Source organism: Sphingobacterium sp. HSC-15S19 (assembly GCF_050433745.1).
Classification (GTDB): Bacteria; Bacteroidota; Bacteroidia; order Sphingobacteriales; family Sphingobacteriaceae; genus Sphingobacterium; species Sphingobacterium siyangense.
Genome location: NZ_JBNPWQ010000018.1, coordinates 1 through 115343, shown reverse-complemented (window position 1 = coordinate 115343; position 115343 = coordinate 1). Strand labels below are relative to the sequence as shown.

Sequence of the window (115343 nt, the reverse complement as noted above, 5' to 3'; positions counted from 1 at the left end):
ATAGAATATTCTAATTTCTCAAATTAGTACTTTTTGACAAAAAATCCTAATTTTTACAGATTTTTAATTCCTATAAGCAGGCAAAAACACCATTGTCCTTTTAAATTTTTATTTTTGGGTTTTACATTCATTATTTTGAATTTTTCAGCACTTAAACTCGATAAAATCCTTGTCGCTAATCTTGAAAAACAAAAGCTTTCTTCGCTTACACCTATTCAAGAAATAGCTATCCCTGCCATTTTGGATGGTAGAGACTGTTTGGCGATTGCCCCAACCGGCACGGGTAAAACGGAGGCTTTCGCCATCCCTATTATTCAGCGCTTACGAACCAAGATTACCGCAGACCACTTATCGGTCCTTATACTCCTTCCTACACGGGAACTCTGTATACAGACCAAACAGCGCATATCAGGCCTTATCGATGGTATGGATTTGACTATCGCTAGTTTCTATGGTGGGGGAACTTATGAAAGTCAACTTGAAGTTTATCCGAAAGCCCAGATGATCCTCGCTACTCCAGGACGCTTGTTGGATTTTATTGAACAAGGTATTATCGATCTAAAAACGATAGATACATTGGTGATCGACGAATTCGATCAATTGTTGGATCTCGGTTTCACGAAAGAACTCAATAAAATTATCGGCACATTGCCCGCTGAGAGACAAACCATTTTCAGTTCGGCAACGAAAACCCTTGAAATCGAAAAAATTGTTCGAAAGAGATTAAGTAACCCTGTCGAGATCAACCTAGAAGCAAAGACCAAAAAAGGCCAAATAGAAGAATCTGTACTCTATGTCGATAAAAATGATAAAAAGAATCTTCTCCGTTATCTCCTTGAGAACCGTGTCTCGTGGCAGGTAATTGTTTTCACGCGAACAGTTCATGCAGTAGAACGGATCGCAACAGATCTAGATCGACACGGCATTTCTTGCTCGGCATTATATGGCGATAAATCACAGCAAAAACGAGAAGAGATTATTGATAAGTTCAGACAAAAAGAGATACGTGTATTAATTGCGACGGACCTCTTGGCTCGAGGTGTAGATTTTCCAGACCTAGAGGCTATCATAAACTACGAGATTCCGGATAGCCCTGAGCTCTATACGCATCGAATTGGGCGAACAGGCCGTTCGGAAGCGACGGGAAAGGCGTTTACCTTTTGCGATGCAGAGGACAATGAAAAGTGGATAAAATTACAGTTATCCTTAAAACGGCAAATTAAAATTGATGATCAACATTCTTATTTATTGAGCTGGGAGAAAATGCTTTCCAGTAGCCAAAACAATCAACGAAAAGGTGCCTCGAAATCTAGAAAACGTCGTTAATTAATAAATATTCTTTTACTTTTACCAGCAAATCAAAAAATCACAATCCGAGATGAATACAATACATTTATTTGACGATAGCAACAATGCGAATGATAATCGATTGGGAGACCTTGAAAAAACGATTATAATAAATAGCCTGATGGAAGTTCCCTTTGAAGAGCGGAATGAAGAGTGGCGTGATATATTTCTGGCTAATATTGCTGAATGTACCTTAAAATTAGCAGAAACAGAAGTGGTTGTTGGGCCTGACGGATTTCCCTATTTTCAACTTGAAAGTGTTCCGAAGGATCAGAACTTTCAGGCTTTTGTCATTAAAAATCGGCTAAAGGATTTCGTGTTGCCAAAAGGTTTTGGTATTGCTATCAATACACAAAATGAAAACCCAGATTGGGTATTCACCTATGGCGACTTAGTTAACTACTTTTTAAACGGAGAGTTTTATACAGATGATAGTGTTTTCTCTAAGAAAAATGAACAGACGATTATCGGCAAAGATGAAGAAATATTAGTGGGGCAACCTGCCGAGACAATTCTTCCACAGGCTGTCCGCACCCAATTACGTGAATTTTTGGATTATTATGGCGTAAAGAACACAAAGGTTATGCTCCTAGCCCGTAATTATAAAGATGAAGAAAATGCTTCACAAGATTTGGCATTCAATATCGTTGCAAATCAATTCAGGACTGAAAAAGAATTTACCAATATCATGGAAGCAATAGGCTGGTTTCTTCCCAGACATTATTCCTATATCGGATTGGATGAATTTGCAGTAGACAATGGTTTTATGCCACTGTAAAAAAACAGAAACTAAATATATACAAACATAATTAACCCATGTTTCCATTTAACGTAAGAGTGTACGGAATATTGATCAATGAAAATCAAGAGGTATTGATCAGCGACGAAAGAACGGAAAATGTTTCATTTACCAAATTCCCTGGTGGGGGCTTAGAATACGGGGAAGGCTTATTGGATGCTTTGATCCGGGAGTATCAGGAAGAATGTGACTTTGACATTGCTGTGGTTAAACATATTTATACCACAGACTTTTATGAGAAATCAAGCTTTAACGATAGCCAAATCATATCGATTTACTATCAGGTAAAGAATACCTCAGCTATTCAGATCAGAACGACTACCAAAGCTTTTGATTTCGATCCTGATCAGAGACCTGAAGATAATAAGCTCCAATCTTTTCGATGGGTACCAATTGAATCGGTTTTAACGGCAGATTTGACCTTCAAAACAGATCAAATCGCCTGGGAAGAATTCTTAAAAACAGTCAAATAATAATAATTTTTCAATTTTCATCATTTTTATTTGTATTTAAAAAATAAAGACATATCTTTACGTAAACCAATGGAAATACTTGATTTTTTTAAAGTATTGACCTTAATAATTACATTTTATTATTTATTTGACATCTCGCATGTGACGAGGAATAAAAGTAGAGAAGCGTGGGATGGATACATACATTGGTTTATTGAATTTGTAAATTCCTAGTCCTATAGGTTTTTTAATAGTTAGTGTGATTTTATGGCGATACTCCCCGTATCGCCTTATTTATTTGACACTCGTTTTCCAGCCCCTATTTGAATCCCATATAAGAAGCAAAACAAAGATTTTTGTGTAGAACATCAACATTTTTAAAGCCAACTTGTGTCAATAAGTTTAGTTGATAGATCAGCGATCTTGGTGTATCCTCGTGTTCGATATAGTCAAAAACATGATCACGATACTGCTCATCCTTAAGGTTAGTTAAGTATTCACCATATTTTTCCCTGTAAATTAATTTTTGAAGCTGTTCATTATTTTGCTCAATCAAATCAAAAATCCACAGACTTCCTCCGGTTCTTAATAAGCGGAACAGCTTGCTAAACGCATTTTCCCAATCTTTATCATCTCGAAGATGATGTAAAACAGATGTTGCGATAATGACATCAAATTTGTTTTCCTCTAAAGCTGCGGCACGAAAGTCGCCTTTAATCAACTGAATTTCTCCCTTGGTTAATTTTCCAACGCGTTCCCTTGCTCTATTTAACATTGGCTGGCTCAGGTCCAACAGACTAACATTTGGATTAGACTCCAATTTTTGCAATAGTTTTACGTCGTAATTGCCAGCTCCGCATCCAATGTCCAATATATTTTGAGCGTTTGGATAAAGACTGACAATGGCATCCGTAATAAGCTCCATGTTCCATACCGCATCCAATGTGGTTGCTTGACCTGTTTCTAAATTTGAGAACCGCTCGACATCGTTGTCAAACCGTGTTTCAATCTCTTGTAGCGTCGCTTTGTTCATCTGTAAATTGTTTATTCTCTAAAGTTCAGATAGATTCCCCCGCACAGCAGTATCTTAAACTGTCTGATCGGCGGTATTTCATCCATTAATTTTTAATAATTTAAAGGTAGGACTAACTGGAATTCATTAAAAATATTTATTTTGTCATCAATTCATACCAAAAAAGTATCGATGGAAATCCGACATCTCATTTATTTCAAAACAGTAGCCGAAGAGCTTCATTTTGGCCGAGCAGCAGAACGCTTATTTATGTCCCAGCCCCCATTAAGCCGGCAGATTAAAGATCTAGAAGACGAATTAGGTGTTATTCTTTTCTTCCGAACCAACAAACGCGTCGAGCTAACGGAAGCAGGTAAATACTTTTTGGAGGAGGTTGTGGAGATCCTACAAAATATCGAACACAGCAAAACGATCACCAAACAGATCCACAACAATATCTCAGGAGAATTCAAACTGGGCTATATTAGTTCGACACCTAAGAAAATGCTTGCTACGGTATTAAAGCAAATTCAATTGAAATTTCCATACTTAAGAGTTAGTCTTTTCGAAACATCGACGCAGAAACAAAAATTAGCACTCGAAAACGGAAAATTGGATCTGGGTATTATGCGTGCTCCAATTTATTCAAGTGAATTGCTTACCACTCCCCTTTTCGAAGACCCTATGGTTATTGTAGGTCATTCACAGGTGAAATTTAATGCGATCAACTTTTTTAATGAAAGTTTCATTTCTTTCAATCAGAAATACGCATCGGAATATCACCGACTTGTTATTAATACCTGTAACCGCATGGGATTCGAACCCAAAATTGTACATCAGAGCAATTCGATGTCTTCCATCCTTGAGTTGGTGTCACAAGGCTTGGGCATGGCAGTCGTCCCTGCGTCCACTATCAAACAATACCCGCATTTAAACCTAAAAATCATGAAGCTTGAGGATATGGATAGCAAAACAGAAGTGATCCTGGTCTCTAATATAAAAAGTAAAAACAGTGCATTAGGCGAATTTATAGCCTGTATCCAGAAAGAGTATCTTGATTTTAATGCGTCCTAAAGTGGCATCGATTGAAATTCCAGTATAAAAAAACGGAGTCAGCATGTTGCTGACTCCGTTTTTTTATGGGTTGAAGAGCGATATTACCTCTTCTCAAATTTATACGCTAAAGTTGCCATAAAACTACGCGGTGGAATCGGATTCACACTATAGTTTTCATGGATATAATAGTTAAACGCGTTGGTGATATTGGATAATTTACCCAAAATACTCCAGTTTTTATAAGCATAACCAGCGGAGAAATCTATGGTTGTAAATGGACTAACGGAGATCAGACGATTAAGACCATCGCGTACGTTGATCTTTGTATTATTCCAACCTGCATTACGTCTACCTGTATAAAATGCGGAAAAACCTAACTTCAGCCCCTTAACAGCCCCGTTTTGAATGGTATAAAACACGGTTCCATTAGCCGTATGTGCTGTAGTTCCTACCAAACGTACATTTTCTTCGTTTCCAGAGATTTCAGTCACTTTCTCCTTACCATCAACGATGGTTGTATAACTTGAAATTGGATTGGTTTCGGTATAACGCATATAATTATAGGAATAACCGGCGATAACATTCAATCCTGGAAGTAAAGTTCCGGTAACATCAACTTCCAATCCGCTTGAAGCCGTCTTTCCAGAAAATTCTTTCATATTTGCATCGCTATTGCTTGTTCCACCCGGGAGTACCAATAATTGTTGGGCAAAGCGATTGTTATTAATTCTATACCAGGCAACATTTGCGGATAACCTACCATTGAAAAAGTCATTTTTCACACCTGCTTCGTACTGATCGATGATGGAGGGAGCCAAGGGTTGATAATTTACATCGTATCCCGAATTCGATGTAAAGTTATTTGCATAAGTAACATAGACACTTGATGAGCGGATCGGCTGATAGATCAATCCAAATTTAGGTGACCATGCTTTGTCCACTTTTGCGCCGATCGGATTTTTCTGACCATCTAGATTAATAATCTCTTCCGATTGATTCGTCGCATAAGTATACTTTTCCGAATTCGGTGTACGCTGATACGTATAGCGAATCCCAGCCAATACTTTAAATTGTTCAGTAACTTCTATTAAGTCCTGAAAAAAAGCACCATAACGGAAGATATCCGTTGTTGTTTTGGTCAATAAATCCGCTTGTGGCATATCTGTTCGAAGTCCATTTCCCGAAACCAAATGCTGCGCAGTTTGTGAGGGATTAAAGACATAAATAGAATCGTATACACCGCCCACATTTTTAGATGCATCAATTTTATAGGCATACGCATTTGAATGCGATTGATCGGCATCTGCTCCCACCAGGATCTTATGCTTGATGGATCCTGTTTTTACAGTTCCCGTTAGATTCAATTGCTGGTTGGCCGTAAACTCATTTGATTTGGATCGGGTTAAACTCCGCGGAGCAATTCCATTTTTATTCGCTTGAATCCGATCTGATCCATAATAATCACGATCGTACGTTTGGTAACTTGCTATTGCGTTTAAATTCCATGAATCATTAAACTTATGGTTCAAATTGATCTGGCCGTTTGAGGTATTTGTTCTGTTGAAAGCAAAAGGCACATTCATAAAAGTGTTTCTGCCAACTTCATTGTTCAACTTTCCATCCACGGTCCCCATTCCAAAGTCTGGAGTAAAATCACTTTTTAAGTAATCGAATGTAAAGTTGAGATCAGTTTTATCAGATATTTTATATAAAACAGAAGGATTTACATAAGTACGTTTTGATGTGACTTGATCCCTAAAGCTACCCGCTTTTTCATAAGTTCCGATAACGCGGAATGCAACCTTATTGGAAATTGGACCATACACATCCACTGTTGGTTTATAGAAGTCATAACTTCCTACGCGCATTGAAGCCTCGCCTCCATAATAAAATTTAGGCTTTTTCGTAACCAGATTTACAACGGCCCCACCAGATACACCGCCATATAACAAAGCAGAACTTCCTTTTAAAATCTCTACAGATTCCAAGGTGCTCGCCTCAATCGAACCTCCATTGTTGGTTCGCGCACCATTTTTAAATATATTATTCCCGCCTAAGCTATAGCCCCTTGCGTAAAAATTTTCGTTGACCCCACCGCGATTCGCTCCCATAGCGACACCGTTTGCATTTTTTAGCGCATCACTCAGGCGATTAACCTGTTGATCTGCAATAACCTGTTCGTTTATAATTTGTACACTCTGCGGCAAATCCCGATCAATAATACCTGCTTTACCGACATTAACTGTTTTACTGTTATGCGAGTTGTAGCCCACCACTTCCACTTGTTCCAATTGAGATTCAGAAATATTCAAAGAAACATTAATGGCTGTCGCCTTTCCATTTTTAACCTCGATGGTACGCTCCTCAGCTCCATTTCCGATACTTTTAATCCGAATAGTATAGGTTCCATCTGGAAGATTAGAAAAATGGAAGCTTCCATCACCGGAAGTCGAAGTAGACCTACCTAAAGAAACTATGGTTACTGTTGCCGATTCAATTGGTGCACCATCTTTGGTTTTAACACGGCCATGTATCCCCTTACTTTGCGCCGATGCATCCAAATGAATTGCTCCTACCAATCCCAGACTTAAAACAAGTCCCAGAAAAGTTCTTTTCATGTTAATAAATTGTGAGTTCGTAAAAATTATTTGTCGGCGCAAACATACGATATTATTTTATTGTTTAGAATAGTTTTAAATAAAAATAGCTTATTATAATAGATGAATGATTCAACTTCGTAGCATCTATTATATGTTGCAAGGATTCACTGTAACTATTTCTATTAATCGTAAGGATTTCCTTACATTTATGCCATAACTAACATCCTAACTAATCAATTCAATGAGAACGCATAAGCTCCTACTCTCCGCTTTTATTTTTTTATTCTTTCCCACATTTTTGTTGGGTCAGCAAACACAGGTTGATCATGATCTCACAGCAATTATGCGTCGGTATAATGCTGTCGGGCTCAGTGTGGTCGTCGTCAAAAACAATAAAATTGAGTATCACAAAAATTATGGTTACAAAAACTTGGAAACCAAAACGGCTCTCGGAGAGAATGACCTCTTTAGAATTGCTTCTATTTCAAAGTCATTCACTGCAACATCATTAATGCAATTAATAGCAGATGGCCGATGCAAGTTAGACGACGACTTCGGAGATCTGATCGGTTTTCCAATCAGAAACCCCAATTATCCAGGAAAAAAAATAACACTCCGGATGATCCTTTCGCATACGTCCAGCGTCAATGATAAAAACGGTTACTTCAACCTAGATGTCATCAATCCATCCAAAAACCCAAACTGGAAAGATTCATACAATCTTTATGAACCCGGCACACAATACCAATATTGTAATCTCAACTTTAATATGGCCGGTGCCGTTCTCGAGAAACTGACCAATACACGTGTCGACAGCTACATTGTTAACCATATCCTCAAACCGCTCAACTTATATGGTGGTTACTGTATAGACTCCTTGGATCAGAAAAGATTGGTTTCGTTATACGCCTTTGATGAAAAGGGAAATCCCCATGAAGAGCCCAGTGCCTATAATCCACGTCGGGAAGAACTCAATCAATACATCCTGGGCTATAGCACTCCTGTGCTTTCTCCGACAGGTGGAATGAAAATATCTGCCTTAGATTTAGCCAGATACATGATGATGCACATGAACTACGGCCATAGTCAGGGAAAAAACATCATCAGTAAAAAATATGCGAAGATTATGCAGACGGCTGTAAATAAAGAATCAGGCTATGGATTAGCGATTATGAACAATGCAAAAATTGTCCCCGGTGTTAACCTGACAGGACATACCGGTTCGGCATATGGGCTTTATAGTGCGCTGTTTTTCAATCCAAAGAAAAAATATGGGTTTATTGTGATAACCAATGGCTGCAATATTCCCGATAGCGATGACTTCAACCCTTTGCTTAAAGATTGTATAGGAGCCTTGTACGATGCATATATCAAATAGGTAACAGCTTACATCAAGTAAACAAAAGCCAACCCATAAACTATAACCTTGTCGCTAAGCTTTATGGGAAAACCAGAGGCCCTCGGATCGACTGGACAATAAACAAAATAAAAAAGCTGCAGATTTTGCAGCTTTTTTATTTTGTTATTTTTACTATTTCTTGTTTTCTACCCAGTTTACAATAGCCGGATCCAGCGGATTGGTCGCTGAACGGAAACGATGTACAAGTTTACCGTTCTCATCAATCAAAAACTTTTCAAAGTTCCATTTGATTTCACCTTTAAAATCGGGGTTCTCCTGAGCGGTCAAATACTTAAACAAGGGTGATATTTGATCTCCTTTTACATCGATCTTTTCGGCCATTAGAAAATCAACACCATAATTTTGTTCACAAAACTCTTGAATCTGCGCATTTGAACCCGGTTCCTGTTGTCCAAAATTATTTGCCGGAAAGCCAATAATGATGAGCTTATCGCCAAAGGTTTTGTGCAATTCCTCCAGATCTTTGTACTGTTTTGTGAAACCGCATTTTGAGGCAGTATTCACGATCAATATTTTCTTTCCCTTGAAATCGGACATTTTCACTTCTTGCCCATCAAGTGTCGTAAACTTAAAATCATAAAAATTGGGATTGCCAAATAACATTGACATATACACCATAATAGTTGCAATAATCATATCTAATTATTTTAAAGACTTAACAATGAATTACTCTCTCTTTCCAGTACCGCATCAAAAAGCTCGTTGATAGGAGATTTTAAAATAGTACCTACCTTTATCTGATGTGTTTCACAGACTTCCCGTAAAATTAAATCAAAACTATAAGCAATAGAACCTACAAAGTGACATGCATATTTATTATAGTCCGGATAGGTCAAAATCGAAGCTTGAACAAATTCTTCGAATCCACTCTTTACCAGATCAATAATAAAGGGATGGGTAATATTATCGGACATGAACGGCGCAAACGATGCTAAGAAAGCATTGGGACGTTCTTTTTGATAAACATTTTTGATGACGATCTCTTTATTTATTCTGTATTTGTTCGCAAATTTTTCATTCAGATCTTTCGGCATACGGCCATATAGAAAAAGTCTAACAAGATTTTTCCCGAAATATGCCCCTGACCCCTCATCACCTAATACATAGCCATTTCCATTATGCGATGGCATCAGCTCCTCTCCGTCAAAAAAACTCAAATCAGACCCTGTCCCTAATGTCGCTACATAACCTTTTTTATTACCACAGGTCGCTAAGGCACTACCAAAAAGATCATTCTCAACAGAAATGTAAGCATTTTCGAATAAGGGTGTCAATGCATTTGAAACCATTTCCCGACGATCAGGCGTAATGCATCCTGCACCAAAAAAATACAACTCAGTAACTTCATCGGCGTAGGGAATAATTTCGGGTATCTCCTTAATAACACGTGTGATTTCCTTTTCATTCACAAAAAAAGGATTGAGTCCATTTGTACTGAATGAGATAGGCGCACTATCTGGCAATTCCAACTTCCAATCCGACTTTGAAGAGCCGCTATCAACAACTAAGATCATACAAATTCTTGATTATTTTCCCCCTATAAACTACTGTATCAAACTTAGCAAAAATTCTGATAAAAAACAGATTTTTTGCTTCATCTCCCCAGCCCAATAAAAACGGGTATTTCATCCAAAGCAGCTATTATGCCTATCGATTTACACCTCATTTCTTAAATAAATTTATGTATATTGGAGGGTACTATTAGCTGCTTCCCGTCATTGTTCTTTTTCTACTGAAGGAACAATGATGGGGCACGCTGATTCATAATTGTAGAACCAACAATCTATTTTTTTGTTTGGTTAAGCGTACGATACTTTTAATTTTGTAAGCTCATACTAAAATCATCTTTCATGGACAGTGACCATTTCAGTATACCCGAAATACATTTTGAGGTATCATTTTCAGAAGCACAAGCTCATTATATCGAAGTAAAAATGAGCATCGCAAAGCTCAACCAGCCTTATGTCGATCTAAAAATGCCGGTCTGGTCTCCTGGATCTTATTTAATTCGTGAATATGCTAAAAACGTTGAACGATTCCGATCATTTGACAAAGCAGGAAATACAATTTCCTACCAGAAAGTTTCAAAGAACACCTGGCGAATACCCACAGAATCTTTGGATCAGATCGAAGTAATCTACGCCATATACGGTTTTGAAGTTTCTGTGCGTACCAACTTTTTCGATAGTGACCATGCTTTTATTGTACCTACGGCAACTTTCTTTCATATCGATGGCCGTATAAACAATCCTTCGACAATCAGCATAGCACTAAAAGATTCTTGGGCAAGTATATCAACTGGACTCGAACAAATTGGAGAATGCAAGTTTTATGCGCCAAATTTTGACGTATTATACGATACGCCCATCGAAGCTGGTAATCAGGATGTCTGGAAATTCCAGGCTGCCGGTGTCGAACATGAATGCGCCATGGTCGGAGGTGGCAGCTATAATAAAGAACGCCTGACGAAAGATATCACACGTATCGTCGAAGAAGAAACCCGCATCTGGGGTTCGAACCCCAATGAGCGATATGTCATTATTACCCACAACTACCAATCTGGAGGTGGAGGTCTAGAACATCTCAATTCAACAGTATTGGGAGCCTCGAGAAATGCCTATCTAAATGAGACCAGCTACAAAAACTATTTGAGTCTCGTTGCACATGAGTATTTTCACCTATGGAATGTGAAACGCTTACGTCCAAAAGCATTAGGACCGTTTAATTACGATGCCGAAAACTATACCACAGGCCTCTGGATCATGGAAGGATTCACTTCGTACTATGATAATTTAATTATTAAACGCTGTGGATTCTATGATGAAAAAGAGTATCTCGCTTTGCTAGCTAACGATTTCAACATTGTATTAAACCGTCCAGGGCATACGATACAGTCTGCAGCAGCCTCAAGTTTCGATACCTGGATTAAATATTATCGGCCTGATGAAAATTCGATGAATTCAGGAATTTCCTATTACAACAAAGGTGCAATGCTGACAGCATTGTTGGATATTAAAATTATTGCCGCTACAGAAGGTAGGCTAAAATTGGATGATGTTATCCGCGAGGCTTATGAGGAGTTCTACCTAAAACTTGATCGTGGATTTGAAGAAAACGAATTGAGAAGCCTTGCTGAACGTATCGCAGGCACTTCGCTGGATGATATTTTCAATGCTGCTCATCAGGACGGAGAACTGGAATACAACGATTATTTTAATCTCGTTGGATATGAAATTGTTGATACCAATGTTAATAACAACACGTTGACACTAGGCATTACAACCAATAAAGTGGATGGGCTAATTTCGGTAGCGACAGTGGAAAAAGATTCTGGTGCATATGATGCCGGATTAAGTGTAAAAGACGAACTGATTGCAATTAATAGTAACAGGCTCGATGTTAAGGACAAGGAAATTGATTTCATTGTTCAACATGCCAAAGAGGGGGAGATATTAAACTTCCTGGTGGCACGAGATGGTTTAGTGCGGGAAATCCCTGTTCAAATCAAAAAGAGCAATAAAAAGATATACGAAATCCGTCCGCTCAAAGAACAAACCTTTCTACAGGAATTGCTAGGTAAAATCTGGATGGCTTAACACGGAAGTATTATCATTAAAAAAAGAATAGCGGGAAATCCCGCTATTCTTTTTTTAAAATTTATATCTTACCGAAAAACCGATCGGATCAAATAATTTGATACTGGATTCGTTTAGAAAATCGAAATAAGGTTTTACATCCAATGAGATTTGAAACGGTGCCTGCGGAATATTATATTCAATACCTACGATACCGTCAATACTCAGATTAAGCTGTGAATCAAATGAATGACGCTGACCCTCGATAATTTTGTCTTTCTCCTTATAAGAACCGATACTACCACCAAAACCATAATACCAATTAAACCCAGCAGTCAATGGTTTATAGATTTCATATAAGCCCACAACGCGGAAACGGCGAAAATCAGAATTGCTCTGAATACTCATAATTCCTTCCAATGCATGGTCCGAGTTAAGCGTGTGACGATATGTAATTCCCTGAGCAGACCCGAAACGTCCACCAATAGCACCCCTATTGTCCAACTGAGCCATAGCTCTATTGGATAATGCTCCAAACATCAGCATTCCACCGACAGCCAAAAATATTTTTTTCATAAAAATCGTACGCTTTTTTTGCTTTACATTTTTCCAAACATAGATAAATTGCTTTTTATATGCAATATAATTGCAGTGCACATAAAAAACTATTTACCAGAACTTCCCCTACGAAGGACCTTTTCGATAGGGTAAATATCCATTACAGCTATAACGAAACAATGTTTAATTTGTTATGACAATAATCCCAAATTATCCAACTTTATTTCTGTATATTTAGGTCAATACAGCATGTAGTAGTAACCAAATAAACTCAAGTGATATGGGCAGAATTTTTGACTTTATAACCTTATATAAAGAAAAATACGCAAAGGACATCATGGTGGCAGGGCGAGATGGAAATGGCCAGTGGAAGACATATTCTACCAAAGAATACACCGACGCAATTGACACCTTAAGCAGGGCGTTACTGCAATTAGGCCTCAAAAAAGGTGATCGGGTAGGAATCATGTCCGGCAACAGACCCGAGTGGAATTTAGTTGATTTTGCCTGCAATCAAATCGGTCTTGCAACTGTTCCCCTCTATCCCACTTTATCCGCACAGGATCTTTCGTTTATTGTAAATGACTCGGATGTCAACGTACTATTTGTCAGCAACAGAGAATTGACGGACCGTATTGAACAAGCCATCAAGGAACACGGTATAAACCCACAACTGTATACATTTGATGCCATTGAAAATTATACGCAGCTAAAAACATTCATCGAAACAGCAAAAGATGACACAACCGACCTGGCTCCACTTCGAGAGGCTGTTACAGAAGAAGATCTATTAACACTGATCTACACTTCAGGTACAACAGGGCGCCCTAAAGGCGTATACCTGTCTCACAAAAACGTATACAGCAACGTCTTGGCATGCAATCATCTCATCCGATCGGATTTCAAAACGGCACTTAGCTTTCTTCCGCTATGCCATATTTTTGAACGCATGGTGGTATATATGTACTATTCGAAAGGAATCCAGATCTATTTTTCAGAGACCTTAGACAATGTTGTTGCCGATATCAACGATGTCAAACCGGATGTATTCACCACCGTACCCCGTGTCCTGGAGAAAGTATACGATAAGATTATTGAAAAAGGGAAAGCCTTAACTGGATTAAAAAAGAAAATTTTCTTCTGGGCTGTTGATCTTGGCTTGAAATTTCAAGAACCAGCGCATAATGGACCACTTTACAATCTAAAACTTGCGATCGCTAGAAAACTGATATTTTCGAAATGGCAAGAAGCTCTTGGCGGAAATATTAAGATCATTGTATCCGGTGGTGCAGCTCTTCAAGAGCGTTTAGCGCGTGTATTCTGGGCCGCTGGACTTAAAGTACTTGAGGGATACGGCCTGACTGAAACATCTCCGGTTATTGCTGTAAACTCCTACTTACCCAATGGGTTGAAATTTGGGACTGTAGGCAAACCCCTGAAAAACTTAGAAGTTAAAATTGCTTCAGACGGTGAGATTCTTGTCAAGGGCCCTAGTATCACGACAGGCTATTATAAAAATGAAGAAGCCACAAAAGAAGCTTTTGACGATAATGGTTTTTTCAAGACGGGCGATATTGGAGAAATTACATCCGATGGTTTCCTAAAAATAACCGATCGAAAAAAGGAAATGTTTAAGACTGCAGGTGGTAAATATATCGCGCCCCAATCCATTGAAAACAAACTCATGGAGTCTACATTAATCGGACAGGTCATGGTTTTTGGAGAAAATAGAAAATTTCCCGGCGCCTTGATTGTTCCTGCATTTGATGTGCTGTCCAAATGGGCAAACCAAAAAGGTATTACCGGCGGTTCAAACGAAGAAATCATCAAAAATCCGGAAGTAATCCAAAAATATCAAGAAGAAATTAACCGATTATCCACTAACTTTGGACATTGGGAAATTGTCAAGAAATTTATTCTTCTTCCAAAGGAATGGACAATCAACGACGGTCAATTGACGCCAAAATTGAGTCTAAAACGAAAAATTATTTTAAAAGAGAACGAAGGAGCAATCGACAAATTGTATCAGGAACAAAACCAAGAGTAACAATTTGCACGATTATTGGAGCTGATCATCTTATTATGAAGCACGTTACACTACGAGATTTATTTACACTCGCCTACTGGAAAAACATTTGGCATGTCTTAATTGATGCCTTTAATGGATTCAATGATGACAAATGTATGAAGAAGAGTGCTTCATTGGCTTATTATACCGTCTTCTCCATCGGCCCACTTCTTATGATTGTTATCTGGTGTATTGGATTTTTCTATGGAGAACATCTTCAAAGTGGATCTTCAGCGCAAGATCAGGTGCTGGAGGAGGTCATGGTTCTTTTTGGTCAGGATGTGACCACACAGATCCAGTCCTATCTTCAGAAGATAACTTTCGAGAATAAATCTAATATGGGGATCACAATAGGTATCGTTACATTGATTCTATCCTCCACAACCTTATTCGTTGATATACAGGACTCAATAAACAATATCTGGAAAGTAAAACCGAAACCAAAAAAGGGATGGCTAAAATTAATCATCAACAGGCTGATTTCTTTTTCCATCGTGATTGCCCTTGGTTTTTTGCTAATTGCCTCACTCATGATCAACGGAGTTATTGTTGCCGTGACCAATTTAGTCATGACTTATTTTCCTTTTATTCCGATTGCACTCATTTCATGGGTGAATACGGGCATCACATTTTCGGTCATTGTCATTTTATTTGGCTTTATCTTTTCCTTCCTTCCGGATGCTAAAGTAAAATTCAGGGACATGCTTGGCGGAGCTATCTTTACAGGCTTACTCTTTATGTTAGGCAGGTACGGCATTTCAATCTATCTGAATCTTTCCTCCACAGCCAGCTTTTACGGAGCTGCGGGATCAATAATTGTTATGTTATTATGGATCTACTATTCGGCTGCAATATTGTATTTTGGCGCAGAATTCACCAAATTTTATGCGATCAAATTTGGTGCAGGCATTATTCCGTCCACATTTGCAGTAGCGGTTGAACAAACGGAAAAAGTTAAAAAAACAGGCAGCGACGCCGAAGCACATGTTGGAGACACCATTCAGGTCTTAAAATAAGCCGTCTATTTTTTCTCTTTTTTACCGCTAATGGAACCATCGATGCCAATGACATTGATGACTTTATCCCCAATTTGCGTAATATCGGATTTTAATCCCACCATAACGGTAAAAATATTCACGGGAGTATCCTGTATCTTCCTAAAATTATGGAGATAACCAAGCTCAAGACCTAAAAAGAAACCGTTAAATTTATAATCTGCCCCTGCACCTATTTTGCTGGAGAAATTCAGGTGATTTTTATTTTCCATCTTAATAAGCTTTTGGTCTGCGAGTACATTTGCCCTTGGCTCACTCGTCAATCCTACACCGGGACCTACAAAACCATAGATATTCAATAATCGCATCTGCTTCCTAATGCCCCCCGAAAATGAAAGGGTATAGAAATTGGTATTCGCATCTTCGATACGATACTCAAAATTCGGATCGACCAATCGCTGCTTATACTTGAATGAAAGTGTATAAAGTGTGGGGGATACAAAAAACATTGGATTTTTCAGGGAGATATCCAAACCAATACTACCAGAAAACTTTGGCGAAAGTATATCTTTGGTTTTTCCGATCGGAAAGCCCATTCCCGTTGTACCCCAATAGTAAACTTTTCGATAATGTATCGTATCAACACCGCCCTGAGCCCGCGCGAAAGTCCAACACAAAGAAAAAAGAAGAAAAGTAAAAAAGAATTGTTTCATTTAAATGCGTTCAATATTGAATAACAACAATATTAAACGCATTTTGTTCAAAAAAACCGTCAGGCTACAGGTAACTTTTTGATTGTGGTCCTTGATTGAATAGCAAATCGATAATGCTTAAATCGGGATAAAATCCATTTTTATCAGAAAAAACCTGATAATATTCTTTTGGCTCACGCAATACACTTTCTTTTTTAGGATGGATCAGGTTACGGAAATCGATCATTTCCGAAGGCGCAGCAACATACTCTTCTGTAAATCCTATTGCTCGTTTAAGTTTGATCGATTTTAGAATGAGTTCTAATTGAGCAACATTAAAGTCTACCAAATACGCAAACTTTTCCTCATAGAATCGTATAAAATCATCTTCATAATATTCAAAATATGCAGAGCTACGGTAAGCTGTCTGAATACTTAGCCAATGTAAACGCTGCCAGTCAAACTCATAACTTATCCGAATATCTTTCATAGGAACACGTTCCTTATTGCCATGTTGAATGGGTACGATCAAATCCTGCACCCCATTTGCAGAAGCAATGCGTGCGCGCGTACGATAACTCTGCTTTTGAAAATGCTCATATTTCTCGATGACCAAAGGAAGATTATGCTCTTGTATCGTATGAAAATAGGATATTGGTGGAAGATAACATGCCGGAAGTAATAACTGCGATTCCATAAAAACTGATGATTTTTGTTATAAGTGACGCAAAAATAACTTAAATTAAGGATATTTGTAAAGAACACTGGGAATTTTAGCTATAGCATGAAACAAAAAGCGTTAAACGCATTAATCTATATCATCTCTCTTCTCCCCTATTGGTTTCTATATTTGATCTCCGATGGGCTTTATTACATACTCTACTATATTATTGGATATAGGAAGAATATTGTATTTCAGAACTTAAAAAATGCTTTTCCAGAAAAAACGGATAAAGAACGTCTGGTAATTGCCAAAAAGTTTTATCGTTTTTTCCCGGATCTCCTTGTCGAATCGATCAAATTGAAAACGATTACAGCTGAGGAAGTCAAGAAAAAGATGACTTTGGAAAATGTAGAAGAATTGACTAAACACCTCGAAGCGGGCAAAAACGTAATCGGGGTGACCTCACATTATGCCAATTGGGAGCTGGGTATTCACCGTTTGAGCTTAATTACAAACTTTCCTACGCTGATTGTATACAAACCACTCAATAACAAAGATATTGACACAGTGTACAATGATATGCGAGGAAGGTTTGGCGCCGAAATGGTACCAATGAAACAAATACTCCGTCATATCGTAAAGTTGAAAGGCCAACCCAATATCAGTATACTCGTTGCCGATCAAACACCGCTGTATTCGGATTCCGATTATTTTATTAATTGGCTAAATCAGGAAACATTGGTCTATACAGGAGCTGAAAGACTGTCTAGAATAAGTAAAGCACCTGTGGTCTATTGCTATATCGGAAGAAAGCCCAAAAGAGGGCAATATTTCTGTAAATTCGTTACTTTAATCGAAGATCCAAGTGGCTTTGGAGAGCATGAAATTACCGATATACACAATCAATTTGCGGAACAGCTTATTCGTGAAAACCCAGAATATTGGCTATGGTCACATAATCGTTGGAAAAGAAAACGTAGAAAATGAGTAAATTACCAAAAGTAGCTGTCGTTATCCTCAATTGGAATGGCCGATTTTTCCTGGAAAAATTTTTACCATCCGTATATAACAGTTCTTATCCGAATGTCGAATTTGTCATTGGAGACAATGCCTCCGATGATGATTCAATTTCATTTGTGAAACAGTACTATCCTACGATTACTATCCTTGAAAATGACAAAAACTATGGCTTCGCAGGAGGTTATAACAAAATACTGCAGCGTGTAGATGCTGATTACTATGTACTCCTCAATTCGGATGTTGAAGTGAGCCAAAACTGGATTGAACCAGTGATTGAATACTTGGAAAGAAACCCTTCCCTGGCAGCAGCACAGCCCAAAATACGCTCATTTCATGACAAGCAGAAGTTCGAACATGCCGGAGCGGCCGGTGGCTATCTGGATTACTTTGGCTTTCCTTTCTGTAAAGGTAGAATCCTACATGAAGTAGAAGACGATGCGGGACAGTACGATAATGAATCCGAGATTTTCTGGGCATCTGGAGCTGCACTTTTTATTCGCTCTGACGCCTGGAAGGAGGCAGATGGCCTTGACGAAGATTTCTTTGCTCATATGGAGGAAATCGATCTATGCTGGCGATTAAAGAAAATGGGCTATGGCATAGGCTATTGTCCGAAATCTATTGTTTATCATGTTGGTGGGGGCACCCTCAATGCAAGTAATCCCAAAAAGACTTACCTCAATTTTAGGAATAACATGGTCATGCTGCAAAAAAACCTGCCGCTAGGCAAAGCAATATGGATTATTTTCATCAGGCTTTGGTTTGACTTTGCAGCCCTTGTTAAGTTTCTGATCGACAGGAAACCCAAGGATGCCTGGGCGATCAGTCGCGCACATCAGTATTTCTTCTTGAATATTTTCAAAAATGCTAAAAAACGAAAAAAATACAAGGCGAAAGAAAATACCAAAGGGCAGTACACAAAATCGATTATCATTGATTTTTACACAAATAACAAACATAAATTTTCTCAGCTAAATCCGGAGGATTTCAAATAGCGTATTATTTCCCTGTAACATAAAATGCAGAAAAACGCATTTTCAAAATAAAGCAGTCATTACGACAAGATTCTTTATTTATTTTATTTAAACGTACTTTTTATTTGTAATTTTGCAAAATGTTGGTGATGGATATTGAAAAAAAGATAAAAGACTTAACGGCAGAGCTCAACCATTATAACTATCAATACTATGTATTGGCGAACAGTGTTATTTCGGACTACGACTTCGACCTTAAATTAAAGGAACTCGAAGCGCTGGAAGCTCAATATCCCAACTTTGCCGACCCCAACTCCCCTACACAGCGTGTTGGTGGAGACATTACCTCCCGATTTCAAACGGAAAAGCACCGCTGGCCAATGCTTTCATTGGGCAACACATACAATCAGGAGGAATTACTTGACTTCGACCAGCGAATCCGCAAAATCATCGGCGATCAGTTTGAGTATGTTTGTGAATTAAAATTTGACGGTTTATCCATCAGCTTGACTTATGAAAATGGCCTACTAAGTAAAGCCGTTACGCGCGGTGATGGTACACAAGGCGATGTTGTCACAAACAATGTTAAAACCATTCGTTCTATCCCGATCAAACTTAAAGAAGGAGATTATCCAGATCAATTCGAAATACGAGGTGAAATATTTATGCACAAATCAGCTTTTCTCCGCCTGAATAAGGAACGAGCTGATAACGAGGAGCAAACCTATGCCAACCCAAGAAATTTCGCTTCTGGAACCATCAAACTCCAAGATTCTGCTGAAGTTGCAAAACGCCCATTGGACTGTTTCCTTTACTTTTTGTACTGCGACAACAGAACAAATCTATTTCACGACCATTGGAATAGCTTAAACCATGTCAAAGACTGGGGATTTCACGTCAGCGAGCATAGCAGAAAATGCAGCACATTAACCGATGTTTTTGCATTTATTGACTACTGGGATGTCGAACGTCATAACCTAGGTTATGAAATTGATGGAATTGTTATTAAAGTAAATGATTACGCACAACAGGAGGAACTTGGCTTTACTGCCAAAAATCCACGTTGGGCAATATCCTATAAATTCAAAGCAGAGCGTGTAGAAACCACATTGAACTCGATTAGTTATCAAGTTGGACGTACCGGCGCTGTTACACCTGTTGCCAATCTTCAACCTGTACAACTGGCAGGCACAACGGTAAAACGCGCTTCTTTACACAATGCAAATGAAATCGCACGTCTCGACCTACACGAAGATGACACTGTCTTTGTAGAAAAAGGGGGCGAAATTATACCTAAAATAATTGGGGTAAACCTCGAGAAAAGATTAGCAGGATCGACAAGTTTTGTCTACCCCACATCTTGTCCAGAATGCGACACAGCACTTATACGACAAGAAGGGGAAGCCGTACACTATTGCCCTAATGAAACTGGATGCCCGCCACAAATTGTTGGCAAAATGCAGCATTTTATCGGACGAAAAATGATGGACATCGAGGGAATGGGGGACGAGACCGTGGATACTTTCTTCAAGAAAGGTTTGTTACGCAATATCGTTGACATCTATGGCCTAAAAGACCATCAAGATGACCTGCAACAACTGGAACGTTTCGGTCAAAAATCAATCGATAACATGCTCAACGGCATCGAAAAATCCAAAGAAAAACCTTTTGAAAAAGTCTTATTTTCGCTTGGAATACGTCATGTCGGCGAGACGATTGCAAAAAAATTAGCCCAGCATTTCAAAAATATTGATGCACTCGCACAAGCCTCGACAGAGGAAATCGAAGGAGTACAAGACATTGGACGCCGTATTGCGGAGAGTGTCAAAGAATACTTAGACAATCCAATTCATCAACAACAGATTGTTGCACTGAGAAATTATGGCTTAAATTTCGAAATTGAGGAAAAGGAGATCATCCTTGCGAGCAATTCACTTGAAGGGAAAACCTTCCTGATTTCTGGTGTATTTGCAGACCATTCACGTGAAGAGCTAGCAGCAGTAATTGAAAGCAATGGCGGAAAGATGTTATCTTCCATTTCTGCCAAATTAAGCTACCTCGTAGCGGGAGATAAAATGGGACCGTCCAAACTAGCGAAGGCAGAAAAATTGGGTATCCCGATGATTAATGATAAAGAACTATTTGAACTCATTAATCCCAAGTAAGTTTTTTTAATTAAATTTATATAAATACAAAAACAAGATGAACGAGCTTCACGGCGCAGGAGTAGCATTGGTCACTCCTTTTAACTCAGATGAATCTGTTGATTTCGAAGCATTAGGTCAGCTAATTGACTTGCAAATCAACGAAGGTATGGATTATTTGGTTTCTTTAGGTACAACTGGAGAAGTTGCCACTTTAACCAATGATGAACGAAAGCGTATCTGGGATTTTACTGTCAAGCGCGTGAACGGTAGACTTCCTTTGGTTGCTGGAATTGGCGGTAATAATACAGCCGAAATTGTGGAACAAATTAAAAACTTTAATCCAACAGGCTTCTGTGCAATTCTATCTGTATCTCCTTATTATAACAAACCAACACAAGAAGGCATTTACCAGCATTACAAGGCTGTTTCAAACGCCTCTCCACTTCCGGTTATTTTATACAATGTGCCTGGGCGTACGGGCAGCAATATAACAGCACAGACAACATTACGACTAGCCAATGATTTTTCCAATATCGTAGCCATCAAAGAAGCTTCTGGAAATTTTGCGCAATTCAGCGAAATTCTACGGGATAAACCTACGGGATTTCTATTGATCTCCGGAGATGATCCGGTTACCTTGCCGATGATGTCTCTTGGAGCTGCTGGTATCATTTCAGTGATCGGAAACGCATTACCGAAAAAGGTTGCCACATTAGCTAAGTTATGCGCTGAAGGCAATTATGCGGAAGCTAGATCGATCCATAATGAACTCCTTGACATTACAGATCTGTGTTTTATTGAAGGAAACCCTGCTGGTGTAAAATATATTTTACAGGAATTGGGGATCGGAAAAGATCAATTACGACTTCCTTTAGTCCCTGTTAGCGAGAAAATACAGGCAGCTATCAAAGAAGAATTAAAGAAATTGAACTAAAATATAGCCTAGTTCGGTTGAGAAAAGTTTAGATCCCTCCAAAGGATCTAAACTTTTTTATTTCAAAGCTTTGCAACATAACAATATAATAACTACCTTTGCACTTCCACAAAAGTGGAATTTTAAATAACAAAATTAATTAACACAATGCAACAGTACGAATCTGTAATCGTTCTTACCCCGTTGCTTTCTGATGATGCTGCGAAAGAAGTAATCGCAAAATTCAAAAACATCTTAACAGAAGGCGGAGCCGAGATTGTCGCTGAAGACAATTGGGGTTTGAAAAAATTAGCGTATCCAATCCAGAAAAAAACTACTGGATTTTATCACTTAACTGAATTCAAGGCTCCAGGTGAATTAATCAATAAATTAGAGGTTGAATACAAACGTGATGAGCGCATTATGCGTTTCTTGACTGTAAGCTTAGACAAACATGCTAAAGCATACAACGAGAAAAAACGTAGCGGTGCATTCAACAAAAAAGCTGAAACTAAAACTGAGGAGGGCGCAAACTAATGGCTAACGAAAATATCCAATACGTAACTGCTCCTAAAGTAGAGGACAACCGTAAAAAATACTGTCGTTTCAAAAAGAATGGTATCAAATATATCGATTATAAAGATGCTAACTTCTTGATGAAATTTGTAAATGATCAAGGTAAAATCTTACCTCGTCGTTTAACTGGTACATCTTTGAAATTTCAACGTAAAGTAGCTCAAGCTGTTAAACGTGCTCGTCACATCGGCTTATTACCTTACTTAGCTGATGCAATTAAATAAGGAGGACGATAGAAAATGGAAGTAATTTTAAAACAAGATATCAAAGGCTTAGGTGAGCAAAACGATATCGTTAATGTAAAGCCAGGTTTCGGTCGTAACTACTTAATCCCGCAAGGATTTGCTATCCAAGCGACTGAATCTGCAAAGAAAGTTTTAGCTGAGAACATCAAACAAGCTCAGTTCAAACAAGAAAAAATCAAAAAAGACGCTACTGAATTAGCTGGTAAATTGGAAGCTATTAAACTTTCAATCGGTGCTAAAGCAGGTGAATCTGGTAAAATCTTTGGTAAAGTAAACAGCATTCAAATTGCTGATGCGTTGAAAGCAAAAGGTTTTGATGTAGATCGTCGTCGTATCACTTTCGAAGTAGAACCTAAAGAATTAGGTGAATACATCGCAAACTTAAACTTACACAAAGAAGTGAAAGTTCAAGTTCCTTTCGAAGTAATTGCTGAATAATTCAGTTTATTTAGTCAATAATAAAAAGCGGCTATCCTTTCGGATAGCTGCTTTTGTTTTTACCCATACTTTAGCCAAAAAAAAACTCGCGTTACGGAGAGCAACGCGAGGCATAATCTAGGGTATTTGAAAGGGAAAATCTTTGTCAATTTCTATTTTTTTTCAAAAAAATAACTCCTAAATCATCGAGTCAAAAAAAACAATATCAAAATCAAAAAAATCGAAACAAATTCTTTTCGAAAACCAATTTCAATACTCAAAAGAAGCAAAAAATATTGGTTTTTGCAAATAAAATTGATTTTTTATAAAAAATTAAACACAAATACATAAAAACTAACAATAAAACCATATTAAAACACAAAAACACAAAAAAATACAACACATTAAACTACTAAAAAACAAAACAAAAGCATAAAATACACCAAAATAAATAAAATACAGAAACAAAACACATCAAAACAAATAAAATATATACACAAAACAACTAAAAGTCGAAATAAAATCAAAAAAATTGGATTTTAAAAACAAAAAAAGCCTGAAATAGAATATTCCAGGCTTTTTTTGTCATTTAACTAAGTTATGCTAATTGTTTTTCTAATTTCTCGTTCAATACTGATTTTGGAACAGCTCCAATTTGTTTATCAACAATTTCTCCATTTTTAAAGAACAATAAAGCTGGAATATTACGAATGCCATAACGAACAGAAATCTCTGGATTTTCATCCACATTTACTTTTCCTACAACAGCTTTACCTTCATAATCCTTAGCCAGTTCTTCAACCACAGGACCTACCATACGGCAAGGACCACACCATTCTGCCCAAAAATCAATTAATACTGGTTTGTCTGCTTTTAAGACAACTTCTTCAAAGTTGCTATCTGTAATTTCTAATGCCATAATCTTTTAATTTTATAAACCGAAGTTATATCTTTAATACTATTTAATTGCTAAAATCAATAAACAAAGATAGTAACAACTACCAATGTATTTGTAATCTTAATTACACAAATTCCAATCCAAACTAATTCAATCGGTAATTTATCCCTTCAAACTTATCTATACAGTCCAAAAATTCATTTGTTAGGTTTATTTTCAGACTTTTAGCTGGCATTTCGACAGATATTTCATCTTGGGGATCCCAAATTTTAAACTTTAATTGACAATTTGGCACAACCCCCTCAATCTCATTTTGCGCCAGTATATCTTTGATTCCGTCAAGAAATGCTTCATTCAACTTAGGTAAAGGAATATTGATCGTAAAACTCTTCGCCATCTTCTCACGAAGATCCGAAAGTAACTGTACACTGCGCAGCTCAAAGCCCCAATTTCCAACCTGCCTGAAACGCTCCTGTACCAAACCCCGCAATTGTACAAAATAGCCTTCTTGCAAATAGCCCTTTAACTTGACGTACTCTTCGCCAAAAACTGCCATATCATAAGAATCACTATAATCTTCTATGATAAACGACGCAAAAGGTTTACCAGTCTTCGTTAATCGATGGTTTGCCGATGCGATAATACCACCGATCACCAATTCTTTATTCTTGATTCGATTAAACTCAAGCAAAGTCTCTTCATCGACCTCTGCCGCCTTAACTTTGTTGATCAATGCCAAATCCGAAACCGAATTCTGACAAAAATGTTCTATCTCAAAGCGGTATGTATCTAAGGGGTGACTGGTCAAATAAATACCGATAACATCTTTTTCATATTTAAGCTTTTCAATCAATCCCCATTGCGGACAGGGTGCCAAAACAGGTTCCGGCAATTCTGCAGCACCACCTACACCAAACAAGCTCGCCTGGGCCGAACTTTCATTTTCTTTAAAACGCTGGCCGAATCGTATCGCCTTTTCCATTCCTGTAGAACTTTCATCCGAATGAAAATACTGTGCACGATGCGTATTATCGAAACTATCAAAACCACCAGCATAAGCCAGACTCTCGAAAGCTTTCTTGTTGACCGCACGAAGATCAATCCGTTTGGCCATATCGAAAACAGATTTATACAATCCTGATTGTCGAGTTTGCACGATAGCATCTACTGCTCCTGCCCCGACACCTTTAACTGCACCTATCCCAAAACGAATAGCTCCAGACTCATTTACCGTAAACTTATAATAGGATTCATTCACATCAGGACCAAGCACCTCTAGTCCCATACGCTTACATTCCTCCATAAAGAACGTCACCTGCTTGATGTCATTCATATTGTTAGAAAGTACCGCAGCCATATATTCCGCTGGAAAATGCGCTTTCAAATAGGCTGTTTGATAAGCAACCCAAGCATAACAGGTAGAATGGGATTTATTAAATGCATAACTTGCAAAAGCTTCCCAGTCGGTCCAGATCTTCTCCAAAACTTTTGCATTATGTCCTTTCTCCTCTGCCTGTGAAACAAACTTAGGCTTCATCTTATCCAGTACCGCCTTTTGCTTCTTACCCATAGCCTTACGCAAAACGTCGGCATCACCTTTCGAAAATCCAGCTAACTTTTGAGACAAAAGCATTACCTGCTCCTGGTATACCGTAATTCCATACGTTTCTTTCAAATATTCCTCACAGGCATCCAAATCGTAAACAATAGGATCTATACCATGCTTACGCTTAATAAAACTTGGAATATACTCTATTGGACCCGGGCGATAAAGTGCATTCATCGCAATCAAATCGGCAAATACCGTCGGCTTAAGGTCCCGCATGTATTTCTGCATTCCAGGAGATTCATACTGAAACACCCCGATGGTCTCTCCACGTTGAAAGAGCTCATAAGTAAGCTCATCGTCGATCGGAAATTGATCCGGATCCAGCACGATACCATGGCTTAATTTGACATTTTCGACTGTATCTTTAATCAGTGTAAGTGTCTTTAAACCCAAAAAGTCCATTTTCAGCAAACCGGCACTTTCAACAACGTGGTTATCGAACTGCGTCACATAAAGATCCGAGTCTTTTGCCAAAGAAACAGGAACGAAATTAGTAATATCGTCTGGCGTAATAATAACACCACAGGCATGGATACCTGTATTTCGGACAGAACCCTCCAAAACCCGGGCCTGTCTGATCGTTTCAGCCTCCAATCCAGCACCATCAGCAATAGATTTCAACCGATTAACAGCTTCAATTTCCTCAGTTCTCAGCTTTTCCTTTAAGCCGGCATCATCTAAAGTAAAAATCTTGGATAATTTAAGATTCGGAATCAGCTTGGCAATCTCATTGGCATCACCCAAAGGTAAGTCCAATACACGCGCTGTATCTTTGATGGATGACTTCGCTGCCATTGTACCATAGGTAATAATCTGGGCAACCTGACTAGCGCCATATTTATTGATTACATATTGCATGACACGACCACGCCCCTCGTCATCAAAATCGATATCGATATCCGGCATTGACACACGGTCGGGATTCAAGAAACGCTCAAAAAGCAAGTCATATTTAATCGGATCGATATTGGTAATTCCCAAACAATAGGCTACCGCCGAACCAGCAGCAGATCCCCGTCCTGGCCCCACGGAAACTCCCATATCTCGGGCTGCCGCAATAAAATCTTGAACAATCAAAAAGTAACCCGGATACCCCGTTTTCTCGATGGTAGCCAACTCAAAGTCTAGGCGCTCCCGAATATCAGTCGTAATTTCTTCATAGCGTTTCTCCGCCCCCACATAACAAAGATGGGCCAGGTATTTATTTTCACCACGTTTTCCACCATCTTCAAGATCGGCTTCCACCTGAAATTCTTCGGGTATATCAAATTTAGGCAAAAGGACATCGCGGTTTAACTTAAATATCTCTACCTTATCGACAATCTCCTGAATATTTAGAATCGCTTCAGGCAGATCATTAAACAAAGTCTTCATTTCGTCTGAAGACTTGAAATAATACTCCTGATTCGGTAAACCAAAACGAAACCCTCGTCCCCTACCTTTAGGCGTTGAGAGCTTCTCACCATCTTTCACACACAGCAAAATATCATGTGCATGCGCATCGCCTTTCTTCTCATAATATGTATTATTGGTCGCAACAACTTTAACCTCATATTTACGGGAAAACTTCAGCAACGTTTGGTTCACACGATCCTCATCTTCCTGACCATGACGCATCAATTCCAGGTAAAAATCATCCCCAAATTGTTCTTTCCACCACAGCAAAGCTTCTTCGGCCTGGCTCTCACCAATATTCAGTATTTTATTCGGCACCTCCCCCTGTAAGTTACCTGACAGCGCAATAACATCTTCCTTGTATTGAAGAATAAGATCTTTATCAATCCGCGGAACATAATAGAACCCAGACGTATAAGCAAAAGAAGCCAGTTTAGCCAGATTATGGTACCCGCGTTTATTTTTCGCCAATAACACAATCTGATAACCATTATCCTTCCTGGACTTATCTTTGTGGTTTTCACAAACAAAAAACTCACAACCAACAATTGGCTTTAAAAGCTGACCAGTAGGCTCCTCTCCATTCTCAACTGCCTCCGCATTTTGTGCTTCAACTTCTTTATTATGGCCTATAACACGAGAAACAAACTCAAAAGCCCCCATCATATTTCCGTGATCCGTTAACGCAACAGCAGGCATATTATCCTTGACCGCTGCCGAAACTAACTTATCGTACGACATCGTCGACTGCAGGATCGAAAACTGAGAGTGGTTATGTAAATGGGCAAATTTGGCATCCTTTAAAGCTGCTAACGCGTCCGCATCAACGACAACCTTGACTTCATCTGGCTGAGACCGTTTTCTAATTTCATCAGAAGCTGCTTTTAGGTTGATATGTTTCAGTCCAACAGTGGGTATAGGCCCCGGGTTGTTGGTTTTAAAATCGACAAAGTAGCCCGTATCGACCTGAAGTTCTTCGGCAGTGAATACCTCTCTTCTGACAAGCTCCAGAAAACAACGTGTTGTCGCCTCAACGTCGGCTGTTGCATTATGTGCCTCAGCAAACGGCACCCCGAATAAATAAGAATGCAGCTCGGTCAAATTGGGTAATTTAAAACGCCCACCGCGACCGCCTGGAATTTTCAGCAGTTCAGCTGTTACTTCCGTACAGGTATCCAATACAGGCATATTAGCCATATTGGACGCAACACCATAACGGTAAAATTCACAGCCCATGATATTCAAATCAAAACCAATATTTTGTCCAACAACAAACTTGGCTTTATTCAATGCCACATTAAATTTCTCTAGGACCTCCTGAAGCGGCAATCCCTGTTCTTCGGCCAATGCAGTCGATATGCCGTGTATTTTTTCAGAGTCATAGGGTATATCAAATCCATCTGGCTTAATCAAGAAATCGTGATGTTCGACCAAATTTCCCATCTCATCATGGATCTGCCAAGCCAATTGAATACAGCGAGGCCAATTGTCCGTATCGGTAATTGGTGCGTCCCAACGCTTAGGCAAACCCGTCGTTTCCGTATCGAAAATAATATACATAAAATTCTAACCCTCTTTAATACAATACATTAAATGCAAGACAATTTACATTTTTTTGAACTTGAAATTTACGAAATTATTAGAGAAGATTGTGTCAGATTTTTGCGAAAATCCACTAAAGAAAATCTGGCGTTACACGATATCTTGCAGTTGTTTCGCTTTAACAAGAAACAGTATCATAAACTCCTTTATCTTTCTCTTTTTATTTGCATCGAAAAAGTCAATATCAGGCCAAATCATCAAGCCCTCGAGCTCTTTTTTATCATGTATATCAAAAGATCTAACAGTATACCAACTTCAAATTACCAGTTTTTTTAACACGTACTTCATAGGGACTTTATAGGGACCTCATTCGGACCTCATTCGGATGAACCCCTATAATCTCCCTATTAATCCCCTTGTATCTCCGATTTTATTTCCTTCTAATTATGCGGTTGATATTTATTGCTCTCTCCCCAGTGTGGTAAAAATTCTCATCTAAAACCGCAACTTAGCATCTACAGACCGACTGTTTTCCATTTGGGCATACTTATCCTCAATACAATTAAAAACGAGATAAGCCTATGGGCGATAAAACACCTCAAATTTAATATTGTAATAGTTACACTATCCCAAGTATTTAGTATATTTGATTTTGACCCAAAAATCCATGATTAAAGCTATCTTTTTTGACATCGATGGAACTTTGCTAAGTTTCAAAACACATCAAGTTCCCGAATCTACTCAACAAGCATTTCAATTATTAAAAGAAAAAAACATCAAGGTATTTGTTTCAACAGGAAGATCCTACAATCAGCTGGGGCATATTCGTTACCTCGATTTTGATGGATATATCACCTTCAATGGCGGGTATTGCGTCACGAAGGAACAGGACGTAATTTATAAAAATAACATTCCTCAAAAAGACATTCGCTCCTTATTGGATTATGCTAAAAAGCGTGAAGACCTGACTTTTTCATTCATGTCTGAAAAAGAAATTTCCTTGAACCAGGTTACACCGGAGGTATTCCAAATGTACCAGCAGGTCAATGTCCCCACCCCACCAGTTCGGGATTACGAAAAGGATTTTGATCTTGACTCAGTTATGCAGGTCAATGTTTTCATCAATCCTGAAGAAGAAGCTGAATTTATGGAAAATGTGATGCCAAATTCAGTTGCGTCGAGATGGACGCCCGTTTTTGCTGATGTCAATCCGATGGGGCAAAGCAAAAAAATTGGAATAGATGTTTTTTTAGATCATTTCAACTTCAGCTTGGAAGAAACCATGTCATTTGGCGACGGCGGAAATGATATTACAATGCTAGCGCACACCCATATTGGAATTGCTATGGGTAATGCAAATCCCGAGGTAAAAGAAATTGCAGATTATATAACAGACAGCGTTGATGAAAATGGTATCTGGAATGCATTAAAACACTTCAATATCATCTAAAGTTGGATAGTTAAAGTTATTCGAGAAGTATTGCTGTTGCTATTCATCAGCAAATTATGTTTTTCCGGAAAAAGATAGTCCAATCGGTATCGAAAATCACGTATCAATGTGCTACTAAACTGACTTTCCAGGTAATGGTTCACGCGATAGCTAACTTCCAGCATAATCAGTTTGGATGAGCCCGATAACCGGATCCGAACTGGATGAGAAGACATCGTATTATAACCATTTTCAACAGCATGCTGTACCACAGGAAAAAGAATAAGCGACGGCAACATAATTTCATCCTGAAACTGTAGCTTATTTTCCCATTTGACTGAAAAACCTGCTGGAAGAAAACGCTCAGCCAACTGCAAATATTGGTTCAACAAGTTAAGCTCCACCTGCATAGCCTCAAATCGGTCAACATGAAGCTTAAGCAACTGCTCTTGAAAAGCAAAATAGTCCGCTGAATCTATTTTGTCACGTTGTATAAAATGCCCTATCAAAAAACTGTCCAGCTGACTGTTCCTAAAAGACAACCTATCCGCCAGTGCTAAAAGCTCTTCATTTCTTACACTCTTTTTACCCAAAAAACGATTGATTATACTCGACATTTCTTAAATTGCTGTAGATTAGAAACACAAAAATAAGGAAACATTATGTCAAATATTGCAATAGTTATTGAAGAAAGAGCCGCTGACATAGGCAATTTCTTAGTTGGGCGACTTCTTCCTTTCAGGCAGAAACGTATGGTCGGCCCTTTTATTTTTATCGACCACATGGGACCTGATAACATTGCCGAACCGCACTTTATGGATATTGCTCCACATCCGCATATCGGGTTATCCACATTGACTTATCTATTCGAAGGTAGCATTATGCACCGTGACAGCTTAGGAAATGCCGTGGAGATCAAACCTGGAGCAGTCAATTGGATGACGGCAGGTAAGGGTGTCACACATTCCGAAAGAACTCCCGAACAGCTGAGATCTACCCCGCACGACCTACATGGGCTGCAGATTTGGGTGGCCCTACCAAAAGAACTCGAAAAAATGGAACCTAATTTTGTTCACATAGAAGAACCACAGCTTCCACATTGGACCGAAGAGGGTGTATCTTATCGTTTAATTGCAGGTGAAATTAAAAACCATCGTTCCGAGGTTCCGGTATATAGTCCATTATATCTTATTGAAATCAAAGCAGAACAAGATGCGACCATCAAACTGGGCGATTACCTATATGGCGAAAGTGGATTATATATCCTTCATGGAACTGTTCATGCGGAAGGCCAGGAATTCGGTCCAAAACAGATTTTAGTTGCCAAGGATGCAAAACTATGTGAATTCGAAATGAAGGCGGGTACTTCAGTTTACATTTTTGGTGGTGAACCTTTTCCTGAACAACGATATATCGACTGGAACTTCGTCGCTTCAGACATTGAAACTTTAAAAATAGCGCGCGAAAAATGGGAAAATCACGAATTTCCAAAAGTACCTGGCGATGACGGCTATATTCCAATCCCACCAGTAAATCCGACTTTAGGACAGAAAAAAAATCAATAACAATATCCTGAACCGATAACAACGTGGACGTATAAATTGAAAAAGTCGCACACGTTGAAAGACACAATAGGCAAAAATAAAAATGCTGGAAATCATACAACGACTTCCAGCATTTTTACTTAAGCGATATGAAAGCCGACTAATGGGCTATCCCGCTCACACCACCGGAAACAACGAGTTTCATGGCATCTGTTGGAGACATATCTAATTTTTTCACCTTATCTGCACTGATAATGACAACCTGCCCTGCAAAAGAGTAGGAATATGGAAAATACACCATAACTTCTTCTTCAAGCCCAATGCTTTTTAAATCATGCTGCGTTAAGAAACCTATCTTTTTCAGACCAAACTCATTCACCGTCACCAGGACAGGTTCATTAAATTTCTTTGCATCACCAACAAAGGCCTCCGTAAAATCTTTAATCGAAGAATATAATGTATTTAAAAGTGGAATCCGCTGGATCTGATGATTAATCCACACTTTAATGGGGTCTGTCACAAAATTTGTAAAAATAAGCCCCGCCAGAACCAATACCAAAATAACGGTCAGAATACCTATTCCTGGAATATACAAGGGGTGCCCCCTATCATCCTCCAAAAAATGTTCAGTTAAATTCAATGCCGAATCAACTGATGCAACAATCCAAACTATTAAAAAAATTGCACCAGCTAGAGGAACCACTACCAGGACACCTCGTATCAAATAATTAATAAATCCTCTGATTAATTTGCTAAACATGAATTGAAAATCAAATATTATTCAAAAATGCAGAATATCCTTTATTATTCATAAAAATATACTCTTTTTACGCGTTGGGAAATACTCGTCAGCAGTTCATAGGGAATCGTCCCTATAGTCTTCGCCGCTGACTTTATATCAGGGTAAACGATAACTTCATCTTCCTCTCCAACTTCCACATCCGTTACGTCCAACATACACATATCCATACATATATCACCTATAGTAGGGACTAAAAAACCGTTTATCAACATTTTACCGACACCGTTACCAAAACGCCTATCGTAACCGTCTGCATAACCAATTTTAATTGTCGCAATCTTACTGTCTCTATACAGGACGCCGTGCCTATTATAACCTACGGTTTCACCTGCTGGGAGGTATTTAATTTGTGTCACATTCGTTTTCAAGGTACTCGCCTCCCTAATGGGTAAATCATGGCGCTCAATATCGATACCATAGAGACCTATCCCCAACCTCACCATATCAAAATACGCATTCGGCCACAATTCAATACCCGATGTTGCTGCAATATGACGTAGAAAAGAATATCCTATACCACTTTCGAGACGCTTTGTAAACTCATCCAGCAGATCAATTTGTCGCTGTGTAAATTCCCGATCCTTTTCATTACCTGCAGACGCTAAGTGGGAAAATGCAGATTTAACCTCTAAAACCGCTTCCGCACCTAACACAGCTATTAAACGATCGACCTCGTCAGGCATAAAACCCAACCGATGCATACCTGTATCTATCTTAATATGAATCGGAAAAGAAGCTATTTGTTTCGTTTTCAGAAAATTCAAAAAGGAGAACAATATTCTAAAGCTATAAATTTCCGGTTCAAGGTTATACTGAACAATGGACTCAAAAGAACTTTCATCAGGACTCATCACTACAATAGGTAATTTTATGCCTGCACCACGCAAATCAACTCCCTCATCCGCAAAAGCAACCGTCAGATAATCCACCCGATTGAATTGCAAAAGATTTGCGATCTCGAAGCTTCCACTACCATAAGAAAAAGCTTTGACCATGGTCATCAGTTTCACTTGTTTCGGCAGGAGCTGTCGATATACGTTCAAATTATTCTCGAGTGCATTCAAATTGATTTCAAGCACGGTATCATGCGATTTTGCAACTAAAAGCTGACTGATACGTTCAAAATGAAACTCACGTCCTCCTTTCAATAATACCGTGGCATTTTCAAAAGAAAGCGACCTAATATCGGCCAAGAAAGCAGTTGTATCGCTATATGAAATAGAAGGCACTTCAAATTGTGCTGCCACTTTAGGCAACACTTCACCTATCAATATCAATTTATCCAAACGATACTCACGAAGCAAACGTTTCAGCTTGGACAAACTTTTTTCATCTTCGATATGGACACCAGGGATATCCGACAATATCAACATCTTGAACGGATGCTGTCCTTGCTGATTTAAAAACTCCAGGGCTATCTGCAGCGCATCTAGATCATTACTATACGAGTCATCGATAATTGAGCTATTCTTTTTTCCTTTTTTTAACTCAAGACGCATCGCCACTGGCTGCAACTCTTTAATCCTCGATGCGATCACTTCATTTTCATAACCAAAACGTAGCATCACCGCTACACAATTTATCGCGTTCTCAACATTTCCTTTATCCACAAACGGCACTTCAACAGCAAAGGTGCGACCGGTATAATAGAACGTGACCATAGTAAATCGGTCGTTAACCTGTTTGATGGAATACACTTCCAAAGAAAGGCCCTCATCAAGCCCCCAAGAAAATTTTCGTGGCCTATAAGGCAATTGAATATTTTCGAGGTAACTGTTTGGAAAAATCATGGTTTCAACATTTTTAAAAAGCTCGAGCTTTTCATAAATCTTTTCCTCCTTAGATTTAAAACCAGCTTTATGGGCAACACCGATGTTGGTCAATAGTCCTATAGTTGGTTTTATCATCTGCTCAAGGCGCAGCATTTCCCCCTTTTCTGAAATCCCCGCTTCGATTAGCGCAAGATTATACTGATCGGATAACCCCCACAAGGACAACGCCACACCAAGTTGAGAATTATAGCTCTTAGGACTTCGGTAAATCTTATATTCAGGAGACATAAGCTGGAAAAGCCACTCTTTTACAATCGTTTTGCCATTGCTCCCAGTAATTCCAATGACAGGAGAATCAAATTTCTGACGATGAAAAGTTGCCAGCTCCTGCATAGCAACTAAACTATCCGCTACCCAAAGAATATTAGCTTCCAAAAGCTCCATTTCCTGTCCCTCATCGGCCTGAAGCACAAAATTACGAACTCCTTTTTCGTAGGCTTCCCGGATATACCGATGACCATCTCTGTTCTTCTGAAGTGCAAAAAAAATCCCGTTGTCCGCCTGAGCAATTTTACGGCTGTCATAAAATAAATGCTGGACAAAAGAATTGGGATCCGTGATAAATGTGCGATTGGGATGTAAAATCTGGGCGATTTCCGATATTTTGTACATTCTCCTGATATATTTTGATTGTGTCAAAACTGAACATTTTTTTAGTTATTTCATATTATTTTTGAAATTTTGACAATATGTTTGACGAAGAAAAAAGAAACAAGAAGATATTAACGCAGCATCAGGCGCAGTTGAAAGCGGAAAGCTATTGCGTCTATCAAGAACGCGCACAGCAAGAAGTACGCGATAAGCTCTACAGCTGGGGACTGAATGAAGTAGAAGTCGAAAATGTATTGGCCAATTTGATCAGCGATAATTTTTTAAATGAAGAACGCTTTGCTATTGCCTACTGTAACGGAAAACTCCGCATGAAAGGCTGGGGTAAAGTAAAAATCAAGCAGGCACTCAAAGCAAAAAGGGTATCCGAACAATTGATAAAAATTGCATTTAAGCAAATCGATCCAGATGAATATGAACAAATCTTAAATCATATCATTGACAAAAAACTCCGTGAAATTAGTGGTAAGAACCACTATGCAGTTAAAAACAAAGTTTATCAGTTTGCACTATCCCGCGGATTTGAAAGTGATTTAATTTTTTCTACACTGAATTCAAAGGAGTTATAAAAAACACAGAAAGAAAGTAAATAAATATTTTGCAATATTGAATTTTCGCTCTATATTTGCATCACCAAAAAGGAACGCAAGGTTCTTTTAAAAATTGAAATAAAATTCCAATGCGAAAATAGCTCAGCTGGTAGAGCACAACCTTGCCAAGGTTGGGGTCGCGAGTTCGAATCTCGTTTTTCGCTCACCTGCCTAGGTGGTGGAACTGGTAGACACGCAGGACTTAAAATCCTGTTCCCGTTAAGGGAGTGCGGGTTCGATTCCCGCCCTAGGTACAAGAAAGCTCATCTAACGATGGGCTTTTCTTGTTTATGCGCGTATATTACCTCGAATGGCCCTATCAAATTCACAAAACGCCCTTCAATCTTTAATAAACTTGCTTGCGAAGCTCATCAGCCAATGGACATTTTATTTTATCGCCATAAAAATAAGAGAAAGCCGTAGGCCAAACTCAACAATATAAGTTTCAACATGCCTATTTTATACTTGAATAAAAGAAAAAGTGAAAATAGCACCCAAACCAGAGCCATCGGCTCAATGGCATACCAAGAACTGACACCACTTGGAAATAGAATCCCTATACCTAAATAACAGGCTAAATTAACGATTACACCAACTACGGATGCAGTCACTAAAGATAGGATAAATTGTATACATGTATTTTTTTGGGTCCGTTCAATCAGTGGTGCCCCAACAAAAATCAAGGCAAAGTTTGGCAAAAAGGTAAAATATGCTGTAGTGATCAAACCTATTGCGGCCATGGAATAGGACTGATGAAAATGATTGAAGCCAGCCATAAAACCAACATAGGCCAAAACAACCACTAAAGGCCCCGGGGTCGTCTCTGCAAGAGCAAATCCATCTATCATCTGGCTCTTCGAAAGCCAAAACAATTTCTCTGTCACAAGAGCTGCAACATAGGGAATGACTGTATAAGAACCTCCAATCGTCAAATACGCAGACTTTGTAAATAAAAAAGAAAGTGTCTTCCAAAATTCCGTGTCGATGGTAAAAAACAGCAAAATGCTCAACGGAATCAACCATAGTAAGAAAAACAGCAACACCTGAAGAGAAATACGACGGTAGGATACCGAAGGAAGTGTTTCGAGCGTATTGACATAATAAGTAGATTCGAACTGCTTGTCTTCATTTTCACGATTAGCATCAATTTTGGAAGTTTTTGACAAGATTGCATATAGTAATAGACCAACAGCGATCACACCCATAATAATCCAGGGCATTGGAACCCCAGCAAAATACGATAGAAGAAAAGCGGCCAATGCTACCAAATAATGCCATGTACTGACAAGAGATTTCTGCCCCACCCGAAAGGTTGCAAATATAATGATCGCAAGAACTGCAGGTTTTAAACCCGAAAATAAAGCAATAAACAATGCGGTGTTGCCATAGTGCGCATATAGTGTACTGAGTCCGCATATAATAAGAAGTGAGGGAACAATAAAAAATACCCCGGCCAACACAGCACCTTTTATGCCGTGCAACTTCCATCCTAAATAAATCGTCAATTGATGCGCTTCCGGTCCCGGCAACAACATACATGCATTAAGTGCCTGAAAAAACTTCCTGTTACTTACCCATCTTTTCTTTTCGACCAAAAAATCGTGCATAATGGTCACATGGCCGGTTGTTCCACCAAAACTTATCCAACCTAACTCAAACCAAAACCACATGGCTTCCCGAAAAATTGGCTTCTGTCTATTATTTTCTTCCTCTAAATTCATCTTTTTCAACGCTATTTGTCTTAGGCCCGGATTTTATCGAAAACAATTTCTGCAGAACAGGCCCCATTCCGATGTCTCCTGTTTTAAAACACCTTGTTTCGGGAGACCATATACAGCGGTGTAAAACCGCCATATAACTGCATAAAAAAAGCGAGATATCTTAAATATCTCGCTTTTTTTATATTAAGAATTGGTCTGATAAACTATTTTTTATCTAAAATAGTAACTTCCACTCTTCTATTTTTTTGACGTCCTTCCGGACTTTTATTATCTCCAACTGGATTTGACTGACCGAAACCTTTTGCCGTAATGCGTGATTCAGCAACCCCTGAATCTACCAAGAACTTCTTAACAGACGCCGCTCTTTTATCGGAAAGCCACTGATTATACTCAACAGTACCCGTAGCATCAGTATACCCATCAACTTTGATCTTATTATTACTTTCCTTCAAGATCAACGCCAATTTACTAACTTCAGTTTTTGCCTTCTCAGATAGGTAAGAAGAGTTTGTTGGAAACAATAAATCAGACGATATACTAAACTTAATCCCTTCATCAGTTCTTTTCGCGTCATTAAAATCCTTCTTCACATTTTTCAAACCATCATCAGTTCCATCTTTTGTTACAACTGCACCTGGATTGACTACAATAGCTTGTTGTTTACAGGAAAATAACGATAAACTTGCACATAAGGTTAAAATTCCCAAATTAATTTTTCTAAGCATGTCGTTTCTAACGTATTTAATATCGATTTAAGCAAGTAAATATAGCGAAAAAAGTCCAATATGACATCCCTTCTACGTCATATCTAACGTAACAAATCTATTTCTTGGTATATACTTTTTCTAAAGTCTTTTTTACCTCAGGAATATTTTCATACAATTTCCAAATCATGCCTGAATTTGCATTCTCGATCATCACAGCAATCGTTGCCTGATTCCTCGCACGATAACTTTCAGAAACATCGTTGTTTTTAATATCAATCCAGCTTCTGAAACCATATTGTGTAAATAACACATCAGCGTATTCTTCGTAAAATTTACGTAATGCTTTTAGACCAATCTCCTTTTCAAATGGGTAAGCTGCAATAGCTATTGCAGGATTCACCAAATACCCCTGATAGGTATCTTCCACATTTTCCACTCCCCAAATATCGGTAAATCGTGTCCCTATACTCATTTCATTATCTCTCCGTTTATAGGCAAGAATATAATTCGATAAATATTTTTTGTAATCTACAAAGTCATCTACTTTCCCTTTAGGATCCATAATCAAAAAGGGACGATAGACAGACATCAATGATTCATTTAAACTGCCGCCTGCAATACTCTTGGCAAAAATAACTTTGTCGTCGGAGTAGATCGAAATTCCGGCATTTCCCCTATCGCCAATTAAAGGGTTTGCACTTATTGAAAGCGCCAAAGAATCATTTAATTTCATTTTGAGTTCAGGAGCCAAATCACTGGAGTCATCCCCAAAATACAATTCGTTGCCTTGATGTTTGGTTGCAAATCCATTGATATAAGCTGAAATAGCTAAAGGGTGGGTAGGTGAAGACATCGCTAGTAAATAGGTACCCAAACTCTCGTTAAATCCCCCCAAAGGCCTCGATCTAGCTGTACTGTCTACAGGCGACCACTTATTCCAGAGTACATCAGGATTCTGTGCGTCGGTAAAATAGTTCCAATTTATGCGTTCCCAGAGCTTCGTAATATTATTTCTCAACGTCTGTTCCTCGGGATCTTCTTTAGAAAAATATTGCCGGGCGATTAAAAGCGATTCCATGATATGGGAGGTTCCGCGCAAATCGTACGTTGGAATTGAATCGCGATAATAAGGCACCCCCGACCGGCCATCGTAAAGCGCTGTAAAGACCCCTTGATGTTGTTGTGCACTGCTCAAAAATTTTACAATCCGTGTTAACCTGACTAAAAGAGCTTGTCGCGAGATCAAGTTATTCTCTCCTGCCACAAGTAGGCCCAAGATCGCATAGCCAGTTTCATTTGTAGATACAATAGCCTGCCTATTGCCTCGATCAGGCAGAAACATACCACTATTCACATCATAGTTGTCTATAAAATAATTCACATGAGCATTCCGGATAAAATTCAACATCTCCGTATCCGTACCTTTTTTTGTCTGTACCTCCCTAACCTCAGAAAAAGGAGATTCAACATAATTATAGTCTACCCAAGCGATCTTATAATAATAAGATTTGTTATATTCATTTACCCTATCTAGCGACTTCTGTACATAGATGGGTAAAATTGCTATCGGCTGAAAATTGAGTTTATCTTCCGAACGATAGATTTTCACGTAGCGAATACTTGGTGTTAGCGGCAATTGCCAGACCAACTCGACTTGTTTATCCACGGAACTGATCTTAGATAAGATAGCTGCTGATGACAGTCTTACCTTTGGATAGTTTTTGGGCAAAAACTCTATTTGATCGATAAATAATTGATTTGTCTGCAGTGCAGTTCCATTCTGTTCAAGAATTAAAGCCGAAACAGGCTTCCCTAATGAAATTCCTACACATTTGGCGACTGGAATGGAAACATTAAGCCAGGTATCATAAGCAAAATCATCGATATAATTTGCGATATCCACAGCATTTGTCCTTGTATCATTTTGCTGTAAGGTGACTTTTGGCAATTGTCCCTTTTCAGTATTGCTTTGAATAAAAAGCTTAAAAGTTAGCTGATCATCCTTAGCAATTAAATAGGGAAATTTCTGTTTATCGTTTAAAATACTTGCCTCCCATTTACCATTAGGAGAAGAAACGTACCGCAAAGAAAGCGAATTGCCTGGCGTAAAAAACAAACTATCGGAAACCGGTAGGCTATAGCTCACATTTTGGATCCATGATTCACCAGTATAATGAGCGATACTCTTAGCATAACTCCCGTTGATAACACTATTGTCAAATAAAACCTCAGGATAACTTTCTGATCGAACAAGTGTAGGTAAGATCAGTAACAAAAGAAAGTAAAAATATTTTTTCAGCATAAGTCAACATTTTTCACAGGCCTACAATCAAAAACTAAGCCACCAGTACGATTATAACGCAAATGTAACAAAGGAATTCCAATGATATTATCCTCCCTAATTTTAATTTCAGAAAAAATGCGCTAAATTAGCCCTCTGAATATTTTCATAAAATAGATATATGAAAACCACGTTTGATTTTGAAAAGCCAATTGCAGACTTGCAATTGCAAATTGAAAAGGTAACTCAAGTTGCCGAAAAAACTCAAGTTGACATGAGCGCAACCGTTCGTGAGCTTGAAGAAAAGCTTGCTTCTACTGAAAAAGAAATATACGGCAATTTAACAGGCTGGCAGAACGTTCAAATGTCACGCCATCCGGATCGCCCTCAGACTTATGATTATATAGAAGCTATCTGCGACGAATTTATCGAGTTGCATGGTGACAGAACCGTTAAGGATGATAAAGCGATTGTCGGTGGTATGGCTTCTATTGATGGTAATGCCGTTATGATCATCGGTCATCAAAAAGGTAAAAACACCAAAGAGCGTCAATACCACAACTTTGGAATGGCCAATCCTGAAGGCTACCGAAAGGCCCTACGTTTAATGAAAATGGCTGAAAAGTTCAATAAACCTGTGATCACTTTAATTGATACGATGGGTGCTTATCCAGGACTTGAAGCTGAAGAACGCGGACAGGGTGAAGCGATTGCACGCAACCTCATGGAGATGGCTGTATTGAAAGTTCCAATCATTTGCGTTGTTATTGGTGAAGGAGCTTCAGGTGGAGCTTTGGGTATTGGCGTTGGAAACAGAGTCTACATGATGGAACATACCTGGTATTCGGTCATATCGCCTGAATCTTGTTCTTCTATCCTATGGAGAAGCTGGGATCATAAAGAAAAAGCCGCTGAGGCATTAAAATTGACTTCAGAAGACATGTTGGGCAACGGCTTGATTGATGGTATTATCCCTGAACCGCTAGGTGGTGCTCACCAAGATCCCGCGGCAGCAGCGGCTAATCTAAAAAGCCAGCTGTTGAAAGATCTTGCTGAATTGACGGCTAAAGATAGCGATACATTAGTTACTGAAAGAATTGATAAGTTTAGCAAAATGGGTGTGGTAACTGAATAATGTTAGCAATACAACCCTAAAAAATAAAAAAGTCAGCAGTTAGCTGACTTTTTTTATGGTTATCCTGCATTAAAAATACACCTCCTCGTTCCAAAAAACAGCCTCCATACAAATCAATCCTATCCACAAGCTTCTAAAAGACTTTTTTAATAAAAAATAATTCGGTAATTTTTAAATAGTTACAACTTTAATCAATAAAAAAGACAAAAACATTTTGCGCAAATAACTTATTTTTCTACCTTTGCATCACTTTCAAAAACAGAAAGGATTCCGTAGCTCAGCTGGTAGAGCAATACACTTTTAATGTATGGGTCCTGGGTTCGAATCCCAGCGGGATCACAAAAAAAAAGCTAATCTTACGATTAGCTTTTTTTGCTTTATCGGTATTTGAACCCGAAAGAAGTGTAGACAGGGTTTGATCGGAACATGTTAATCTACATCCCAAAATGTTCTATTACCCCACAATAACGATCGTTTTGTTATCTAAGCGTAGTCCTTTTCTTTTTTAATTTTTAGCTGCACAAATTAGGATCAAGTAGGGACGAAATTCGCTTTTATTACAGTGCTTGTTCAGTGCTCGTTCAGTGATTGCTCAGTGATAGTTCAGTATAGACTGAATAATCACTGAGCAATCACTGTCTAAAAATTGATTGAAAATTGTTATTAGGTATAAGTTGGTATGCGAGACTTAGAGGAAATTAAACCGAGATAGATTTAAACAAAGGATCGACAGATGCTCACCGATCTCAATACAAATTATTCGGGCAGTAATATGACTTCCAAAAACTTCACCATTTCGCCCCCCGCTATAGTATGGGCACGTAATTCAATCACTTGCTTGCCCTTTGGTAATAGCACCGTACCCAATTCAAGTTGATTGTCATGCAAACTGACAGCAGACGACGGATCTATTGTAAAATCCGTATTCTTCCCCCCTAAATTTAAGCCGAGCTTCCCTCCCGTACCTGCAACATCTTTCACATACCGGATAGCCACCTTGAAGCGTCCGCCATTTAACACATTCGTTTCCCATCTCAAACCCTGATTTAAACTAGTCCACCCCGTCACATAGTAGCGATTCCTTTTACCATCTCCAAACTTCATCGGACTACCTATCTGTTTTGCATAAAAGGTCAGTAGCCGGTTTTTATTGATATTATGATCCACATACATTAAATCAGGATTTATTGGATTCGTTATCGTATCCTTCAATTGCACCACCACAACCAGGTCATCCTCCTGAGACGTAATTTGATCTATAGGAATATGCAGTCCATCTTTTTCGGATCTGTATTTTCTGATCGTTTCTCCCGACAGTAACGAAACAGAATTAACCTTAGCAATCAGTCCGCCGACAATAAGATCATTCCGTAGAGGACGTTCGAAAACGTGTAAATACAGGGTATTTTTACGCTGTGTAATGACTCCCCAGGGCTGACGAGGTAAACGAGATGGTCCAACAGCAATGACACTTTCACTACTCCCCCGCATCCAGTGACCTAACCTCTTTAAAATTGCGACGTCAGCACTGTCGATGCTTCCGTCACCTTTTGGGCCAATATTCATTAGAATATTCCCACCCATGGCCCTAGCCTTCGCTAAGAGTTTGATAAAATGAGCGGTCGGTTTATGGCTCTTATCGGTCGACGAATAGCCATAAGATTCATTTGTAGTTGGTATGGCCTCCCAATAAGCGCCAGAAGCAACTGGATAATACTCCTCAGGTCGATCTGCCGTATTCAGATAATCGCCATAATTCTTTTCCTCTGTACGGGCCAATCGACCATTGACTATGATATTCGGATCTGCTGTTCGAATAGCTTTTAAAATTCTCAGGTTTTCAGATAGCGGCAACTTATGAGGTGTATCAAACCACAACAAATCCGGATGATAGCGCTGAATAAGCTCCTCAATCTGTGGAATCGCCTTTTGATCCACATAATGCCTGGCCTTTGTCAACCATTCGGGATGTTTGTCAAACCAATTTGTACCACCCAACAATTTATCCCCACCTGGATTACTGTAATCCCAGTCATTGCCCGGAGCATCCGGATGCTCCCAATCAAAAGCATGCGAGTAATAGAATCCAAACAAAAGCCCATGTTTATGGCAGGCTACTGCTAATTCCGCCAATGGGTCCCTTTTAAATGCGGTGCTTGACAATGAATAATCACTTGAAAATGCGGAAGGGTACATCGCAAAGCCATCATGATGCTTAGCCGTGATGATAAAATATCTCATCCCTGCATTTTTTGCCAACAATACCCATTCCTCTGCATCAAACTTTAAAGGATTAAATCTACGTGCAGAATCAAGGTATTCAGTACGTGGGATTTTCATCACACGCATCAGATGCTCCGCATAGCCCCCTCCCGGCCTCCCCTTCCAAATATTTCCATATTGAGAATAAACACCCCAATGAACAAACATCCCAAATGAGGCTACCTTCCATTTTTCTAGGCGTTGTTCACGAGTTAATGCAGCTTGTTTCCACCAACCAGTTTCTGCTTCAACAATCGCATTTTTATCACGTGCTGTCGCATCATTAAACATATTTGAAGCCTCATTGCCCTCATTTACATTTTTAATCTGTGCGCTCGAAAACAATATTCCCGAAGAAAGTATAAAAAGAAAAAAACACTTGATTTTAAACATAACTTTGGTTTTATGAAGATGGCAAATCCAACCTGAAAGATTTCAGACAGACACCCTTTCTAAATTTATTGAATTATCGTTCCTGGCGACCTAATGGAAGGAATATAGGATCGATTTTAACTATAATCAAAAATAATCTAAAACTACATTTTATAAGTGTACAATTCGTTCGTTTTAGGGGAAATATTGATCCGAGTCCCAAAAAAGAAAACCTATTCTTTAATAGGATGTTTATATCGTATATACATCTTAAAATAAATAAACAGTGATCTAAGCAATAGATTGCTCCATGGTCACCAAAAGATCTTTTAAATATTTTTAACATAATCAGATACAAGCTATCTGTATTTATTGAATATTTGTCTAAAACTTTAAATTAATATGGAAAAACTAACCGCCAAAGCCAGCATCCAAATTCAGAGACCAATCAACGAAGTTTTTGAGGCTATTGTAGATCCTAATAGAATGAATCACTATTTTATAAAATCTTCAACTGGACGTCTAGAGACAGATAAAACGGTAGAATGGACATTTCCAGAATTTCCCGACAGTTTTCCCGTGACAGGAAAAACCATCAGCCCCAATTCTTATATCTCTTTTGACTGGAGCGGGGGACTTCCCAATCAACTGGTAGAAATCACACTATCCACATTCGGAGAAAGCGCGACGGTCATAAAGATTACAGAACACGAAATGAACAACGATGCAGATGGAATTCTGATTATGATGCGACAAACAGAAGGTTGGGCCAACTTTTTAGCGTGTATGAAAGCCTATCTAGAATACGATATCAATCTGAGAACTGGAGCTTTCGATTTTATGTTCCAAAAATAGTGCTATCTAAAAATAGCTGCTCATCGAATTACTTCAAACACAATATATTCAATTAAAGATATTCAATTAAAGTTATCCGAATATCCGGCAAAAGACTTCAACTAATACATGGCAAAAAATAAAACGGCATATACCGAAGCATCTGTCCAAGACTTTATAAAAACAGTTGACGACCCACAAAAACAAATCGATAGTGCAACACTGATACAACTTATGGAAACCACAACGGGTGAGCCGGCTAAAATGTACGGACCAACTATCATCGGATTTGGAAACTATCATTATACCTATGCAAGTGGGCATGAAGGCTATGCTCCTTTGATCGGATTTAGTCCCCGAAAATCAGCAATCTCCCTTTATGTATTTACCGGTGCCGATGAGCACCGACATTTGGTCGATCAGCTAGGGAAATTCAAAATAGGCAAAGCTTGCATATACATCAAGAAATTAAGCGACATCAATATAGAGATACTCCATCAGCTTATGTCCGAAACGATACAGTTTATTGAGAATAAGTATACGAGAATCAAAGAATAGCACAAATTATGGCAACGAGCATCGCAACAATAGACGAATATATCAATCAATTTGAAGAGGAAAAAAAAGAATATCTGATCAAGGTGAGACAGCTTATTGCTGGCCTAGTCCCTCCTTCTGCAGATGAAACGATCTCCTATCAAATGCCGACCTTCAGATACAAGGGTAATATCATCCATTTTGCGATGAACAAAAACCATTTGGGCCTCTATCCAGGACCAGCTGCTATTGCGCACTTCGCTACAGAACTCAAAAATTTTAAAACCACAAAAGGTGCGATACAAATCCCTTTAGATCAACCGATTCCAATACCAATAATTACCGATATTGTCAATTTTAATATTGATAAGCTTAAAGACAAACAAGGCCCTAATTGGTACCAAAGCCGAGGGAACTGGCAGGAGGCCGAAGAACTCATGCAGCAAATCATCCTGCGAACTTCCTTAAAAAAGGAATTCAAATGGGGGAGTTACATCTATACTCATAAAGGAAAAAATGTCATCGGTTGGGGCGGCTTTAAAAATTTCTTTTCCCTTTGGTTTTATAATGGTGTATTCTTAGCCGATCCGGATAAACATCTCATCAGTGCCTCCGAAGGAAAAACGAAAGCATTACGACAATGGCGCTTTGAAAACGTTATGGATATGGATGTCGAAAAAATAGCCGCCTATATCCAAGAATCCATCCAAACCATTGACGAGGGAAAAGAGCTCAAACCAACGAAATCTCCAACGAAGCCCCCCACTGGTCTATTATTAGAAGCGCTACAGGCAGATCCGACCTTCGAGGAAAGTTTCCGGGCTTTAACACCAGGAAAACAGAAAGAATACATCGAGTACATCGATGAGGCCAAGCAAGAAAAAACGAAACAATCCCGTCTTGAAAAAATTAAGCCGTTGGTCCTCGCTAAAAAGGGCTTAAACGACAAATACAAATAGGTGAATGCTAAAACAAAAAGAAAATGATGAATAATTCAATTATCCCATCCATTTGGTTCGATCAAAACGCGCAGGAAGCTTTTGATCTTTACTGTCGCATCTTCCCCGAAAGCCATATTAGTAATAGCTCTCCCATCGTTATTGAAGCTGTCCTAAACGGTGTAAAATTTATTGGAATAAATGGAGGTCCCATATTCAAACCCAACCCCTCCATATCATTTATGGCCATTTGCGAAAGCAAAGAGGAAATTGATCGTATCTGGAATTCACTTTCTGTGGGCGGCAATACCTTAATGCCACTAAACTCCTACCCTTGGAGCCCTTACTACGGCTGGCTGGCCGACAAGTTTGGTGTCAATTGGCAATTATACCTCGGTAAACTAAGCGACACCAACCAACAGGCAATTGTACCAACCTTAATGTATTGCGGAGAGCAACAGGGAAATTGTGAACAGGCTTTAGCATTTTATGCAGAATTATTTCATGATTTTCGAAGCAATGGGATCATGAAATACACAGCAGGTGAATATATCGGATCAATCCAACATACCCAATTTTTAGTCCGGGATTTTACGCTCATGGCAATGGATAGCGGAGTTCCTCAAACTTTCACGTTTAACGAAGGTATTTCACTCACCATCCTCTGTAAAGATCAGCAGGAAATTGATTATTTCTGGAATAATATCACGAAAAAAGGTAAAGAGAGCATGTGTGGCTGGTGTAAAGACGAATTCGGCGTAAGCTGGCAGATCGTACCCGAACAAATTGCAACATTACTACAGCGACCGGAGGCGAATGAAGCGCTCATGAAAATGAAAAAAATCATTATCGAGGAGCTCATAGGATAATTTCAAGAGGAACCTCAAGCTGAGGATAAGAGCTATGTAAAATAGTATTAAGAAAAGGGGATAAATAATCCCCTTTTAAGCTTTCACTTGCAAGGCCAATGCGTACAATTTCATCTGTTTAATCATGGATAGCAAGCCATTTGCCCTTGTCGGTGACAAATGTTCTTTTAACCCTATTTTATCTACAAAATATAAATCGGCATCAACGATCTCCTTGGCGCTATGTCCAGATAGCACTTTGACCATTAAGCTCACCAAGCCTTTTGTGATAATCGCATCGCTATCTGCCGTAAAATACACTTTTCCATCTTTTATTTCCGGGAAAAGCCATACTTTGGACTGACATCCTTTGATGATATATTCATCTGTTTTGTATTGTTCATCAATTAGAGGCACTTCTTTTCCCAGCTGGATGATGTACTCATATTTTTCCATCCAATCCGTAAAGAAAGCAAAATCCTCAATTAATTCATCCTGTATTTCATTAATGGTCATACCTATTTTTTATTAAACCAACATATTGACCGCGCGTTGGATACCAGCGACCAAAATATCTATTTCCTCTTTTGTATTATATACGGCTAAAGAAGCACGAATAGTTCCCGGGATGCCAAACCTATCCATGACAGGTTGGGCACAATGGTGGCCTGTACGCACAGCGATTCCTAATTTATCCAAGATCACACCAACGTCATAAGGATGCGTGCCGTCGATTACAAATGAAATAACGGAACATTTCTTCTCGGCCGTTCCAAAAAACCGCATACCTGGAATTTCAGCCAACTTCTCCGTAGCGTACTGCAACAAATCGTGCTCGTAGGCCTCGATATTTTCCAGACCTATTGAATTGATATAATCGATAGCCTCGTTCAGACAGATACCGGCCTCAATATTGGGCGTACCCGCCTCAAATTTAAAGGGCAGTTCGTTATAGGTCGTTTTTTCAAAAGTAACCTCTTTAATCATATCTCCACCACCTTGATAAGGCGGCATCGCGTTCAATAAGTCCTCTTTACCGTATAACACCCCAACTCCAGTAGGGCCGTACATTTTATGCCCGGAGAATACCAGAAAATCTACATCAAGCTTTTGAACATCAATCTGTATATGTTGAACCGCTTGTGCAGCATCAACTAATACAACTGCACCATGTCGGTGAGCAATTGAAATCATCTCGCTCACAGGATTGATTGTCCCGAGGGAGTTTGAAACATAGGTTACAGCAACTAATTTGGTTTTCTCATTAAACAAATTGCTATAGGCATCCATATCGAGCTCACCTTTATCATTCATCGGAATAACCCGAATTTTACAGCCCTTTTCATCACAAAGCATCTGCCAAGGCACAATATTAGAATGGTGTTCCATCGCTGAGATAATAATCTCATCACCTTCGTGGATAAAAGCTCTGCCATAACAAGTTGCAATCAGATTTATTCCATCTGTTGTTCCTTTGGTGATAATGATTTCCTTATCTTCAGCAGCATTGATGAAAGCCTGAACTTTTTTCCGAGTCACCTCAAAAGCGTCCGTCGATATCTGACTAAGATAATGTACGCCCCGATGCACATTACTATTCATATCTGTATAATAATGTACAATCGAATTGATAACAGAACTCGGCTTCTGTGTTGTCGCGCCGTTATCCAAATAAACCAATGGTTTACCATTGACCTCTCTCTTCAGAATCGGAAAATCGGCACGTATTTTATCTATATTAAATTTTTCCAACGTCGTCTAAATAATTTATACAAAGTTAATAGTATTTTATCGAATACAGGCTGACCAATCTGTTTTTTATGTCATTATCAATGTCGGTTTTCCAAGGTATCCTCAGCCAAAAAAGTAATTTTTGGCATTTTAAACAATTATAGTTCGCTTTTATAATTTATTGATGCTATTTAGTTACCTTTGTAATGATATGCAAGAATTACCTCTAAATTTACCAGAAGGCTCACGTAAAGAAGTGATGGCCTATTTGGAACCGTTCATGCTCAATGAGATGAGCGAATACCTGAAGCCTGTTGAAGACATGTGGCAACCTGCCGATTTTCTTCCAGATTCTTCCAGGGACACTTTTTTTGAGGAAGTAAAAGAGTTGCAGGAAAGTGCAAAAGAACTCTCTTATGATTTAGTCGCAGTATTAGTTGGTGACACCATCACCGAAGAGGCCCTTCCAACGTACGAATCATGGTTGACCATGGTAGAAGATGTTGACAAAAACGAACAGGGTGGATGGATGAAATGGGTACGCGCTTGGACAGCTGAAGAAAACCGCCACGGTGACCTGTTGAACAAATACCTTTATTTGTCAGGCAGAATAGACATGCGCCAATTTGAAATGTCTACACAATATCTTATTCAAGACGGTTTTGATATCGGTACTGGTGCAGACCCTTACCGGAATTTTATTTATACTTCATTTCAGGAATTGGCAACCAACGTTTCCCACCGTCGTGTATCTGGGCTTTCTAAAAAAAGCGGAGATAAACTTTTGGCAAAAATGTGTGGTGTCATCGCATCTGATGAAGCACGCCATGCCAAAGCCTATATGTCTTTTATTTCAAAAGCAATCACAGTAGACCCGAGTGAAGTCATGATTGCATTTGAGGATATGATGCGTAAAAAAATCGTTATGCCAGCCCAGTTCTTAAGAGAAGCAGGCGAGCCCCAAGGAGAAGCATTTGCACATTTCTCGGACGCGGCCCAACGATTGGGAGTATATACTGCTTTGGACTACGTGGATATCTTGAAAGAGCTGAATAGTGAGTGGAAAATAGATCAAGTTACTGGCCTGAATGATAAAGGTGAGAAAGCGAGAGATTATCTACTAAAACTACCCGATCGTTTGGCTAGACTGGCTGATCGGATGAAGGTTCCAGAAAAAGATTATAAATTCAAATGGATTTATTGATATAAAAAAAGCTTGATTATTAAATCAAGCTTTTTTTATATTGAAAGAATAACTTTACTGTGTCAAAATTATTACCGCTTATTTCACGTTACCCATCAATTTACGCACAACAGGCGACAAGGCTATAAGCACCACACCAGCAATCAAAGAATATAAGCCTAATTGTTTATAACTCTCTGTATAAGTCACCAGTTTATCCGCCAATGAACTTTCTTCCTTAGCTTCGGCCATACTAGCACCGATCAAACCTGCTACATACTGACCGTAAGCACTCGCCAAGAACCACATTCCCATCATGATACCTTGCAATCTCGCCGGAGACAATTTCGTCATAATGGAAAGACCAATTGGTGATAGACAAAGCTCCCCAACGGTAATAACAAGCAGCGCAAGGGTAAAGACATCCAATGAGGTCATACCATCGTGAGCGAATAAACGCGTAGCAAATAGAACATAATAACCTAATCCCAAGAAAACAAAACCAAGACCAAACTTAATAATGGTATTTGGCTCAAGTTTACGCTTGCCCAGCCAAATCCAAAAAAGGCCAAAAAGAGGTGCTAATGCAATAATAAATAACGCTCCACCTGAATTGTTAACACCATTTGGATCGAGCGTCATAACGCCCAATAAAGAATCATTCAAATGCTTAGCAGCAAAGATGCTTAAGGAACCGCCACTTTGCTCATATATTCCCCAAAAGATAATCGAGAAAAGAATAAACACCAGGGCAGCAATTAATTTCTTCCGCTCTTCAGCAGTCACTTTAGACATTTCATAGAAAAGATACAACAGCGTCAATGGGCCAATTGTGTACATAAAATAGTCTGTATACTGCGTTTTTGACACCATGATCTGAATAATAGGGATAAAAATCAACGTGGCAATATATACAGCATATTCTACCCATTTTGGTAATGCCTTCGTCTTTACTATGGCCTCAGGATCCCCTGGTTGAAGTCCTATTGGTCCTAAATGCCTTTTGGTAAAGTGAAAATTCACTAAACTAACCAACATTCCTACCGCCGCCAAGCCAAAAGCAACATTCCAACGATGTCCCTCAGAAATAATTGACGTCAGCATATATCCTTTACCGATCGCAACACAGATATATCCGCCTAAGAATGCACCTAAATTTATTCCCGCATAAAACAACGAAAAACCACCATCACGACGAACATCACCTTTTTTATACAGCTCGCCTACCATCGTCGATATGTTGGGTTTAAAAAAACCGGTACCTATTATGATAAATGATAAACCAAAAAAGAAATACTTATGCGGATCTGCAGCAAGAAATAAGCTCCCTACGATCATCAATAAGCCACCCCAAAATAAAGATTTTCTAAAACCAAGAATTTTGTCTGCAAACAGCCCACCTATGAATGTAAACGCATAAACAAATGCCTGTGTCGCTCCATATTGTAAATTGGCATCCTTTTCAGCAAAGTTTAATTGTGTGATCATAAAGAACACCAACATACCGCGCATACCATAGAAACAGAATCTTTCCCACATCTCGGAAAAAAACAAACTCCAGATTTGCTTTGGGTACTTTCCGTCAAAATTTTGAATCTCTTCTAGCGATTCCCTTGTACTAACCTCCATACTAATTTATATTAATCAAAAAAGCTTCTTTCGTAAAAGAAGCTTATATATTTGTTATTTAATTCCGTGCATCAATCGTTTAATCAATGGATTAAACAGCATTACTAACAGGCCTGCTAAGGCAGGAATTGCTGTAAATAAGAAGAAGAAGTAACTCAAGGAGTGTTCCTCTTGAATGGTCTCCACTTGTCCCCCCAATACCGCTGCAACCTTCTGTGCAATAGCAATCGCCAAATACCAGATTCCAAACATAAATGCGAGCATGCGAGCCGGCACCAATTTCGATACATAAGAGAGGCCTACAGGTGAAATAAATAATTCACCCAATGTATGGAACAAATAGGTCAGCACCAAAAATACCATCGAGATTTTAGCACCCTGGCTTATTCCTATTGATCCTAATCCAATAATGAAAAATCCTATCGCAACCAAAATCAGACCAAAGCCATATTTAAAGGCTGCTGATGGATTATACTTCGACTCCCAAATTTTGGATACCGAAGAGGCAAGTGCAATAATAAAAAATGAGTTTAAGATAGAGAACCAAGAAACTTTGATTTCTGATGCTTCTTTATTGAACTCATTGTACAACATCCAGATTACTGCTCCCCAAATCAACCCAAAACAGATAAATAATACGATATTTGAAATGGCAATTTTGTTCCAGGTTACTTTTGCCAATTTAATCAGAACCCAAGAAATAATCGAAAGCGGTACAATCGTCAATAAACCATTTACCACATTAAAGGTTGTTAATGCAGCACCAGTAAGTGATCTGTCAATATTATCTCTAGCCACAAGAACTAATGAAGTTGCCCCCTGCTCAAAGCTCATAAAAAAGAAGACCAAGAAAAAAGCCAACAGCACAACTGCGAACATCCGATCCCTTACAACCTTATCATAACGCATAATCCGTGTAACAATAAGATATATGAAAAGAATCAACGCCACAATGACCATTATATACTGCCCTCTTAGAAATGGCGTATCCAAACGAGAAAATACATCAACAATACCATTCTTCGATAAAGGGTCATTAAAAGCGTATACAAAACCAATAATAGAAACTATCGCGATCAATACATAATCCCGTATGGTAAATGGATTCCTTGTATCCGTATCCTCAGCGATAACTTTATGCTCCCCAGAGGTGGACTTATTTAAAACACCAAGATTTCCCATGAGTGGTTTTGCAAAAACAAACTGCAGTGTTCCCAAAAGCATAAAGATACCAGCCAAACCGAATCCCCAATGCCAGCCATAAGTTTCGGCAATATATCCACATAGCATCATACCAAAGAAAGCGCCGGCATTGACCCCCATATAAAATATGGTATAAGCGCCGTCCTTTTTTTCTGGCAGATCTTTATACATCTCACCTAAGATAGATGGCATGTTAGGCTTGAAGAAACCCGTTCCGATAACTAGACACACTAAACCAAGGAAAAACATAATCGAAGTATCAAAGGCCATGGCAGCATGGCCAAGCGTCATAATCGCCGAACCGATGATCACAGCTTTACGTGATCCAATATATTTATCCGCTATAATCCCTCCTATAATAGGAGTTAAATAGAGCATCATGGCATAGGTACCATAAAGTGCTCCAGCTTGTTGTGCAGTCCAGGACCATCCCGAGAAAGGACTACCTTGAATAACTGCAGCAGTTAAAAACTGCATTAAGAGTACACGCATCCCGTAGAACGAAAAACGTTCCCACATTTCAGTAAAGAAAAGGACAAAGAGCCCTGAACGCTGTCCCAATACATTTGACTTAAAAAAATCAGTCGACGGGCTAGTCGTAATATCCCCGTTTAATCTCCCCATAAATAATCAACCTTTATTTTTTTGATAAAATACTTACAAAGAAACAAAAACAAAATCACTTTTGACCAAAATAAAGTTGCATAAACAAAAAAAGGCAACCCTTTGGATTGCCTTTTCGGTAACAATTTTAATATGCCTTATCTTTTGTGCAATTGCTCATAAAGATCAATAACCTTTTTCTGCAATTCAATTACTTCGCTATCGCGTTGTTGTAATTTTTGCGTCAAAGCATTCACCTCATTTACATACTCTTTGTCTTCTTCAGAATCAGAAGTAGATAAAAGTTGAACAACTGTCAAATTGAATAATTTTGAGATTTGATTCAGGCGAGACAAATTCACATCTGTAATCCCTGTTTCAATTTTAGAAAATGCTGGGATTGAGATATCCAATCGTTTTGCAACATCCTCTTGACTCCACCCCTTTTGGTGTCTAAGTAATCTGATTTTTTTTCCTAATGCATTCATCTGGTAGATATTTTAAACAAAAATAATAAATTACAATTTAATTTACATTAAATTATAATTTTTTCTCTAAAAATCTCTAAAAAACCGATCAGCCAGCACGGACAAATTAACCCCATTATAATTATTTAAACTCATAAGAAGTAAATTGTAGCCCTTTGATTTGACACCATCTAAAAATGAATAGAGTCCGTCTAAACTTACAACAACCTCTAAATCAGGATTATTAAAATTATCCTTAATATTATTTGGGACACTTTCGATATCTTTATTAAGTTCTTTACAAGAATTTATATTCACGTAGACCACAGATACATCCGACTCTTTCATCGAGTTTGCATATTGTAACAAAAAGGAAGAATCTAAACTATCATACGAGTTTAATTCGATAATTGTGACCAATTTCTGATTAGGAAATTGCTCTTTCACGGCGTGAATACTTGACTTCACTTTATCCGCATTACAAGCATAATCCTGATAAACTACCGATCCTTCCGAGCTTGCAACAAACTCCAAATAACGAATCGAAGTATTAAAACTTTTTATAGCCTCAAAGAACTCTTTCTTTTTGATCCCCAACCATTCGCAGATCGTATAGGCTCCAGCAATATTAGATAGGTTGTGCTTACCAAACACTTGCAAAGGAACATCTCCATCCGGTGTATTGATATAGGTTACCCCCTTATTAATTGTATAATCAGGAATCTTATAGCCATGTCTATTGATCTTACAATCTTTCGTATCTTGGAGAACCTTCTGTAACACAACATCTTCCTTATTATAAATTAAGGTACCTTTTGGCGGAATTGAGTCAATAAAATCTTCAAATTGTTTAATATATTCCTCTTGTGATATTTTCGAGTTAAACTCATTCCATACAATACCCGAAATTAAGGCTATATTCGGTTTATAATACAAAAACTTAGACTTCGGATCAATCTTGGATGAAACATATTCATCTCCTTCGATAATAATAATCTTATTATGCTTAGTAATATCGACCAACTTATCAAAGCCTCTTAATTGAGCCCCTACCAAATAGTCAAATTCTTTTCCTAGAAATCGCATAACATGCATCACCATGCTCGTTATGGTCGTCTTACCGTAACTTCCAGCAATAACCACCCGGATTTTATCCTGCGAAAGCTCTTGTATAAATTCTGGAAAAGAATAAATTTTAAGACCTAATTCCTGCGCCCGCCTTAATTCAGGATTATCTACCTGGGCATGAGCACCCAAGATCACAGCATCAATATCCTCCGTAACTTTTTCCTCAAACCAGCCCAATTGATTAGGAAGCAAGCCTGCTTCAATCAAATGAGAACGGGAAGGTTCTACGATCTGATCGTCAGAACCTGTCACTTGATGCCCTTGTTTTGCCAATGAAATAGCAAGGTTATGCATCACACTACCACCTATTGCTATAAAATGAATCCGCATAGCTAAATTATCGCTTCACAAACTTGGCTGCACACCAATTATTTAAAACTTTATTGGAGATAAACTCAAAACCTAATGACGTCGCCGCATCGCTTAAGATTGCTAAATCTTCCTGCTCATAGAAACCACTTAGGTACAGCTCACCCCCTGTACGAATGCTCGATGCATACTGAGGTAATTGTTCTAAAAGAATGTTACGATTAATATTTGCCAAAATCACATCAAAGCCCCGACCTGTTAACACTTCATAAGATCCACAGAGCGTCTCAATATGCTCAACATGATTGAGCACTCTATTTTCGATCACACTTTCGACACATATTTCATCATAATCCACAGCCAACACAGTATTCGCACGTTTTTTTGATGCCAAAATGGCTAGAATCCCTGTACCGCAGCCCATGTCTAAAACCTGCTTGCCATTAAAATCATTCTCCAAGATATACTGAAGCATCATCGAAGTTGTTTGATGATGGCCAGTGCCAAAAGACATCTTCGGATCTATAATGATTTCATAGGGAAACTCAGGTTTTGCCTCATGAAAAGTTGCACGCACATAGCATTGCCCCCCCACCTCAATTGGGTTGAAATTACTTTCCCACAATTTATTCCAATTCTGGTTTTCTATTTCCTGTATCTTATAATCGACCTCTAGGCCTTCATAAGGTTGAAGCATCAAAGTTTCTAATGCTTGCAAGTCAAGATTTGCAGCTGAAATATAAGCTGCAAATCCAGATTCGGTATCCTCAAAAGTATCAAAGCCAATATCAGCCAAATCAGATATCAACAAATCCTTCTGCCATTCTTCACCTGATCGCATTTGAAAGATAACCTCTACGTATTTCATTTCTAAAAATTAGCCGTTAAATACTTTAGCGATATCAATAAAATCTCTCGATTTTAAAGAAGCCCCTCCTATCAAACCACCATCAATGTCGGCTTGAGCAAACAAATCTTTTGCATTACCTGGATTACAAGACCCTCCATATAGAATACTTGTATTATCAGCAATCTCGTGACCATATTGATCAGCTAGCACCTCGCGGATAAATTTATGAACCTCCTGTGCTTGCTCTGGGCTAGCTGTCAAGCCAGTACCAATTGCCCAAACTGGTTCATATGCCAATACTACAGATGCAAAAGCTTCTTTAGACAAGTGGAACAATCCATCTGTCAATTGTGTTTTGATCACATCAAAGAAAGCCCCAGATTCGCGTTCTTCTCTTGTTTCTCCAATACAGAATATTGGTGTTAAATCATGTTTTAATGCAATATCCACTTTAGATGCCAACAATGCATCAGTCTCACCAAAATAAGCACGTCTTTCAGAGTGCCCCAAAATAACATGTGAAGCACCTACTGATTTCACTTGTGAAGCCGAAATCTCACCTGTATAGGCTCCGGACTCAGCTTGGTGAATATTCTGTGCACCGATATTTACATTTGCAACATTTTTCGACAATTGCCCAAGGCTTGACAAATGAATAAATGGGCTACAAACAACCAATTCTTGGTTTCCAATCACTTCATCTTTGGCCATATTGATAATTTCAGAAAACAAGCTCAATCCTGATTGATAGTCTAAATTCATTTTCCAATTACCAGCTACGATTTTTTTACGCATGATTTTACGATTTAATTATATTTTTTGTTAAGTTGATTCAATTTATCTTTAATCTGCTCCGTGAGCTCTTCCCCTTTTGACGCATACAGCGTCTCCAAATATGCCATAAACTTATCAAATTCATAAGTTTGCACACCTCCGTCGAACACCCAAGCAAATGACGGTACAAATTTAGCATAAAAACTTGTATCTGCTAGCATGCTTGCAATTCCAATTACCGTCCCTGTATTTAAAGCCGAATTGATACCAAGGCGTGTATAGTCTCCAATAAAGGCCCCGCATTTTAACAGACCTGTATCCCGAACACCATCCAATGCATAATCGTAAATTGAAACGGTCTTTAAGTTATTCTTCAAATTGGAGTTAGAGGTACCAGCCCCTAAGTTACACCAATCCCCTATCACTGAACACCCTAGATAACCATGATGCCCCTTGGCCGAAAAATCACCAATGACCGAATTTCCGATCTCTCCCCCAATGACACTCTGCTTGCCTATCGAAACATTGCCATAAATCGTGGCGCCCATTTTCACAACGGCACCCTTACCAAGGTATAATGGACCACGCAAATGCGCTCCCTCCATAATTGTAACATCTTCATCGATATATATGGGGCCTTGTAGAGTATTGATCGTAGCACATTCCACGCTAACACGAGCGCCTACATAAAGGTCATTTCCTAACAATTGATTCGTCACAGATATACTGGACGACTGAACATCTTGTACCAGAAGATTGAAATCACGTGTTATTTCAGCTCCTGTAAGCAAAAACAGATCTTCTACCCCCTTTAGTAGATCCACTGACGTATCAATCTCTTGTACACGATAAGAGCCCATACGCGCATAACAACAAGCGATAACGTATCCGCGCTGTACAAGAACCTCTCCTACACCCAAGCGCTGTATAGCCTGCAATAATACTACTGACGGGATAACGTTCTCAGACAACCAAATAATCCCCTCCTCGTTCGAATGAGCGGCAATATAGTGTACATCAAATGCTAAAGCTAATTTTAGCCATTTCTCCCGTAAAGTCAGTATACCAACCCGAAGGTCCAAGCAAGATTTCACGAAAGTAAATGGATAAAGACTCTTTCTATCAAAAGTAGTTAATGGGGAGCTAAGCTTATCCAACAATTGGATCGAATCAAAGCAATCTGTAAAGAAGATTTTCACAAATTAAAAATAACAAAAAAAACTCGACAAATTATATTTATCGAGTTCTTAATATTGTAATATACAGATCTGCTACAATTATTTTTTGTTGTAACGGTTACGGAATTTGTCGATACGACCAGCAGTATCAACCAATTTCATTTTACCTGTATAGAAAGGGTGTGATGTATGAGAGATCTCTAGTTTTACAACTGGATACTCATTACCATCTTCCCATGTGATAGTTTCTTTAGTATCAACACAAGATTTTGTAATAAAAGCATAGTCATTTGACATATCTTTAAATACAACTAATCTGTAATTTGAAGGATGCAAATCTTTTTTCATTATTATTATGATTACGTATATTCAATTATTGAGGTGCAAAGATAACTTATAAAAATGTAACTTACAACAATTACGAAGAATAATTAGTTGAAATTTTCCACATTTTAGTTAACAGCACTTATCAAGGGTACAAATGTAACAATCTTTATCCTAACCCAAAGAATAATTTTGTTTATCGACTTTTTTACCTAACTTAACTAACTACAATTAAATCACTTACATAATTATGAGCAAATTAGATGAAAAAATTGCTGCATATGTTGCAGAATCAAAAAAGCTAGGCTTATCATTAGATGAAGCATTTATTGCAAAAGTAACAAAAGGAATAGGACCTTCCATTTACAATGCAGACTCCGAAACCGTCGCTGCATCAGATCCCGAAGAACTGAACCGTGTCAAACAAAATTTTTTGATCAAAAAATTAGGCCTAAAAGATGGGCCCGATTTAGACAAGGCACTAGAGGAAGTGATTACCGCTATTGGCAAATCCAATAAAAATAAATACCGTGTATTAGTATATGCTTTATTGGCAAAGAAATTCAAAAAAGAATCTGTTTACCAATAAGCATCAACTTTTTTACTCAACTCCTAACCAAAGACCATTTCTCCAAAAAACTCGGGGAGATGGAAGTTAGGAGTTGGGTTTTCTATTTTATTCCAAGATATAAAATGTGGTTGTTTGAGATGATCACCACATTTATAAAAATTCCCATGTATCAGTTTACCCTTCAGCTCTACAAGATCGTCAAACTGAAATACAGCAAATGGAATTACCTCAATCATACTCCATCTCTTATCTGAACCATTACGCTCAATTAAAGAGTAAGTACGCACCTGTTCTATCGTTGTACTATCCAACCGATTTCGACTCGCCTTTTCGGCAGGGCCATAACCGATCAAGCCCGTTCCAATTAGATTAAATTCAAGGTTATAATAATGTTTGCGTCCATCAAATGAAATAAAGAACTCCACACAACTATCTTCCCATACATTTTGATTTGTATCGGAATAATTACCCCGAAGTTGTTCTTCGACGACATCGTACTGCAACACTAGATACTCCCGGGTGTAGCCAATCTTAAATTGTACCTCAGGTTTATACGGGAAAGATTCGCTCCAATTATTAAACTCCAAAGAATGCGATTCAAGATTGCTCAAGAGCTTCGACAAAGTATGATAATCTAGTGTATTGGCCAGCTCCGCTGCGATAGGCAAAATGGTTAGTTTTTTCATTCGAATATTTTTTTTTACAGAAAAAAGAAGCTTCATCTACGCGATGGAAGCTTCTCAATATGATTAAAGGTATAAAATTGTTAAATGCAATCAAAAACTACCTTCCGCATAAATGCTTCATTCTTTTCCATCTCTTCAACCAATTTCAGTTGCGTATTTGTACGCACCAGATTATGGTCCTCATATTTAGTCTTGTAGTAATGATCTCCTTCCAAATAGTCCGTTAAGAAACGTACTCCTTGCATATATGGCAATAAGAAGGCTCCATCTACTAATGTTTCTTTCTCCAAAGTTGTCAAGAAGTCATTAGCTTCCTCCAAATAACCTTCGGCATATGCCTTATATAAAGCAAGATTTAGCAGAATTTTCGAAACATCCTTCTCATCCTCGGCAACGGGGTTAATAATCGTCCGAATAGCATCCCCAAAATCATATGCCACATAACCCGGCATGACAGTATCTAAATCGATGACACATTGCATCTTATCGTGGCGATCTAAGAGCACATTATTAAACTTTGTATCATTATGTGTAATACGCAGCGGAAGCTCACCCTTACTACCAAGTTCAAGAATGGTTTTCATTCGATCTTCACGACTAAAGATAAAATCCAATTTGTCTTTCACCGACGCTACGCGTTGACAGACATCTTTAGCGATTGCTTTTCGAAGATTTTCGAGTCTAAACTCTATATTATGAAAGTTAGGAAGTACCTCAACGATCGATGAAGCATCTAAATCCGAGAGCTGCTTTTGAAACAAACCAAAAGCGCGACCACCCTCAGCTGCCTGTACCTCAGTCTCTACAATATCATAGCTTTTAGTATCCTCTATGAGGATAAACATGCGCCAATAATTATCCTGACTATCTTTTATATATAATTTCCCATCTTTTGTAGGAACAATTGTCAATACATGATCGCTGATTCTTTTTCCTTCAGCGACTTTAACTTTCTTACTAAGATGCTTGGTGACAATCTCAATATTATGCATTAATCCATCCACGTTCGGAAAAACATGGTGGTTAATACGTTGTAATAAATGCGATATACCGCTATCTACAGTAGTAACTACACGATAAGTATCATTGATATGACCAGAACCAAACGGTTGCACTGAAATGATATCTCCTTCTAATGTGAATTGTTTTGCTGCGCTCTCTACTACTAATTGGTTAAAATCAGACATTAAACTATGTTTTTTAAATCATCAATGTGCTTGCAATATCACAAATTGAATTAATAAATGATAATTTTTATTTCAATCAAACGTTTGCATGAAATTTAATAAAATTAAGCAAACGTTTGCACTTTCATTTATCCCAAATGAAATAATATATTTGTTAATAGTAGCCAGTCTTAAGGACTGTTTTCAAACAAGTAAATAACTAATATACAAACTCCTTATATCTCAAAACAATGGATAGAAGAAATTTCATAAAATCGACTGCCATCACTACAGCTGGAATCGGTGTCCTTTCAAGTACAGAATTATTTGCTCAAACAAATGGGAAAATAAAAATCGGTTTTATTGGCGTAGGCCTTAGAGGACGTAATCACGTTCAAATTGCCCTAAACAGAGATGATCTAGAAATTGTGGCTGTCTGTGACACCCAGGAAGAATCTCTAGCACAATGCCGTAAACAATTCAATGCAAAAGGCACCAAACTTCCAAAAGAGTATACTGGTGGAGTTGATGCTTACAAAAAGATGTTAAGCAATGAAAAATTAGATGCTGTCATTATTGCAACGCCTTGGCAATTCCACAAAAACCAAGCTATTGACGCAATGAAAGCTGGTCTATACGTGGGTTGCGAGGTTATTGCAGGTTTAACGCTACAAGATCACTGGGATATTGTGAAAGCATCCGAAGAAACTGGAAAACCTTACATGACCCTAGAAAATGTTGCATTCCGTCGTGATGTACTTGCTGTATTGAATATGCACAGACAAGGACTATTTGGTGAATTGTTGCACCTGGAAGGCGGTTATCAACACGATTTACGCGAGGTATTATTCAATGACGGAAAAGCCTATTATGGCCATGGCGTTGAATATGGTCCGAAAGCAATTTCTGAGGCACAATGGCGTACACAGTTCAATATCGACCAAGATGGTGATCTATACCCTACACACGGTTTAGGTCCAATTATGCAATTTGCAGATATCAACAAGGGGAACAGATTCACTCATATCACTTCGTACTCAAGTAAAGCCCGTGGATTGGCAGCCTATGTCAATAAAGTTTCCCCGGGACATCCTAACGGTAAGATCAATTACAAAAATGGTGATATCACTCAAACGATGTTACAATGTGCGAATGGAGAAACCATGTTATTAACGCATGATACACACTTACCAAGACCTTACTCTATCGGTTTCCGCGTACAGGGAACAGACGGTATTTGGATGGATGTTGCCAAAGGTATTCACATCGAGGGTAAATCCAAACCACACACTTGGGATTCTGCAGACGAATGGGTAAAGAAATACGATCACCCAATTTGGCAAAAATATGAGGAGGTAGCAAACGGTTCTGGCCATGGTGGCATGGACTGGTTTGTATTCAATGCGTTCATTCAAGCTGTAAAACAAAAAGTACAGACTCCAATTGACGTGTATGATTCAGTAACCATGAGCGCTGTATTCCCATTATCTACCGAGTCTATTGCAAAAGGAAATAAAACGTTGGAATTCCCTGATTTCACAAAAGGAAAATGGAAAACCAAGAAAAATACCTTTATGTTAGATGACAGTGGAATGTAATTGAAAAAACACGCTTATTATCATAAAAGCCGTATTGAAAGATATACGGCTTTTTTTATGAATGCCTGACATAATCATAATAATCCTACTATTTGGCCGGTCTTTTCCGTAAATTAGCCTAGCAAACAACTTTTTCAACTCATTATGCTTACCGAAGCAATTATTATTTTAGTCCTGATTATTCTAAACGGAATACTGTCGGCATCAGAAATATCCATCGTGTCCAGCAGAAAGGCAAGGCTACAGGCTGAAAGCGATAAAAACAATGCCGCTGCAAAAATAGCGCTAAACCTAAAAGAATCGCCCAACAGCTTTCTATCCACTGTACAAATAGGCATTACCCTTATTGGCATCTTAACCGGATTCTTTTCTGGCGGCAGTATTTCATCTTACCTGGTAGAGATCTTTAATAAATCTAGTATCATAGCCCCCTATAGCGAACAGCTCGCCGTCATCATTGTCGTCTTTATCATCACCTACTTTTCGTTGGTGCTTGGTGAACTGGTCCCCAAACGTATCGGTATGGCTATTCCGGAGAAGTACGCCATGCTGATTGCTTACCCGATGAACCTGCTTAGCAAAATCGTTCGGCCATTTGTATGGCTACTCAGTATGTCGACGGAGTTTATTGTCAAAATACTCAATATCAAGAGCAGCGGCAATAGTGTCACAGAAGAAGAAATTAAGGCATTAGTAGACGAAGGTGTTGACAGTGGCGTCATCGAAGGTATTGAGCACGATATCGTCGACCGTTTGTTGAGTTTAGGGGACAAAAAAGCGGTCAACCTAATGACTCACCGCAAAAACATTGTTTTTTTGGATCTGGAAGATTCCTTTGAAGAAAACAGAAAGATCATTTTGGACAACGATCATTCCATCTACCCAGTTTGTGAAGGTGGTCTCGACAATATCAAAGGTGTTGTTCATGTAAAATCATTACTCCGTCAATGCCTCCAGAACGAAGCATTTGATCTCAGAACACTTATGTTACCGATCAAGTTTGTTAACGAATTCAGTTCATCGTATAGCATTATGAATACCTTGCGTACCTCCAGTATCCATCAAGCGGTTGTCATTGATGAGTATGGGTCACCACAGGGAATTATTACCTTACGGGATATCGTTGGCGATTTGGTTGGCAACATCACAGAAAGCGACCTAAGTGCCCGTCCGACAATACGTCAATTGGAAAACGGCGATTATGTTGTCGACGGACAATATCAGATTGAGGATCTTTTGGATGAATTTGAAATCGGTCTTTCCGAAGAAGACGAAGATGAGATTAGTAACGTAACCACTGTAGGAGGCCTCGTGTTTCTAAGATTAGATCACGTACCCGAAGAAGGCGAACGTGTCCGATTTAAAAATCTAATTTTCGAAGTGCTTGATATGGATGGACACCGCATCGATAAACTGCTTTTAAAAGTGGAAGAATAAACATAAATAAGCATCAACAGAAAAGTAAAAAGAGATAAAAAAGGGCCAATCAGTGTATTGATTAGCCCTTTTTTTATGATGCTATCGATCCTGATTAGTTGATCCCATGCATCATTTTTTTCAATATTGGATTGAAGACAATTAATAGCAATGCCGTAACCCCAGGAACTATTGCAAATATCATAAAGAAATAGGACATCGAATGTTCTTCTGTAATGCGATCAATGTATGAGCCTAAAAATCCACCGATAAAATTGGCAATTGCCGAAGCACAGAACCAGCAACCGAAAAGAAGTCCTAAAAATTTCTTTGGGGAAAGCTTACTAACATAAGACAAGCCAACAGGTGAAAGACAAAGCTCCCCTGCTGAATGAAAGAAATAGGCGATCACCAACCAAATCATACTCACAGACGCTGTCTTTGCTCCTTGAGGAATCTCGCTCGCTCCATAAGCTAATGCTGCAAATCCAATTCCCACCAATATTAAACCTAGCGCAAACTTAACTGGTCCCGAAGGATTCCAGACCTTCTCCCAGAATTTGCTAAATGACGATGCAAGTGAAATAATAAAAAATGCATTCAATATTTGAAACCATGAGGCTCCAACTTCCGATCCGGTTATTCCAATTTCTCGAAATACTTTCCATAAGCCCAAGCACCAAATGATACCAAATGAGACAGCGGTAAATAAAATAGTCAATGGATACTGTTTATATATTTTTCTAGCCAATGCTGTTAAAACGATCGTCACAATAACGATAGGCACAATAGTCAAAATAGTATCAATCCATTTAAATGTCACTGCTGAACTTCCAGACAGGACCCTTTGTGTATAATCCTTTGCAAAGATAGACATGGATCCGCCCGCCTGTTCAAAAGACAGAAAGAAAACCACACTAGCCAACATAAATATGGTGACAACGATTAACCTATCACGGACAACATGTGCAGGAATGACCTCTTCCTTCTCTTCGTGATTTTTGATCTTTTTCTCATGGTAAGCCTGAAGTGCTTTGGGTGAATCTCCGATAATTCCAAATATCTTTTGTCCAAAATAGAATTGCAACATACCAAAGAACATAAATACTCCGGCAAGCCCGAAACCATAATGCCAACCAATTTTTTCGCCGATATACCCACATAGAAGCATTCCCAAAAATGACCCGGCATTGATGCCCATGTAGAATATGGTATACCCTGCATCTTTTTTAGGACTTTGATCCGGATAAAGATTTCCCACCATAGAAGAAATATTAGGCTTAAACATCCCGTTACCCAAAATCATTAACACAAGACCCAGATAAAAGAAATTGGAATTCACGCCCTCAAATGCCATAGACAGGTGCCCCAATGTCATTACCAAAGCGCCTATCAAAATCGCCTTCTTAAAACCGGTTAGCTTATCCGCAATCATTCCACCGATCAATGGTGTTAAATAGACAAAACCAGTATACAAACCGTAAAGTTTCATGGCACGTTCGTTACTCCATTCCCATCCCCCATCAGCAAGGGAACTTATTAAAAATAAGGTCAACAATGCCCGCATACCGTAGTAACTAAACCGCTCCCACATCTCTGTAAAGAATAGCACAAATAATCCGGCAGGATGCCCATTTACCATCTTGTCATCGATCCCCTGCTTAGCAAGATGTGCTACAAGAACTTGATCTTTTTCTTGATTCATATAATTTCAATAATTGTTTTATAACTCAGGTTTTGTTTTTATTTTGATAAAAATCGCTTGAAGATACATTATTTTTCTATGAATTAATCAATTCCATGCATCATCTTTTTTATTTTTTTGTTGCCCAGAATAAGAAATACAGCAGCCACCATAGGAATTACTGTAAATACAGCAAAGAAATATGACATGGAATGAGATTCTGTAATCTTATCAATATATGACCCAATAAAGCCCCCTATAAAATTAGCTATGGCATTGGCACAAAACCAAAAACCAAACAATAAGCCCAGGAATTTTTTGGGCGATAGTTTACTGACATAAGAAAGTCCGACCGGACCAATACATAATTCGCCCACTGTATGAAAAAAGTACGCCAACACCAACCAGATCATACTAACAGAGGCCGTCTTTGCACCGGTAGGAATCTCAGAGCTTCCAATAGATAAAGCTGCAAAACCAACTCCAACTAATGTCAGTCCCATGGCAAACTTAATCGGACCAGAAGGATTCCATACTTTCTCCCATATCTTACTGAATGATGTGGCCAGCGTAATGATAAAGAAAGAATTTAACATCGGAAACCAGGATACAGTTACTTCGGAATTCATACCATAATATTCCCGATAAACTTTCCAAAGACACAAAGACCAAATGATCACAAAAGAAATACTCGAAAAAAGTATGATCATAGGGTATTTACGTATGATTTTCTTCGCTAAAACAAACAGTACTCCGGTAATTACCACAATCGGCAAAACCGTCAATGCAGCATCCAGCCATTTAAATAAAACCGCTACTTCACCACTCAATACCCGTTGTGTATAATTTTTTGCAAAGATCGTCATCGAACCACCTGCTTGCTCAAAAGCTAAATGGAAAACAATACTTGACAACATAAAAATGGCTATTACCAGCAAACGATCACGAACAATATGCTTTGGATTTTCTTCTTGACCGGCCGCAATATCGGTTAACTCGTCTTGTTTCTCGGGTGTATTTCCAATTTTTCCGAAAATGGGTTGTGCAAAATAGAACTGCAACATTCCCAAAAACATAAATACTCCGGCAAGCCCAAAGCCATAATGCCAGCCGATCTTCTCACCAATATAACCGCATAGCATCATTCCTAAAAACGCTCCCCCGTTGATGCCCATATAAAAGATGGTATAACCAGCATCCTTTTTTCCTCCTTTATCCGGATATAATTTCCCTACCATCGAAGAAATATTGGGTTTGAACAATCCATTTCCCAAAACAATCAGCACCAAACCCGCCAAAAAGAAGCTTTTATTAAATCCCTCTAAAGCCATAGCGATATGTCCCAGCGTCATAATTATAGCTCCGACCATAATGGATTTTTTATATCCTGTTAGGCGATCGGCTATAATCCCACCGAACAGTGGCGTTAAAAACACCATCCCGGTGTACAAACCATAAAGCTTCATGGCCTCGGAGTTGGTCCAACCCCATCCTTGTTGGGCAATGGTAGAAACCAAAAAATTGACCAACAGCGCCCGCATACCATAATAGCTAAAACGCTCCCACATCTCTGTGAAGAATAATACAAACAAGCCGGCAGGATGCCCTTGTACCAATACATGTTCAGCCCCTACTTTTTGCAAATGGGTTTCAAGAACAGCATTTTTTTCAAAATTCATGTTTTTTTTTTAGTCGTTATTTTTCAAAATAAGGTAGTGCGATTTCCATTTATAAAATATACCATCGGTAAACGGAAAAATCCGATGATCCTCTACACAAAGAAAGAGGTTGTTCACCCGTCTTCATATACTCAAGCAAGATAGTGAAGATTTTAATAGGTTTCTAACGAATGGACTGCAGTTTTTTTCGTTGTTGCATCCGAGCAATACTTCAATTAAAACCTATTTAACTAGTCGAGTTCCTTCCATTTCCTGAAAAGAACTCGACTAGTTAAATATTAGATCAAAGGGCGCAAACGTTCCAGTAATTTTTTAGTAGCAAAAATACCCTCTTCTTCGCTCAACTTACTTCCCTCATATTCAATCCCCACATAACCTTTGAATTTTGCTTTTTTAACAATCTTCAACATACGCTCATAGTCAATTTGCGTTTCATTTCCATTAGCATCAAAATCATGTGTTTTGGCACTCACACCATGTGCATAAGGCATTAGATCCGTCACACCTTGATAACGATCATACTCATAGAAATTACCAAGATCAGGTAAACTTCCACAATATTTACTACCCACTGCTTTTAATGTATTAGCCAACCAGTCACCATGTGAAGAGATACCACCATGGTTTTCTACAATAATGCTAATCCCCGCTTTTTTACCAATATCAGATAGCGCTGTTAAACTTTCGACAACACGTTTACTAACTTCCTCAGGAGTCCCTTTTCCAGCCGCATTGACACGGATTGCATGACAACCTAAGAAATTAGCTGCAGAAATCCACTTATAATGGTTTTGCACGGCTTGTTTTCTCTTTGTTTCATCTTCATCACCGAGATTTCCCTCACCATCAATCATAATGAGTACATTACGTACACCATTATCTTTTGCACGCATATTTAGCTCAGTAAGGTAGTTATTATCATTAGCCTTATCCTTAAAAAACTGATTCACATATTCCACCCCATAGATACCGTATTTTTTGGCAGCTAATACCGGAAAATCCAAATTGTTCAAATCTCCCTTGAACAAGGATTTATGCAATGACCATTCAGCCAAGGAAATGTCAAACCAATCTTTCTTTGCTGCCGCAAAACTCTCCAAAGAGGGAGCTAATGCTATACCAGCAGACGCTAGTGCAAGGTTTTTAAGAAAATCTCTTCTTGAATTCATGTGTTTAGATTTAATGTGTTATTTAAATATTTCCCCAGCCAGTAGTCAACACATCAACGAGGTGCATCGTCTGAATGGGTAATTTATGTTTATCGATATAAGATTGAAGCTGTAGCAAACAAGATGAATCCGTGGAAATAATATAATCCGCATTCAGATCAAGTGCATTGCGCACTTTTTGCTCAGCCATTGCCGCGGATATTCCTTCGAATTTAACGGCAAAACTACCCCCAAACCCACAACATGTCTCGCTATCTTTCACCTCCACCATCTCCAAACCTAAGACCTTACTCAATAATTTCCGTGGTTCCTCTTTTATCTTGCACTCCCGCAAAGCCGAACAAGAATCGTGGTACACCGCAACACCCTCAAGCTCAGCTCCAAAATACTCTTTTTTTAGCACGTTTACTAAAAAATCAGAGATTTCCATAACCTGTTGCTGTATTTTATGGCATTGATGGGAATCTGCCGAATTTGCGAATAAATCATTATAAGCATGTCGTACCATACCAGTACAAGACGCAGAAGGAGAAATAATCACATGATCTCCCGAGAAATCACCTAAAAACTTCCGTCCGACCTGTTTTGCATCATCCCAAAATCCAGCATTATAGGCAGGCTGGCCACAGCATGTCTGCTCAGGATTATAGACAACCTCGCAGCCGACCTTTTCTAATAAACGAACCGTATTAAAAGCGGTCTCAGGGTAAAGCTGATCTATAAAACAAGGAACAAAAAGTTCTACTTTCATATGCAATTCAATCAATAAAATTAAGATTTATTGGATACTAATATCCGGATCAAAAGTAACAATCCAATTACAAAAAATAAAGAAAGAACCAATGCCGAATATCGAATATTATGTGTAACCTGTTCTATAAACCCGAATGAGAATAATCCAATGACAATGGCAACTTTTTCTGTGACGTCATAAAAAGAGAAAAAAGCAGTCGTATCTTTGATATCCGTCGGAATTAATTTAGAATAGGTCGAACGCGATAAGGACTGAATCCCGCCCATAACTAAACCGACCAATGCAGCAATGATATAAAACTGAAGTGGGGTAGATAAATAAAAGGCCGAAATACAGATGCCGATCCAGATCATCACCACAACGATCAACACCTTGATATTCCCAAAAAGCGTAGATAAATAAGACATTAAAAATGCACCTAAGATAGCTACAAGTTGAATGAGAAGAATGGTAGCTATCAACCTTTCTGCGCCTAAATGCAAAATTTTCTCCCCAAAAGAAGAGGCGACAATCATCAAAGTCTGAACACCAATTGCATAAAAGAAAAAAGCCGGCAAAAACTGTTTTATTTCAGGAATACCTTTGATCTTTTGGATAACATGGCCGAATTCATCCCGTACATTCTGAACAAAACTCTTACCTGTGTTATTCTCGGTTGCATCGATTTTAGGCAGGTATTTAAAAGGAATCATTGAAAACCCAAGCCACCACAATCCGACCATTAGAAACGATATACGGGCCGGTAGTGAAGCATCTGTAATACCAAACCATTCAGGTTTAAGCACCACTATAAAACAAAGAATCTGTAAAGTGACACAGCCAATATAACCATAAGCAAAACCTTGCGCACTCACCTTATCTTGCTGATCGACAGTCGCCAAAAGCGGCAAATAGGAATTATTAAACAAAACACCGCCAATATACCCCATTGCTGCAAGTACAAAACAGATGATACCAATTTCCAAAGTTTCAAGCTTGAAGAAAAATAAGCACATACATGCAACTGCTCCAACATAAGTGAAGAATTTCATAATCTGTTTCTTTTTTCCTTTTGCATCAGCGTACGAAGAAATAAAGGGCAAAGAAAAAGACATCAACAGATAGGCAAAGGCCAAAGAAAAATTGGAAAGTGCGGTATTGACAACTTCAATCCCAAAGAAACTAACAACATCACCATGCTCTTTTGTTGTAGTAATTGCGGTATAGTAAACAGGGAATATCGTGGAAGTAATAACAAGGTTGTAAGCAGAATTGGCCCAATCGAACATGGCCCAAGAACGAATCAATTTTTTATTGTTTTTTACAATTGCTTCCATTTAAATTGGCTTAATAAGTTTGACGAATATAAGTAATTATTTTAGCCATTTCTTTACGAATTGCACTTGCTCGATCATCTATATAATTATTGTTCATAAAAGAAAATGCCAAGCGCCTTCCTGTCCGTGTGATCAAATAACCACTTTGATTGTAGACAGATGTAATCGTTCCTGTTTTAGCAAAAACAAACGGTTCTCCGAGATCTTTGCTATAGGTACGTTTCAGAGTACCATCTACACCTCCGGCCGGAAAAAGACGAAAACGTTCCTTCTCATCCGGCAACTTATTTTTCAAGACGACCAATAGATCGACATTATTTTGCGGAGTCACCTTGTTATAGGACGACAAGCCCGATCCATCAAAAATGGCAACCTCAGCTGAAAAGTATTTATAAACGTTATTCTTCATCCAATCCCGCACCAAGTAAGTATCAAATTGGCCGAATTGTTTCCACGAACACATCATTAAAAACTGTTCAGCAATAAAATTATCACTTGGCAACATCATTTCACGGATTAAATTTTTGGTACTGCCAGAATAGAGTATCTTGGTATTGCTTGGTTTTTGATAAGACAATAAGGTCACGGATTTACCTAGACTATCCGACAATAATTTAATAAATAAGCTATCAGAATAGATAAATGGGACTTCATTGACATAACCGCTCGGAACGGGACGTTTGGACATCCAAAAGGAATTTGCACGAAATGAACGGGAAAGTTCAAAATCACCTACCTTAGGTTCCGGCAAAAAATCCAGTGAATTTTGAAAACTCGCTGGAGAGGTTGATAAATAATTATAACCTTTTTGTCGAAAGGTGACCACATTACCATAAATAGGAAATGTACTGATTTCAGGCTGATAGTAAGCTTCAAAATCTTCCATAGCCCAACCATGTGCAAAGAACTTATTCTTCATTGTCCCTGGCACAACAAAAATGCGTTTATTCGTATTTTTCAAAAAGTTATACACCACCCGGGTATCTAACCGATTATGCAGAAACGTCGGATCACCTGTCCCCCAGATAAGCAGCGAGTCTCCGCGTTCCACATACTCCAAACCAGGTATTGAATCCCCCAATAGCGCTAGAGCAGCATAGGTGGTATACATTTTTGTATTGGAAGCCGGTGTAAAATGCTTATTGCCGTTTATGTCCATCACATATTTATTGGCATTTAGGTCATACAAAGAAAACCCAACAAAATGATCATTTAATATTTTAGATTCTTGAAATAGCTGATAAACATCCTCAAAGCTCTGAGCCTTCGCTACAAAAGTAGCCGCCGGCACAAACCAAAGCAGCAACAATGCACTTAAAATTTTTTCCATCAGTTCAAACATACAAAAAACTGCAAGAACTCCCTTTCGTCTATTGCCAAAATTCAGATACAAATCCTATAAAAAGGAAAGGGAGAGACATTGTCTCTCCCTTTCCTTTTTAAACTATCAAAAATTAATATCCTTGATTTTGTGTCAGAGCTCCACCACTTCTGTCAATCTGCGATTGTGGAATTGGGAAGTAATCATTTTGAGGTTTATAGTTTAAGCCTTTATAGCGAGCCATAAAACCGCCTTCAAACGTTGCGTAGCTTTCCAATACAGTTTTCGCCTCCCCCCAACGCACAAGGTCATAGAAACGATGTCCTTCCATCGCTAATTCTAAACGACGTTCAAAACGAACAGCTTTGCGCGCATAATTTTGGTCTGGGAAAGAAGTATAAGGTTTAACAACATATACCGCCGCTGCTACATTATCGCCAGTCGTTTTAGGAGGTAATTTTGCCGCACGCTCACGAACTGCATTTACCAGATTCATTGCTGCACCTAAATCGCCTAATTCAACCTGACATTCAGCTGCCATTAAAACAACATCAGCTAAACGAATAATATTAACATCCAAGTCAGTAATATATGCCGCTCCTGACGCAGTATGTGTTGCATGCAAACTCTTCGGAATCATTGTTTTTATACCAACAAATGGTCCACCCGAGCTCACCTCACGAATCCATGCATCACCTGGCATGACACCATAATCATAGAAATTCACACCTCTACGGCCAACCGTATAATCTAAACGTGGGTCAAAACGAAGCGTAACATCAAGTTTATATGTTTTCTTTGCGTCATCGGACAAACCGAAATCTGATTTATATGGATTATTTCGATAAGAACCATCTAACAATGGTAATCCATTTGCATCGACTTTATAGGCATTAACCAAATCAATGGTCGGCTGATAGAAACCACAACAACCTACAGGATTACTTCCATTTAATCCAGACAACATATCACCAACATTGGCATTATCACCAGATCCATCTGGATTAATCACATGCTTCGATACCAATAATGCCTCTGGGCCGTCTTTTGTAAGTACATCAAAGTTATTTTGGTACGGCATCGTACGTAGATCCTTTGCACCTATAACTTCCTTAAACAAAACTAACGCATCCGCATATTTTTTCTGGTAGAGGTAAACTTTACCCAAATAAGCTTTCGCGATATTCTGATCCATACGTCCGGCCTGGCTATTGATTTTTGTCGCTGGCAAATTCGCTATTCCTGCTTTTAAATCGTCAATAATCTTCGGAAGTACATCATCCTTATTCGGTTTCGTTTTAGCCTCATCATCTGTTGTGTTCTCATCAACATACGCTAGATTTTTGAAAACACGCCATAAATAAAAATAATAATGCGCTCGCAATACTCGGGCCTCACCTTCTATTTCCTTCGCACGTGCAGCCGTTACCGTTTTTTCACCTGCTTGGTCAGCCTTCAGAATACGCAACGTATTATTTGCCCTTAATACGCCCTCATAATAAACTTCCCACATTTGACTCAGGTTGTCGTTCGAACTATTTGGCGTATGAAATTCGATGATATTCATGTTCGGTTGATCGGTTGCCTCAGATCCTTTATGTGCATTATCTCCAGCAACTTCACCAAACAACCATTGGCTAGGCGCCGAAGAGTAATTCCCCCAGGTACCGTTGACATTGCCGTTTAATATTCCATACGCCCCGATAAGAGAGGCCTCTATACCTTTTGAATTTACAATCTGAGACTCAGGCAATTCAGCTTGCGGATCACGCTCCAAAAAAGATTTCCCACAAGAGGCTAATAAAGTCAATGATATACCTAAAACTGTAATTATATTTCTTTTTTTCATTTCAATCAAATTTTAACTTAAATCACTAAACCCTTAAAATCCTAGACTAACACCCAACATATATTGACGAGCCTGTGGATACACACCAAAATCTACACCCAAGGCTGGGTAAGTCGACGGAGTAGCCGTAACTTCTGGATCAAGCCCCTCATATTTAGTAATCGTAAACAGATTTGTTACCCCCACATAAGCACGGAGTTTCTTGATACCGGTATTATTACCAAAAACACGATTGGTATCGAAGTTATAGCCAACTTGAAGATTTTTCAATTTCAAGAAACTTGCATCCTGTACATAATAGCTCGAAGAAGCATACTCATAGGGTGAAGCATTTCTCACTTGAGAAGGGATCATGCTACCGCTATTCGTTGGACTCCATTCTTCCAATACGCGTGTACTTTTTTGACCTCTAAACACACCAAAATCTGTAAAGTATCTCGTAGCTTCATAGTTTTGATTACCCTTTGAACCATAGAAGTAGGCCATAAAATCAAAGTTTTTATAAGCCGCATTGATATTGAATGAATACACAAAGTCAGGATGTGGGCTACCTATAACGGTACGGTCACTTGCATCAATTTTGCCGTCACCATTGACATCCTCAAATTTAAGTCCACCAGCTCTCGACTTTCCATCCTCATATTTAGCGACACTTGCATTGTTCATATCCGCTTCCGAATAAATACCAATTACTTTATAGCCATAGAAAGCACCAAGAGGTTCTCCAGGTTTTAAGATGGAGGTTTCCATACTTCTAAAACTACCGTACACTTGTTGGGTTACTGATGGTGCCAAAGAAACAATCTTGTTCACGTTACGTGAAATAGTAGCGGACAGATCCAATTTAAATGCACTTTCTTGACGTCTACCGTAATGATAATTCAATGAAAACTCGATACCTTTATTTTGCATATCACCAATATTTACATAAGGCGATCCGGCCCGGCCTGCGGCAACAGCAGGTAAAGGCAATAGGTACAGCATGTCTTTCGTCTTTTTATTGTACCAATCAAAAGATCCATCAAAATCACCTTGTGCCAGGGTAAAATCCACCCCAATGTTTAATGCAGATACTTGTTCCCATTTTACGTCCGGATTACTGTAGGCATTGTGCCACATACCGGAAGTCAAGCTTCCGTCAATAGGATATGAAGATGAATTAATCGCGACCTGATAGCGATTCAGATATTGATTGGCTGGAATACGTTGGTTCCCCGTCACCCCATAACCCGCTCTGATTTTTAGGTCCGAGATCCATGACACACCTTTCATGAATTCTTCCTCCGACAAACGCCAGGCAGCACTCGCTCCAGGGAATGTTCCATATTTATTGTTCGGCCCAAAATTAGAAGAACCGTCACGACGCACTGTTGCGCTTAAGATATACCGATCTTTGTAGGAATAATCAACCTTTCCAAACACCGAAAACAAGGAGCCTACAGAACCGCTACCTTCACTGACGCGACCAGTTGAAGCGGCATCCAAGTAAAGGTAATCAAGCGATGACATTGTAAAAAAGCCATTTCCTTTTCCCCTTATTTGCCTATTTCTATTCTGAATAGCTTCCGTACCAGCAAGAATGCTCAACGTATGTGCCTCATTAAATGTTTTTTTATAATTTAAAGTATTTGTCCAAGTCCATTCTTTATTCAGTCCAAAAAATTCATTAATTCCATTGTTAAAACTTCCTTCTGTAAACTCAGGGTTTGGATAGGTATAAGATACACCATTGTAGTTTTCATACTTCATACCAAAACTGCTACGGAAGGTTAATCCTGAGACAATATCAAATTCTCCAAAGACATTCCCGAAAAACATATTGCTCTTATTTTTATTATCCTTGGCACGATAGGCGATAGCAACAGGATTTTCTCCATTACCATACTGTCCGCCAACAGATCCTGCAAAATTTCCGCCCTCATCATATACAGGAATGATATTATGAATACGATACGCAAAACCTAAAGCACTACCTTCACCGATATAGTCCCCGGCAGTATTGGTATTTACTCCCATACCAAATCCTTCCGTAAAACTATATTGCATATTTTCGCCGAAACGTAGTTTATTATTAAAGGCAGAGAAGCGTGTGTTTGAACGAAGATTATATTTTTCAAAACCGGTATGAATAATCGTTCCTTTTTGTTTCAGATAACCACCCGAAATCGCATAGGAAGCATCTTCACCACCTCCTAAAACGCTAAGTTGGTGCGACTGAGTAGGGGCATTTTGGGATAAAGCATCAAACCAGTTGGTTCCGGCCTTATTTGCTTTGGTAATTTGATAAAAATCGCTTCGGCTACTCGCATCGTACTTATATTTTGACATATCCACGTCTGCAGCTGTAATCACATCTTTCCCGCCCACTTTAGGTCCAGCGATAAGGTAATCAGGCATCACATTGTTTGTGCCGTCCAATCTGTTTTCAATATCCAATGTTTGTTGCGGAGACAACATTTTTGGAAAACGCCCACTGTTTGGAACCTGCACACCATAATAAGAGTCAAGGCTAAATTGAGGTTTTCCGCTTTTACCTATTTTTGTGGTAATGATGACAACACCATTATTTGCACGTGAACCATAAATTGAAGCTGCTGATGCATCTTTTAAGACCTGCATCGTCTCAATATCATTTTGATTCAACCAGCTTAACTTTCCTTCATAAGGCACTCCATCAATGATGTAAAGCGGCTCGTTGTTGTTGATCGTACTGTAACCACGAATTTTGATCTGTGGTGTAGAACCAGGGGCACCATCTACTACGATCTGAACCCCTGTTGCCCGCCCTTGCAACGCCTCAACAGCACTCGCCGCCGGGGTAGTTTTCAATTCCTTCACATTGACAACGGCAACAGCACCAGTTAAATCTTTCTTACGCTGCGCCGAATAACCTGTGACAACAACCTCTTCCAAGGCATCTTCTGAACCGCTTAAGGAAATTGCAAGATCAGCTTTCGAAGAAACAGCAACTTCAGTACTTTTGTACCCAATATAACTGATAATCAACACATCGCCCACTTTTGCTTGAATGGTAAATGCACCATTCTCGCCGGTCGACGTCCCGTTACTGCTCCCTTTGACTTTCACAGATACACCAGTAATACCTTGACCTGTAGCAGCATCCTTCACAACCCCTTTGATAGGCGTCTGTTGTACGCTCCTTGTTTTGATTAATGAAACGACTTCAACTTTGCCATGGCTAGTTAATCCACTGGCAAATCCATGAGTGGTCATTCCTCCTCCAATGAGAAGAGAACTCATAATCAGAAACCTCTTATTGAACTTTTGGCCCAATATGAGATCAAAACAGCAATTTTTGTCCGTTTTTTTCATCATAATTTTACTAAATAGGTGGTTTAAAAAAATTTATGTTTATGCTTTAGTTGTTTTAGTTGATATTGGTTGTTATTTAAGTTTTTGGTCATTTTTTTAGGTCTGACGACAACAATGCTATATTATTGGCAGGTTCAGGCCCCTTGGTTATTCATTTTTTTCTAATTTGGTTATTTTTCCAGAAATGTTAAAATCTGTTAAATAAATGTAAAGAATAATAAATGTAAAAAAAAAGGAAAAATCTTAATTAATTCACAAAGCGCTATAAATCAAGTTATTGTATTTTATACACTAAGCTAAAATGCAATACTATTGTTACACAAGTACATCCTTTTGTTTTTTATATCAGGAACGTTTCCCAAAATTCAGTGTGCATTGTCAAATATTCCGCAAATAGGTCCAAATAAGCTAAAAGCTCCTTATATTTGTTGTTGATGAATGTAAGTAATTTATTAGAACGGGCGCTCCGATTTGAGTTCCTATCCAAGGAAGAGGGTGTTTTTTTATATCAAAATGCACCTACAGCTGATTTGACTTTCGTAGCCAATGAATTGCGTAAGATACAAGTGCCACATGGTAAAGTAACCTGGCAGATCGACAGAAATGTCAATACCACCAATGTGTGTATTGCAAATTGCAAATTTTGCAACTTTTTCCGTCGCCCTGGTCATGAAGATAGCTACATTACCGATATTGAAAGCTACAAACAAAAGATAGAGGAAACTTTTAAATACGGTGGCGATCAACTGCTGCTGCAAGGTGGCCATCACCCGGATTTAGGTATTGAGTTTTACAAAAACCTTTACAAGCAATTAAAGGAACTTTATCCTACGCTAAAACTACATTCTCTCGGTCCACCTGAAATTGCGCATATTTCCAAATTGGAGAACATGAGCCATATTGAAGTTTTGACGCAATTGAAAGAAGCAGGACTAGACTCGCTACCTGGAGCGGGAGCTGAAATTCTCAATGATCGTGTGAGACGTCTTATATCAAAAGGAAAATGCGGTGGTAAAGAATGGCTAGATGTTATGCGGGCAGCCCATAAAATTAATTTACCAACTTCTGCCACCATGATGTTTGGCCATATCGAAACGATAGAAGAACGTTTTGAACATTTGGTATGGATTCGCGAAGTACAGGATGAAAAACCTCAGGAATCCCATGGATTTATTGCGTTTATCCCTTGGCCTTTCCAAGATGATGGTACCTTATTGAAAAGACTGCGCGGTATTACCAATAATGTAACGAGCGAAGAATATATTCGCATGATTGCCTTAAGTCGCATCATGCTTCCTAATATTAAAAATATACAAGCTTCCTGGCTCACCGTCGGAAAGCGGACAGCGCAATTATGTCTGCACGCTGGAGCGAACGACTTCGGCTCAATTATGATTGAAGAAAATGTCGTTTCGGCAGCTGGTGCACCACATCGGTTTACATCAAAATCTATACAGGAAGCTATTTTGGAAGCTGGATTCAGCCCACAACTGCGAACACAAAAGTATGAGTTCCGCGAGCTACCAGCCCATATGGTCGAACAGGTCATTAACTATTAATACGATACATTGAAAGACGTCATAAGAAATATTGAAGCAATTATATTTGCTTCTGCGGAAGGAATAGATCTTGCCGATATTAAACAGATTTTGCAGGAATCCTTAGCCATCGAAGTATCCAGGGAAGAGCTACGTGAGTTGATTAAAAAAATTGAAACGAAGTACCAGGACGAAGACTATGTACTCGAATTACGCTATATCAACAACGCCTATCAGTTTTTGACAAAAGCTGTTTACCATGAATCGATACAACAGCTCCAAAATCACAATAACAAGCGAAAACTAAGTCAATCAGCGCTAGAAACCCTCGCAATCATTGCCTACAGACAACCGATAACAAAATTAGAAGTGGAGCAGATTAGAGGTGTCAGCTGCGATTACTCTATTCAACGGTTACTGGAAAAGAAGCTGATCAAAATTGCGGGAAAAGCAGATAGTATCGGAAAACCATTACTTTATGCAACAAGCCAGCAGTTCATGGATCACTTCGGAATCAATGGTGTGAGAGATCTCCCTCAATTGAAAGACATCGTTACCGAGGACAATGCGATTGGTGAAACAAATGAATAAATAAAATAAAATAAATTTTTATTTTCAAAATACAATTCAACATACTGATTAACAGAAAAATAAAGCTTAATATTTTTTTTAAAAAAAGTTTTAAAAAATAGTTTTCTTCTCTAATTTTACAACATTGAATAAGAAACAATAAAGTATTATTTTATGAACACGGCAACTTTAGCTAACGAAGATCTTGAAGAAGTAAAATTCGCATCTTTCAACGGTCCTGATGACGATGATGATGATTTCGATGATGATTTCGATTTACCTGAAATCGACTCGATTGGAGGATTGGATGACTTCGATGATGACGATGAATTTTAATATTTTAGTGCGATATAACACTACCTATTAAAACACCAGAGTATCATTAAAAAATAAGGCGTTCAATTTGATTGAACGCCTTATTTTTTACTTTACTTGATCGATCAATTTATGTAATTCCATCTTGGGAATCATGCCGCTTTGTCGCCATACCTGTTGGCCATTTTTGAACAACACGAAAGTAGGCACGCCACTTACCTTATAAATCGAAGCAATTTTTGGATTCTTATCCACGTCAATCTTAATGATAGACAAATCTTCTTGATAAAATTCCTTTACATCCTGTAAAATCGGTGCCATAGTCTGGCAGGGACCGCACCACGTCGCAAAAAAATCCACCAAAACCAGCGAATTTGATTGAATAATCTGGTCAAAAGTAGCCATTATTGATTCTCCTTTACTTCTTCTTGCAATGCCTTATACCCACCTTGGATATTGCATATATGTTTAAATCCTTTAGCACTCAAAATAGATACAGCTACTGCACTCCTATAACCTGATTGACAGTGTACATACAGCAGTTGATTGTCTTTTTTAAGCGTAGAACCAAAATTAACGAAATCTGTTAGTGGAATATTCATTGCATTGTCAATATGTCCATTACCAAATTCTTTATCTGTTCTTACATCCACAATATGACCTTGATCTGATCTTTTCCTGAATTCTCCTGCACTGATATTACGCAACGAGACTACATCTTCACTAGCTTTCCAAGTTTCAATGCCGCCTTCCAAAACCCCAATGACATGGGTATAACCCAGCTTTAATAAATGATGATAAACCGTATCTTGACTATCTATATCTGTAATCAATAAAAGCTTTTGGGCTTTATTGGGAAACACTTGCGCCAAAAAGTGATCAAAAGAACCTTTAAAGCCTATATTTATTGATTTAGGTACAAATCCTCGTACGAATATATCGCCAGATCGCGTATCAAGAACTTGAATAGCTGTTTCACGACGCAATTTTTTAAATTCTTTCAATGTTAATCGTGGTAAATCTGAAGCGGGTTGCGACATCTCGACCCGATGACTCTTCGATGCTGCATACAATTGCATTTGACCATTGAACAGAGCAATACAGACTCCACATAATGTGATAAAAACTCTACGCATATATTTTACTATTTAAAAGGAATAAGCAGCTTTTCCAATTCCTCAATTTTACCATTGTATATATTTAAGTCCACATTGCCCTGAATCCCTCTGACAGTACCTTTTTCAGAAAATTGCCAAAAAGCCCAATGGTCTTTGGGGTTCTCAACCCAAAAGTTATAATTTGCAATCCACAACGTATAAGCTGCAAATTCCTTTTCCAAAAAGTCACTATAAAACTTATCTCCGGAGTAAAGAATGGGTTTTACTTTGTAGTGGGCTTCGACTTCTTCAAGCCAACGTTTTAGCCCGACTTTCAAGCTATCCATCGATTGTTGTTTTGGATGCTCCTCAATATCCAAGACCGGTGGAAGATCGCCAGACTGTAATTTAACCTTCCGAATAAAATTCTTCGCTTGCTTGACCGAGTTCTCATTGGGTCTAAAATAATGGTAGGCGCCTCTCAAAACTGCCCTATTTTCCGTTTTACTCCAATTTCGACTAAACTTATCATCAATTCCTTTTTCACCCATTGTCGCCCTGATAAACACAAAATCTATCGGAAAATGATCATTGATTGTGCTTACCTTTTGCCAATCTATTTCTTCCTGATAGGTAGACACGTCTATGCCAAACACCTTATCATCGTGCTTGCTCATAATCTCAATATTACGAATATCATATTTAGCTTCCTTCGTCAGAGACTTGTCTTTGGAGGTAGCCACGCGAAAATAGTATATAATTCCAGCCCGATAATGCCACACAACAAGACAGAGGAAAAGCACCAGCATTCCTGCTATCATCCAAATCCACTTTGTTCCACGAACCTGACTTCCTTTTGTACTTGTTTTCTTTCTTTTTGATCGCTGTTGTGCCATAGCACGATGAAGTTACGGCAATAGCAATTAACTCGCAAAATTTTCGCAACAATTTATATTTTTGTGTATGATCGTATACAACCCCAAAGACTGGCTTTCGGCAACTTTCAAATTGCATAAATCAGATACCTTCAAAAAGTTACTGCCATTTCTTGTTTTGATAGCGTTTTATTCCTGGATGATTGCCTTTCTTGAATTGGAATACCTCAAACTAAATGAAAAGAGCTGGGTCAAAAACATTACCATTGTCCACAACCTACTCGGTTTTGTTATATCGCTTTTACTGGTATTCCGAACAAACACGGCCTATGACCGCTGGTGGGAAGCCCGAAAACAATGGGGTACATTGACCAATGTTAGTAGAGCATTTTCGTACAAACTAAATGCCATGCTGGATGTAGATGACAAAGTGAATCGTAGTTTTTTCAGAAAGGCAATCCCCCTATTCGCAGAGACACTATACGATTTTTTAAGATCGGATTACACCAAGTTTATGCTCGACGAAAACGAACACCCTGAGTTAAAGGCTTTGGACAATAAAAAACATGGTCCGAACCAAGTTTCCACCATGATCTTCCACAAAATCAATGATCTATATAAAGAAGGAACTATAAGTGGTGATCAGCTTATTATCCTTAATGAGGAAATTATTACCATGACACATGTTTGTGGAGCTTGTGAGCGTATTAAAAACACCCCAATACCATTAGCATATAGTGCATTTATCAAGAAGTTCATTATATTCTATACCATGACCCTTCCAGTAGGTTACGTTTTTTCCATCGGTTACTTTGTTGTGATTGCTGTACCATTTATCTTATATGTTTTAGCATCTCTTGAATTAATTGGTGAGTCCATTGAAGAGCCATTTGGTATCGACCAGGACGATTTACCGATCGACAAAATTGCGGCCAACATCAGGAAACACTGCCATGAGATTATCCCTGCATAGACTTTTTTAAAAACAATCTAGCTCATTTTCAAACGCTAAGACTAGCTTTAGAAAATAAGTTTTGTAAATCTATTCGAAATTTCTACTTTTGTCGCGGAGAGTTGGCAGAGTGGTCGAATGCGGCGGTCTTGAAAACCGTTAACTGTCACAGGTTCGGGGGTTCGAATCCCTCACTCTCCGCAGAAAAAGCCTTTCAGAAATGAAAGGCTTTTTGCTTTTGCCCCTTAATTCTCTCCCATCAAAAGATCAATTTTCTTATAGTACCATTCCATTCGAATTATCAGAGCGTTACCTACAAGAAAACAACATTTCACACAACTCTTCCTGGACACATGCACTCTTTTTCACTTTTTTCATTCTTTTATGTAATAATCTGTAATTCATAACATCTAACAGGCAGAATATTCTAGAAAACCATAATTACTAATTTTAAATTCAATGCTTATGAAAACTATTGTTCTTCGTATCAATAAAGATCTACCGAACTATTTATGCCATTTCACCAAAGTCGGTATTTCAATACTTTTACTTATGATTTACGGATCGGCATTTGCACAAAAAAAATATGATTTTCGGGTCAGTATCTATGGAAAAGGAACACCGATCATTCTTATTCCAGGATATAGTTGTAGTGGAACCGTATGGGCAGAAACTGTAAATCATTTAAAAGATAAATACGAATGTCACGTGCTTACACTTCCTGGCTTCGCAGGACAAGTAGCTATTAAAGAAGCATTGCTTGAGACTATGCGCAATGAAATCATAGCATATACAAAGGCAAACAAATTGCAAAATCCGATTCTTCTAGGCCATAGTTTAGGCGGCTTTTTGAGTCTCTGGATCGCAAGCACTGCCCCCTCCCTATTTCAAAAAGTTATCGTTGTGGACGGAGTACCGTTCTACCCGGGCATGCAGAACCCAAATACAAGTGTAGAGGAAGTGAAAAAGTTTGTCGATAAAGATGCACTTATCGCACAATTTACTTCGATGGGAAACCAACAACTTAGTGCGTATGCTGAAAATATAGCACGACAGCTGGTAACTGATTCTATAAAAGCCAAAACAATAGCCGAATGGCAAGTACAAAGCGATAGAGTTACATTAGCATCTGCGTTTTATGAAATGATGACGACGGATATCCGCCAGGATCTTGCTAAAATTACGATACCCGTTTTGGTGCTAGGTAGTAAGTACGAAACGCTGGAAAAATCACAACAGATTCTTTCCGAGCAATATAAGTATGTAAAAAAGCTAACTTTACACAATACCAACAGTAAGCATTTTATTATGTATGATCAGCCAATTTGGTTTTTTAAAGAACTAGACACATTTTTAAAATAACCCGATGACCAACAAAGAAAACTTTGAGATTATTTACAAAGAATATGCGCCGGCCATCCGCAAGTTATGCCTCAGTTATACCGGAGACCGAGATAATGCAGAAGATTTAATCCAAGAGACCTTCATTACTGTATGGAAAAAACTCGACAGTTTTCGCAACGATGCCAAATTAAGCACCTGGATCTACAGAATAGCGATCAATAATTGCTTGACGAGTATGCGAAAAAAACATCAGCATTTAAAAAAAATGACCGACACAAGCTGCATCGATATACCAGAGGATTCATCGAATGAAAAAATACAGCAGATTGATCTGCTGTACAAATGTATCAGCAAGCTGAAAGAAGCTGATAGAGTACTGATCACATTGGTATTAGATGAAAAACCTTATGAGCAAATAGCAGAAATTACGGGAATTACAGAGAATAATCTCCGTGTAAAAATCCATAGAATTAAAAAGGAATTAACCGAAATTTTCCATAAATATGCAAGACTTTAACGATTTACAACATCTTTGGAAACAGGATAGCAAACAAAATATCTTGCCCCCAAAACACCTGAATAAGGCCAAAAACTTTCGTCAAGAATTAATAAGGAAAGAAATAGCCGGTGCTGTTTTATTGCTTGCAACAGGATTAATTATTCTTGCTCTGGCATATTTCCTTGATTTTAGGCATAAAACGCTCACATTGTACACAGCGATGTTTATCGTATCGTTCCTTTGTTTTATACAGGCATACTTAATGTTGACCACTGCACGTAAAGTCAAACAGATCAACGAAGCAGCTTTACCTACCGAGCATTTACAACAGTGGCAAGAGTTTGACTCCTTTCGAAAGAAAAGAATTCATTGGAATATGCCGATTTATCATCTACTTCTCGGTATAGCGATCTCGATCTATCTTCGGGAAATCCTAGCGGGTGCTAGTTTCCACTATTATTTACTGACTTACCTTCCAACCTATAGCTGGATTCTATTTTCCTACTTTTATCTGGGTAAAAGACAACTCGCTAAAATTGACCGATCAATCAACGAAGTTATTTTTGAATTACAGGAGTTAGAACGACAGTTCGGGAATTGAAAAATCGGATCATGTTTGCTCCTTAAGAATACGTTCATGATTACATTTTTAATTGCAATAAATAACCTAAAACAAGATTATGATCCCATCTAAAGCGGACATATCGTCCAGGGCAGAGTCCGCTATCTCCAATATGACATCGGAAGATGGTCAACCCCTAAAAATAACCAACTGGTATTCAGCTACATTTCTATTTAAGAGTGCTAAAACTGCTTTTAAACAAAGAAAAATGTAAAATAAGTTTTGTAATTCTACACAAAATTTCTACTTTTGTCGCGGAGAGTTGGCAGAGTGGTCGAATGCGGCGGTCTTGAAAACCGTTAACTGTCACAGGTTCGGGGGTTCGAATCCCTCACTCTCCGCAGAAAAAGCCTTTCAGAAATGAAAGGCTTTTTGCATTTTAGCCAAATTTATCTCCTTACTCTTCTTAAGAACTTACCTCAAGTTTATATCCTTTACCACGTATAACCGTAATTTTGATATTCGGATCAAACTCCAATTTTTTTCTAAGTTTTGATATAAACATATCTAAACTGCGTCCAACAATAATTCCCTCATCTTCCCAATTTCTTTTTGCAGCCGTGTTCGCGCTATCGTTTGGTTAGGAGACAAGGCGAAAATATGTAACAAACGGGTTTCCGTTCCAGTGAGATCTATGGTGTTTTCATTAATGATCATTTCTCGCTCCTGCGGATTAAACAAAACGGCCCCAAAGGTTAAAATACTGTTATTTTGATCGTCTAACACAATGCTTCGCCTCCGATCCGATTTCAAAAAAAAGAATCCAGCAAATGCTAAAAACAACACGATACCAAGAAAATAGTTATTCGCTGCTGTATTTATCCCGCTCGGTTTAAATTTAATATTGATCATGTAACATCCTTTAGGTTGCACTCTACCTCTACAAGCAATAATATCATCTTTTTTATTATGGGAAATAGCATATCCATAAGCTACACTCGAATTGCCACAGTTGAGTACATTAACGACATAATCACGGGCAAGAGGATCATTGACCAACAGCCGCTGAATAGTACTCACCAATGAGTCTGGTTTAAAGGTGATTTCATTCTCAAACCTGATCCGATATTCATTTTCTTGAATCTTTTCTACCGGAAGTACCCTTGATCTACTGTCTCCCGACTGCGTAAGCAGTTCATCTCCTATCCTCCTAAGCAAAACTTCCCTCCTAGCGCTATCAAAATCGTCTGTGCCAGTCATATCAAAAGCAACAAAGGCCATCGCAATAAACAAGAGTATTATGCCGCCATACAAGTACTTGCGGTTCCCTGAGAAAATATTTCGGCTTTCAGACATACGATTTACAATTTATTTACAAAGATTACATCACTATTTACAATCTAAACACCTCTATATAAGTATCATAAAAGTAATTTTGTTACATCACTCTAAAACAGATACGAGAAAAAAAGTTTGAACGGATCTAATTTACTGGGATAAATCTAATGTTCATTAAACTTTTAAAAATATGAAAAAAATTATCTACGTATTGGTTTTACCGCTCGCTATAGGAAGCGGCTTGGCCTTTGCCAATCGCGAAATCAAAAATGAAACCTTAAAAAAAACGGCCCCGAATTCACGCACTCCTACTGAAATGACCGCCGAAATAAATAAATGGGAAGCGAGCCCCAATGGTATAAAATTCAAAAAATGGAAAGAATCTTCCGGAGGGATAAAAGTACTTGACAATGCTGGGAAAATAAAGAATCAAATAAAGAATTCTACCGACATAGAGGCGGTTGTAACTTCTCTTTACCTTCCACTAGGTGCACAGTTAGGTTTCGGAGTAATGGTTAGGATTAATCGTGAAGACTATATTCTAAGTTTTGGTCTGGAAAATTCTAATGAATTTCAACAATTGAAAAGTCTGAAGGTAAACGACAAAATAACGATAAAAGGTCGTAGTGTCATGTACGCACCTAAGTATTCGTATCCAATAGTAGCGGGCGACTATGTACAAAGAGATAACAAAATAATTTATAAACGCATCCCTAGCCAAGGCGGTTGCTAAGTAACTTACCCACCACTCCGCAAGAAAAGCCTTTCAGCATTGAAGGGCTTTTTTGCACACCATTAGAAAAACTTCTACAGCCTAGCAAGCGCCCTAAATTGATTGAAAGGACAAAATGACCAGTGAATTGGTCAAATCGGATAAACAACGAACAAACTAAAACATAACGTAAAAAAACTGATTATCAACAATTAAGAAAAAAACACAGAAAATACTTGAGAAAAACCGCAGTTTTAAAAAAAATACTGTGGAATCCATTCTTCTCTGACATCATAATAGTGAGTAACAACAACGTGTTAACCTAAAAATGACGATCATGGCAGAATTAAACCAAAAAACGCAAGAAACGGGAAAGAAAAAAATAAGAAGCAGAAAAATGGCTCCTAAAGTAGATTTAACAGCCATGGTAGACCTCGCATTTCTTCTCATTACATTCTTTATGTTGACCACAACATTAAATAAACCATCTGCAATGGATATCGCCATGCCGGACAAAAGTAAATCAGATGTAGAAAGTTCGGTTCTTATTGATGAAAACCGCACGGCGACGCTCATTCTTGGCGAAGGAAAATTCATGTGGTATCATGGGGATTTCAAAAAACCGATCAGCTCTTCAAAAGTACCGGTAGATATCGAGAAAGGGCTCTCAGGCGTTATTGCACAGTTAAAAGCTAAGATAAGCACTATGCCCAATACAAAGGACATGATTGTACTGATCAAGCCTAGCAAAGAAGCGCGCACAAAAGATATTATTCAGACGATAGATCAAATGAAGGGCCAACATATCGCACGTTATGTGATCAGTAAAACGCAAATCGAAGAAGAAAAGCAATTGCTCGCTATAATCCAGTAACATTGATTTGAGCGATGCCCTATCCATACATTGTAACAACCTATTGAACGAGCTTTTCATAGGTAAAATCAATTATTGTCATCAAAAAACATGGGAATGATTTCTATCTGATGAAAATAGACAGTAACAAGTTTACCGAAAGGTCGTATGATCGATCTTTCGGTAGATTCCAGCCCAGTACGGTAAATTATCTTTTATCCAGATTGTTCCAATAACGTTCCACATTTTCTTTTACCTCAACCGGTAGGGACGCATAATTATCGGAAAACGTTGTTTGACTATAACCATCTACTTCCTCCGCACGGAGACGGTAAAACTTATTCTTATAAAGAACTAGACCAATACAGCTAAGCTGCTTTTTTAGGTCATCCTTGGGATGCCTTGAATAGATAAATAATGCATCCAATTTACCATCCTTATCGGCATCAAAAAATGCCTTTCGAGATTCCCAAATCGACGTAACGATCCCTTCTTCGGATATCAATTCATCAGCCACAAGCTGCCACATTCCTTCGATCTGCTGAAATTGTTGTACATAAAGTTTGTCGGGATCGGCACCCCGTTCCTCTTTTGAAAACACTATATAATTATCTTCTTTTGGAGTTTGAATGCGTTCCACTTGTAACACACGCTTCCCCTTAAATGGAAAACCAGAAGATTGAAAATTTTCCTTATTGATCGAAATTGTTGTAACCTGCGCCTCAACAGCATAAAATCCCATCGATAATAGGATTAAAAGAACGTATTTTCCCATATGTTTTTCCCTTAGTATTGAGTCAATTTACTGACAATAAAAGAGAATTACAATATTTCAACGAGACATCTTTACATCCAAGTGATGCGATTCTCCATAAATGTCACTACATTTAATCTAGATAAACATCATGAAGAAGCTTTTGATTCAGCTATAGGTCTTTATTCATGAGCTTAGATCATACGCGATGAAACAAGATATTCAAACACTCGATGACATTAAAGTATTAGTAGATCAATTTTATACGACGATACGTAACGATACTTTGCTCGGACCTATTTTTAAAGAAAGAATCCAAGACAATTGGGCAATGCATCTTGAAAAGATGTATAGTTTCTGGCAGACTATCCTACTGGATGAACATCGTTATTTTGGCAGCCCCTTTCCACCTCATATTAATTTACCCATTGATGCGCAACATTTTGGTCAATGGCTCAAATTATTCGAAGCAACAGTAGATGGCTTATACAGTGGACAAAAGGCCGAAGAAGCCAAATGGCGTGCGCAGAAAATGGCCCAAATGTTTCAGTTCAAACTGGAATATCTGCACGCCAACCCCAACAAGAAACCATTGATCTAAAGTTAGTCTACAAAATCTACTTGATGGCATTGTTAAATAAAAAGAAAAATTAATCCATAAAAAAAGCCCTTGGAAACTTCCAGGGCTTTTTTAGTTGATGTGATTCAATTTATGCTTTTTCTTCCTTTAAGGAAGTAGAATCTTTTTTGGATTCCTTTTCTTCGAAACCTGAGCGTAAAATTTCATCCCATAAGGATGAACTCACTCCAAAACCCTTTTCTGGATCAGAATAATGGTGCAACATATGGTGCTGCTTGATCCGTTTGAAAATACCGCTTTTAAAATTAGCATGGTGCATCGCATAATGACATTCGTCATAGATCAAATACCCAACCATAAAACCTGAGAAAAAACAGGCTAAGATAAACTCATTCGAAAAAAACAATGTAAAACCAAGATAGACCAAAAGAGCTAGTGGAATACTCGCTGACAACGGCATCACCAAACGCATACGGTCTCTTGGGTAATCATGATGCACACCATGGAAAATAAAAGCGATTCGCTTTCCCCATTCCGATGTCGGATGAAAATGAAACACCCAACGATGTAACGCATATTCAAAAGCAGTCCAAAAAGCTAAACCAAAAATAAAATACCCAATGTAGGTTAAAAAGGAAATGTCTCCCCAAACTAGCGCTTTATACGAAAAGAAAACAACCACGGGTACATAGAAAATCAAAGGTACACTCCAATGCACTTTCGTCAAAGACTCTAAAAAGTCATTCTTGAACATGCGCGTAGATTCCGTAGAATTTGAAACATAATTACGCTTTGCCATAATACTATTTTTATTATTCCCTCACAAAAATAAGTATTTTAAGCACAAATGAAGAAGGTTTCTGATGAGAAAAACAAAATAACTGACCTTTTTAATAAAAAGGTTAAACAATAATCATTACCCCAATCAAGCTAAACCCTTTTTATTTCATCTATTACCTCAAATTTCCACTCTTTTCTATAAAATCAACTAAAATGAACTCGCACTAAAATTGACAAATCCAAGACAGTTTACTTATTTAAAGTTGACTGTTCCTCCGGCCATTTTCTTTTCTACACGTTGTTCTGGTTTTCCATAGACATCAATGACACCGCCACCACGTGTTTTGGTTTCGATGGAATCAGTAACATAAACATCTGCTTTACCGCCACCATTCACAGTGACCGTCGTGATACTCGTCTTAAAATCTTTTCCTTCATATTTGCCGCCAAAGTTTGAAATGATCTCCTGTTTATTTGCCTTTCCATACAAAGCGATTGTAGCCCCTGAGGTCACTTTAATTTCAGCTGTTTTTACCGCTGTATAGAGATCGACCAGACCACCTTCTGAAGCATAAACTTTTAAGTGGTCAGCAGCAACTGGATTATTTGTAGTTGCAAATACCTTGGCTCCTTTTTTTGCTTCTACATTGTTCAAACTCTTGTAATATACCTTCACAGAGATATTCCCCCCTTGCAGCATATTCAACGTATTCATTTTCAAAACCAACGATCCATTTGTGTTGACGACCTTAACATTCTCATGGTTCTGTCCTTCAAACGTCACCAAGGACTCGTCGGATTTAATCAGCTCCACCTGAATCTTGTCCGTCGCTACAACCGAAGAAAAATCGCCAACATTTTGCTTCACCTGCCCAAACCCCATTTGGGCAATTAATAAAAGAATTACACTGACTCCTAAAAATTTCATATTTACTTGACTTTTTATTGTAGTTCGTCAAAAAATAAGCCAATTCCTATTAAGAACAATATTTTTAACCTATTTTGACATAAAAAAGGCGCCCTATCTAAGGGCGCCTTTATGATCTATTTTTTCAACCTATGCTTATAGTTTGCTATTAACGTCTACTGCATTCAAATCAGCGAATGCTTCTTTCAGACGAGCAACAAACGTTTCTTCACCTTTACGTAACCAAACGCGTGGATCGTAATATTTTTTATTTGGAGAATCAGCTCCTTCTGGATTACCGATCTGACCTTGCAAATAATCATGGTTTTTCGCTTCATAAGCTCTTACACCATCCCAGAAAGCCCATTGCATATCCGTATCAATGTTCATTTTGATCGCACCGTATGAAATCGCTTCTGCAATTTCTTCCGGAGAAGAACCAGAACCACCGTGGAATACGAAGTTTACGGGCTTCTCAGCAGTAAGATTATATTTCTCACGAATATATTCTTGAGAATTATGTAATATAACTGGTTGCAATTTCACATTACCTGGTTTGTAAACACCATGAACATTACCAAATGCAGCTGCCACTGTAAATTTGTCAGATACTTTAGACAATTCTTCAAAAGCGTAGGCAACCTCTTCTGGTTGGGTATACAGTTTTGAGCTATCCACATCCGAGTTGTCAACACCGTCTTCTTCACCACCTGTAACACCCAGCTCGATCTCCACTGTCATACCAAGTGGTTTCATACGCGCTAAGTATTTAGCGGAAATCTCAATATTTTCTTCAATTGGCTCTTCCGATAAATCCAACATGTGAGAAGAGAACAATGGTTTTCCATGTTGCGCAAAGAATTTCTCGCCAGCGTCCAACAAACCGTCGATCCAAGGTAAAAGTTTCTTAGCTGCGTGATCTGTATGCAGAATAACTGCTACACCATAATGCTCAGCTAATAAATGAACATGTTGTGCTGCAGATACCGCTCCCAATACGCAAGCTTGTAAATTATCGTTGTTCAAGGTTTTACCAGCGTAGAATTGCGCTCCACCATTTGACAATTGAATAATTACAGGAGAATTTACTGCTTTCGCAGTTTCCATAACCGCATTGATAGAGTTTGTTCCGATAATGTTTACCGCAGGCAAAGCAAACTTATGTTTCTTCGCAACCTCAAACAACTCTTGTACTTGATCTCCTGTCAATACACCTTTAAAATCTTTTAGGCTCATATTTCTGTTATTGATTTATTTTAATCTTTCATTAAACTTGAAGCTACTAAATTATTAAAAATTATTATTACTTCCTAATTTTTATAGTGTACTAAATACACTATCATTTCACATGGGATATAGAATGTTAACAAATCATAAAACCCTGATTGTTCAATTGAATAGGAACTTCCGATTACTCCTTTTTTCAATGGCATTGACAACAAAATATCCACAATTATCCTTAAATCACAGATAAGACACCATAGAAATATGAATTATTTTAAAAATTGTATCGGGATTGATTAAATTTGGATTCACCAAATTGTCACTATTATGCTACAGGTATACGGTATCAAAAATTGTAACACAGTAAAAAAAGCACTTACATGGTTGGAAGACAATAATGTTCCCTTTCAATTTCATGACTTCAAAAAAGAAGGCGTCAGTGTGGATAAATTAAAAGAATGGGAAAAACAAGTAGACTGGCAGGCTCTAGTGAATAAAAAGGGAACTACATGGAAAAAGTTATCTCCGGAAACTCAAGAGCAAGTCATTGACAGTGATAGTGCCAATAAAGTACTTCAGGAAAATACAAGTATGATTAAACGTCCTGTTATTGAATACAACAAAGGTATATTACTCGGTTTTAATGAAGCAGAGTACGTAACAAATTTAAAATAGTTCCACAATGCTTCCCGGAATGGAGGTTCTAAAAAGCCTCCAATTATCCAAAATAAACCTTTAAGGTCACTTTCTATCCCTTTTATTATAAAACGTCGTTTGCGTTTTTTTTGGCTCAATGTACTTTTCATTGTATATTGGAGCAAATAAACATAATTTAAGTAGACGTATGATGAAAAGAATTGCACTGGCTTCTTTAAGCCTTGTTGCGTTGAGCTATGCTTACCCAGCCTTTGCACAGGAGAAAACATCCAATTACAGCTATACAGAGGCCTTTGCACCCTTGTTTTTTAAAAATAATGGCAATGAATATCGTTCCGCAGCCGGAAAACCGGGCCCTGCCTACTGGCAAAATGCAGCCGACTATAAAATTCAGGCTTCCCTGAACGATCAAAATGATCAAATTACAGGATCTGTCGAGATTACCTATAGCAACAATAGTCCAGACAATATGAACTATCTGTGGTTACAATTAGATCAAAATATGTTTTCACAACATGGCCGCGGTCAATTGATCTCCCCCTTGACCAACAGCCGTTACGGTGATGGCAACTCAACTTTTGATGGTGGATATCAGATACAATCTGTTACGGATGTAAACGGAAATACGATCGAACATATTATTAACGATACCCGCATGCAGCTTCGACTTCCTGCTGCGTTAAAGAGCAAGGGCGGAAAAATAACTTTTAAGATTAAATACCAATACACAGTTCCTAAATACGGTGCGGACCGTACAGGTATACTTGACACAAAAAACGGAAAAATCTATGCCATTGCACAATGGTTCCCAAGACTGTGTGTCTATGACGACATTAGAGGTTGGAATACCCTTCCTTATACAGGGCCGGGAGAATTCTATCGTGAATTCGGAAATTACCAGGTTGAGATCACTACTCCGGCAAACCACATGGTTGTATTGGGTGGCGAATTGTTAAACCCACAGGAAGTATTTACAGCTGAACAACTCAAGCGATATCAACAGGCACAACGCAGCGACGAAACCGTGATCATCCGCTCCGCCGAAGAAGTTAACGCAAAAAACTCCAGGCCTGACAAGAAAACCTTAACCTGGAAATATCAACTTAATAATGCGCAAGACATTGCTTGGGCATCCTCTACGGCATTTATATTAGATGGCGCGAAGATCAATCTACCGAGTGGAAAAAAATCCCTCGCTTTGTCTGCCTATCCAATTGAAAGTAACAGTAACAATGCCTGGGAACGCTCGACAGAATACACCAAAGCTGCAATTGAAATCTATTCAAAAAGCTGGTTTGAGTATCCTTACCCTGTAGCGGTCAATGTAGCCTCCAATGTCGGTGGAATGGAATATCCAGCTTTGTCGTTCTGTGGCAATCAGGCCAAAGCAGGATCTCTTTGGGGTGTTACCAACCACGAGTTTGGTCACAATTGGTTCCCAATGATTGTCGCATCCAACGAACGTGAATATGGCTGGATGGATGAAGGGTTCAATACATTTATTAACGAACTCGCAACAAAAGAATTCAACAATGGCGAATATTACCGTAATCAGGCGAGCAGATCGTACATCTTTACTGCCCGTAATCTTGAACCGATCATGAGTACCCCGCAAAACATGAAAGAACGTAATATTGGTGCTTTGGTCTACTATAAGCCAGCTTATGGACTGAAATTATTGCGAAACGAAATCATCGGTCCTGAACGTTTCGATTACGCCTTTAAAAAGTATATCCAAGAATGGGCTTACAAACACCCTACTCCGGAGGATTTCTTCAAAGCCATTGAAAATGGTGCTGGTGAAAACCTAAACTGGTTCTGGCGCGGGTGGTTTGTCAACAACTGGCAAATGGACCAAGGTATAAAATCAGTATCCTATGTCAACAACGAGCCAAAATTTGGCGCACTTGTCACCGTGGAAAATCTCGAAAAATTACCGATGCCAGTTATTGTTGAAGCTACAACCGTATCGGGCAAGAAGATTCGAAAAAAACTACCAGTGGAAATCTGGGAAAGAAACGACGTATGGCAATTTAAAATTCCGACCACAGAGCCACTGCAATCTGTACAGTTAGATCCTGACATGGTCATGCCGGACAAGAACCCAGACAATAATTCGTGGAAAGCAAATTAGCAGATTTTCAAAATCTATTCGTTATTTTTGGCTAGAGAACGATCATGAACGTACGGCGTAAACAAAACGGCAAATACCCTGTTCATTCATAGATTGAAAATACATAACTATATTTATTCACATGAAAATCTTACAAACGATTCTAAGCTGCTTACTTATTACACTAATGAGTGGACATCTTGTTGCACAGGAAAAAACCAAGGGGATTATTATGGAACTTGTCAGCGGTGAGAAAATTGAGGCTGCACAAATTCAAAATTTAAGAACCAAGGCTGAAGTACAGACCAATAGAGATGGCTCCTTTGCAATTGACGCCAATGTTAACGACCTTTTGTTAATCAAGGCTGTGGGATATGAACAAGATACTGTTTTCATTTATGACACGAGCTTACGCAGAATCTATTTGAACAGAATGAATAATGTTATCGAACTCAGTGAAGTTGTCGTAGAAAGGATGACAGACAGTAGACTTGCTGCTGAAATCCAGCGCGAGAAGACTTTAGGAAAGTATTCCGACGCAAGTCAAAACCGCGGCGGAGTACGAATTTCTCCAAGCCGTATATTTAGCAAAGAGGGAAAACAAGCACGTTCAAATTATAAACTCTTAGTCGATGAACGTGAGAAAAGAGCAGTTGATCGCAAATTCACCGAAAATCTGATCAAAGAATTGACTCCGCTCAATGGTTCGGATCTAGCCCTGTTTAAAGAAAGATTTAGACCTTCCTATAAATTTATTCAAAACAGCAGCCAAGAGACTCTGAAAGTCTATATCATGGATAGCTATAAAAAATTTAACGAGAAAAAATAAAAAACAAACACTTTTATCACGTGATTGTCAGAAGGTTTTAAACTGTAATAATTTTTATTTCAGTTTAAAACCTTTTCTGTTACTTTGTGTTATAATTTAGAAAAATCAGCAGAGGATGTTACACAACTTGAGGTTCGCAACAGCATTACACATTATGGTTCTGGCACAGTTAGAAGAGTCAAATCAATGGCTTTCTTCTGAATATATTGCGTCAAGCATCCAAGTCAATGCAAGTGTGGTTCGCAAAGAAATTGCATCTCTCAAAACAGCATCTTTACTAACGAGTAAAGAAGGTAAGGGCGGCGGTATTCGCATAAATCCCGAAAATCCAACGATTACCTTGGCTGATATTTATATCAGCACCAAACAAACCGATTTCGGCGGGAAATTTAACAGTCCCAATCCTGCCTGTGTTGTTGGCAAAAATATCAATTCCAAACTCCAGGATCTGTATCAGGAAGTCGACACTGATATTGTACAGCGTTTGAAAAAGATAACCCTGGCTGATTTTAGCAAAACATTTAATTAAAGGAAGCATGAAAGTAGCAGTAATTGGATCCACAGGATACGTAGGATCTCATCTCGTAAAAGAATTGGTAGACCGTAACTATGACGTAGTCGCCATCGCCCGCCACGTCGAAAATATTCCATCGAGTGAAAAAGTAACCAAACTCCAAGTAGATATCAATGATAATAATCAATTGGTTTCTGCCCTAAAAGGTGTTGATGTTGTTGTTTCAGCTTTTAATGCCGGATGGACCAACCCTAATCTTTATGAGGATTTTACAAAAGGTGCATTGGCCATCCAACAGGCTGTTAAAGATGCCGGTATCAATCGTTTCATTGTTATTGGTGGTGCAGGAAGTTTATTGATTGATGGAAATAGACTGGTCGATTCACCGGATTTTCCCAAAGAAATTAAACCTGGGGCATTAGCTGCAGCAGATTATCTGAATACCATCCAGAAAGAAGATCAACTTACCTGGACCATGTTTAGTCCCGCTATAGAAATGAATTCCCATGCTGGTGGAACACGTACCGGAAAATACCGCACAGGCCTTGATGCTCCCGTATTTGATCAGGAAGGTCGTTCTAGATTATCAGTAGAGGATCTTGCTGTAGCAATAGCAGACGAAATTCAGAACAAACAATTCCTCAATAAACGCTTTACAGCAGCGTATTAGTACCCAAACAAGCATTTGATTCAGATTTTATTACAAAAGGGAGGAGCAATCTTCCCTTTTTTCATTGAGATCATTTATATTTGACATTAATTAAACAATTGAAAAGCTAAATAATCGTAAAGAATTAATCCTATGCTATTTAAAAAATCGATTCCTCAACTCATTGCTGAAGCAAATGAAAATGGAGAACACACGCTAAAGAGGACACTGTCCAGCTCGGGCCTTATCGCCCTCGGGGTCGGGGCCATCATTGGGGCAGGACTTTTCTCCCTAACAGGGATTGCCGCTGCTGAAAATGCAGGGCCAGCTGTTATCCTATCTTTCATTATCGCAGCAGTAGGCTGTGGGTTCGCAGGTCTTTGTTATGCCGAATTTGCCTCTATGATTCCTGTTGCCGGAAGTGCTTACACATATTCCTACGCCACAATGGGTGAATTTGTCGCCTGGATTATCGGCTGGGATCTCGTCCTAGAATACGCACTGGCAGGAGCTACAGTAGCCGTCAGCTGGTCCCAATATTTCAACCAGCTCCTGATGATATTCCATATCCAGCTCCCCGATACCCTACTCAAAGGCCCTTGGGAAGGTGGAGTGGTCAACTTACCTGCTATCATTATTGTTTGTTTACTGTCGCTATTGCTCATGCGTGGTACACAGGAATCATCCCGTGTAAACAATATATTGGTTATCCTAAAAGTCGGTGTTGTATTGATTTTTATCGCCTTGGGATGGAGCTTTATCAATCCTGCAAACCACGATCCATTTATCCCTGTAAATGCAGGTGAAGAGCTTGTAAAAAGTGGACAACAAAGCTTCTGGTCATTTTTAAAGAGTGATGACTTCGGTCACTTTGGTATCAGTGGTGTATTGCGCGCTGCTGGGGTTGTCTTTTTTGCATTCATCGGCTTTGACGCAGTGAGTACAGCTGCCCAGGAAGCGAAAGATCCAAAAAAAGGTATGCCAATCGGTATCATCGGCTCGTTAATAATCTGTACACTTTTGTACGTTTTATTCTCTTACGTAATGACAGGCATCGAAAACTATACGATGTTCAAAGGTGACGCAAAACCTGTTGCGACAGCTTTTGCAAAAACTGGATATCATTTCTTAAATACAGCGTTGATTATTACGATTATTGCAGGATACACTTCAGTTATTCTCGTGATGTTACTTGGTCAGAGCCGCGTATTTTATTCGATGAGTAAAGATGGTTTGCTTCCAAAGATATTTTCAGACTTATCCAAAAGACAGACTCCTTGGAAAACAAATGCTATTTTCATGGTATTTGTAAGTATATTCGCAGGTTTCGTTCCAGTTTCTGACCTTGGCCATATGGTAAGTATTGGTACCCTATTTGCCTTCACCCTCGTATGTGTAGGTATTCTAGTACTGCGTAAAACAGATCCTAATTTGGAACGCCCATTTAAAACACCATTGGTTCCTTTCGTTCCAATCATGGGTATCTTGGTCTGTATTTTAATGATGGCTTCATTGCCAATTGAAAGCTGGGAGCGTTTAGCCGTCTGGCTTGCTATAGGCTTATTGATTTACTTTGTATACGGCAAAAAACATAGTGTCATTAGAAAACAACATCAGAACCAACAAAAGGTTGGTTAAACATAAAAAAGGCTTCTTAATAAAGAAGCCTTTTTTATGTTTAAGAAATCCAATAGCACATTCTTATTACAGCGCACTCAGTTTAAAATATCCATTCGCAATGGTATCTTCTTCTAGACCGATCTTTGGCGTAATTTGAATACTATACAGCTCTTTATCATGAGGTAATAGCAAATCTTCTATCTCATAAATATCATCAACATCCAAACCGTACTTATCATCGATATGTGCCGAACTGTGGTGCTTCCAAAAAACAGTGCGTTTTGCCTTTTCAGTCGCCTTGGCCAAACTAGATGCTACAATAAGTTCTTTGTAATGGAACTCGTCAAATTCATTCGGTTTGTAGCCACCTAAATTGACAAAAAACAACTTCAATTCCGAATCAATAGCCTGTTCATTCCCCCTTTCAGTAACCTTGATCTCATATTCCCCAATCTTATGGACAATACGGTACGCATCAATGTGAATTTTACCGTCAGCCTCTGGCCAAAAATCTTTAATGGGATCGACAAAATCCTTGAGCTCATTACCAATACCAAAGAAAATGTCATGCTGTTCTGTCCGTCTATTTTTCGGTTTACAACCGATCAAAATCATAAATAATTTCATAGTCAAAAATCAGTCATTCAATGTCCGTGCTAGAATATCCAGTTTATTTTTCATCGATGTCTGTGCGTACGAATCATGGATATTTCATAACTTAAGCCCTATAAACAATAAAAATAACTATTATCCGCCACATTTAACATATATTATATCTTCACAATGCACAAAATATTCCTATCATTTGCGTTACTATTCTTATCATTACTGTCCTTTGGTCAAAAAGCCGCTACCGATAAAAAACTCGAATCACAGATTAAACAGCTGATTCAGGGTTTTCAAGGCGATGTCGGCATTTATGTACACCATCTCAAAAAAAACAAAGAAGTCAACATCCAGGGCGACAGCATTTTCCCGACGGCAAGCATTGTCAAAATCCCCATTTTAGTCGGCATCTTTGATAAAATTGAAAAAAGTGAACTACAACTTGATCAGCAACTGCTCTACCGTGCTAGTCAACGATATGGCGGCTCAGGGCTAATGCAATTTTTTAAAGACAGTACACAAGTTGATCTGAAAACCTTGGTTGCGCTTATGCTATCTTATAGTGATAATGTAACCAGCATTTGGAATCAAAACCTTGCGGGAGGAGGTGTCGCGATCAATAAATTAATGAGCGAGCTTCAATTAACCCAGACGCGTGTCAACTCACAGACAGAGGGACGGAAGTCAGATTGGGAAAGATATGGTTGGGGCCAGACTACACCAAAAGAAATGGCCGACTTGGTCACACTAATCCGACAAGGCAAAGTTGTATCCCCAAAATCTTCCGATCAGATGTATCGTTTTATGGGCAACATGTTCTATGATGAAAGAGGGCTATCGCAAATCCCATCCACTGTTAAAACAGCTTCAAAAACAGGCTCTTTAGATGACGTACGCAATGAGGTCATTTTGGTCAATGCACCGAAAGGAGATTACGTTTTCAGTATTTTCACCAAGAACAATACAGATAAAAGCTGGGGAAAAACAAATGAAGCAGAGGTACTTACCCGTAAACTTTCCAAATTGTTATGGGATTACTACCAATAAGCCTATTTAAGTCAATGTTATAAAGATGTGATATAAAAAGGGGAGGCACTCAAAAAAGTGCCCCCCTTCCCTATAGTTCAAATGAAATACGTCAACTAATTTTTCAACGCTTCACCTACATTTTTAGCTTTCCGACTAATATCGTCACCTACTTTTTTGGAAGCATCTTTTACATCTTTAGCGGCCTCCTTGGTTCCGGTAGCAACATCATTTGCAACTTTCTTCGTACCGTCAGCGACATCTTTTGCAGCATCTTTTGTTTTATCAACAGCTGTATTTGTCGCATCTACTGTCGCATCTTTTGCATCTTTCAATCCCTCTTTTACATCCTCTCCAGCATTACGCAAAGCATCCTTGGTTTTCTCCCAAGCTGTGTTAGCTTCTTCAGAAGCAGCTCGAGCCTTTTCCTCGGCGGCTTTATCGCCTTTCGCGATAGCTTCATCCAAATCCTTTTTCGCCTGCTCTGCTTTCAAACGGGCATTTTCCTCCGCATTTTTTAAATCTGCGATTGCCGCATCTACATGCTCACCGACTGTTTTTGCCGAATCTGTCGCTGTAGTGTCTTTTTTCTCCGAATTGTTGCAAGAAGACATGACCAATGCTCCTGCTACGACTGCTAAAAGTGCAATTTTCTTCATTATAAATTGATTTATGAGTGTAGTTTTCAACGGCTCATCAGAGCACGTATACATCAATTTACAACTTCTATGCCAATTAGACAAAATTATTGCTTCGGATAGATTGTTCCTTTCGCAGCTTCCAGTGTATTTTTCAACAAACCGACGATCGTCATTAACCCAACTCCGCCCGGTACCGGTGTAATCCAGGACGCTTTAGGAGCAACATTTTCAAAATCAACATCACCAAATAGCTTAAAACCAGATTTCGTTGCTGTAGAAGTTTCTCTATTAATACCGACATCAATTACTACTGCACCGTCTTTAACCATGTCTGCAGTAACAAAATTTTTCTTCCCGATTGCCGCAACAACGATATCACCACGCAAAACCTCTGTTTTAAGGTCTTTTGTGCGACTATGTGTTAATGTAACAGTACAATTACCTGGATTGGAATTACGAGCCAGTAAGATACTCATTGGCGATCCTACGATATTGCTTCTTCCAACCACTACGGCGTGCTTGCCTGCTGTATCGATCTTATAATAATCCAACATCAACATAATACCATATGGCGTAGCTGGAATAAAACAAGGAAGATTACGTTGCATACGTCCGAGGTTGATCGGATGGAAACCATCCACATCTTTGCGGTAATCAATTGCTTCGGTAACTTTATCCGGATCAATATGTTTTGGTAAAGGCAACTGCACAATCAAACCATCAATAGACTCATCCTGATTGATTTCTTTGACCTTAGCGATCAATTCATCCTCTGTTATGTTTTCATCATAACGAATGTTTGTTGATTCAAAGCCGACCAGTTGACAGTTGCGCATTTTGCTAGCTACATAGGTTTCGCTACCACCATCATTCCCCACAAGGATAGCAACCAGATGAGGCTTACGGCCAGTCTGTGTAGTAAATTCAGCCGCATCTAACGCTATTTGCTCTTTAATTTTTTCGGAAACTAGTTTACCATCTAATAGATTCATGTTTAGGAGATTTTATTGTATTTAAAAGGAGCCCAAGAGCTCCTTTATTATTGTGTTATTTTGATTAATCTAATTTCAATACCGCCATAAATGCAGATTGCGGAATCTCTACGTTCCCAACCTGACGCATGCGTTTCTTACCTTTCTTTTGTTTTTCCAAAAGCTTACGCTTCCGGGAGATATCACCACCATAACATTTTGCCGTAACATCTTTACGTAAAGCTGAGATCGTCTCCCGGGCAATAATCTTTGCACCGATTGACGCTTGGATACGAATTTCAAATTGTTGACGTGGTAACAGTTCTTTTAGTTTTTCACAGATCTTTTTACCAAAATCATATGCGTTGCTCCGATGTATCAACGATGATAAGGCATCTACAGGTTCATCGTTCAATCGAATATCCAGTTTTACCAAATCTGACTTGCGATAACCAATCTGGTGGTAATCAAATGAAGCGTATCCTTTAGAGATTGTTTTCAATTTATCATAAAAGTCAAATACAATTTCTCCCATTGGCATTTCAAAAACCAATTCAACACGATCTGAAGTCAAATAATGCTGGTTCATGATCGTACCGCGTTTCTGGATACAAAGTGACATAATTGGTCCAACGAAATCCGATTTCGTAATAATATTAGCTTTGATATATGGCTCTTCGATTGAATCCAATTTACTTGGATCCGGTAGATCTGAAGGATTATGTACGATCACTTCCTCTTTATCTTTGGTCATATAGGCCTTATAGGATACGTTGGGAACTGTCGTGATCACCGTCATATCAAACTCGCGCTCTAGGCGCTCTTGAATAATCTCCATGTGAAGCATACCCAAGAAACCACAACGGAAACCGAAACCCAAAGCTGCCGACGACTCTGGTTCAAACACCAAAGAAGCATCGTTTAGCTGCAAACGGTGCATCGATTCACGCAACTCCTCGTAATCCTCCGTATCCACAGGATAAATACCCGCAAAGACCATCGGTTTCACCTCTTCAAACCCTTGAATAGCCTCAGAACAAGGACGATCCTTATGCGTAATGGTATCCCCTACTTTCACTTCACGTGCCTCCTTGATACCAGAGATAATATAACCTACATCACCGGTCTTAATGACTTCTTTGGGTACTTGATTCAACTTCAGCGTACCAATTTCATCGGCAAAATATTCTTTCCCAGTAGCAACAAATTTCACGCGGTCGCCCTTACGGATTTCACCATTTTCAACTTTAAAGTAAGCCATGATACCACGGAATGAGTTGAAAACAGAGTCAAAAATCAAGGCTTGCAAAGGTCCATCAGGATCACCCACTGGATGAGGAATACGGTCCACAATAGCCTCCAAAATATCCGGAACACCAAGACCTGTTTTACCAGATGCAGGAATAATCGCATTGCGGTCACCACCGATCAAATCCACAATCTGATCTTTGACTTCTTCAGGCATAGCACCAGGAAGGTCCATTTTGTTAAGAATTGGGATGATTTCCAAATCATGTTCCAACGCTAGATATAAATTTGAAATCGTTTGCGCCTGAATACCTTGAGATGCATCAACGATCAATAAAGCGCCCTCGCAGGCAGCAATTGAACGCGACACCTCATAAGAAAAATCCACGTGTCCCGGGGTATCAATCAGGTTCAAGATATATTCCTGACCATCTCTTTTATAATTCATTTGGATGGCGTGACTCTTGATCGTAATACCACGTTCACGTTCCAAATCCATATTATCAAGTAATTGTGCCTGTGCCTCACGCTGACTGATGGTATTGGTATACTCTAAAAGGCGGTCTGCCAAAGTACTTTTGCCATGGTCAATATGCGCAATAATACAGAAATTACGAATGTGCTTCATATAGGATTTTTAAACTCTTTTGCTAAAAGGCAAAGATACCTTTTTTTATATATATTTATATAAACTAGCTTTTTTTTAGTTTACTATACGCGAAGAAATCAGACTAGACACTATTCCTGTTAAGAACGGTAGAAACTGTATTCGCTATTCAGCAATAGCATATAAAAAATGTTTCTGATTTCGTGTAACATTGTCTGTGTCCCAAGAAATTCGTTCCCGAAATTGCTCCGAACGAATTGGACAATTGCCGACCTGACAATATTGGCAGCACTGTGGAAGACAAGGATCCGCATGAACGAAAAATTCGGTCCGTACCGACATTTCCTTATTGACAATCTTATCTACAGCAGAAATTTCATCATGCACCTGGATCAAGTCAAGGTAACGGGGTAGTGTGAGATGGCAATCTACATGGAGTTCGTTCCCATAGCGCTGTACACGAAGATTATGAACATCAATCCATTCATCTTTCCGATTGCGCTCCAAGATTTCGACGACATCCTGTACGAGCGCTGTATCCGATTCATCCATCAATCCACCGATCGATTGGCGAAGTAGCTTATAACCATTGAAGAGGATAAAAAGCCCCAGTACAATTGAAATGACCACATCGATCCATTGGAAACCTGTCAGTCTCATCAATAATAAACCCAGTATCAATCCGACCGTACTATAGGCATCTACCTGCAGATGTTTTCCATCCGCCACCAAGGTAATAGACCCCAATGCACGTCCACGCTTCATGATATAGAATCCTACTGCAAAATTTATCACAGATGTAATACCGATCAGATAAATCCCTTGTTCAAGGTGTGTTAACGCTGCAGGAAAGAAAAGATTGTAACAAGCCTTGGCTAAGATAATGGCGCCAGCAATAAAAATAAGTCCACCTTCTAAAAACACCGAAAAGAATTCCACTTTACCATGCCCGTAGGGATGATTCTCATCCTTAGGCTGCGCCGAAAGATAAATACTATAAAATGCAAAACCCGAAGCAATCACATTAACGATACTCTCTGCCGCATCTGTAAAGATTGCACTGGAGTCCGTTAAAAAGTAGGCAAAAAACTTCACAATCATCAAACCTATTCCCGTAAAAAGCGATAATAAAACCAATCTTCTTTGTCTTGACATGATGCTTATCTTCTATATGAAACCTTCTATGAGCTAATGATGAAATGAGGACTAGCCAGCATTTTTGTGAGCGCAAAGGTAAAGATATAACGACAAATCAGAACGATTAGTTTTGAACATCCAACGTCAGGGATCAATTAAATAACTGTGCTAAATCGCTTCAACAGCCCTTTTATTAAAAAAGCTCAATAAAAGAGCTACTTTTCTTTGTAAATTCTCAAAAATAAAGAAGATTATTTGCAACGTATATAATATCTTTGTCTTACCATGAGCACATCATCATACTTATCAGACAGGATAAATAATTTGTCCGAATCGGCTACACTTAAAATGACCAAGTTGGGCCGCGAATTAGCAGCAAAAGGCGTTAATGTAATTAGCCTTAGCGTAGGTGAACCTGATTTCAACACCCCTGAGCATGTAAAAGATGCAGCGAAGAAAGCCCTAGATGAAAACTGGACGCGTTATTCGCCGGTACCGGGATACCCTGAATTGCGCCAGGCAATTGTAAACAAGTTGAAGACAGAAAACAATTTAGATTATGATATTTCTCAAATTGTTGTTTCTACAGGTGCGAAACAATCCCTGTCTAATGTAATTTTGACTTTGATCAACCCGGGTGATGAGGTAATTATCCCAACACCATATTGGGTATCATACTCCGAAATGGTCGTTTTAGCGGAAGGAAAATCGGTATTTATCAATACAGAGATCGACAATAACTTTAAGATTACACCAGCACAATTGGAAGCGGCAATTACACCAAAAACCAAATTGTTTATGTTCTCTTCGCCAAACAACCCCACAGGAACAGTTTACAGCAAAGATGAATTGGCTGCATTAGCTGAAGTTTTCGAAAAACATCCACAGGTATTTATCTTATCCGATGAAATCTACGAACATATCAATTTTGTAGACAAACACGAATCCATCGCACAATTTGAAAGCATCAAAGATAGAGTAATTATCATCAATGGCTTTTCAAAAGCATTTGCAATGACGGGATGGCGTTTAGGTTATATCGCTGCCAACAAAACCATTGCTGCCGCGAATGATAAATTACAAGGACAGACAACCTCAGGTACATGTTCAATTTCTCAACGTGCGGGTATCGTCGCTTATGAACAAGGATTAGAATCTGTCAACAAAATGAAAGAAGCTTTCGCTCGTCGTCGCCAATTGGTATACGATCTATTGACTGAAATCCCTGGCGTAAGAACAAATCTTCCAGAGGGTGCATTCTATTTCTTCCCAGAAATCTCTTCGTTCTTTGGTAAAAAAGACCAAGATGGTAATGTCATTAAAAACTCATCTGATTTGGCATTGTACTTATTGAATGTTGGTCACGTAGCTACAGTAGGTGGAGATTCATTCGGTAACGACAATTACATCCGCTTGTCTTATGCAGCCTCAGACGAAAGTTTGATCGAAGCTTTAAAAAGAATCAAAGAAGCATTAGGAAAACTGGCCTAATCTCTTATCCAAATATAAAAAAGAGCTCCTCTGAGCTCTTTTTTTATGCAGTTCTAATTTTCCTCCTAAATTTTCGGCGCAGTCTAAACGCCTATTCGGTCAAATATCATCTCAGCCCCATAATTTAAGCAGATGTTATCGCTTGAAATAAATATTTATTACATTTACTCCTATGAGTATTTTAACAGAAAAATTTAAAACGCAGCACGACACGGCTCCGTTTTCACAGATAAAAAACGAAGATTATATTCCCGCATTTGATGAAGCTATTCAGAAGACAAAAGATGAAGTCGATGCTATCGTCAACAATCCCGAAACGGCAACTTTCGACAATACCATCGCTGCTATGTCCTACTCTGGACAGACACTAGATCGTTTGTCCAATATCTTTTTCAATCTCCATTCCGCTGAAACCAATGCTGATCTCGAAAAGATCGCACAGGACGTCGCCCCAAAACTATCTGCTTTAGGCAATGATATCACCTTAAATTTCGATCTTTTCAAAAGGGTTAAGGCTGTATACGATCAGAAGGATCAACTGACATTGACGGCAGAGCAAACCACCTTATTGGAAAAATCCTATAAGGATTTTGTACGCAACGGCGCACTTTTAAATGATGAACAGAAAGAAAAGCTCCGCGAAATAGATGCCGAGCTATCACTTTTAAAATTGAAATTCGGGGAGAATGTCCTGGCCGAAACCAATGCCTATCAGCTGTTGGTAACAGACGAAAAAGATCTTGCCGGACTTCCAGAGGGTGCTGTAGAAGCTGCACATGCTTTGGCTAAAGCCAACGAAAAAGAAGGCTGGCTTTTTACTCTGGATTTCCCGAGCTATCTTCCTTTTGTCACTTATGCCGACAATCGAGAACTTCGCAAAGAAATTACCCTCGCCGCAGGCCGTAAAGCTTTTCAGGACAACGAGCACAACAACGTGGACAATGTCCTTAAAATTGTAAAACTTCGCTTCGAACGGGCCAAATTATTAGGATACGCCACCCATGCAGACTTTGTCCTTGCCGAACGTATGGCACAAAATCCAAGCAAAGTCACCGAATTCCTAAACGACCTACTTGGAAAAGCGAAACCAGCAGCAGTGAAAGAATTTGCAGAATTATCCCAATTTGCAAAAAATATGCATGGCATAGACCAATTGGAAAAATGGGATGGCGCCTATTATGCCGAAAAGCTGAAACAAGAACGCTTTAATCTGGACGATGAAAAGCTCAAACCTTATTTCAAACTTGAAAATGTCTTACAAGGTGCATTTGAAGTAGCCCATCGCTTGTTTGGCATCAACTTCAAGGCAGTTGATACAATAGATACCTACCACGAAGAAGTACAAACATTTGAGGTCAGTAAAGACAACGGTGAATTAGTCGCTATCTTCTATGCCGATTTCTTCCCGCGTAAAGGAAAGAGAAATGGGGCCTGGATGACCTCTTTCAAACCACAGTACATTCAACAGGGTAAACAAGAACGTCCGCATGTCTCCATTGTTTGCAATTTTACGCGTCCTACAGCTTCAAAACCTTCGCTGTTGACCTTTCAGGAAGTGACCACATTATTTCACGAATTTGGACATGCCCTACATGGTATGTTGGCTGATAGCACTTATCCTACACTATCTGGAACCTCTGTATATTGGGATTTTGTCGAGCTACCGAGTCAAGTGATGGAAAACTGGTGCTACGAAAAAGAAGCTCTTGAGCTATTTGCCAAACACTATGAAACTGGCGAAGTGATCCCGATTGAACTTGTCGAAAAGATCCGCGAAAGCGCTTCATTTCTTGAGGGTATGGCAACAATGCGCCAATTGAGCTTTGGTCTATTGGATATGGGCTGGCATGGACAGGATCCAACCGCGATCTCGGATCTGAAAGCATTCGAAGATGAACAGTTTGCCTCGACAAAACTCTATCCTGATGTCAAGGAAAATGCCATGAGCACAGCCTTCTCCCATATTTTCAATGGCGGTTATTCTTCGGGCTATTACAGCTACAAATGGGCCGAAGTACTGGATGCCGATGCATTTGACTACTTTAAACAAAACGGCATCTTCAACAAGGAGATCGCGGCCAAATTCAAGGATAATATACTTTCAAAAGGTGGTACCGAACATCCAATGGTCCTTTACAAACGTTTCCGCGGACAAGAACCTTCGGTAGAACCTTTGTTGAAAAGAGCTGGATTGATCAAATAATTGGATTGATCAAATAATAAAAAAGCTGGATTTTATATCCAGCTTTTTTTCAACCATAACTTTGTTGTTCACCGATAAATTTCTGTGCAAACAATTAGGTGCAAACAGTTATTTGAATGTACCTCTGGTTTGGACGCTATCATGAACTTTTGCCATTCTCATGCTTTCATCAGGCAAATACAGAAACTATCTCATTTGTTTCCAACCAAATAACGAGACATTAGGTCAGAACACGACACATCTTGCTGATTAAGCAAAAAAATAGTACCTTTGTAAGACATAATTGGGGTTGACCGGAATTGACAGGATGGAGACGGTTATGTAAGCATGTAGTGCGTTGTTAGTAGAGCACTTTAATCTGAACTTTCAGAATTATAACTGGCGAAGAAAACTACGCCTTAGCTGCTTAAGTTAGACTTAACATAGCTATTTGTCCCGTTAGATCCTGTTCTTTGGTTTAACATTCGGGGCATCGAACAATAGAACTGGCAAGTGTGATGTTGCTAAGCACTTGTGAGAAACAGCAACTACGGCGTACGGTATAGGTAAGCGACTCACCTTCCCTCGCTCGACAATTAAAGAGAAGCTAAACATGTAGAAAGCGTATACAGTACCATGACTGGACGAGAGTTCGAATCTCTCCAGCTCCACTTGACGGGATAATTGAAAAATTATCCCGTTTTTTTGTATAATCTAAACACCCCATTTCTCTCATTTTCAATTCATTACGAATAAAAGGTTCCATAATATATGGAGTTCGATAGATACCATTCTCATAGTATAAAAAGTCGTCGAACACCATTTTAATGAGTTCCTGCTTTTCTATTGTGTTAGCTTCTGTATAAACGTAATTAAGGTCTGAAAGATAAAATAATTGATCTCGTAACAATAAAAATGTCTTATCTCCATTATGTCTTAACTTATCAATTTGTTCTTTAAGAGATTCTTTTTTTATAGTCAACTCATTATGCCACCTTTCATAAGTATCGTGTTGAATCCGATTTGTAATCCATTTTTCTTCGATTGACATAAGCTTTTCTCCTGTCTGCTCGTATTCGATTTGGCGTTGTTTTAATAATGTTTTATGTTCCTTTAAAGTTATCTCCATCTCGATCTGGCTCTTCTCCTTTATACTCGATATTAGTTTTTCAGGAAGACTCATTAATTCTAAAGCGCCGGATAATTGTTTGTGAGCTTTTTTAGCACTTATATTATTATGGGCACTAGCGATGCTACATTTATAATAATAATAGTATTTTCCCATTTTCCCTTTACTAGCAGCACCAGTTAATAGTTTTCCACAATGGCAGCGTAAGGCACCACGTAGTGGAATTAGGTCGTCATAAATTTTCCTTTCTTTATTACCTCTTTTTATCTTTTCATTAACTAATTTCCAAGTCGTTGCTTCAATAATTGGCTCGTGATTTTTTAGAGGGAATAACCCTCCTGGATTTTGTTTCCATGCTTTGACTTGTTGAAATCCATAATATAAAGGGTTTGTTAATATTCGTTCAACGGCAGTAGTTGCCGTGCGTTTTAATCCCATTTCTATTGCCTTTTCCTTAATTTTGTATAAAGCAACTCCTGCTATATAAGCATCATAAATATATCTAACGACAATTGCTTCACTTTCATCCACTACTAGACGACGTGCCTCATTCTTACCCTCCTTTTTATAACCAAATGGAGCCCGCCCGCCTTGAATCCAAAGTCCTTTAACCGCTTTGGCAGTATAGATTCCTGCATTTATATCATTCTGTCTTTTTATATTTTCAGAATTACCCATTAAAAATTCAAGCCCCATTATAAAGAATGAATTATGATCCATACAATCATAAATTGATCCTCTACTAGCGCTTACAATCCTCACATCATAAAGTGCTTGAATTTTTGTAACCATATTAATGGCGTCGCCTGCGATCCTACTGAATCTTGTTAACTCAGCTACGACCAAGTAATCAATTTGATCATGGTTCTTTTTGATAAAGTCAAAAAGAACTTTAATATCCGGCCTATCAAAGTTTCGTGCAGTGTGTCCTTCGTCGATAAATGTATCCACAATTTCCACACCGCTATTATTCATCCATTGGCTTGTTATTAAATCCTGACGTTCGATACTATGTAAACTTTGACCATCACTGCTGTATCTTAAATAGCGTATACCCTTTTTCATTAGCTTCGTTTATTGCTTTTTTAACCAAAATTTTAACTATTAAATTTACTAATTTTTCTTCATTTTTTACTTTTAGGTCTGCTGTTGTATCGTCTTTTTTATACAATTTACCAACATCGTAATTCTCTTTTGTAACTATCTTTTTTGGCATAGGTATTTAGTAAATAAAATCTCAATATTAGTAATATAATCAACATGACGTCTTCAAATCGATTGACTTAAGTTTATTGATTAATTTAGGGAGGAGTATATTTATTATCCCATAATTGTTTTAAATTGAGTAGACTCACTTTGTCATTCTTTTTTTCTTCGTTCTCCAATTGATTAATTTCTGATTTTCCATTTTTCTTTATTAAAATCATAAAAAAATATTTACTAAAATTTCATATTGATTCATTACTCTACATGTCAAACCGTTTACGTTCAAAATTTGAAACGATTTAAATTTTTCATATTTAAATTCAACATTCAGTCGTTAAAAATTTAGATGAGTAAGGAACAATACTAAAAATTGCCTAGTGCCCATCCGTAACAAGTCGAACCAATTTTTTCAGTCAGATAATTGGTATCGACTATTAGACTCATAATCTTTTGGTCCCTGGTTCGAGCCCAGGTGGGAGCACAAAGCAAAAAAGCGGCTTTTCTATGCGAAAAAGCCGCTTTTTTCGTTTCTTCGCATCAATTTCCATTGATGTGATGGCCATGGGTAAAGTACCCTATTCGGCCAGTTTTGCATAGTTTTTTGTTGAACTTCACGTAAAAATGTAACAAATATGTAACGGGAATTTTTACGTGCTAAAGAAAAAAATTATGGCAACCGTAAGCGCGAAAGTTTATGAACACCACAAGAAATCCGATGGCACCTACAATGTAAAAATCTGTGTCTATCACAAGGGAGAAAGAAAGTTTTTGGACACCAATCACTATGTTGTTCAGAAGCAACTCACTAAAGAAAAAAAGATCAAAGACAGCTTTGTTCTTGATAAGTTAAATGACCAACTCAAAGAATACCGTAAAGCAATTAGCGAACTTGATGGGAGACTTGAATATTTTACAGCGGAAGCTTTAAAAGATTACCTAAAAGATATGGATGAGGATGTAGAATTCATATCATTTTGTAGGGAACATATCGAACGATTAAAAGCTGATGGTAGAACAGGAACTGCGAAGAATCATACAGCTATCTGCAATAGCCTTGTTGATTATTTTAAAAGACAGACTGTATCCATAAAGGAAATAAATTCAAACATGCTGTTTATGTATGAACGATTCCTGAAGTCCGATAGAATCATGACTAGGATTAATCAATTTGGAAATCCAGTCATAACAACTGAGAAAGGTCTATCGGACAGTGGGCTTCACAATCACATGCGAGATTTAAGAACCCTCTTTAACGAGGCCAGAAGAAAATACAACAACGAAGATTTGGGGATCTATCGAATCAAACATTACCCTTTTTCAAAATATAAGGTTGGTTCTCCCCCTCTCACAAAAAACAGAAACAATGAAATTGATGATGTTTTAAAATTAAGGGATTGGCCTACAGTAGCCAACAGTCGAGCTGAATTAGCCAAAGAACTCTATATGCTATCGTTCTACCTCTGTGGCATTAATGCTATTGATCTATACTACTTAAATAGATCAGATATCAGAAATGGTAGAATAGATTACAATCGAAAAAAGACTAAGGATTTAAGAAAAGACAATGCCTTTATTAGCATTAGAATAATTGATGAAGCGAGGCCACTTCTCGAAAAATATATCGAAAAACTACGAAATCGATATAGAAATCCTAATTACCTTAATTATGCATTATCAAAGGGAATGCTCCACCTTCGTAACCTAACCGGAATTAAAAATCTCACCTTGTACTGGGCAAGACATACTTTTGCAAACACTGCTAGAAATAGATGCCGCTTAAATAAAGATGATGTCTCACTCGCTCTAAATCATGTCGACGAAGGGAATAGAGTAACAGATATCTATATAGAAAAAGACTGGAAAATTGTTGATGATGTCCAAAAAAAGGTAATGAGAATTCTGAGAAAAATCGACTCAAAAAAAGATAAAAAAAATAAATCGAAGAAAAAGAAAAATAAGAACAAACAAGCTGCTTAAGTATATACTGCGATGAAGTTCATTGCAGTATAATTTCATTATTTCTAAATCTTACAATTATGAAGACCTTATTATTATTCTTACTCTTTTGTATTCTATCGACTATTGGGCTTTTCTCCGCCCTTAGTATGAAAACTCCTTGGATCGGATTTTCGCTAGTATTTTGCGTATGGCTTGTATTTATTTTGACTACTACTAAGCCTAAAATTTAATAAAATATTAAACTGATGATCTGAGTCATGCATTCGGTCTAGAAGGTCGGACAGTAACAGATATTTACGCTCAAATTTTCAAAATAATACAAAAGAAGGTCATCAAAGATTCGACGTCGCTATTATTGTAGATTTTTGTTCAATAAATTTTACATTTGTATATGACTAAAAAACTGATTGAAAGTCTTTATTTGAAAAATATAGCAGTTGTTGGATTTAGATCAATCCATAAGATAAATGCTGATTTTAATAATGGCCTTAATATTATTATTGGGAAGAATGGAGCAGGAAAGTCAAATTTGCTTTATATTGTAAAAGAGGCTTTAAGGCCGAAAGGGCTACCTCAGGATAGTCACGTTAAAGCGCTATCCTTTGTAATGGAGTCTTTAAGCGGGGCCGATTTGTTCGAAGTGAATTATGAAAGACAAGCTTTTAGCCCGGAAGATATAGAAATTAATCCTGGTCAAAAGTATTTTTTCAAAAGAACTTATACCTTAAATGGCACTTATCTGCCGTTAAATCATAGAGGAAAATTATTAGCTGGGGAATCCGAAGGAACATTAATAGTAAAATCTCGCCAACTTTTTTATAATTATGCTCTACGATCAGTAATGTTAACTTTTCCTCGTACGATACTCTTAGAGTACAATCTACCTATTTCTCCTGAATTCATTGATTTACCTGGTAAGCTGATCATCGATTTTGATATGTATGAAGGCATATATTCTATCGGAAATAATTTTTTAGACCGTTATTTTTGGAACATAGAAACTGAGTTTTTAGATTTTTTCGAGAATAAAAGTTCAGATCAAATTGACTCCCATATGATAAAAGAAATTCCAACTGATTATATTAAGTCAAAATTTGTTTTTAGTGATGAATTTATCCGTGTACTTTCAAAATACACCCCTATAAAGAATATACGTTTTAATTCAAATATTAATATTTATTTTGACGAACTACGCTTTAATGTTGAAAACATCAAGATAGAGTATTTCGTAAATGATACTTGGTTACCGTGGAACAATCTTTCTGATGGAACAAAAAGATTATTCTATATTATTGCCCAAATACAAGATTTGAAAGAAAGCGTAATTTTGATAGAAGAGCCAGAGTTAGGAATACATCCCCACCAATTTGATCTTTTAATGCAATTCATTAAGGAACGTAGTGACTTCAATCAAATTATTATATCAACTCATTCTCCTTTAGTTTTAAATTACGTTGAAATTGAAGAATTAAGTAGAATTCAAATAGTATCATATTCAAAAGACTCCGGAACATCTATACGAAGGCTATCAAATGATGAAAGAGAAAAGGCGAGAACTTATGTTGAAGAGGTGGGTTATTTAAGCGATTATTGGGTTTATTCAGATTTAGAAGAATGAAGGTAATTGGCTTAATCGGAGAGGATCCAAATGATACTGTAGCTCTTGAAAATCTATTAAAACCTCAATTTGGCTCTGCAATAAGATTTAAAACCCTTTGTAAAAAATTAAGGGGAGATGGATTAGAAAGTTTTAAATTTTTTAAACAGATCACAGCGGAGACTAAAATAGAAAAGTATGATTTGTTAGTGTGTATTAGAGATTTAGATGGGTTTAATTCTGATAAACTTAAGGTTGATTCGAGGAATATTTGGTTTCAAAAAGTACAGGATTACGCCAATAATTGTAAGGCTGTTATTTTACTAAATGTATGGGAATTGGAAGCTTTACTTTTCGCTGATATTAATTTAATCAATCGTAAATATGGAACTAAACTAACATTTTCTAAAGATCCAACTAGTATAAAAGACCCTAAAGAAAAACTAAAACGAGAAACTAGTAAAGGCCGACGGAGATATGTGGAATCTGACTGCAGGGAATTATTTGCAGAGATAGACTATAATAAAATTATGGCCAAATGCATATTTTTTAGAGATTTTGTAAATGTCTTAAAAAATGAACTTAGTATAAAATAGAAACTTGAGAGCAACATGCTTAGGATTATTCTTTAGGTGGTTTTCGCACCCAATTTTATATGGATTTCCACAACAAAAAATAATAGACGACCCTAATTCATGAAATTTCTTTTGGCACATTATCCAGACTAGGCTTAGAATATCCAAATTTATCTCGATTATCCCTGTATACATTCTTTTAAAATAAAGAAATACCCTGTTTAAATGATTAAAAATATACCAAAACCAGATAGGTGTAAATGGTAAATAAGAATGCAGCATAATTGGTAAGTTGGAGTGCAGCATTTTCGGCACTAATAAATACACAATCCAGTCCAAAAGTATGCTAT

The 115343-nt window shown here is 38.4% G+C and carries 100 protein-coding genes, 5 tRNA genes, 1 other RNA gene and 1 pseudogene; 55 read left to right on the top strand and 52 right to left on the bottom strand.

Going from position 1 to position 115343, the window contains the following annotated elements:
- The first annotated feature begins 135 nt into the window (after window positions 1–135).
- The 3 genes from L1283_RS16050 to L1283_RS16040 are packed head-to-tail and all read left to right on the top strand — an operon-like array spanning window position 136 to window position 2619.
- Window positions 136–1326 carry a DEAD/DEAH box helicase gene (locus tag L1283_RS16050; protein ID WP_429626333.1) on the top strand — a complete coding sequence of 397 codons (1191 nt, stop codon included), beginning with the start codon at window positions 136–138 and terminating at the stop codon, window positions 1324–1326.
- A 52-nt stretch (window positions 1327–1378) separates the two neighbouring features.
- Window positions 1379–2125 carry a hypothetical protein gene (locus tag L1283_RS16045; protein ID WP_088162775.1) on the top strand — a complete coding sequence of 249 codons (747 nt, stop codon included), beginning with the start codon at window positions 1379–1381 and terminating at the stop codon, window positions 2123–2125.
- Window positions 2126–2163: 38 nt separating this feature from the next.
- A complete protein-coding gene (locus L1283_RS16040) occupies window positions 2164–2619 on the top strand; it encodes an NUDIX domain-containing protein (RefSeq protein WP_075993991.1) in 456 nt (151 codons plus the stop codon).
- A gap of 298 nt (window positions 2620–2917) precedes the next feature.
- Here L1283_RS16040 and L1283_RS16035 read toward each other — a convergent pair whose 3' ends face one another.
- Window positions 2918–3631: a class I SAM-dependent methyltransferase gene (locus tag L1283_RS16035; RefSeq protein ID WP_075993992.1), complete on the bottom strand. Its 714-nt coding sequence runs from the start codon at window positions 3629–3631 to the stop codon at window positions 2918–2920.
- 141 nt (window positions 3632–3772) lie between these two features.
- Here L1283_RS16035 and L1283_RS16030 point away from each other — a divergent pair, with 141 nt between their 5' ends.
- On the top strand, window positions 3773–4684 hold the full coding sequence (locus L1283_RS16030; protein ID WP_232475603.1) for a LysR family transcriptional regulator: 912 nt from the start codon (window positions 3773–3775) through the stop codon (window positions 4682–4684).
- 83 nt (window positions 4685–4767) lie between these two features.
- On the opposite strand, the gene L1283_RS16025 is transcribed toward L1283_RS16030, so the two are convergent.
- Window positions 4768–7284, bottom strand: coding sequence for a TonB-dependent receptor (locus L1283_RS16025; protein WP_088162777.1), 2517 nt, complete (start codon window positions 7282–7284; stop codon window positions 4768–4770).
- Between the two features lie 223 nt (window positions 7285–7507).
- Here L1283_RS16025 and L1283_RS16020 point away from each other — a divergent pair, with 223 nt between their 5' ends.
- Window positions 7508–8644 (top strand): serine hydrolase domain-containing protein, encoded by a 1137-nt coding sequence (locus L1283_RS16020; RefSeq protein WP_088162778.1) that lies wholly within the window; start codon window positions 7508–7510, stop codon window positions 8642–8644.
- Between the two features lie 153 nt (window positions 8645–8797).
- Here L1283_RS16020 and L1283_RS16015 read toward each other — a convergent pair whose 3' ends face one another.
- Window positions 8798–9322: a glutathione peroxidase gene (locus L1283_RS16015; RefSeq protein WP_088162779.1), complete on the bottom strand. Its 525-nt coding sequence runs from the start codon at window positions 9320–9322 to the stop codon at window positions 8798–8800.
- Between the two features lie 11 nt (window positions 9323–9333).
- Window positions 9334–10200 (bottom strand): N-acetylglucosamine kinase, encoded by an 867-nt coding sequence (locus tag L1283_RS16010; RefSeq protein WP_088162780.1) that lies wholly within the window; start codon window positions 10198–10200, stop codon window positions 9334–9336.
- Between the two features lie 336 nt (window positions 10201–10536).
- Here L1283_RS16010 and L1283_RS16005 point away from each other — a divergent pair, with 336 nt between their 5' ends.
- Window positions 10537–12282, top strand: coding sequence for a M61 family metallopeptidase (locus tag L1283_RS16005; RefSeq protein WP_145328706.1), 1746 nt, complete (start codon window positions 10537–10539; stop codon window positions 12280–12282).
- Between the two features lie 54 nt (window positions 12283–12336).
- Here L1283_RS16005 and L1283_RS16000 read toward each other — a convergent pair whose 3' ends face one another.
- On the bottom strand, window positions 12337–12837 hold the full coding sequence (locus L1283_RS16000) for a hypothetical protein (RefSeq protein ID WP_088163737.1): 501 nt from the start codon (window positions 12835–12837) through the stop codon (window positions 12337–12339).
- 262 nt (window positions 12838–13099) lie between these two features.
- On the opposite strand from L1283_RS16000, the gene L1283_RS15995 reads away from it, so the two are divergent.
- Together L1283_RS15995 and L1283_RS15990 are read left to right on the top strand one after the other, a co-directional pair.
- Window positions 13100–14866 carry an AMP-dependent synthetase/ligase gene (locus tag L1283_RS15995; RefSeq protein WP_145328708.1) on the top strand — a complete coding sequence of 589 codons (1767 nt, stop codon included), beginning with the start codon at window positions 13100–13102 and terminating at the stop codon, window positions 14864–14866.
- Window positions 14867–14901: 35 nt separating this feature from the next.
- On the top strand, window positions 14902–15903 hold the full coding sequence (locus tag L1283_RS15990) for a YihY/virulence factor BrkB family protein (RefSeq protein WP_145328711.1): 1002 nt from the start codon (window positions 14902–14904) through the stop codon (window positions 15901–15903).
- Between the two features lie 5 nt (window positions 15904–15908).
- On the opposite strand, the gene L1283_RS15985 is transcribed toward L1283_RS15990, so the two are convergent.
- Complete coding sequence (locus L1283_RS15985) at window positions 15909–16595, bottom strand: hypothetical protein (RefSeq protein WP_145328712.1); 687 nt, start codon at window positions 16593–16595, stop codon at window positions 15909–15911.
- Window positions 16596–16659: 64 nt separating this feature from the next.
- The gene (locus L1283_RS15980) at window positions 16660–17271 is read right to left on the bottom strand and encodes a WbqC family protein (RefSeq protein WP_145328714.1); all 612 of its coding nucleotides are present in this window, start codon (window positions 17269–17271) and stop codon (window positions 16660–16662) included.
- 87 nt (window positions 17272–17358) lie between these two features.
- Between L1283_RS15980 and L1283_RS15975 the strand changes: the two genes are divergently transcribed.
- The 7 genes from L1283_RS15975 (at window position 17359) to rplI (ending at window position 23551) form a co-directional block, all read left to right on the top strand.
- Window positions 17359–18225, top strand: a complete 867-nt coding sequence (locus L1283_RS15975; protein WP_088162786.1) for a lysophospholipid acyltransferase family protein — start codon at window positions 17359–17361, stop codon at window positions 18223–18225.
- Window positions 18222–19253: a glycosyltransferase family 2 protein gene (locus tag L1283_RS15970; protein ID WP_145328716.1), complete on the top strand. Its 1032-nt coding sequence runs from the start codon at window positions 18222–18224 to the stop codon at window positions 19251–19253. Before L1283_RS15975 ends, L1283_RS15970 begins: the two co-directional genes overlap by 4 nt.
- A gap of 119 nt (window positions 19254–19372) precedes the next feature.
- On the top strand, window positions 19373–21397 hold the full coding sequence (ligA, locus tag L1283_RS15965) for an NAD-dependent DNA ligase LigA (RefSeq protein ID WP_088162787.1): 2025 nt from the start codon (window positions 19373–19375) through the stop codon (window positions 21395–21397).
- Window positions 21398–21434: 37 nt separating this feature from the next.
- Window positions 21435–22313 (top strand): 4-hydroxy-tetrahydrodipicolinate synthase, encoded by an 879-nt coding sequence (dapA, locus tag L1283_RS15960; RefSeq protein ID WP_088162788.1) that lies wholly within the window; start codon window positions 21435–21437, stop codon window positions 22311–22313.
- Between the two features lie 147 nt (window positions 22314–22460).
- Window positions 22461–22829 (top strand): 30S ribosomal protein S6, encoded by a 369-nt coding sequence (gene rpsF / locus L1283_RS15955; RefSeq protein ID WP_046671750.1) that lies wholly within the window; start codon window positions 22461–22463, stop codon window positions 22827–22829.
- On the top strand, window positions 22829–23092 hold the full coding sequence (rpsR, locus tag L1283_RS15950; protein ID WP_028071347.1) for a 30S ribosomal protein S18: 264 nt from the start codon (window positions 22829–22831) through the stop codon (window positions 23090–23092). The genes rpsF and rpsR overlap by 1 nt, the downstream gene beginning before the upstream one ends.
- A 15-nt stretch (window positions 23093–23107) precedes the next feature.
- Window positions 23108–23551, top strand: a complete 444-nt coding sequence (rplI, locus tag L1283_RS15945) for a 50S ribosomal protein L9 (protein ID WP_046671751.1) — start codon at window positions 23108–23110, stop codon at window positions 23549–23551.
- Window positions 23552–24128: 577 nt separating this feature from the next.
- On the opposite strand, the gene trxA (L1283_RS15940) is transcribed toward rplI, so the two are convergent.
- Both trxA (L1283_RS15940) and dnaE read right to left on the bottom strand, forming a co-directional pair.
- Window positions 24129–24449, bottom strand: a complete 321-nt coding sequence (gene trxA, locus L1283_RS15940; RefSeq protein WP_046671752.1) for a thioredoxin — start codon at window positions 24447–24449, stop codon at window positions 24129–24131.
- Between the two features lie 124 nt (window positions 24450–24573).
- A complete protein-coding gene (gene dnaE, locus L1283_RS15935; protein ID WP_088162789.1) occupies window positions 24574–28992 on the bottom strand; it encodes a DNA polymerase III subunit alpha in 4419 nt (1472 codons plus the stop codon).
- Between the two features lie 649 nt (window positions 28993–29641).
- On the opposite strand from dnaE, the gene L1283_RS15930 reads away from it, so the two are divergent.
- Entirely contained in the window at window positions 29642–30424 is a 783-nt protein-coding gene (locus L1283_RS15930; protein ID WP_088162791.1) for a Cof-type HAD-IIB family hydrolase, read from the top strand.
- On the opposite strand, the gene L1283_RS15925 is transcribed toward L1283_RS15930, so the two are convergent.
- Entirely contained in the window at window positions 30421–31020 is a 600-nt protein-coding gene (locus tag L1283_RS15925) for a hypothetical protein (RefSeq protein ID WP_115046816.1), read from the bottom strand. The genes L1283_RS15930 and L1283_RS15925 overlap by 4 nt on opposite strands.
- Before the next feature lie 45 nt (window positions 31021–31065).
- Between L1283_RS15925 and L1283_RS15920 the strand changes: the two genes are divergently transcribed.
- The gene (locus tag L1283_RS15920; RefSeq protein ID WP_088162793.1) at window positions 31066–31968 is read left to right on the top strand and encodes a pirin family protein; all 903 of its coding nucleotides are present in this window, start codon (window positions 31066–31068) and stop codon (window positions 31966–31968) included.
- A gap of 139 nt (window positions 31969–32107) precedes the next feature.
- Here L1283_RS15920 and L1283_RS15915 read toward each other — a convergent pair whose 3' ends face one another.
- Both L1283_RS15915 and L1283_RS15910 read right to left on the bottom strand, forming a co-directional pair.
- Window positions 32108–32707, bottom strand: coding sequence for a DUF502 domain-containing protein (locus tag L1283_RS15915; RefSeq protein ID WP_088162794.1), 600 nt, complete (start codon window positions 32705–32707; stop codon window positions 32108–32110).
- 44 nt (window positions 32708–32751) lie between these two features.
- Window positions 32752–35193, bottom strand: a complete 2442-nt coding sequence (locus L1283_RS15910; RefSeq protein WP_088162795.1) for a bifunctional UDP-N-acetylmuramoyl-tripeptide:D-alanyl-D-alanine ligase/alanine racemase — start codon at window positions 35191–35193, stop codon at window positions 32752–32754.
- Between the two features lie 77 nt (window positions 35194–35270).
- On the opposite strand from L1283_RS15910, the gene L1283_RS15905 reads away from it, so the two are divergent.
- From L1283_RS15905 to L1283_RS15895, 3 genes are all read left to right on the top strand, one after another.
- A complete protein-coding gene (locus tag L1283_RS15905) occupies window positions 35271–35759 on the top strand; it encodes a regulatory protein RecX (RefSeq protein ID WP_088162796.1) in 489 nt (162 codons plus the stop codon).
- A gap of 112 nt (window positions 35760–35871) precedes the next feature.
- Window positions 35872–35944: transfer RNA gene (locus tag L1283_RS15900), tRNA-Gly, on the top strand.
- A gap of 5 nt (window positions 35945–35949) precedes the next feature.
- A tRNA-Leu gene (locus tag L1283_RS15895) sits at window positions 35950–36034 on the top strand.
- Between the two features lie 138 nt (window positions 36035–36172).
- Here L1283_RS15895 and chrA read toward each other — a convergent pair.
- The 3 genes from chrA to L1283_RS15880 form a co-directional block, all read right to left on the bottom strand.
- A complete protein-coding gene (gene chrA / locus L1283_RS15890) occupies window positions 36173–37501 on the bottom strand; it encodes a chromate efflux transporter (protein ID WP_115049411.1) in 1329 nt (442 codons plus the stop codon).
- Window positions 37502–37704: 203 nt separating this feature from the next.
- Complete coding sequence (locus tag L1283_RS15885) at window positions 37705–38226, bottom strand: OmpA family protein (RefSeq protein WP_075994015.1); 522 nt, start codon at window positions 38224–38226, stop codon at window positions 37705–37707.
- 97 nt (window positions 38227–38323) lie between these two features.
- Window positions 38324–40510 carry a glucoamylase family protein gene (locus L1283_RS15880; protein ID WP_088162797.1) on the bottom strand — a complete coding sequence of 729 codons (2187 nt, stop codon included), beginning with the start codon at window positions 40508–40510 and terminating at the stop codon, window positions 38324–38326.
- Window positions 40511–40670: 160 nt separating this feature from the next.
- Between L1283_RS15880 and L1283_RS15875 the strand changes: the two genes are divergently transcribed.
- Together L1283_RS15875 and L1283_RS15870 are read left to right on the top strand one after the other, a co-directional pair.
- Window positions 40671–41624, top strand: coding sequence for an acetyl-CoA carboxylase carboxyltransferase subunit alpha (locus L1283_RS15875; protein WP_046671762.1), 954 nt, complete (start codon window positions 40671–40673; stop codon window positions 41622–41624).
- Between the two features lie 266 nt (window positions 41625–41890).
- Window positions 41891–41963: transfer RNA gene (locus L1283_RS15870), tRNA-Lys, on the top strand.
- Between the two features lie 417 nt (window positions 41964–42380).
- Here the strand turns inward: L1283_RS15870 and L1283_RS15865 are convergent.
- Window positions 42381–44279 (bottom strand): alpha-L-fucosidase, encoded by a 1899-nt coding sequence (locus tag L1283_RS15865; protein ID WP_088162798.1) that lies wholly within the window; start codon window positions 44277–44279, stop codon window positions 42381–42383.
- Window positions 44280–44660: 381 nt separating this feature from the next.
- Between L1283_RS15865 and L1283_RS15860 the strand changes: the two genes are divergently transcribed.
- The 4 genes from L1283_RS15860 to L1283_RS15845 all read left to right on the top strand — a co-directional run bounded on the left by L1283_RS15860 (window position 44661) and on the right by L1283_RS15845 (window position 47436).
- Window positions 44661–45113, top strand: coding sequence for an SRPBCC domain-containing protein (locus tag L1283_RS15860; protein ID WP_115046812.1), 453 nt, complete (start codon window positions 44661–44663; stop codon window positions 45111–45113).
- Between the two features lie 108 nt (window positions 45114–45221).
- Window positions 45222–45650, top strand: a complete 429-nt coding sequence (locus L1283_RS15855; protein WP_088162799.1) for a DUF1801 domain-containing protein — start codon at window positions 45222–45224, stop codon at window positions 45648–45650.
- A gap of 8 nt (window positions 45651–45658) precedes the next feature.
- The gene (locus tag L1283_RS15850) at window positions 45659–46588 is read left to right on the top strand and encodes a DUF1801 domain-containing protein (protein ID WP_145328720.1); all 930 of its coding nucleotides are present in this window, start codon (window positions 45659–45661) and stop codon (window positions 46586–46588) included.
- Between the two features lie 23 nt (window positions 46589–46611).
- Window positions 46612–47436, top strand: a complete 825-nt coding sequence (locus tag L1283_RS15845; protein WP_115046808.1) for a VOC family protein — start codon at window positions 46612–46614, stop codon at window positions 47434–47436.
- 75 nt (window positions 47437–47511) lie between these two features.
- On the opposite strand, the gene L1283_RS15840 is transcribed toward L1283_RS15845, so the two are convergent.
- Together L1283_RS15840 and L1283_RS15835 are read right to left on the bottom strand one after the other, a co-directional pair.
- Window positions 47512–47931, bottom strand: a complete 420-nt coding sequence (locus L1283_RS15840; protein WP_075994020.1) for a SufE family protein — start codon at window positions 47929–47931, stop codon at window positions 47512–47514.
- Between the two features lie 12 nt (window positions 47932–47943).
- Complete coding sequence (locus tag L1283_RS15835; RefSeq protein WP_115046806.1) at window positions 47944–49167, bottom strand: cysteine desulfurase; 1224 nt, start codon at window positions 49165–49167, stop codon at window positions 47944–47946.
- Between the two features lie 190 nt (window positions 49168–49357).
- On the opposite strand from L1283_RS15835, the gene L1283_RS15830 reads away from it, so the two are divergent.
- Window positions 49358–50350: an acyl-ACP desaturase gene (locus L1283_RS15830; RefSeq protein WP_075994021.1), complete on the top strand. Its 993-nt coding sequence runs from the start codon at window positions 49358–49360 to the stop codon at window positions 50348–50350.
- A gap of 78 nt (window positions 50351–50428) precedes the next feature.
- Here L1283_RS15830 and L1283_RS15825 read toward each other — a convergent pair whose 3' ends face one another.
- The 8 genes from L1283_RS15825 to L1283_RS15790 form a co-directional block, all read right to left on the bottom strand.
- The gene (locus L1283_RS15825; protein ID WP_145328722.1) at window positions 50429–51958 is read right to left on the bottom strand and encodes a peptide MFS transporter; all 1530 of its coding nucleotides are present in this window, start codon (window positions 51956–51958) and stop codon (window positions 50429–50431) included.
- A 54-nt stretch (window positions 51959–52012) separates the two neighbouring features.
- A complete protein-coding gene (locus tag L1283_RS15820; protein WP_088162803.1) occupies window positions 52013–53785 on the bottom strand; it encodes a peptide MFS transporter in 1773 nt (590 codons plus the stop codon).
- A gap of 137 nt (window positions 53786–53922) precedes the next feature.
- Window positions 53923–54252 carry a helix-turn-helix domain-containing protein gene (locus tag L1283_RS15815; protein ID WP_046671770.1) on the bottom strand — a complete coding sequence of 110 codons (330 nt, stop codon included), beginning with the start codon at window positions 54250–54252 and terminating at the stop codon, window positions 53923–53925.
- Between the two features lie 66 nt (window positions 54253–54318).
- On the bottom strand, window positions 54319–55689 hold the full coding sequence (locus L1283_RS15810; RefSeq protein WP_088162804.1) for a Mur ligase domain-containing protein: 1371 nt from the start codon (window positions 55687–55689) through the stop codon (window positions 54319–54321).
- Between the two features lie 7 nt (window positions 55690–55696).
- Entirely contained in the window at window positions 55697–56536 is an 840-nt protein-coding gene (prmA, locus tag L1283_RS15805; RefSeq protein WP_088162805.1) for a 50S ribosomal protein L11 methyltransferase, read from the bottom strand.
- Between the two features lie 9 nt (window positions 56537–56545).
- Window positions 56546–57313: a triose-phosphate isomerase gene (gene tpiA / locus L1283_RS15800; protein WP_088162806.1), complete on the bottom strand. Its 768-nt coding sequence runs from the start codon at window positions 57311–57313 to the stop codon at window positions 56546–56548.
- Between the two features lie 11 nt (window positions 57314–57324).
- Window positions 57325–58491 (bottom strand): putative sugar nucleotidyl transferase, encoded by a 1167-nt coding sequence (locus tag L1283_RS15795; protein ID WP_286851507.1) that lies wholly within the window; start codon window positions 58489–58491, stop codon window positions 57325–57327.
- Window positions 58492–58569: 78 nt separating this feature from the next.
- On the bottom strand, window positions 58570–58818 hold the full coding sequence (locus tag L1283_RS15790; protein WP_046671774.1) for a type B 50S ribosomal protein L31: 249 nt from the start codon (window positions 58816–58818) through the stop codon (window positions 58570–58572).
- A 226-nt stretch (window positions 58819–59044) separates the two neighbouring features.
- Here L1283_RS15790 and L1283_RS15785 point away from each other — a divergent pair, with 226 nt between their 5' ends.
- Window positions 59045–59383: a DUF2853 family protein gene (locus L1283_RS15785; RefSeq protein WP_088162808.1), complete on the top strand. Its 339-nt coding sequence runs from the start codon at window positions 59045–59047 to the stop codon at window positions 59381–59383.
- A gap of 23 nt (window positions 59384–59406) precedes the next feature.
- Here L1283_RS15785 and L1283_RS15780 read toward each other — a convergent pair whose 3' ends face one another.
- Together L1283_RS15780 and L1283_RS15775 are read right to left on the bottom strand one after the other, a co-directional pair.
- Window positions 59407–60051: a carbohydrate-binding family 9-like protein gene (locus L1283_RS15780; protein ID WP_145328726.1), complete on the bottom strand. Its 645-nt coding sequence runs from the start codon at window positions 60049–60051 to the stop codon at window positions 59407–59409.
- An 80-nt stretch (window positions 60052–60131) separates the two neighbouring features.
- Window positions 60132–61238: a phosphotransferase enzyme family protein gene (locus tag L1283_RS15775; RefSeq protein WP_088162810.1), complete on the bottom strand. Its 1107-nt coding sequence runs from the start codon at window positions 61236–61238 to the stop codon at window positions 60132–60134.
- A 230-nt stretch (window positions 61239–61468) separates the two neighbouring features.
- Here L1283_RS15775 and L1283_RS15770 point away from each other — a divergent pair, with 230 nt between their 5' ends.
- The gene (locus tag L1283_RS15770; RefSeq protein WP_075994028.1) at window positions 61469–62815 is read left to right on the top strand and encodes a Gfo/Idh/MocA family protein; all 1347 of its coding nucleotides are present in this window, start codon (window positions 61469–61471) and stop codon (window positions 62813–62815) included.
- A 144-nt stretch (window positions 62816–62959) separates the two neighbouring features.
- Entirely contained in the window at window positions 62960–64252 is a 1293-nt protein-coding gene (locus tag L1283_RS15765; RefSeq protein ID WP_286850113.1) for a hemolysin family protein, read from the top strand.
- A 94-nt stretch (window positions 64253–64346) separates the two neighbouring features.
- On the opposite strand, the gene L1283_RS15760 is transcribed toward L1283_RS15765, so the two are convergent.
- The 8 genes from L1283_RS15760 to L1283_RS15725 all read right to left on the bottom strand — a co-directional run bounded on the left by L1283_RS15760 (window position 64347) and on the right by L1283_RS15725 (window position 77339).
- A complete protein-coding gene (locus L1283_RS15760; protein ID WP_286850111.1) occupies window positions 64347–65936 on the bottom strand; it encodes a peptide MFS transporter in 1590 nt (529 codons plus the stop codon).
- Between the two features lie 83 nt (window positions 65937–66019).
- Window positions 66020–67594 (bottom strand): peptide MFS transporter, encoded by a 1575-nt coding sequence (locus L1283_RS15755; protein WP_201667326.1) that lies wholly within the window; start codon window positions 67592–67594, stop codon window positions 66020–66022.
- Window positions 67595–67872: 278 nt separating this feature from the next.
- Entirely contained in the window at window positions 67873–68763 is an 891-nt protein-coding gene (locus tag L1283_RS15750) for a TIM barrel protein (protein ID WP_088162814.1), read from the bottom strand.
- 22 nt (window positions 68764–68785) lie between these two features.
- Window positions 68786–69514, bottom strand: coding sequence for a (Fe-S)-binding protein (locus L1283_RS15745; protein ID WP_070566110.1), 729 nt, complete (start codon window positions 69512–69514; stop codon window positions 68786–68788).
- A gap of 20 nt (window positions 69515–69534) precedes the next feature.
- Window positions 69535–70833, bottom strand: a complete 1299-nt coding sequence (locus L1283_RS15740; RefSeq protein ID WP_120333333.1) for an MFS transporter — start codon at window positions 70831–70833, stop codon at window positions 69535–69537.
- Between the two features lie 10 nt (window positions 70834–70843).
- The gene (locus tag L1283_RS15735) at window positions 70844–72163 is read right to left on the bottom strand and encodes a D-alanyl-D-alanine carboxypeptidase (RefSeq protein ID WP_232475604.1); all 1320 of its coding nucleotides are present in this window, start codon (window positions 72161–72163) and stop codon (window positions 70844–70846) included.
- 124 nt (window positions 72164–72287) lie between these two features.
- Window positions 72288–74003 carry a RagB/SusD family nutrient uptake outer membrane protein gene (locus tag L1283_RS15730; protein WP_429626332.1) on the bottom strand — a complete coding sequence of 572 codons (1716 nt, stop codon included), beginning with the start codon at window positions 74001–74003 and terminating at the stop codon, window positions 72288–72290.
- A 33-nt stretch (window positions 74004–74036) separates the two neighbouring features.
- A complete protein-coding gene (locus tag L1283_RS15725; RefSeq protein ID WP_232475605.1) occupies window positions 74037–77339 on the bottom strand; it encodes a SusC/RagA family TonB-linked outer membrane protein in 3303 nt (1100 codons plus the stop codon).
- A 431-nt stretch (window positions 77340–77770) separates the two neighbouring features.
- Between L1283_RS15725 and mqnC the strand changes: the two genes are divergently transcribed.
- The 3 genes from mqnC (at window position 77771) to L1283_RS15710 (ending at window position 79780) form a co-directional block, all read left to right on the top strand.
- The gene (gene mqnC / locus L1283_RS15720; RefSeq protein ID WP_075994034.1) at window positions 77771–78895 is read left to right on the top strand and encodes a cyclic dehypoxanthinyl futalosine synthase; all 1125 of its coding nucleotides are present in this window, start codon (window positions 77771–77773) and stop codon (window positions 78893–78895) included.
- 9 nt (window positions 78896–78904) lie between these two features.
- Entirely contained in the window at window positions 78905–79465 is a 561-nt protein-coding gene (scpB, locus tag L1283_RS15715; protein WP_075994035.1) for an SMC-Scp complex subunit ScpB, read from the top strand.
- Between the two features lie 153 nt (window positions 79466–79618).
- The gene (locus L1283_RS15710; protein WP_167450446.1) at window positions 79619–79780 is read left to right on the top strand and encodes a hypothetical protein; all 162 of its coding nucleotides are present in this window, start codon (window positions 79619–79621) and stop codon (window positions 79778–79780) included.
- Between the two features lie 87 nt (window positions 79781–79867).
- On the opposite strand, the gene trxA (L1283_RS15705) is transcribed toward L1283_RS15710, so the two are convergent.
- The 3 genes from trxA (L1283_RS15705) to L1283_RS15695 are packed head-to-tail and all read right to left on the bottom strand — an operon-like array spanning window position 79868 to window position 81752.
- Entirely contained in the window at window positions 79868–80164 is a 297-nt protein-coding gene (trxA, locus tag L1283_RS15705; RefSeq protein WP_088162818.1) for a thioredoxin, read from the bottom strand.
- Complete coding sequence (locus tag L1283_RS15700; protein WP_088162819.1) at window positions 80164–80895, bottom strand: rhodanese-like domain-containing protein; 732 nt, start codon at window positions 80893–80895, stop codon at window positions 80164–80166. The genes trxA (L1283_RS15705) and L1283_RS15700 overlap by 1 nt, the downstream gene beginning before the upstream one ends.
- An 8-nt stretch (window positions 80896–80903) precedes the next feature.
- A complete protein-coding gene (locus L1283_RS15695; protein WP_088162820.1) occupies window positions 80904–81752 on the bottom strand; it encodes a glycoside hydrolase family 25 protein in 849 nt (282 codons plus the stop codon).
- A 67-nt stretch (window positions 81753–81819) separates the two neighbouring features.
- Here L1283_RS15695 and L1283_RS15690 point away from each other — a divergent pair, with 67 nt between their 5' ends.
- The 6 genes from L1283_RS15690 to L1283_RS15665 all read left to right on the top strand — a co-directional run bounded on the left by L1283_RS15690 (window position 81820) and on the right by L1283_RS15665 (window position 85489).
- The gene (locus L1283_RS15690; protein ID WP_075994039.1) at window positions 81820–82704 is read left to right on the top strand and encodes a bestrophin family protein; all 885 of its coding nucleotides are present in this window, start codon (window positions 81820–81822) and stop codon (window positions 82702–82704) included.
- A gap of 95 nt (window positions 82705–82799) precedes the next feature.
- A tRNA-Ser gene (locus tag L1283_RS15685) sits at window positions 82800–82884 on the top strand.
- A gap of 264 nt (window positions 82885–83148) precedes the next feature.
- A complete protein-coding gene (locus tag L1283_RS15680) occupies window positions 83149–84045 on the top strand; it encodes an alpha/beta fold hydrolase (protein WP_157698573.1) in 897 nt (298 codons plus the stop codon).
- Window positions 84046–84049: 4 nt separating this feature from the next.
- A complete protein-coding gene (locus L1283_RS15675; protein WP_088162822.1) occupies window positions 84050–84544 on the top strand; it encodes an RNA polymerase sigma factor in 495 nt (164 codons plus the stop codon).
- Window positions 84531–85127, top strand: coding sequence for a hypothetical protein (locus L1283_RS15670; protein ID WP_088162823.1), 597 nt, complete (start codon window positions 84531–84533; stop codon window positions 85125–85127). Before L1283_RS15675 ends, L1283_RS15670 begins: the two co-directional genes overlap by 14 nt.
- Before the next feature lie 277 nt (window positions 85128–85404).
- Window positions 85405–85489: transfer RNA gene (locus L1283_RS15665), tRNA-Ser, on the top strand.
- A 65-nt stretch (window positions 85490–85554) separates the two neighbouring features.
- On the opposite strand, the gene L1283_RS15660 is transcribed toward L1283_RS15665, so the two are convergent.
- Together L1283_RS15660 and L1283_RS15655 are read right to left on the bottom strand one after the other, a co-directional pair.
- Complete coding sequence (locus tag L1283_RS15660; RefSeq protein WP_429626331.1) at window positions 85555–85653, bottom strand: hypothetical protein; 99 nt, start codon at window positions 85651–85653, stop codon at window positions 85555–85557.
- Window positions 85654–85655: 2 nt separating this feature from the next.
- Window positions 85656–86444, bottom strand: a complete 789-nt coding sequence (locus L1283_RS15655) for a winged helix-turn-helix domain-containing protein (protein ID WP_429626330.1) — start codon at window positions 86442–86444, stop codon at window positions 85656–85658.
- Between the two features lie 172 nt (window positions 86445–86616).
- Between L1283_RS15655 and L1283_RS15650 the strand changes: the two genes are divergently transcribed.
- Together L1283_RS15650 and L1283_RS15645 are read left to right on the top strand one after the other, a co-directional pair.
- Window positions 86617–87159: a hypothetical protein gene (locus L1283_RS15650; RefSeq protein ID WP_088162825.1), complete on the top strand. Its 543-nt coding sequence runs from the start codon at window positions 86617–86619 to the stop codon at window positions 87157–87159.
- Window positions 87160–87475: 316 nt separating this feature from the next.
- The gene (locus L1283_RS15645; protein ID WP_088163745.1) at window positions 87476–88012 is read left to right on the top strand and encodes an ExbD/TolR family protein; all 537 of its coding nucleotides are present in this window, start codon (window positions 87476–87478) and stop codon (window positions 88010–88012) included.
- A 187-nt stretch (window positions 88013–88199) separates the two neighbouring features.
- On the opposite strand, the gene L1283_RS15640 is transcribed toward L1283_RS15645, so the two are convergent.
- Window positions 88200–88766, bottom strand: coding sequence for a hypothetical protein (locus L1283_RS15640; RefSeq protein ID WP_088162826.1), 567 nt, complete (start codon window positions 88764–88766; stop codon window positions 88200–88202).
- Between the two features lie 187 nt (window positions 88767–88953).
- Here L1283_RS15640 and L1283_RS15635 point away from each other — a divergent pair, with 187 nt between their 5' ends.
- The gene (locus L1283_RS15635) at window positions 88954–89346 is read left to right on the top strand and encodes a group III truncated hemoglobin (RefSeq protein WP_088162827.1); all 393 of its coding nucleotides are present in this window, start codon (window positions 88954–88956) and stop codon (window positions 89344–89346) included.
- A gap of 109 nt (window positions 89347–89455) precedes the next feature.
- Here the strand turns inward: L1283_RS15635 and L1283_RS15630 are convergent, their stop codons facing one another.
- The 3 genes from L1283_RS15630 to fbaA all read right to left on the bottom strand — a co-directional run bounded on the left by L1283_RS15630 (window position 89456) and on the right by fbaA (window position 92248).
- On the bottom strand, window positions 89456–90124 hold the full coding sequence (locus L1283_RS15630) for a sterol desaturase family protein (protein ID WP_232475606.1): 669 nt from the start codon (window positions 90122–90124) through the stop codon (window positions 89456–89458).
- A gap of 234 nt (window positions 90125–90358) precedes the next feature.
- A complete protein-coding gene (locus L1283_RS15625; protein ID WP_088162828.1) occupies window positions 90359–91033 on the bottom strand; it encodes a head GIN domain-containing protein in 675 nt (224 codons plus the stop codon).
- Between the two features lie 135 nt (window positions 91034–91168).
- Window positions 91169–92248, bottom strand: a complete 1080-nt coding sequence (gene fbaA, locus L1283_RS15620) for a class II fructose-bisphosphate aldolase (RefSeq protein ID WP_046672381.1) — start codon at window positions 92246–92248, stop codon at window positions 91169–91171.
- A gap of 315 nt (window positions 92249–92563) precedes the next feature.
- On the opposite strand from fbaA, the gene L1283_RS15615 reads away from it, so the two are divergent.
- From L1283_RS15615 to L1283_RS15590, 6 genes are all read left to right on the top strand, one after another.
- Entirely contained in the window at window positions 92564–92911 is a 348-nt protein-coding gene (locus L1283_RS15615; RefSeq protein ID WP_088162829.1) for an ArsC family reductase, read from the top strand.
- A gap of 169 nt (window positions 92912–93080) precedes the next feature.
- Complete coding sequence (locus L1283_RS15610) at window positions 93081–95027, top strand: M1 family metallopeptidase (RefSeq protein WP_232475607.1); 1947 nt, start codon at window positions 93081–93083, stop codon at window positions 95025–95027.
- A gap of 121 nt (window positions 95028–95148) precedes the next feature.
- The gene (locus tag L1283_RS15605; RefSeq protein WP_075994047.1) at window positions 95149–95835 is read left to right on the top strand and encodes a carboxypeptidase-like regulatory domain-containing protein; all 687 of its coding nucleotides are present in this window, start codon (window positions 95149–95151) and stop codon (window positions 95833–95835) included.
- A 115-nt stretch (window positions 95836–95950) separates the two neighbouring features.
- Entirely contained in the window at window positions 95951–96364 is a 414-nt protein-coding gene (locus tag L1283_RS15600) for an Rrf2 family transcriptional regulator (protein ID WP_145328289.1), read from the top strand.
- A gap of 7 nt (window positions 96365–96371) precedes the next feature.
- The gene (locus L1283_RS15595; RefSeq protein WP_429626329.1) at window positions 96372–97019 is read left to right on the top strand and encodes an NAD(P)-dependent oxidoreductase; all 648 of its coding nucleotides are present in this window, start codon (window positions 96372–96374) and stop codon (window positions 97017–97019) included.
- A gap of 132 nt (window positions 97020–97151) precedes the next feature.
- Window positions 97152–98636: an amino acid permease gene (locus L1283_RS15590; RefSeq protein ID WP_075994050.1), complete on the top strand. Its 1485-nt coding sequence runs from the start codon at window positions 97152–97154 to the stop codon at window positions 98634–98636.
- Between the two features lie 66 nt (window positions 98637–98702).
- On the opposite strand, the gene L1283_RS15585 is transcribed toward L1283_RS15590, so the two are convergent.
- Entirely contained in the window at window positions 98703–99245 is a 543-nt protein-coding gene (locus tag L1283_RS15585; protein ID WP_201638664.1) for a DUF1543 domain-containing protein, read from the bottom strand.
- A 156-nt stretch (window positions 99246–99401) separates the two neighbouring features.
- On the opposite strand from L1283_RS15585, the gene L1283_RS15580 reads away from it, so the two are divergent.
- Window positions 99402–100271: a serine hydrolase gene (locus tag L1283_RS15580; RefSeq protein WP_286850073.1), complete on the top strand. Its 870-nt coding sequence runs from the start codon at window positions 99402–99404 to the stop codon at window positions 100269–100271.
- A gap of 95 nt (window positions 100272–100366) precedes the next feature.
- Here the strand turns inward: L1283_RS15580 and L1283_RS15575 are convergent, their stop codons facing one another.
- From L1283_RS15575 to L1283_RS15560, 4 genes are all read right to left on the bottom strand, one after another.
- Complete coding sequence (locus L1283_RS15575) at window positions 100367–100909, bottom strand: hypothetical protein (protein ID WP_115046770.1); 543 nt, start codon at window positions 100907–100909, stop codon at window positions 100367–100369.
- An 86-nt stretch (window positions 100910–100995) separates the two neighbouring features.
- On the bottom strand, window positions 100996–101883 hold the full coding sequence (locus tag L1283_RS15570; protein WP_145328292.1) for a bifunctional 5,10-methylenetetrahydrofolate dehydrogenase/5,10-methenyltetrahydrofolate cyclohydrolase: 888 nt from the start codon (window positions 101881–101883) through the stop codon (window positions 100996–100998).
- Between the two features lie 64 nt (window positions 101884–101947).
- Window positions 101948–103738: a translation elongation factor 4 gene (gene lepA, locus L1283_RS15565; protein ID WP_120333313.1), complete on the bottom strand. Its 1791-nt coding sequence runs from the start codon at window positions 103736–103738 to the stop codon at window positions 101948–101950.
- 144 nt (window positions 103739–103882) lie between these two features.
- Window positions 103883–104872, bottom strand: a complete 990-nt coding sequence (locus L1283_RS15560; protein WP_088162836.1) for a cation diffusion facilitator family transporter — start codon at window positions 104870–104872, stop codon at window positions 103883–103885.
- 267 nt (window positions 104873–105139) lie between these two features.
- Here L1283_RS15560 and L1283_RS15555 point away from each other — a divergent pair, with 267 nt between their 5' ends.
- From L1283_RS15555 to ssrA, 3 genes are all read left to right on the top strand, one after another.
- The gene (locus tag L1283_RS15555; protein ID WP_232475608.1) at window positions 105140–106345 is read left to right on the top strand and encodes a pyridoxal phosphate-dependent aminotransferase; all 1206 of its coding nucleotides are present in this window, start codon (window positions 105140–105142) and stop codon (window positions 106343–106345) included.
- Between the two features lie 172 nt (window positions 106346–106517).
- Window positions 106518–108548 carry a M3 family metallopeptidase gene (locus tag L1283_RS15550; protein WP_088162837.1) on the top strand — a complete coding sequence of 677 codons (2031 nt, stop codon included), beginning with the start codon at window positions 106518–106520 and terminating at the stop codon, window positions 108546–108548.
- Between the two features lie 285 nt (window positions 108549–108833).
- Window positions 108834–109201, top strand: a transfer-messenger RNA (tmRNA) gene (gene ssrA, locus L1283_RS15545).
- Window positions 109202–109926: 725 nt separating this feature from the next.
- On the opposite strand, the pseudogene L1283_RS15540 reads toward ssrA, so the two are convergent.
- Window positions 109927–110721 (bottom strand): annotated as a pseudogene (locus L1283_RS15540) (recombinase family protein); the annotation flags it as partial.
- Window positions 110684–110872, bottom strand: a complete 189-nt coding sequence (locus tag L1283_RS15535) for a hypothetical protein (protein ID WP_286732683.1) — start codon at window positions 110870–110872, stop codon at window positions 110684–110686. The gene L1283_RS15535 and the pseudogene L1283_RS15540, both read right to left, overlap by 38 nt.
- Window positions 110873–111513: 641 nt before the next feature.
- On the opposite strand from L1283_RS15535, the gene L1283_RS15530 reads away from it, so the two are divergent.
- From L1283_RS15530 to L1283_RS15520, 3 genes are all read left to right on the top strand, one after another.
- On the top strand, window positions 111514–112839 hold the full coding sequence (locus L1283_RS15530) for a site-specific integrase (protein WP_286850066.1): 1326 nt from the start codon (window positions 111514–111516) through the stop codon (window positions 112837–112839).
- Between the two features lie 373 nt (window positions 112840–113212).
- The gene (locus L1283_RS15525) at window positions 113213–114439 is read left to right on the top strand and encodes an AAA family ATPase (RefSeq protein WP_286778949.1); all 1227 of its coding nucleotides are present in this window, start codon (window positions 113213–113215) and stop codon (window positions 114437–114439) included.
- The gene (locus L1283_RS15520; protein ID WP_286778950.1) at window positions 114436–115014 is read left to right on the top strand and encodes a DUF4276 family protein; all 579 of its coding nucleotides are present in this window, start codon (window positions 114436–114438) and stop codon (window positions 115012–115014) included. The genes L1283_RS15525 and L1283_RS15520 overlap by 4 nt, the downstream gene beginning before the upstream one ends.
- Window positions 115015–115343 lie beyond the last annotated feature (329 nt).

Excerpts from the sequence above, each read along its gene's own strand:
- L1283_RS16045 (WP_088162775.1), top strand. The coding sequence starts at position 1,379 with ATGAATACAATACATTTATTTGACGATAGCAACAATGCGAATGATAAT.
- L1283_RS16040 (WP_075993991.1), top strand. The coding sequence starts at position 2,164 with ATGTTTCCATTTAACGTAAGAGTGTACGGAATATTGATCAATGAAAAT.
- L1283_RS16035 (WP_075993992.1), bottom strand. The coding sequence starts at position 3,631 with ATGAACAAAGCGACGCTACAAGAGATTGAAACACGGTTTGACAACGAT.
- L1283_RS16025 (WP_088162777.1), bottom strand. The coding sequence starts at position 7,284 with ATGAAAAGAACTTTTCTGGGACTTGTTTTAAGTCTGGGATTGGTAGGA.
- L1283_RS16020 (WP_088162778.1), top strand. The coding sequence starts at position 7,508 with ATGAGAACGCATAAGCTCCTACTCTCCGCTTTTATTTTTTTATTCTTT.
- L1283_RS16015 (WP_088162779.1), bottom strand. The coding sequence starts at position 9,322 with ATGATTATTGCAACTATTATGGTGTATATGTCAATGTTATTTGGCAAT.
- L1283_RS16010 (WP_088162780.1), bottom strand. The coding sequence starts at position 10,200 with ATGATCTTAGTTGTTGATAGCGGCTCTTCAAAGTCGGATTGGAAGTTG.
- L1283_RS16005 (WP_145328706.1), top strand. The coding sequence starts at position 10,537 with ATGGACAGTGACCATTTCAGTATACCCGAAATACATTTTGAGGTATCA.
- L1283_RS16000 (WP_088163737.1), bottom strand. The coding sequence starts at position 12,837 with ATGAAAAAAATATTTTTGGCTGTCGGTGGAATGCTGATGTTTGGAGCA.
- L1283_RS15995 (WP_145328708.1), top strand. The coding sequence starts at position 13,100 with ATGGGCAGAATTTTTGACTTTATAACCTTATATAAAGAAAAATACGCA.
- L1283_RS15990 (WP_145328711.1), top strand. The coding sequence starts at position 14,902 with ATGAAGCACGTTACACTACGAGATTTATTTACACTCGCCTACTGGAAA.
- L1283_RS15985 (WP_145328712.1), bottom strand. The coding sequence starts at position 16,595 with ATGAAACAATTCTTTTTTACTTTTCTTCTTTTTTCTTTGTGTTGGACT.
- L1283_RS15980 (WP_145328714.1), bottom strand. The coding sequence starts at position 17,271 with ATGGAATCGCAGTTATTACTTCCGGCATGTTATCTTCCACCAATATCC.
- L1283_RS15975 (WP_088162786.1), top strand. The coding sequence starts at position 17,359 with ATGAAACAAAAAGCGTTAAACGCATTAATCTATATCATCTCTCTTCTC.
- L1283_RS15970 (WP_145328716.1), top strand. The coding sequence starts at position 18,222 with ATGAGTAAATTACCAAAAGTAGCTGTCGTTATCCTCAATTGGAATGGC.
- ligA (WP_088162787.1), top strand. The coding sequence starts at position 19,373 with ATGTTGGTGATGGATATTGAAAAAAAGATAAAAGACTTAACGGCAGAG.
- dapA (WP_088162788.1), top strand. The coding sequence starts at position 21,435 with ATGAACGAGCTTCACGGCGCAGGAGTAGCATTGGTCACTCCTTTTAAC.
- rpsF (WP_046671750.1), top strand. The coding sequence starts at position 22,461 with ATGCAACAGTACGAATCTGTAATCGTTCTTACCCCGTTGCTTTCTGAT.
- rpsR (WP_028071347.1), top strand. The coding sequence starts at position 22,829 with ATGGCTAACGAAAATATCCAATACGTAACTGCTCCTAAAGTAGAGGAC.
- rplI (WP_046671751.1), top strand. The coding sequence starts at position 23,108 with ATGGAAGTAATTTTAAAACAAGATATCAAAGGCTTAGGTGAGCAAAAC.
- trxA (WP_046671752.1), bottom strand. The coding sequence starts at position 24,449 with ATGGCATTAGAAATTACAGATAGCAACTTTGAAGAAGTTGTCTTAAAA.
- dnaE (WP_088162789.1), bottom strand. The coding sequence starts at position 28,992 with ATGTATATTATTTTCGATACGGAAACGACGGGTTTGCCTAAGCGTTGG.
- L1283_RS15930 (WP_088162791.1), top strand. The coding sequence starts at position 29,642 with ATGATTAAAGCTATCTTTTTTGACATCGATGGAACTTTGCTAAGTTTC.
- L1283_RS15925 (WP_115046816.1), bottom strand. The coding sequence starts at position 31,020 with ATGTCGAGTATAATCAATCGTTTTTTGGGTAAAAAGAGTGTAAGAAAT.
- L1283_RS15920 (WP_088162793.1), top strand. The coding sequence starts at position 31,066 with ATGTCAAATATTGCAATAGTTATTGAAGAAAGAGCCGCTGACATAGGC.
- L1283_RS15915 (WP_088162794.1), bottom strand. The coding sequence starts at position 32,707 with ATGTTTAGCAAATTAATCAGAGGATTTATTAATTATTTGATACGAGGT.
- L1283_RS15910 (WP_088162795.1), bottom strand. The coding sequence starts at position 35,193 with ATGTACAAAATATCGGAAATCGCCCAGATTTTACATCCCAATCGCACA.
- L1283_RS15905 (WP_088162796.1), top strand. The coding sequence starts at position 35,271 with ATGTTTGACGAAGAAAAAAGAAACAAGAAGATATTAACGCAGCATCAG.
- chrA (WP_115049411.1), bottom strand. The coding sequence starts at position 37,501 with ATGAATTTAGAGGAAGAAAATAATAGACAGAAGCCAATTTTTCGGGAA.
- L1283_RS15885 (WP_075994015.1), bottom strand. The coding sequence starts at position 38,226 with ATGCTTAGAAAAATTAATTTGGGAATTTTAACCTTATGTGCAAGTTTA.
- L1283_RS15880 (WP_088162797.1), bottom strand. The coding sequence starts at position 40,510 with ATGCTGAAAAAATATTTTTACTTTCTTTTGTTACTGATCTTACCTACA.
- L1283_RS15875 (WP_046671762.1), top strand. The coding sequence starts at position 40,671 with ATGAAAACCACGTTTGATTTTGAAAAGCCAATTGCAGACTTGCAATTG.
- L1283_RS15865 (WP_088162798.1), bottom strand. The coding sequence starts at position 44,279 with ATGTTTAAAATCAAGTGTTTTTTTCTTTTTATACTTTCTTCGGGAATA.
- L1283_RS15860 (WP_115046812.1), top strand. The coding sequence starts at position 44,661 with ATGGAAAAACTAACCGCCAAAGCCAGCATCCAAATTCAGAGACCAATC.
- L1283_RS15855 (WP_088162799.1), top strand. The coding sequence starts at position 45,222 with ATGGCAAAAAATAAAACGGCATATACCGAAGCATCTGTCCAAGACTTT.
- L1283_RS15850 (WP_145328720.1), top strand. The coding sequence starts at position 45,659 with ATGGCAACGAGCATCGCAACAATAGACGAATATATCAATCAATTTGAA.
- L1283_RS15845 (WP_115046808.1), top strand. The coding sequence starts at position 46,612 with ATGATGAATAATTCAATTATCCCATCCATTTGGTTCGATCAAAACGCG.
- L1283_RS15840 (WP_075994020.1), bottom strand. The coding sequence starts at position 47,931 with ATGACCATTAATGAAATACAGGATGAATTAATTGAGGATTTTGCTTTC.
- L1283_RS15830 (WP_075994021.1), top strand. The coding sequence starts at position 49,358 with ATGCAAGAATTACCTCTAAATTTACCAGAAGGCTCACGTAAAGAAGTG.
- L1283_RS15825 (WP_145328722.1), bottom strand. The coding sequence starts at position 51,958 with ATGGAGGTTAGTACAAGGGAATCGCTAGAAGAGATTCAAAATTTTGAC.
- L1283_RS15820 (WP_088162803.1), bottom strand. The coding sequence starts at position 53,785 with ATGGGGAGATTAAACGGGGATATTACGACTAGCCCGTCGACTGATTTT.
- L1283_RS15815 (WP_046671770.1), bottom strand. The coding sequence starts at position 54,252 with ATGAATGCATTAGGAAAAAAAATCAGATTACTTAGACACCAAAAGGGG.
- L1283_RS15810 (WP_088162804.1), bottom strand. The coding sequence starts at position 55,689 with ATGCGGATTCATTTTATAGCAATAGGTGGTAGTGTGATGCATAACCTT.
- prmA (WP_088162805.1), bottom strand. The coding sequence starts at position 56,536 with ATGAAATACGTAGAGGTTATCTTTCAAATGCGATCAGGTGAAGAATGG.
- tpiA (WP_088162806.1), bottom strand. The coding sequence starts at position 57,313 with ATGCGTAAAAAAATCGTAGCTGGTAATTGGAAAATGAATTTAGACTAT.
- L1283_RS15790 (WP_046671774.1), bottom strand. The coding sequence starts at position 58,818 with ATGAAAAAAGATTTGCATCCTTCAAATTACAGATTAGTTGTATTTAAA.
- L1283_RS15785 (WP_088162808.1), top strand. The coding sequence starts at position 59,045 with ATGAGCAAATTAGATGAAAAAATTGCTGCATATGTTGCAGAATCAAAA.
- L1283_RS15780 (WP_145328726.1), bottom strand. The coding sequence starts at position 60,051 with ATGAAAAAACTAACCATTTTGCCTATCGCAGCGGAGCTGGCCAATACA.
- L1283_RS15775 (WP_088162810.1), bottom strand. The coding sequence starts at position 61,238 with ATGTCTGATTTTAACCAATTAGTAGTAGAGAGCGCAGCAAAACAATTC.
- L1283_RS15770 (WP_075994028.1), top strand. The coding sequence starts at position 61,469 with ATGGATAGAAGAAATTTCATAAAATCGACTGCCATCACTACAGCTGGA.
- L1283_RS15765 (WP_286850113.1), top strand. The coding sequence starts at position 62,960 with ATGCTTACCGAAGCAATTATTATTTTAGTCCTGATTATTCTAAACGGA.
- L1283_RS15760 (WP_286850111.1), bottom strand. The coding sequence starts at position 65,936 with ATGAATCAAGAAAAAGATCAAGTTCTTGTAGCACATCTTGCTAAGCAG.
- L1283_RS15755 (WP_201667326.1), bottom strand. The coding sequence starts at position 67,594 with ATGAATTTTGAAAAAAATGCTGTTCTTGAAACCCATTTGCAAAAAGTA.
- L1283_RS15750 (WP_088162814.1), bottom strand. The coding sequence starts at position 68,763 with ATGAATTCAAGAAGAGATTTTCTTAAAAACCTTGCACTAGCGTCTGCT.
- L1283_RS15745 (WP_070566110.1), bottom strand. The coding sequence starts at position 69,514 with ATGAAAGTAGAACTTTTTGTTCCTTGTTTTATAGATCAGCTTTACCCT.
- L1283_RS15740 (WP_120333333.1), bottom strand. The coding sequence starts at position 70,833 with ATGGAAGCAATTGTAAAAAACAATAAAAAATTGATTCGTTCTTGGGCC.
- L1283_RS15735 (WP_232475604.1), bottom strand. The coding sequence starts at position 72,163 with ATGGAAAAAATTTTAAGTGCATTGTTGCTGCTTTGGTTTGTGCCGGCG.
- L1283_RS15730 (WP_429626332.1), bottom strand. The coding sequence starts at position 74,003 with ATGAAAAAAAGAAATATAATTACAGTTTTAGGTATATCATTGACTTTA.
- L1283_RS15725 (WP_232475605.1), bottom strand. The coding sequence starts at position 77,339 with ATGATGAAAAAAACGGACAAAAATTGCTGTTTTGATCTCATATTGGGC.
- mqnC (WP_075994034.1), top strand. The coding sequence starts at position 77,771 with ATGAATGTAAGTAATTTATTAGAACGGGCGCTCCGATTTGAGTTCCTA.
- L1283_RS15710 (WP_167450446.1), top strand. The coding sequence starts at position 79,619 with ATGAACACGGCAACTTTAGCTAACGAAGATCTTGAAGAAGTAAAATTC.
- trxA (WP_088162818.1), bottom strand. The coding sequence starts at position 80,164 with ATGGCTACTTTTGACCAGATTATTCAATCAAATTCGCTGGTTTTGGTG.
- L1283_RS15700 (WP_088162819.1), bottom strand. The coding sequence starts at position 80,895 with ATGCGTAGAGTTTTTATCACATTATGTGGAGTCTGTATTGCTCTGTTC.
- L1283_RS15695 (WP_088162820.1), bottom strand. The coding sequence starts at position 81,752 with ATGGCACAACAGCGATCAAAAAGAAAGAAAACAAGTACAAAAGGAAGT.
- L1283_RS15690 (WP_075994039.1), top strand. The coding sequence starts at position 81,820 with ATGATCGTATACAACCCCAAAGACTGGCTTTCGGCAACTTTCAAATTG.
- L1283_RS15680 (WP_157698573.1), top strand. The coding sequence starts at position 83,149 with ATGAAAACTATTGTTCTTCGTATCAATAAAGATCTACCGAACTATTTA.
- L1283_RS15675 (WP_088162822.1), top strand. The coding sequence starts at position 84,050 with ATGACCAACAAAGAAAACTTTGAGATTATTTACAAAGAATATGCGCCG.
- L1283_RS15670 (WP_088162823.1), top strand. The coding sequence starts at position 84,531 with ATGCAAGACTTTAACGATTTACAACATCTTTGGAAACAGGATAGCAAA.
- L1283_RS15660 (WP_429626331.1), bottom strand. The coding sequence starts at position 85,653 with ATGTTTATATCAAAACTTAGAAAAAAATTGGAGTTTGATCCGAATATC.
- L1283_RS15655 (WP_429626330.1), bottom strand. The coding sequence starts at position 86,444 with ATGTCTGAAAGCCGAAATATTTTCTCAGGGAACCGCAAGTACTTGTAT.
- L1283_RS15650 (WP_088162825.1), top strand. The coding sequence starts at position 86,617 with ATGAAAAAAATTATCTACGTATTGGTTTTACCGCTCGCTATAGGAAGC.
- L1283_RS15645 (WP_088163745.1), top strand. The coding sequence starts at position 87,476 with ATGGCAGAATTAAACCAAAAAACGCAAGAAACGGGAAAGAAAAAAATA.
- L1283_RS15640 (WP_088162826.1), bottom strand. The coding sequence starts at position 88,766 with ATGGGAAAATACGTTCTTTTAATCCTATTATCGATGGGATTTTATGCT.
- L1283_RS15635 (WP_088162827.1), top strand. The coding sequence starts at position 88,954 with ATGAAACAAGATATTCAAACACTCGATGACATTAAAGTATTAGTAGAT.
- L1283_RS15630 (WP_232475606.1), bottom strand. The coding sequence starts at position 90,124 with ATGGCAAAGCGTAATTATGTTTCAAATTCTACGGAATCTACGCGCATG.
- L1283_RS15625 (WP_088162828.1), bottom strand. The coding sequence starts at position 91,033 with ATGAAATTTTTAGGAGTCAGTGTAATTCTTTTATTAATTGCCCAAATG.
- fbaA (WP_046672381.1), bottom strand. The coding sequence starts at position 92,248 with ATGAGCCTAAAAGATTTTAAAGGTGTATTGACAGGAGATCAAGTACAA.
- L1283_RS15615 (WP_088162829.1), top strand. The coding sequence starts at position 92,564 with ATGCTACAGGTATACGGTATCAAAAATTGTAACACAGTAAAAAAAGCA.
- L1283_RS15610 (WP_232475607.1), top strand. The coding sequence starts at position 93,081 with ATGATGAAAAGAATTGCACTGGCTTCTTTAAGCCTTGTTGCGTTGAGC.
- L1283_RS15605 (WP_075994047.1), top strand. The coding sequence starts at position 95,149 with ATGAAAATCTTACAAACGATTCTAAGCTGCTTACTTATTACACTAATG.
- L1283_RS15600 (WP_145328289.1), top strand. The coding sequence starts at position 95,951 with ATGTTACACAACTTGAGGTTCGCAACAGCATTACACATTATGGTTCTG.
- L1283_RS15595 (WP_429626329.1), top strand. The coding sequence starts at position 96,372 with ATGAAAGTAGCAGTAATTGGATCCACAGGATACGTAGGATCTCATCTC.
- L1283_RS15590 (WP_075994050.1), top strand. The coding sequence starts at position 97,152 with ATGCTATTTAAAAAATCGATTCCTCAACTCATTGCTGAAGCAAATGAA.
- L1283_RS15585 (WP_201638664.1), bottom strand. The coding sequence starts at position 99,245 with ATGAAATTATTTATGATTTTGATCGGTTGTAAACCGAAAAATAGACGG.
- L1283_RS15580 (WP_286850073.1), top strand. The coding sequence starts at position 99,402 with ATGCACAAAATATTCCTATCATTTGCGTTACTATTCTTATCATTACTG.
- L1283_RS15575 (WP_115046770.1), bottom strand. The coding sequence starts at position 100,909 with ATGAAGAAAATTGCACTTTTAGCAGTCGTAGCAGGAGCATTGGTCATG.
- L1283_RS15570 (WP_145328292.1), bottom strand. The coding sequence starts at position 101,883 with ATGAATCTATTAGATGGTAAACTAGTTTCCGAAAAAATTAAAGAGCAA.
- lepA (WP_120333313.1), bottom strand. The coding sequence starts at position 103,738 with ATGAAGCACATTCGTAATTTCTGTATTATTGCGCATATTGACCATGGC.
- L1283_RS15560 (WP_088162836.1), bottom strand. The coding sequence starts at position 104,872 with ATGTCAAGACAAAGAAGATTGGTTTTATTATCGCTTTTTACGGGAATA.
- L1283_RS15555 (WP_232475608.1), top strand. The coding sequence starts at position 105,140 with ATGAGCACATCATCATACTTATCAGACAGGATAAATAATTTGTCCGAA.
- L1283_RS15550 (WP_088162837.1), top strand. The coding sequence starts at position 106,518 with ATGAGTATTTTAACAGAAAAATTTAAAACGCAGCACGACACGGCTCCG.
- L1283_RS15535 (WP_286732683.1), bottom strand. The coding sequence starts at position 110,872 with ATGCCAAAAAAGATAGTTACAAAAGAGAATTACGATGTTGGTAAATTG.
- L1283_RS15525 (WP_286778949.1), top strand. The coding sequence starts at position 113,213 with ATGACTAAAAAACTGATTGAAAGTCTTTATTTGAAAAATATAGCAGTT.
- L1283_RS15520 (WP_286778950.1), top strand. The coding sequence starts at position 114,436 with ATGAAGGTAATTGGCTTAATCGGAGAGGATCCAAATGATACTGTAGCT.